Source organism: Pseudomonas sp. BS-2016, from assembly GCF_001806145.1.
GTDB lineage: Bacteria > Pseudomonadota > Gammaproteobacteria > Pseudomonadales > Pseudomonadaceae > Aquipseudomonas > Aquipseudomonas lundensis.
The window spans coordinates 1-112,455 of sequence record NZ_MLCT01000036.1 but is presented as its reverse complement, the minus strand read 5'-3'; the positions used below and the strand labels follow the sequence as shown (position 1 = coordinate 112,455).

The 112,455-nt window shown below is 57.5% G+C and carries 115 protein-coding genes and 1 pseudogene (1 of these 116 only partly in view); 57 read left to right on the top strand and 59 right to left on the bottom strand.

The features are described from left to right. The 5 genes from araD1 to BKD70_RS19095 all read left to right on the top strand — a co-directional run. Positions 1–368, top strand: the final stretch of a protein-coding gene (araD1, locus tag BKD70_RS19115) for an AraD1 family protein (protein WP_047275501.1). 625 nt of this gene lie to the left of the window's left edge; only the last 368 of its 993 coding nucleotides appear in the window; its start codon lies beyond the left edge, outside the window; it ends in the stop codon at positions 366–368. A 13-nt stretch (positions 369–381) separates the two neighbouring features. Then, entirely contained in the window at positions 382–1,962 is a 1,581-nt protein-coding gene (locus tag BKD70_RS19110) for an aldehyde dehydrogenase (NADP(+)) (RefSeq protein WP_047275499.1), read from the top strand. A 124-nt stretch (positions 1,963–2,086) separates the two neighbouring features. Beyond that, positions 2,087–6,817 (top strand): dermonecrotic toxin domain-containing protein, encoded by a 4,731-nt coding sequence (locus BKD70_RS19105; protein WP_047275497.1) that lies wholly within the window; start codon positions 2,087–2,089, stop codon positions 6,815–6,817. A 70-nt stretch (positions 6,818–6,887) separates the two neighbouring features. Continuing rightward, entirely contained in the window at positions 6,888–7,184 is a 297-nt protein-coding gene (locus BKD70_RS19100) for a DUF5629 family protein (RefSeq protein ID WP_047275495.1), read from the top strand. Further along, positions 7,174–8,346, top strand: a complete 1,173-nt coding sequence (locus BKD70_RS19095; RefSeq protein WP_047275494.1) for a lactonase family protein — start codon at positions 7,174–7,176, stop codon at positions 8,344–8,346. The genes BKD70_RS19100 and BKD70_RS19095 overlap by 11 nt, the downstream gene beginning before the upstream one ends. Positions 8,347–8,426: 80 nt before the next feature. Here BKD70_RS19095 and BKD70_RS19090 read toward each other — a convergent pair whose 3' ends face one another. The 10 genes from BKD70_RS19090 to BKD70_RS19045 all read right to left on the bottom strand — a co-directional run bounded on the left by BKD70_RS19090 (position 8,427) and on the right by BKD70_RS19045 (position 21,854). Further along, positions 8,427–9,026 carry a glutathione S-transferase gene (locus tag BKD70_RS19090; RefSeq protein WP_047275491.1) on the bottom strand — a complete coding sequence of 200 codons (600 nt, stop codon included), beginning with the start codon at positions 9,024–9,026 and terminating at the stop codon, positions 8,427–8,429. Then, a complete protein-coding gene (locus tag BKD70_RS19085) occupies positions 9,023–12,664 on the bottom strand; it encodes an AAA family ATPase (RefSeq protein ID WP_047275489.1) in 3,642 nt (1,213 codons plus the stop codon). Before BKD70_RS19085 ends, BKD70_RS19090 begins: the two co-directional genes overlap by 4 nt. Then, the gene (locus tag BKD70_RS19080; protein ID WP_047275487.1) at positions 12,661–13,905 is read right to left on the bottom strand and encodes an exonuclease SbcCD subunit D C-terminal domain-containing protein; all 1,245 of its coding nucleotides are present in this window, start codon (positions 13,903–13,905) and stop codon (positions 12,661–12,663) included. Before BKD70_RS19080 ends, BKD70_RS19085 begins: the two co-directional genes overlap by 4 nt. Before the next feature lie 70 nt (positions 13,906–13,975). Beyond that, a complete protein-coding gene (locus tag BKD70_RS19075) occupies positions 13,976–15,610 on the bottom strand; it encodes a BatD family protein (protein WP_047275485.1) in 1,635 nt (544 codons plus the stop codon). Beyond that, positions 15,607–17,343: a tetratricopeptide repeat protein gene (locus BKD70_RS19070; protein WP_047275482.1), complete on the bottom strand. Its 1,737-nt coding sequence runs from the start codon at positions 17,341–17,343 to the stop codon at positions 15,607–15,609. Before BKD70_RS19070 ends, BKD70_RS19075 begins: the two co-directional genes overlap by 4 nt. After that, positions 17,340–18,416, bottom strand: a complete 1,077-nt coding sequence (locus tag BKD70_RS19065; RefSeq protein ID WP_047275480.1) for a VWA domain-containing protein — start codon at positions 18,414–18,416, stop codon at positions 17,340–17,342. The genes BKD70_RS19070 and BKD70_RS19065 overlap by 4 nt, the downstream gene beginning before the upstream one ends. Further along, positions 18,409–18,903 (bottom strand): DUF4381 domain-containing protein, encoded by a 495-nt coding sequence (locus BKD70_RS19060; protein ID WP_047275479.1) that lies wholly within the window; start codon positions 18,901–18,903, stop codon positions 18,409–18,411. Before BKD70_RS19060 ends, BKD70_RS19065 begins: the two co-directional genes overlap by 8 nt. Next, complete coding sequence (locus BKD70_RS19055; protein WP_047275477.1) at positions 18,900–19,844, bottom strand: DUF58 domain-containing protein; 945 nt, start codon at positions 19,842–19,844, stop codon at positions 18,900–18,902. The genes BKD70_RS19060 and BKD70_RS19055 overlap by 4 nt, the downstream gene beginning before the upstream one ends. A 3-nt stretch (positions 19,845–19,847) precedes the next feature. After that, positions 19,848–20,807 (bottom strand): MoxR family ATPase, encoded by a 960-nt coding sequence (locus tag BKD70_RS19050; protein WP_016780594.1) that lies wholly within the window; start codon positions 20,805–20,807, stop codon positions 19,848–19,850. Positions 20,808–20,957: 150 nt separating this feature from the next. Beyond that, positions 20,958–21,854, bottom strand: a complete 897-nt coding sequence (locus BKD70_RS19045; RefSeq protein ID WP_047275475.1) for a LysR family transcriptional regulator — start codon at positions 21,852–21,854, stop codon at positions 20,958–20,960. A gap of 147 nt (positions 21,855–22,001) precedes the next feature. Here BKD70_RS19045 and BKD70_RS19040 point away from each other — a divergent pair, with 147 nt between their 5' ends. Continuing rightward, positions 22,002–22,763 carry an iron-containing redox enzyme family protein gene (locus tag BKD70_RS19040; protein WP_047275473.1) on the top strand — a complete coding sequence of 254 codons (762 nt, stop codon included), beginning with the start codon at positions 22,002–22,004 and terminating at the stop codon, positions 22,761–22,763. 32 nt (positions 22,764–22,795) lie between these two features. Beyond that, positions 22,796–23,626, top strand: coding sequence for a DMT family transporter (locus BKD70_RS19035; protein ID WP_047275471.1), 831 nt, complete (start codon positions 22,796–22,798; stop codon positions 23,624–23,626). 18 nt (positions 23,627–23,644) lie between these two features. Here the strand turns inward: BKD70_RS19035 and BKD70_RS19030 are convergent, their stop codons facing one another. After that, on the bottom strand, positions 23,645–24,004 hold the full coding sequence (locus BKD70_RS19030; RefSeq protein ID WP_047275469.1) for a hypothetical protein: 360 nt from the start codon (positions 24,002–24,004) through the stop codon (positions 23,645–23,647). A gap of 511 nt (positions 24,005–24,515) precedes the next feature. On the opposite strand from BKD70_RS19030, the gene BKD70_RS19025 reads away from it, so the two are divergent. Next, the gene (locus BKD70_RS19025) at positions 24,516–29,372 is read left to right on the top strand and encodes an NAD-glutamate dehydrogenase (RefSeq protein ID WP_047275467.1); all 4,857 of its coding nucleotides are present in this window, start codon (positions 24,516–24,518) and stop codon (positions 29,370–29,372) included. Positions 29,373–29,444: 72 nt separating this feature from the next. Here the strand turns inward: BKD70_RS19025 and BKD70_RS19020 are convergent, their stop codons facing one another. After that, positions 29,445–29,708, bottom strand: a complete 264-nt coding sequence (locus BKD70_RS19020) for a DUF4404 family protein (protein ID WP_047275464.1) — start codon at positions 29,706–29,708, stop codon at positions 29,445–29,447. A 292-nt stretch (positions 29,709–30,000) separates the two neighbouring features. Here BKD70_RS19020 and BKD70_RS19015 point away from each other — a divergent pair, with 292 nt between their 5' ends. The 3 genes from BKD70_RS19015 to rssC all read left to right on the top strand — a co-directional run bounded on the left by BKD70_RS19015 (position 30,001) and on the right by rssC (position 32,691). Further along, complete coding sequence (locus BKD70_RS19015) at positions 30,001–30,690, top strand: VacJ family lipoprotein (protein WP_047275462.1); 690 nt, start codon at positions 30,001–30,003, stop codon at positions 30,688–30,690. Positions 30,691–31,027: 337 nt separating this feature from the next. After that, a complete protein-coding gene (rssB, locus tag BKD70_RS19010) occupies positions 31,028–32,212 on the top strand; it encodes a two-component system response regulator RssB (protein WP_047276147.1) in 1,185 nt (394 codons plus the stop codon). Then, positions 32,209–32,691 carry an anti-sigma factor antagonist RssC gene (rssC, locus tag BKD70_RS19005; protein ID WP_047275460.1) on the top strand — a complete coding sequence of 161 codons (483 nt, stop codon included), beginning with the start codon at positions 32,209–32,211 and terminating at the stop codon, positions 32,689–32,691. Before rssB ends, rssC begins: the two co-directional genes overlap by 4 nt. A 75-nt stretch (positions 32,692–32,766) precedes the next feature. Here the strand turns inward: rssC and dusA are convergent, their stop codons facing one another. Further along, positions 32,767–33,777, bottom strand: a complete 1,011-nt coding sequence (gene dusA, locus BKD70_RS19000) for a tRNA dihydrouridine(20/20a) synthase DusA (protein WP_047275457.1) — start codon at positions 33,775–33,777, stop codon at positions 32,767–32,769. 100 nt (positions 33,778–33,877) lie between these two features. Between dusA and BKD70_RS18995 the strand changes: the two genes are divergently transcribed. Next, positions 33,878–35,011, top strand: a complete 1,134-nt coding sequence (locus tag BKD70_RS18995; RefSeq protein ID WP_047275455.1) for a site-specific integrase — start codon at positions 33,878–33,880, stop codon at positions 35,009–35,011. Here BKD70_RS18995 and BKD70_RS18990 read toward each other — a convergent pair. The 8 genes from BKD70_RS18990 to BKD70_RS18955 all read right to left on the bottom strand — a co-directional run bounded on the left by BKD70_RS18990 (position 34,989) and on the right by BKD70_RS18955 (position 39,301). After that, positions 34,989–35,273 carry a pyocin activator PrtN family protein gene (locus tag BKD70_RS18990; protein WP_047275453.1) on the bottom strand — a complete coding sequence of 95 codons (285 nt, stop codon included), beginning with the start codon at positions 35,271–35,273 and terminating at the stop codon, positions 34,989–34,991. The genes BKD70_RS18995 and BKD70_RS18990 overlap by 23 nt on opposite strands. A 213-nt stretch (positions 35,274–35,486) precedes the next feature. Continuing rightward, a complete protein-coding gene (locus BKD70_RS18985; protein ID WP_047275451.1) occupies positions 35,487–36,308 on the bottom strand; it encodes a YfdQ family protein in 822 nt (273 codons plus the stop codon). Between the two features lie 48 nt (positions 36,309–36,356). After that, positions 36,357–36,698: a hypothetical protein gene (locus BKD70_RS18980; protein WP_047275449.1), complete on the bottom strand. Its 342-nt coding sequence runs from the start codon at positions 36,696–36,698 to the stop codon at positions 36,357–36,359. A 52-nt stretch (positions 36,699–36,750) separates the two neighbouring features. Further along, positions 36,751–36,993: a pyocin activator PrtN family protein gene (locus BKD70_RS18975; RefSeq protein WP_047275447.1), complete on the bottom strand. Its 243-nt coding sequence runs from the start codon at positions 36,991–36,993 to the stop codon at positions 36,751–36,753. After that, positions 36,990–37,364 (bottom strand): hypothetical protein, encoded by a 375-nt coding sequence (locus tag BKD70_RS18970; RefSeq protein WP_047275446.1) that lies wholly within the window; start codon positions 37,362–37,364, stop codon positions 36,990–36,992. Before BKD70_RS18970 ends, BKD70_RS18975 begins: the two co-directional genes overlap by 4 nt. Beyond that, positions 37,361–37,642 (bottom strand): phage antirepressor KilAC domain-containing protein, encoded by a 282-nt coding sequence (locus BKD70_RS18965; protein WP_047275444.1) that lies wholly within the window; start codon positions 37,640–37,642, stop codon positions 37,361–37,363. Before BKD70_RS18965 ends, BKD70_RS18970 begins: the two co-directional genes overlap by 4 nt. Before the next feature lie 11 nt (positions 37,643–37,653). Further along, positions 37,654–38,217 carry a deoxynucleotide monophosphate kinase gene (locus BKD70_RS18960; RefSeq protein ID WP_047275443.1) on the bottom strand — a complete coding sequence of 188 codons (564 nt, stop codon included), beginning with the start codon at positions 38,215–38,217 and terminating at the stop codon, positions 37,654–37,656. Between the two features lie 325 nt (positions 38,218–38,542). Further along, complete coding sequence (locus BKD70_RS18955; protein ID WP_047275440.1) at positions 38,543–39,301, bottom strand: S24 family peptidase; 759 nt, start codon at positions 39,299–39,301, stop codon at positions 38,543–38,545. 581 nt (positions 39,302–39,882) lie between these two features. Here BKD70_RS18955 and BKD70_RS18950 point away from each other — a divergent pair. The 4 genes from BKD70_RS18950 to BKD70_RS18935 all read left to right on the top strand — a co-directional run bounded on the left by BKD70_RS18950 (position 39,883) and on the right by BKD70_RS18935 (position 44,109). Continuing rightward, the gene (locus tag BKD70_RS18950) at positions 39,883–40,371 is read left to right on the top strand and encodes a phage regulatory CII family protein (RefSeq protein WP_047275438.1); all 489 of its coding nucleotides are present in this window, start codon (positions 39,883–39,885) and stop codon (positions 40,369–40,371) included. Then, complete coding sequence (locus BKD70_RS18945; protein WP_047275436.1) at positions 40,364–40,585, top strand: TraR/DksA C4-type zinc finger protein; 222 nt, start codon at positions 40,364–40,366, stop codon at positions 40,583–40,585. The genes BKD70_RS18950 and BKD70_RS18945 overlap by 8 nt, the downstream gene beginning before the upstream one ends. Next, entirely contained in the window at positions 40,582–43,299 is a 2,718-nt protein-coding gene (locus BKD70_RS18940) for a DUF5906 domain-containing protein (RefSeq protein ID WP_047275434.1), read from the top strand. Before BKD70_RS18945 ends, BKD70_RS18940 begins: the two co-directional genes overlap by 4 nt. Before the next feature lie 327 nt (positions 43,300–43,626). Further along, entirely contained in the window at positions 43,627–44,109 is a 483-nt protein-coding gene (locus BKD70_RS18935) for a hypothetical protein (RefSeq protein WP_047275433.1), read from the top strand. A 304-nt stretch (positions 44,110–44,413) separates the two neighbouring features. Here BKD70_RS18935 and BKD70_RS18930 read toward each other — a convergent pair whose 3' ends face one another. Next, the gene (locus BKD70_RS18930; protein WP_047275431.1) at positions 44,414–44,710 is read right to left on the bottom strand and encodes a hypothetical protein; all 297 of its coding nucleotides are present in this window, start codon (positions 44,708–44,710) and stop codon (positions 44,414–44,416) included. Between the two features lie 137 nt (positions 44,711–44,847). Here BKD70_RS18930 and BKD70_RS18925 point away from each other — a divergent pair, with 137 nt between their 5' ends. The 24 genes from BKD70_RS18925 (at position 44,848) to BKD70_RS18810 (ending at position 65,481) form a co-directional block, all read left to right on the top strand. Then, positions 44,848–45,186, top strand: coding sequence for a phage holin family protein (locus tag BKD70_RS18925; protein WP_047275429.1), 339 nt, complete (start codon positions 44,848–44,850; stop codon positions 45,184–45,186). 160 nt (positions 45,187–45,346) lie between these two features. Further along, positions 45,347–45,955, top strand: coding sequence for a hypothetical protein (locus tag BKD70_RS18920; protein ID WP_047275427.1), 609 nt, complete (start codon positions 45,347–45,349; stop codon positions 45,953–45,955). After that, positions 45,945–47,975, top strand: coding sequence for a phage terminase large subunit family protein (locus tag BKD70_RS18915; protein WP_047275425.1), 2,031 nt, complete (start codon positions 45,945–45,947; stop codon positions 47,973–47,975). The genes BKD70_RS18920 and BKD70_RS18915 overlap by 11 nt, the downstream gene beginning before the upstream one ends. Before the next feature lie 2 nt (positions 47,976–47,977). Continuing rightward, positions 47,978–48,184 carry a phage head-tail joining protein gene (locus tag BKD70_RS18910; RefSeq protein WP_047275423.1) on the top strand — a complete coding sequence of 69 codons (207 nt, stop codon included), beginning with the start codon at positions 47,978–47,980 and terminating at the stop codon, positions 48,182–48,184. Continuing rightward, entirely contained in the window at positions 48,185–49,669 is a 1,485-nt protein-coding gene (locus BKD70_RS18905; RefSeq protein ID WP_047275421.1) for a phage portal protein, read from the top strand. Further along, positions 49,666–50,799, top strand: a complete 1,134-nt coding sequence (locus BKD70_RS18900) for a head maturation protease, ClpP-related (protein WP_047275419.1) — start codon at positions 49,666–49,668, stop codon at positions 50,797–50,799. Before BKD70_RS18905 ends, BKD70_RS18900 begins: the two co-directional genes overlap by 4 nt. Next, positions 50,796–51,140: a head decoration protein gene (locus BKD70_RS18895; RefSeq protein WP_047275417.1), complete on the top strand. Its 345-nt coding sequence runs from the start codon at positions 50,796–50,798 to the stop codon at positions 51,138–51,140. Before BKD70_RS18900 ends, BKD70_RS18895 begins: the two co-directional genes overlap by 4 nt. Before the next feature lie 63 nt (positions 51,141–51,203). After that, positions 51,204–52,199, top strand: a complete 996-nt coding sequence (locus BKD70_RS18890; protein WP_047275415.1) for a major capsid protein — start codon at positions 51,204–51,206, stop codon at positions 52,197–52,199. 2 nt (positions 52,200–52,201) lie between these two features. After that, positions 52,202–52,522: a hypothetical protein gene (locus BKD70_RS18885; protein WP_047275413.1), complete on the top strand. Its 321-nt coding sequence runs from the start codon at positions 52,202–52,204 to the stop codon at positions 52,520–52,522. After that, on the top strand, positions 52,519–53,184 hold the full coding sequence (locus tag BKD70_RS18880; protein ID WP_047275411.1) for a hypothetical protein: 666 nt from the start codon (positions 52,519–52,521) through the stop codon (positions 53,182–53,184). The genes BKD70_RS18885 and BKD70_RS18880 overlap by 4 nt, the downstream gene beginning before the upstream one ends. Then, entirely contained in the window at positions 53,177–53,686 is a 510-nt protein-coding gene (locus BKD70_RS18875; protein WP_047275409.1) for a hypothetical protein, read from the top strand. The genes BKD70_RS18880 and BKD70_RS18875 overlap by 8 nt, the downstream gene beginning before the upstream one ends. Then, positions 53,683–54,276 carry a phage baseplate assembly protein V gene (locus tag BKD70_RS18870; RefSeq protein ID WP_047275407.1) on the top strand — a complete coding sequence of 198 codons (594 nt, stop codon included), beginning with the start codon at positions 53,683–53,685 and terminating at the stop codon, positions 54,274–54,276. Before BKD70_RS18875 ends, BKD70_RS18870 begins: the two co-directional genes overlap by 4 nt. 42 nt (positions 54,277–54,318) lie before the next feature. Continuing rightward, the gene (locus BKD70_RS18865; RefSeq protein ID WP_080960340.1) at positions 54,319–54,552 is read left to right on the top strand and encodes a hypothetical protein; all 234 of its coding nucleotides are present in this window, start codon (positions 54,319–54,321) and stop codon (positions 54,550–54,552) included. Between the two features lie 6 nt (positions 54,553–54,558). Next, entirely contained in the window at positions 54,559–54,885 is a 327-nt protein-coding gene (locus BKD70_RS18860) for a GPW/gp25 family protein (protein ID WP_047275405.1), read from the top strand. Next, positions 54,882–55,769, top strand: a complete 888-nt coding sequence (locus BKD70_RS18855) for a baseplate J/gp47 family protein (protein ID WP_047275404.1) — start codon at positions 54,882–54,884, stop codon at positions 55,767–55,769. The genes BKD70_RS18860 and BKD70_RS18855 overlap by 4 nt, the downstream gene beginning before the upstream one ends. Next, positions 55,766–56,368 carry a phage tail protein I gene (locus BKD70_RS18850; protein WP_047275402.1) on the top strand — a complete coding sequence of 201 codons (603 nt, stop codon included), beginning with the start codon at positions 55,766–55,768 and terminating at the stop codon, positions 56,366–56,368. Before BKD70_RS18855 ends, BKD70_RS18850 begins: the two co-directional genes overlap by 4 nt. After that, positions 56,365–58,548, top strand: a complete 2,184-nt coding sequence (locus BKD70_RS25455; protein ID WP_240478026.1) for a phage tail protein — start codon at positions 56,365–56,367, stop codon at positions 58,546–58,548. Before BKD70_RS18850 ends, BKD70_RS25455 begins: the two co-directional genes overlap by 4 nt. After that, complete coding sequence (locus BKD70_RS18840) at positions 58,545–59,159, top strand: phage tail assembly chaperone (RefSeq protein ID WP_052892175.1); 615 nt, start codon at positions 58,545–58,547, stop codon at positions 59,157–59,159. The genes BKD70_RS25455 and BKD70_RS18840 overlap by 4 nt, the downstream gene beginning before the upstream one ends. 90 nt (positions 59,160–59,249) lie before the next feature. Beyond that, entirely contained in the window at positions 59,250–60,422 is a 1,173-nt protein-coding gene (locus tag BKD70_RS18835) for a phage tail sheath family protein (RefSeq protein ID WP_047275400.1), read from the top strand. 12 nt (positions 60,423–60,434) lie between these two features. Next, positions 60,435–60,938, top strand: a complete 504-nt coding sequence (locus BKD70_RS18830) for a phage major tail tube protein (RefSeq protein WP_047275398.1) — start codon at positions 60,435–60,437, stop codon at positions 60,936–60,938. Between the two features lie 11 nt (positions 60,939–60,949). Beyond that, positions 60,950–61,258 carry a phage tail assembly protein gene (locus tag BKD70_RS18825; protein WP_047275396.1) on the top strand — a complete coding sequence of 103 codons (309 nt, stop codon included), beginning with the start codon at positions 60,950–60,952 and terminating at the stop codon, positions 61,256–61,258. A gap of 148 nt (positions 61,259–61,406) precedes the next feature. Then, positions 61,407–64,442, top strand: coding sequence for a phage tail tape measure protein (locus tag BKD70_RS18820; protein WP_070415390.1), 3,036 nt, complete (start codon positions 61,407–61,409; stop codon positions 64,440–64,442). Between the two features lie 12 nt (positions 64,443–64,454). Then, positions 64,455–65,300, top strand: a complete 846-nt coding sequence (locus BKD70_RS18815) for a phage tail protein (protein ID WP_047273842.1) — start codon at positions 64,455–64,457, stop codon at positions 65,298–65,300. Beyond that, positions 65,275–65,481: a tail protein X gene (locus tag BKD70_RS18810; protein WP_047273843.1), complete on the top strand. Its 207-nt coding sequence runs from the start codon at positions 65,275–65,277 to the stop codon at positions 65,479–65,481. The genes BKD70_RS18815 and BKD70_RS18810 overlap by 26 nt, the downstream gene beginning before the upstream one ends. Here BKD70_RS18810 and BKD70_RS18805 read toward each other — a convergent pair. After that, complete coding sequence (locus BKD70_RS18805; protein ID WP_047273846.1) at positions 65,478–65,879, bottom strand: type II toxin-antitoxin system MqsA family antitoxin; 402 nt, start codon at positions 65,877–65,879, stop codon at positions 65,478–65,480. The genes BKD70_RS18810 and BKD70_RS18805 overlap by 4 nt on opposite strands. A gap of 2 nt (positions 65,880–65,881) precedes the next feature. Then, complete coding sequence (locus BKD70_RS18800; RefSeq protein WP_047273847.1) at positions 65,882–66,178, bottom strand: type II toxin-antitoxin system MqsR family toxin; 297 nt, start codon at positions 66,176–66,178, stop codon at positions 65,882–65,884. A gap of 130 nt (positions 66,179–66,308) precedes the next feature. Here BKD70_RS18800 and BKD70_RS18795 point away from each other — a divergent pair, with 130 nt between their 5' ends. The 4 genes from BKD70_RS18795 to BKD70_RS18780 all read left to right on the top strand — a co-directional run bounded on the left by BKD70_RS18795 (position 66,309) and on the right by BKD70_RS18780 (position 69,489). Then, entirely contained in the window at positions 66,309–67,355 is a 1,047-nt protein-coding gene (locus BKD70_RS18795; protein WP_047273849.1) for a phage late control D family protein, read from the top strand. A gap of 47 nt (positions 67,356–67,402) precedes the next feature. Then, positions 67,403–67,948 carry a glycoside hydrolase family 19 protein gene (locus tag BKD70_RS18790; RefSeq protein WP_047273850.1) on the top strand — a complete coding sequence of 182 codons (546 nt, stop codon included), beginning with the start codon at positions 67,403–67,405 and terminating at the stop codon, positions 67,946–67,948. Beyond that, the gene (locus BKD70_RS18785; protein ID WP_083286049.1) at positions 67,945–68,472 is read left to right on the top strand and encodes a lysis system i-spanin subunit Rz; all 528 of its coding nucleotides are present in this window, start codon (positions 67,945–67,947) and stop codon (positions 68,470–68,472) included. The genes BKD70_RS18790 and BKD70_RS18785 overlap by 4 nt, the downstream gene beginning before the upstream one ends. A gap of 471 nt (positions 68,473–68,943) precedes the next feature. Then, positions 68,944–69,489, top strand: a complete 546-nt coding sequence (locus BKD70_RS18780; protein WP_047274464.1) for a dihydrofolate reductase family protein — start codon at positions 68,944–68,946, stop codon at positions 69,487–69,489. 293 nt (positions 69,490–69,782) lie between these two features. On the opposite strand, the gene BKD70_RS18775 is transcribed toward BKD70_RS18780, so the two are convergent. Beyond that, entirely contained in the window at positions 69,783–72,434 is a 2,652-nt protein-coding gene (locus tag BKD70_RS18775; protein ID WP_047274466.1) for an EAL domain-containing protein, read from the bottom strand. 519 nt (positions 72,435–72,953) lie between these two features. Here BKD70_RS18775 and BKD70_RS18770 point away from each other — a divergent pair. Next, positions 72,954–73,172, top strand: coding sequence for a hypothetical protein (locus BKD70_RS18770; protein ID WP_047274468.1), 219 nt, complete (start codon positions 72,954–72,956; stop codon positions 73,170–73,172). A 413-nt stretch (positions 73,173–73,585) separates the two neighbouring features. Here the strand turns inward: BKD70_RS18770 and BKD70_RS18760 are convergent, their stop codons facing one another. The 3 genes from BKD70_RS18760 to BKD70_RS18750 all read right to left on the bottom strand — a co-directional run bounded on the left by BKD70_RS18760 (position 73,586) and on the right by BKD70_RS18750 (position 76,691). Beyond that, positions 73,586–74,146, bottom strand: coding sequence for a hypothetical protein (locus tag BKD70_RS18760; protein ID WP_047274469.1), 561 nt, complete (start codon positions 74,144–74,146; stop codon positions 73,586–73,588). Positions 74,147–74,548: 402 nt separating this feature from the next. Then, positions 74,549–75,922 carry an IS1182 family transposase gene (locus BKD70_RS18755; RefSeq protein WP_047274471.1) on the bottom strand — a complete coding sequence of 458 codons (1,374 nt, stop codon included), beginning with the start codon at positions 75,920–75,922 and terminating at the stop codon, positions 74,549–74,551. A gap of 85 nt (positions 75,923–76,007) precedes the next feature. Further along, a complete protein-coding gene (locus tag BKD70_RS18750; protein ID WP_047274473.1) occupies positions 76,008–76,691 on the bottom strand; it encodes an SOS response-associated peptidase family protein in 684 nt (227 codons plus the stop codon). Between the two features lie 381 nt (positions 76,692–77,072). On the opposite strand from BKD70_RS18750, the gene BKD70_RS18745 reads away from it, so the two are divergent. Continuing rightward, positions 77,073–77,873, top strand: a complete 801-nt coding sequence (locus BKD70_RS18745) for an aminoglycoside phosphotransferase family protein (protein ID WP_047274475.1) — start codon at positions 77,073–77,075, stop codon at positions 77,871–77,873. Positions 77,874–77,932: 59 nt separating this feature from the next. Here BKD70_RS18745 and BKD70_RS18740 read toward each other — a convergent pair whose 3' ends face one another. The 3 genes from BKD70_RS18740 to BKD70_RS24430 form a co-directional block, all read right to left on the bottom strand. Beyond that, a complete protein-coding gene (locus BKD70_RS18740; RefSeq protein ID WP_047274561.1) occupies positions 77,933–79,480 on the bottom strand; it encodes an IS66 family transposase in 1,548 nt (515 codons plus the stop codon). 61 nt (positions 79,481–79,541) lie between these two features. Then, positions 79,542–79,877: an IS66 family insertion sequence element accessory protein TnpB gene (tnpB, locus tag BKD70_RS18735; protein ID WP_047274477.1), complete on the bottom strand. Its 336-nt coding sequence runs from the start codon at positions 79,875–79,877 to the stop codon at positions 79,542–79,544. Next, a complete protein-coding gene (locus BKD70_RS24430; protein ID WP_099421417.1) occupies positions 79,874–80,197 on the bottom strand; it encodes a transposase in 324 nt (107 codons plus the stop codon). The genes tnpB and BKD70_RS24430 overlap by 4 nt, the downstream gene beginning before the upstream one ends. Before the next feature lie 385 nt (positions 80,198–80,582). Between BKD70_RS24430 and BKD70_RS18730 the strand changes: the two genes are divergently transcribed. Together BKD70_RS18730 and umuC (BKD70_RS18725) are read left to right on the top strand one after the other, a co-directional pair. Beyond that, positions 80,583–81,011: a LexA family transcriptional regulator gene (locus tag BKD70_RS18730; RefSeq protein ID WP_047274479.1), complete on the top strand. Its 429-nt coding sequence runs from the start codon at positions 80,583–80,585 to the stop codon at positions 81,009–81,011. Beyond that, entirely contained in the window at positions 81,001–82,242 is a 1,242-nt protein-coding gene (gene umuC, locus BKD70_RS18725; protein WP_047274481.1) for a Y-family DNA polymerase, read from the top strand. The genes BKD70_RS18730 and umuC (BKD70_RS18725) overlap by 11 nt, the downstream gene beginning before the upstream one ends. Here umuC (BKD70_RS18725) and BKD70_RS18720 read toward each other — a convergent pair. The 8 genes and pseudogenes from BKD70_RS18720 to BKD70_RS18685 all read right to left on the bottom strand — a co-directional run bounded on the left by BKD70_RS18720 (position 82,239) and on the right by BKD70_RS18685 (position 88,694). After that, complete coding sequence (locus BKD70_RS18720) at positions 82,239–82,925, bottom strand: hypothetical protein (protein ID WP_047274483.1); 687 nt, start codon at positions 82,923–82,925, stop codon at positions 82,239–82,241. The two genes, umuC (BKD70_RS18725) and BKD70_RS18720, sit on opposite strands and share 4 nt — an antisense overlap. A gap of 77 nt (positions 82,926–83,002) precedes the next feature. Next, a complete protein-coding gene (locus BKD70_RS18715) occupies positions 83,003–83,353 on the bottom strand; it encodes a hypothetical protein (protein WP_047274484.1) in 351 nt (116 codons plus the stop codon). A 12-nt stretch (positions 83,354–83,365) separates the two neighbouring features. Continuing rightward, positions 83,366–84,064, bottom strand: a complete 699-nt coding sequence (locus BKD70_RS18710) for a hypothetical protein (protein ID WP_047274486.1) — start codon at positions 84,062–84,064, stop codon at positions 83,366–83,368. Between the two features lie 404 nt (positions 84,065–84,468). Beyond that, a complete protein-coding gene (locus tag BKD70_RS18705; RefSeq protein ID WP_047274491.1) occupies positions 84,469–84,846 on the bottom strand; it encodes a hypothetical protein in 378 nt (125 codons plus the stop codon). A gap of 26 nt (positions 84,847–84,872) precedes the next feature. Continuing rightward, the gene (locus tag BKD70_RS18700) at positions 84,873–85,235 is read right to left on the bottom strand and encodes a hypothetical protein (protein WP_169859796.1); all 363 of its coding nucleotides are present in this window, start codon (positions 85,233–85,235) and stop codon (positions 84,873–84,875) included. A 1,059-nt stretch (positions 85,236–86,294) separates the two neighbouring features. After that, positions 86,295–86,723, bottom strand: a pseudogene (locus BKD70_RS18695) (DNA cytosine methyltransferase); the annotation flags it as partial. A 144-nt stretch (positions 86,724–86,867) separates the two neighbouring features. Continuing rightward, positions 86,868–87,500 (bottom strand): hypothetical protein, encoded by a 633-nt coding sequence (locus BKD70_RS18690; protein WP_047274496.1) that lies wholly within the window; start codon positions 87,498–87,500, stop codon positions 86,868–86,870. 444 nt (positions 87,501–87,944) lie between these two features. Next, a complete protein-coding gene (locus BKD70_RS18685) occupies positions 87,945–88,694 on the bottom strand; it encodes a 3-oxoacyl-ACP reductase family protein (protein ID WP_047274498.1) in 750 nt (249 codons plus the stop codon). Positions 88,695–89,539: 845 nt separating this feature from the next. Between BKD70_RS18685 and BKD70_RS25105 the strand changes: the two genes are divergently transcribed. Then, the gene (locus BKD70_RS25105) at positions 89,540–89,779 is read left to right on the top strand and encodes a hypothetical protein (RefSeq protein WP_159434379.1); all 240 of its coding nucleotides are present in this window, start codon (positions 89,540–89,542) and stop codon (positions 89,777–89,779) included. 342 nt (positions 89,780–90,121) lie between these two features. On the opposite strand, the gene BKD70_RS18675 is transcribed toward BKD70_RS25105, so the two are convergent. Next, positions 90,122–90,283, bottom strand: coding sequence for a DUF2986 domain-containing protein (locus BKD70_RS18675; protein WP_070411743.1), 162 nt, complete (start codon positions 90,281–90,283; stop codon positions 90,122–90,124). 121 nt (positions 90,284–90,404) lie between these two features. After that, a complete protein-coding gene (locus BKD70_RS18670) occupies positions 90,405–90,791 on the bottom strand; it encodes a GFA family protein (protein ID WP_095010006.1) in 387 nt (128 codons plus the stop codon). Positions 90,792–90,907: 116 nt separating this feature from the next. Here BKD70_RS18670 and BKD70_RS25100 point away from each other — a divergent pair, with 116 nt between their 5' ends. Further along, positions 90,908–91,084 (top strand): hypothetical protein, encoded by a 177-nt coding sequence (locus BKD70_RS25100; protein WP_162841627.1) that lies wholly within the window; start codon positions 90,908–90,910, stop codon positions 91,082–91,084. A gap of 30 nt (positions 91,085–91,114) precedes the next feature. Here BKD70_RS25100 and BKD70_RS18665 read toward each other — a convergent pair whose 3' ends face one another. Further along, positions 91,115–91,969: an SDR family NAD(P)-dependent oxidoreductase gene (locus BKD70_RS18665; protein ID WP_047274502.1), complete on the bottom strand. Its 855-nt coding sequence runs from the start codon at positions 91,967–91,969 to the stop codon at positions 91,115–91,117. Positions 91,970–92,124: 155 nt separating this feature from the next. On the opposite strand from BKD70_RS18665, the gene BKD70_RS18660 reads away from it, so the two are divergent. After that, positions 92,125–92,838 (top strand): tRNA (adenine(22)-N(1))-methyltransferase TrmK, encoded by a 714-nt coding sequence (locus BKD70_RS18660; protein WP_047274504.1) that lies wholly within the window; start codon positions 92,125–92,127, stop codon positions 92,836–92,838. Between the two features lie 56 nt (positions 92,839–92,894). Here the strand turns inward: BKD70_RS18660 and proP are convergent, their stop codons facing one another. After that, complete coding sequence (gene proP / locus BKD70_RS18655) at positions 92,895–94,400, bottom strand: glycine betaine/L-proline transporter ProP (RefSeq protein ID WP_047274506.1); 1,506 nt, start codon at positions 94,398–94,400, stop codon at positions 92,895–92,897. A 283-nt stretch (positions 94,401–94,683) separates the two neighbouring features. Next, positions 94,684–95,064 carry a RidA family protein gene (locus BKD70_RS18650; RefSeq protein ID WP_047274509.1) on the bottom strand — a complete coding sequence of 127 codons (381 nt, stop codon included), beginning with the start codon at positions 95,062–95,064 and terminating at the stop codon, positions 94,684–94,686. Between the two features lie 177 nt (positions 95,065–95,241). Here BKD70_RS18650 and BKD70_RS18645 point away from each other — a divergent pair, with 177 nt between their 5' ends. Both BKD70_RS18645 and BKD70_RS18640 read left to right on the top strand, forming a co-directional pair. Then, positions 95,242–95,916: an MgtC/SapB family protein gene (locus BKD70_RS18645; RefSeq protein ID WP_047274511.1), complete on the top strand. Its 675-nt coding sequence runs from the start codon at positions 95,242–95,244 to the stop codon at positions 95,914–95,916. Positions 95,917–96,035: 119 nt separating this feature from the next. Beyond that, positions 96,036–96,497, top strand: a complete 462-nt coding sequence (locus BKD70_RS18640) for an Lrp/AsnC family transcriptional regulator (RefSeq protein ID WP_047274512.1) — start codon at positions 96,036–96,038, stop codon at positions 96,495–96,497. Between the two features lie 29 nt (positions 96,498–96,526). Here the strand turns inward: BKD70_RS18640 and metC are convergent, their stop codons facing one another. The 3 genes from metC to BKD70_RS18625 form a co-directional block, all read right to left on the bottom strand. After that, on the bottom strand, positions 96,527–97,702 hold the full coding sequence (metC, locus tag BKD70_RS18635; RefSeq protein ID WP_047274515.1) for a cystathionine beta-lyase: 1,176 nt from the start codon (positions 97,700–97,702) through the stop codon (positions 96,527–96,529). A gap of 224 nt (positions 97,703–97,926) precedes the next feature. Next, positions 97,927–98,142, bottom strand: coding sequence for a helix-turn-helix transcriptional regulator (locus tag BKD70_RS18630; RefSeq protein WP_047274517.1), 216 nt, complete (start codon positions 98,140–98,142; stop codon positions 97,927–97,929). Positions 98,143–98,151: 9 nt separating this feature from the next. Continuing rightward, complete coding sequence (locus BKD70_RS18625; RefSeq protein WP_047274519.1) at positions 98,152–98,703, bottom strand: DUF2975 domain-containing protein; 552 nt, start codon at positions 98,701–98,703, stop codon at positions 98,152–98,154. Positions 98,704–98,986: 283 nt separating this feature from the next. Between BKD70_RS18625 and BKD70_RS18620 the strand changes: the two genes are divergently transcribed. Both BKD70_RS18620 and umuC (BKD70_RS18615) read left to right on the top strand, forming a co-directional pair. Continuing rightward, on the top strand, positions 98,987–99,415 hold the full coding sequence (locus BKD70_RS18620; RefSeq protein ID WP_047274521.1) for a LexA family transcriptional regulator: 429 nt from the start codon (positions 98,987–98,989) through the stop codon (positions 99,413–99,415). Next, entirely contained in the window at positions 99,405–100,685 is a 1,281-nt protein-coding gene (umuC, locus tag BKD70_RS18615; RefSeq protein ID WP_047274523.1) for a translesion error-prone DNA polymerase V subunit UmuC, read from the top strand. The genes BKD70_RS18620 and umuC (BKD70_RS18615) overlap by 11 nt, the downstream gene beginning before the upstream one ends. Here umuC (BKD70_RS18615) and BKD70_RS18610 read toward each other — a convergent pair. Next, positions 100,679–101,167 (bottom strand): DUF2938 domain-containing protein, encoded by a 489-nt coding sequence (locus tag BKD70_RS18610; protein ID WP_047274525.1) that lies wholly within the window; start codon positions 101,165–101,167, stop codon positions 100,679–100,681. The two genes, umuC (BKD70_RS18615) and BKD70_RS18610, sit on opposite strands and share 7 nt — an antisense overlap. Before the next feature lie 78 nt (positions 101,168–101,245). On the opposite strand from BKD70_RS18610, the gene BKD70_RS18605 reads away from it, so the two are divergent. Both BKD70_RS18605 and BKD70_RS18600 read left to right on the top strand, forming a co-directional pair. Next, a complete protein-coding gene (locus BKD70_RS18605; protein ID WP_047274527.1) occupies positions 101,246–101,665 on the top strand; it encodes a helix-turn-helix domain-containing protein in 420 nt (139 codons plus the stop codon). A 35-nt stretch (positions 101,666–101,700) separates the two neighbouring features. Beyond that, positions 101,701–102,222 carry a DUF2867 domain-containing protein gene (locus tag BKD70_RS18600; protein ID WP_047274529.1) on the top strand — a complete coding sequence of 174 codons (522 nt, stop codon included), beginning with the start codon at positions 101,701–101,703 and terminating at the stop codon, positions 102,220–102,222. Positions 102,223–102,239: 17 nt separating this feature from the next. Here the strand turns inward: BKD70_RS18600 and BKD70_RS18595 are convergent, their stop codons facing one another. The 11 genes from BKD70_RS18595 to BKD70_RS24415 form a co-directional block, all read right to left on the bottom strand. Next, positions 102,240–102,896: a DUF1266 domain-containing protein gene (locus tag BKD70_RS18595; RefSeq protein ID WP_047274532.1), complete on the bottom strand. Its 657-nt coding sequence runs from the start codon at positions 102,894–102,896 to the stop codon at positions 102,240–102,242. A 10-nt stretch (positions 102,897–102,906) separates the two neighbouring features. Then, on the bottom strand, positions 102,907–103,914 hold the full coding sequence (locus BKD70_RS18590) for a PcfJ domain-containing protein (protein WP_230683785.1): 1,008 nt from the start codon (positions 103,912–103,914) through the stop codon (positions 102,907–102,909). A gap of 194 nt (positions 103,915–104,108) precedes the next feature. Beyond that, positions 104,109–106,433 (bottom strand): hypothetical protein, encoded by a 2,325-nt coding sequence (locus BKD70_RS18585; RefSeq protein ID WP_238591577.1) that lies wholly within the window; start codon positions 106,431–106,433, stop codon positions 104,109–104,111. 76 nt (positions 106,434–106,509) lie between these two features. Next, a complete protein-coding gene (locus BKD70_RS18580; RefSeq protein ID WP_047274537.1) occupies positions 106,510–108,162 on the bottom strand; it encodes a WG repeat-containing protein in 1,653 nt (550 codons plus the stop codon). A 175-nt stretch (positions 108,163–108,337) separates the two neighbouring features. Then, positions 108,338–108,739, bottom strand: a complete 402-nt coding sequence (locus tag BKD70_RS18575; protein ID WP_047274539.1) for a hypothetical protein — start codon at positions 108,737–108,739, stop codon at positions 108,338–108,340. Positions 108,740–108,887: 148 nt separating this feature from the next. Beyond that, on the bottom strand, positions 108,888–109,151 hold the full coding sequence (locus BKD70_RS18570) for a PAAR domain-containing protein (protein ID WP_047274541.1): 264 nt from the start codon (positions 109,149–109,151) through the stop codon (positions 108,888–108,890). Positions 109,152–109,197: 46 nt separating this feature from the next. After that, on the bottom strand, positions 109,198–109,458 hold the full coding sequence (locus BKD70_RS24835; protein WP_139047500.1) for a hypothetical protein: 261 nt from the start codon (positions 109,456–109,458) through the stop codon (positions 109,198–109,200). Between the two features lie 195 nt (positions 109,459–109,653). Beyond that, positions 109,654–109,812, bottom strand: coding sequence for a hypothetical protein (locus BKD70_RS25755; protein WP_139047504.1), 159 nt, complete (start codon positions 109,810–109,812; stop codon positions 109,654–109,656). Positions 109,813–109,896: 84 nt separating this feature from the next. Next, the gene (locus tag BKD70_RS25095) at positions 109,897–110,043 is read right to left on the bottom strand and encodes a hypothetical protein (protein WP_169835992.1); all 147 of its coding nucleotides are present in this window, start codon (positions 110,041–110,043) and stop codon (positions 109,897–109,899) included. Between the two features lie 1,167 nt (positions 110,044–111,210). Continuing rightward, the gene (locus BKD70_RS18565; protein ID WP_047274542.1) at positions 111,211–111,825 is read right to left on the bottom strand and encodes a hypothetical protein; all 615 of its coding nucleotides are present in this window, start codon (positions 111,823–111,825) and stop codon (positions 111,211–111,213) included. A gap of 10 nt (positions 111,826–111,835) precedes the next feature. After that, positions 111,836–112,455, bottom strand: a 620-nt coding sequence (locus BKD70_RS24415) for an RHS repeat-associated core domain-containing protein (protein ID WP_256542993.1), incomplete at its 5' end; no start/stop codon positions are given.

Here is a 112,455-nt window from a genome sequence, read left to right as displayed (position 1 = left end):
AACTGCGCAGTTGCTCGTTTGGCCCGGAGCTGCGGGTCGGCGACTTGCCCCGGCATTTGTCCGGCAGCAGCCGCATCCTGCGTGATGGTCAAGTGCTCTGGGAGAACGAGTTCCTGAGCGGCGAAGCCAACATGTGCCACAGCCTGGAAAACCTCGAATACCACCACTTCAAATACAGCCAGTTTTTAAGGCCGGGCGATGTGCACGTGCACTTTTTCGGCACGGCGACGCTGTCTTTCGCTGATGGCGTACGCACCCGTGCGGGCGACCGTTTTGAAATCACCCAGTCGGCCTTCGGCGCACCGCTGATCAACGGCATTGCGCCGGTTGACGCGGTGTTCGAGCCCGGCGCTGTCGGCACACTTTAAAAGGAGAGCAGGTATGACTCAGATTCTCGGCCACAACTACATCGGCGGCCAACGCAGCGCCCAAGGCAGCGTCATCGTTAACAGTGTGGACGCCACCACGGGCCAGGCACTGCCCTACGACTTTTACCAGGCCACCGCGCAAGAGGTGGACCGTGCCGCCTGCGCTGCGGCCGCCGCTTACCCGGCCTACAAAGCATTGAGCGCTGAACGCCGGGCAGCGTTTCTGGACGCCATTGCCGATGAGCTGGATGCCCTGGACGATGAGTTTGTGGCGCTGGTATGCCGTGAAACCGCGCTCCCGGCCGCCAGAATCGCAGGCGAACGGGGCCGCACCAGCGGGCAGATGCGTTTGTTCGCCACGGTATTGCGTCGGGGTGATTTTTACGCGGCCCGCATCGATCAGGCGCAGCCTGAGCGCACCCCGCTGCCACGTCCGGATGTGCGCCAGTACCGCATCGGGCTCGGCCCGGTCGCCGTGTTTGGCGCCAGCAACTTTCCGCTGGCCTTTTCCACGGCAGGGGGGGATACCGCTTCAGCGCTGGCGGCTGGCTGCCCCGTGGTGTTCAAGGCGCACAGTGGGCACATGGCTACTGCCGAACAGGTGGCCGATGCCATCTTGCGTGCCGCCGAGCGCACCGGCATGCCCCAGGGCGTGTTCAACATGATTTATGGCGCAGGCGTCGGGGAGGCGTTGGTCAAGCACCCGTCGATTCAGGCCGTGGGCTTCACCGGATCGCTCAAGGGCGGGCGCGCGTTGTGTGACATGGCCGCGGCGCGGCCGCAGCCTATTCCGGTGTTCGCTGAAATGTCGAGCATCAACCCGGTCATCATCCTGCCGCAGGCCTTGCAGGTGCGTAGCGCCACGGTGGCCCGCGAGTTGGCCGCCTCGGTGGTGCAAGGCTGCGGCCAGTTCTGTACCAACCCCGGGCTGGTGATCGGTCTGCGCTCGCCCGCATTCACCGCCTTCATCGAGCAACTGGTCGGGCAAATCAATGAACAACCCGCGCAGACCATGCTCAATGCGGGCACCTTGCGCAGCTACGCCAAGGGGGTCAGTCAACTGGCCGAACATGCCCTTGTCGAACACCTTGCAGGCCTTGCCCAGCAAGGTGCGCAAGCACAGCCGCAGGTGTTCAGGGCGGATGTGCGGCTGTTGCTGGAAGGTGATCCGGTGTTGCAGGAAGAAGTGTTCGGGCCAACCACGGTGGTGATCGAAGTGCAAGACGCGGCCCAACTGGACGCCGCGATCCAGAGCCTGCATGGCCAACTGACTGCCACCCTGATTGGCGAGCCCGAGGACCTGCAACAGTTCGGCGGGCTGACGCCTTTGCTGGAACAAAAAGTCGGGCGCATCTTGATCAATGGCTACCCGACCGGTGTCGAGGTGTGCGATGCCATGGTGCATGGCGGGCCTTCCCCGGCGACCTCGGATGCCCGGGGCACGTCAGTCGGTACGCTGGCCATTGACCGTTTTCTGCGCCCGGTGTGCTTCCAGAACTACCCGGACAGCCTGCTGCCCGAGCCGTTGAAAAATGCCAATCCGCTGGGCATTCAGCGCCTGGTGGATGGCCAGACCACGCGCAACCCCCTGTAATCCCGTCGGGGGTTGGTCAACGATCAACCCCCGCCATAGCCGGCTACCACTCACGGCGTGGCAAATCCTTTAACTCTTCCTGTCAGGCAGGGGCTTATCCCTGCGCCTTGATAAGGAAGTACCCATGTCCGATTCCGCCCCTTCACCCTTACCGGTCTACGCCTCCCACGTGGTTCAGCGTGCGGTGGCTGCACAATTTGCCGCCCGTCCCACCGTGCGTGCGGTGGTCACACAGTGGCTGACCCAGCAACTGGCTCACTCCATCACCCTCAAGCAGCACGCCTTCGATCTGAGCAACACCTATCTGGTGCTGACCGTCGACGCCCAGGGTCAACCCCTTGCCACCCCGCGCTACCGTTTATTGATTGATGAGCTGCTGGATCATGTCGCCAGCCGAGAACCGCTCACCTACCGGTATTACGATGACCCGACGTGCTTCGTAGCGATGAGCCCGGTGGCGCCTCCGGTCGGTGGCTTTGTGCCGATCGAACCCATGAGCGTGATCGAGCCCTTGCTGTTGGAGGTGCTGAGTATTTGGCCGATTGCCTTTCAAGACGCGCTCATCGCGTATTGGAATCAACCCGTTGATGCCGGTAATACCCGGCTGCACTGGGTGGGCCAGATGATTCGGGACCAGATGCTGACCGGCATCGCGCGGGCGCCTGAGCTCACGGACAACCAGCGCAAGGCGCTGCGTCAGGTTGTGCGCTATCCCCACCGCAATGAGCGCCTGCGCGAGCGCCCGCTCAAGGCAAGGCTGTTTGACGCGCAGACATCGGTCACGGTACACAGCGTGGCAGGCCGGTTGTGGGCGGCCGGGCGCAGGTTTGATGTGGTCACCCCGGATACCGTGATCGAGGTGCTCGAGAACGGTGTAAGCACCTGGTTCTATTGCACGCCGGGCGGGACCCTTCAACGTTTTGCGTCCTTGGGGACATTGACCCGCTTCTGGAGCCTGCGGTTTGCCTCGCGTTATCGATTGCAGCGTGCGCAATGTGTGCTTTACGAGCCCGCCGGCAACCTTCTCGACACCCAGTCGATGTGTGTGCTGGAGCGTCAGCTGGACGCCATCGGGGCATTGGATCAACCCATGACGCTCGCGGCTCTGGAGCAACGCATCCAGGCAGTGACGGACACCGCGGCCGTGTTCAAGGTGAGTGAAGCCCCGGAGCCGCTTGATCTGGCGCCTGTCTATGCGGCGCTGCCACCGTGGTTGCGCAACGCCTGCGCCGCCGACCGCTTTGAATACCGCTCACAACTGGTGGCGTTGGCCAGCGTTTACACACTGGCGCAGGGCAAGCGCTTCAACGATGACATCCCGGACCTCTACACCTATACCGCCCAGGCGCTGCGCCAACAGATGCTGCTCGATCAGCCCCAGGCGCCGGGTTACAACCCGGATGACATCCAACTGACGTTTGTCGACCCGGTGGGCCCGGGCGGCGAGGGCACTGTCGGCACGCTCAACCGGTTCACCCTGACCCTCACCGAATTGGCCGTGGAGAACCTGACCGCCATTCGGGGCAGCCGCATGACCATTACTCACGCCAAAGGCCAGCTGATTCAGGACTGGTGGATGACGCCTGACTACATCAAGCGTCTGGTGCGCCGTGTCAATATTGGCCTGCGTTATCCGCAGTGGATCCGCCAGTGCCTGCTCAACGACCCAGACGACGCCCTGCGACGTGAACGACTTTTCACCGATGAGCTGCGCGTGCAGTTGGTGCTGCAAGCGCTGGAAATCACACTCCGCAAAACGGCCCCGCTCACTCAACGCGGGTTTCAGATGATCAAAGCCCTCATGCACCCGGACCCGCAAATGCGGGCAGTGGGCGGACAACCCGTGTGCATCCGGCCGCTCACGCTGTTATCGGTGCCCACCTTGCCTGCCCACGAGGTGCGCAGCATGTTTGTCATCGGCCCTACCGAGGTCAGGGCAGGGTGCCATGTGCTGTATCGCCCGTTGCATAAGCAGCCGTTGGTTGAATACCCCTCGTGGGACGCGTTGTTTGCGGCCATTGCAGCGCCGGGCGAGTTGCAGCGCAGTGTGCTGGCCTGGCTGCCCGCCAGTGCCCGCCCCCTGTATGAGGCAGGCGGTTTCTACCGCTTGAACCTGCCTTCGCGCAACGTGCATGCCGACAGTTCATTTCCCCTGATCGCGGGTGCAGCGACGTTGGGCACCTTCACCTTGAGCCAGGACTTCATGCATGACCTGTACCTTGACATGGCGCGAACACTCAGTGAGCTGGCCGACCGGCAGACCGTGTCCAACGCAGAACAACGTTGGCAGTCGCTGATCACGGGGGGCTGGTTGTTGTTCAGTGCAGTGGTGCCTAACCTGCCATTGGCCTGGCCACTGCGGGTCATCGCGGGTATCAGCATGACGTGGCTGGCGGTGCAGAACGATATAGAACAGCTGCGCGCAACTGACGAACAGCAGAAAGCCTCGGCCCTGATCGACCTGATCTTCAATTGTGCGTTGGTGCTGTTGCACGCCCGGACGGTGGTGCCGCGCCCGTTGTTGCAGCAGGAGCCGGACGCCGTGTTGATCCCGGCCAGTGTCAGAGCGCGCGAGGCGCTGCAGCCGCTCCCGGCACCGCCGATCATCGAAGCGGGGGTGACCCATGGTGTGGACGTCGAGGTCGGCCATCAGCTCACCGCGCTGGATTTTTCCTGGTTTACCAACCCGCAAGTCAAGTACACCCGATGGCAACTGAGCTGGCTGGACCGTCATCATGTCTCAGGCTTCAAGAGTGACAGCCCTGCGATAGACCGAGGGCCTTATCAGGGCTTGTTGGTGTTCAAACACCAGTTGTATGCCGAGGTGGATAACTGGGTGTATCGCGTCCAGCTCGATGATGACGATGTCTACCTGGTCAACCCGCACGATCCGCAAGACCGCGGTCCTCGCATCCTGCGCAATGAACAGGGGAGTTGGACGTACGACCTGCGGTTGCGGTTGCGCGGCGGCACCCCCCAGTCCCGGCTGAGGGCGAAGAAGGAGCAGCGCATCAAACGCCTGACGGAGTTGCGTGAGCAACTCACGCTCTACAATGCCCGGGCCAAGGTGCTGGAAACCGAAATGACGGCGGCGCAAACCCTCAGCGACAAGGTCAATGCCGATGACACTGAAACCGGCGACCTGACCCGACGTCGCGCGGCACTGGAAAACTACATCGCGGTCATGGAGCGTCAGAAGCCTGAATACGAAGCCGCCTTGAAGCTGTTTCTGGAGAAGCAGGACGTCTTGGCTGAAGAGAAAGACCCTGCCAATTTGGTCGGCTTTTATAAATTCCTGATTCGCCTGACCAGCACGTTGTTCGATAGCCATCTGATGCTGACGGGGGTTTTCAAAGCGCAGCACCCCGACGTTTTCAGCAACGAGGGTCAGTTTGTCAATGTGCAGACCCTGCGCTCAGCGGCCTACCGGGCCGATTGCCAGGCCATCATCGACGCCTTTGACAAGGCGGCAGGGTATTTTCGCGAGTTGGAGACGTACGTCCGCGCACTGCGCGCCGTTCCGAAACTGGGGCATGCCACCGCGCTTGAAGCGCAGAAAAAATACGTGCTGTTTGAACAGGCGGACATGACTCACTATCGCTCCAGCGTTGTGTGCCGGGGCTATCAATTGTTGGTATTGCCTGAGCTGATCGTCTCCTCGCCGGGCAGCGCAGACTGGGTGACGGTGAGAAAAATACTGACCGACCTTTTTTATACCTCGCAAAGTCAATACGCACTGGAAGATCAATCGCTGTTCAGCCTTGAGGAGCGTGCCGAAATTCTCACTGACGTCCGCGAGCGGTATGCCCGCGCTGATGACGCGCTGGGGATTTTTCAGGAAGAGGCAGGCGCGCGGTTGAACAGACCGGCCTTTAACAACGTGCTTTCGATACTGGTTGAACTGGATCAACGGGCCGAGGCCATGCTGGACGAGCAGGCCAAGGAGCAATCGCAGTGGTTACCGGCGCAGCCCCGCCCCCTGCGCACGCCCACCTATACGCGCAAAATTGTCCGTACCCGTAAAAAAGGGATTCTGGTCGGCATCCCCCGTAAAAACACCCGCGAGGGCGACGCCGAGGTTGTGGACGTGGGCGATCTGTCGGGCGCCAGTGCCCGAAGCACCAGCCCTTCGCCCCACCTGACCGTCACCTTCAAACAAACCGCCCCGGATCAGTGGGTTGAAGTGCAAGCGCCGGTCGTGGTGCCCGAACGGCCACTGTCGGAACTCAAAACCGAAGCCAATACGTTGGTGCAGGGGCTGAATGCGCAGATCCGCAGGGTCAAGGGCTACGCCAAGCGGTCCAGGTTCCCGTTGGAGCTGGAAGAGATTCTCGACCGTTATGCGCAAAAACTGGATCGGCTGGTGCTGGAGATCAAACAGGCTGCCCCCGATGAGCCTGCCGTCGAGCACCCCAAGCCGGGCACCGTGCCGATGTACATCAAACGCCTGGAAAACGGCGCGGCGCTGCTGCGTTCCCAAGGTGTTGAGCTGCTGATGTCGTTACCACCCACCACCGCCACGGTTAACTTCCTGCTGGAGAAGCAACACGTCAGCGTGAACAAACTCGAGCCGCGTGTGGCCTTGCGTGGGGAACGTCAGGACTTCGTGCAGGAGTACGAAATCAAAAACACCGCCGGCAACGTGCTCTGGTATGCGCATTTGCATTACAAAGCGGCCGACAGCCCGGCGCAGAACGTGGAAGCGGCCCATTTCAAGCTGGCGGCTCAACGGTATGCCAGCCAGCCGGCTGAAGATGCCAAAGCCAAACACGGGCGTGCGCCGACCCAGGTGTATTACGCGCCCATCAGTCAAAAGCTGCTGACGGAACGATTTCTGACGCGGGACGTCCAGTGAAAGACAGACAGGCATGGGTAAAGGGGCTGGTTTGACCTATCATTGCGCCTTTCCAACAGGTGAATGATTAATGAGCGATTCAAACCAGACCATGCGTGCGGCCCTTGAAAGCAGCGACATGCTGATTATTGACGGGCTGCACGCCTGGGATTTTTCTCTGGATGATGTGCAATTGCTCATCAAGTGCATGGATGGCCGCGCCGAAAAACGCTGGAGTTTTACACCCCCACAGCTTGAGGCGGCGGTTTTTGACGACAGCCTGCAAAGCTGGACCCTCGTGGGCAACTCGGGCGAGCACCGCCTGGTCTGCCTCAGCGCATTGAGCGCAAGCAATGATGACGACTGTGAGGTGGTTGATGAAGCTTAAATGGTTGCCGCTGTTGATGGCCTCAAGCGTGGGCGCGATGTCGGCGCAAGCGGCCTCCGAGCGTGAAGTGGAGTTGCTCGTCGGTTCGTATACCCAAGGCAAAAGCCAGGGCATCTACCGCTTGCAGTTCGACAGCGAAAAAGGGCGCATCACCCCTGAACCGCTGCAAGTGTTTAAGTCGGCCAACCCCTCCTGGTTGACGCTGTCCGCCGACCAGCAGCGGCTGTTCGTGGTCAACGAAAACGGTAAAGGCCAGGCGGATGTGGTGGGGCGCGTGAGCAGTGTCGCGATCAACCCCCAGACCCATGAGCTGACGCTGGTCAATCAGGTCAAAACCCTGGGCGAAGAGCCCACCCACTCCAGCCTGAGCCATGATGAGCGCTATCTGTTCGTGGCCAACTATGGCGTGCATGCCGACCCCGGCGGCAGCCTGGCGGTGTTGCCGATCAATGCGCAAGGCCAGTTGCAGCCCGTGACCCAAATGAGCAGCCACCCGGCCAGCCGGGTTAACCCTGAACGCCAGTTGTCCGCGCACGTGCATTCGGTGGTGTCATCCCCGGACGGCCACTTCGTCTATGCCAACGATCTGGGCGCCGACAAGATTTTTGTCTACCGCTACGACCCCGCAGCCAACCCCGAGCATCCTCTGATCCCCGCCGAACCGGCTGCCATTGAACTGCCTGCCGGCAGTGGTCCGCGCCACCTGTTGTTCTCGCGCGATGGCAAACACGCTTACCTGACCACAGAAATGAGTGCTCAGGTGTTTGTGTTCGATTACGACAACGGTCAGCTCAAACAGCGTCAGGCGGTAGAACTGGCGCCGGGCCAACCGGCCGTGAACCGCGCCGCAGGCGGCCTGCACACCAGCGCCGACGGCAAGTTCCTGTACGTCAGTAATCGGGGCAAGGCCAACGAATTGCTGGTCTTTGCGATTAACCCCGCCAATGGCGAGTTGACGCACCTGCAGCGCCGCTCCGTTGAAGGCGATCACCCCCGTGAATTCGCCCTCAGCCCCAACGGCAAGTTTGTGCTGATCGCCAACCAGATGAGCAACAACATCGTGGTCATGGAACGCGATCCGCAGACCGGCAAACTGGGCGACACCGTGCAAAACCTGTCGATGGACGCACCGTCCGACCTCAAGTTCATCAACCGGCCATAACCCTTGGCGGCTGGGTCCCTGCGCACGGGTCGACAAGCGCAGGGACGTGCCGGCCCTTTTACGTCCTCAACCCCTGTCGCTCAGGGCTGTTTGGCCATCACCGCCGTGAACAGCCCTGACGCGAGGAAGCGTTCAAGCCAGGCCTGCAATTTAGGGTAGGGCGCTTGCGCGAACCACGCGCGGTCCACGTGGGCGAACTGGCGTATGAACGGTGCCAGTGCCACGTCGGCCAAGGTCAACGTGGTGCCGGTCAGGTAGGGGGTGTGCTCAAGCAGGCACTCAAGCCGCTGCAACACAACCGCCCCTTGCGCCCGGTAATGCTCCATCGGGTACTCGGGATAGCGCACGGCGTACTTGTAGCGGTCCAGCAGCACCTTGAAGCGGGTGTCGTTTTCTTCAATCAACGTTTCGATCAAAGGCCGGTCCGCTGGCAGCCAAACGTCGGGGTCGTTCTGACTCAGGGCCCAGTGCATGATCTCCAGACTTTGCTCGATGACCCGGCCGTCGGCGCACACCAGCACCGGCACCGTGCCTTTGGGCGAAGCGGCCAGCATGTCGGCGGGCTTGGCTTTGAGGCTGACTTCAATGATCGACACCGGGACACCGCTGTAGCGCAGGGCCATGCGGGCGCGCATGGCGTAGGGGCAGCGGCGGAACGAGTAGAGGGTGTGCAGGCTCATTTGACCTGCACCGTGCTCAGCCCGTTGCCTTGGCGCTGAACCTGTATCTGCACCGGAATCCGTTCGTGCATTTCCTGCACGTGGGAAATCACCCCGACCTTGCGTCCCTGTGCCTGCAATCCGTCCAGCGCGTCCATCGCCAATTGCAAGGATTCGGGGTCGAGGCTGCCGAAGCCTTCGTCAATAAACAGCGATTCGATTTTCAGCGTGCTGGACGCCATGGATGCCAGCCCGAGGGCCAGCGCCAGCGATACCAAAAAGGTCTCGCCGCCCGACAACGAATGCACCGAGCGCAGTTCGTCGCCCATTTCCGTGTCCATCACCAGCAATCCAAGCATGCTGCCGCCGCGCTTGAGGCGGTAGCGGCGCACCAGTTGGCGCAGTTGGGCATTAGCGTGGTGGACCAGCAGGTCGAGGTTATAAGCCTGGGCAATCTTGCGAAATTTGTCCCCGGTGCCCGAACCGATCAAATCACTGAGCCGCGCCCAGCGCTGCCACTCGTTATAGGCTTGCGCGGTGCGCTGCGCCAGTGCTTGATTGGCCTCGGTGCGCCGATTGTCTTCAGCTTGTTGCGCGCGCAGTCCGGCGCTCAATTGTTCGCTCACCTCCAGTTGAGCGTTCAGCGCGTCAAGGGCCTGGGTCAGGGCCTCGGCGTCCAGATTGCCGTTGGCCTGTGCCTGATGCCGGGCGAGTTGCTGTTCGCGTTCCTGAAGCAGAACCCGGGTGTGTTCCAGGTTTTTTTCACTGCCCAGCAGACGCTCGCGCAGTGACCGCACCTGTGGCTCGTCATGGGCCAACAATTGATACAGGCGCGCGTCATCCACGCCAGTGTGCAAGGCACGCCATTGGGCGACCTGCGCCGTTAACGTGGCGTGCTCCTGCTCAAGTGCCTGCAAACGTTCGCGGTGCGCCTTGAGTTCCGCCGTCAGCTGGATCTGCTGGCGGGTGGTGGCCTGCACGGTGTCGCTGGCATGGGCTTGCGCGGTGCGGGCCTGTTCCAGGGCCCGTTCAAGGTGTTGCTGCCAGGCTTCGGCGCTGCTGTGTGGGCCCAACAGGGCGTGCAGGGCCTGCTTGCTGGCATGTTGCTGCGCGAGCCATTCGTCCAGGGCTTGTTGCAGCGCGTCCTGCTGGGAGCGCTGATGGCTGTGCTGCACCTGCTCGCGCTCGAGGGTCTGGCTGCGCGCCGCATGCTCAGCGAGTTCGTCGCGTTGTTGCTCCAGGTGCGCAAGCCGCTCGCCCACCTGTTGATCCAACGCCATGAAACAGGCCGACGTGTGCGCACGCAGTTCGGCCAGGCGCTCGGCAGGCAACAGGCTGGAGAACGCCGCCAGTTCCTCTTCGAGGCGCTGGGCGTCGGCGTTGAGCTGCACCTGCTGGTCGGCCAGTTGCCGGGCGGCCAACTGGCTGGCGTCGCTGCTGCGCTGGATGTCGCCTTGCAGTTGTGCGGCGTCCCTTTGCAGGGCGAGCAGGGCGTTCTGACGTTCTTCGTCACGGCTGATGCTGTAGTGCAATTGTTCAAGCCGATGGGCCAGCCACGGCGCCCGCTTGGCCGCGGGTTGGTCCTGCCACTGCGCATGGTGCGGGTGCGCCTCCAGGCTGGGGGCGAGTGCCTGTTGGTCGTCCAGCAATTGCTGATGTTGCAGGCGCAGTTCGCGCAGTTGCGCATTCAGGCCGCTGACCTGTTCACGCAGTTGATCGAGGGTGGCCTTGAGTGTGTCCACGGCCTTGCGGGCCGCCGCCTCTTCGTTTTCGTCATGGCGCGAAAGGCTTTGCAACAAGGCTTCGGGCTGGTGGTACGGGTGTTCGTGGCTGCCGCAGACCGGGCACGGCTGGTTGTCCTGCAAGTGCTCGCGCAGTTCTTCAACACTGGCGCTGCGGGCCAGTCGCTGGCGCTCCAGCAGTTGGCGGGTGACGTTCAGTGCCTGCTCGGCCGCCTCGTATTGTTTTTTGGTCTGGGTGCCGAGTTCGATCCGCTGTTCGCGTTCTGTGTGCAGCGATTGCAATTTGCTTTGCAGGGCCTGCAACCGGTCGTCCAGCGCCTGTTGAGTGCTGCTCAGCCGCTGCAAGTCTTCGTAGTCGCGCTGCTGCTGGCGATTGTCCTTGAGCAAGCTGCCCAACGCCTGGATTTGCTCGTTGACGGCGTGGGGTTCGGCCGCCGCTTCCTGAAACAGGATTTCCAGGCTGTTGCGCTGTTCAGTCAGTTGCTGCGCGGCGTGCAGGGCACGTTGCTCCAGGGCCGGCAGCTCGTGTTGACCGGTGCTTAAAGTGGTGCTCAAGCGCACCAGTTGCTGCAAGCGCGGGCGCCAGGCGTCCCAGGCATTGGCCAGCGGCGCCAGTTCAGCGCTGTGCTCAAGCTGTTGGGCAATCAGTGACAGCTGTTCGGTGCTGCGTTGTTGGCGCTCGATCAGGGTGTCGAGCCGTTGTTGGCCCGCCGCACTGGCGGTGTCGGCTTGCTGTTTGAGGGCGCGTTGCTTGTCGAGCATGTCAGTGAGCCGTTGCAGGTTGGCCTGTTCTGCATAGGCCTGCTGCAGTGGCGTGGCGCACTGCTGGTGCATGGCCTGGGCCTGCTCTGTCGCCAGCCGCGCGGCTTCCAGCGTGTGCACCCGTTGCGCGTGTTGTGCCTCTAACTGCGCGTGTTGCTGTTGATGGTCGGTCATCTGCGCCGTGAGTGGACGCACCTGCGCGTCCAACTCGGCCAGCCGTGCAAACTGATGGCGCTGGGGGGCCAGTTGTTCGAGCCAGTGCAGGGTGTCGCGTTCACCAGCCTGGCTGTCCCACAGCCCTTGCGCCTGCTGCAACTGCTCGGCGGCGCTTTGGTGTTGTTCTTGCAGTTCGCGCAAGGTCTTGAGCCAGACGTGTTGCTGCTCCAGCTGTTTGAGCTGGCCTTGCCGGGCCTTGAGCTGTTGTTGGGCCAGGGTGAATTGTTGATCCAGTTCGAGGCGCGCCTCAGGCGACAGGGGCGTAATCCCCACCGCTTGATCCTGTAGCTGCTTGTGCAGGTCGCGGGTTTCCTTGGCCTTGTCGAAAGCGCGTTTGCCCAGACAGGTGTACAGCGCAGTGTCGGTGAGTTTTTCCAGCAGTTCGCTGCGTTCGTTGTCGTCGGCCTTGAGGAAGGCGCTGAACTCGCTTTGGGCCAGCATCACGGCGCGGGTGAACTGTTCGAAGTTCAACCCCAGCCGCGCTTCGAGCTGGACCTTGTAATCACCTTTCTGGCTGGCCAGCAATTGATCGCTGTCCAGATCGCGCAGGCTCTGGCGGCTGGCCTGGAGCTTGCCGGTGGCCTTTTCCCGCGCGCGGTTGGCTTCCCAGCGCGCCCGGTAGCGGCGTCCGTCGATGCCGAGAAAATCCACTTCGGCATAACCTTCGCCCGTGCCGCGCCGCAGCAGGGTGCGCGGGTCGCCAGTGGCGATCTCGCCGTCAACATCGGGCACTTTGGCGTCACGACCGGTGTTGTTCAGGCGCGGCACGGCGCCAAACAACGCCAGGCACAAGGCGTCGAGCAGGGTGCTTTTACCGGCGCCGGTGGGGCCGGTAATGGCGAATAGACCGGCGCTGGCCAGGGGCTCGGCCGTGAAATCCAGTTCAAACGGGCCCGCCAGCGAAGCGAGGTTTTTCAGGCGGATGGCGAGGATTTTCATGGCTGTTCGCCCTCCAGCTGTACGTCTTGCAACAACACGGCAAAGTCCTTGAGGGTCTGTTCATCGGCCTCGCGGCCATAGCTGTCTAGCCAGGCCCGGCTGAACAGCTCTTGCGGGGTCAATTGGTCGAGTTCAATCAGCCGCGCGTTGTCGTCTTCGTCCCCGCGTGTGCCCGTGCCCGCATACTCGGCGCTGATGCGCACCAGGCGCACGGACTTGCCTTGCAACGCGGTTTCAATCTGCTGGCGCAGGTCTGGCTGGGGTTCGTCGAGAATCACCCGCACTTCGAGCCACGGCTGGCGCTGGGTGTCGGCCAGCAGATCAACGTCCGGCACACCGCTCAATTGCGAGAGAATTTCGCTCAGTGGCGCCGGGCCGATGCGTTGCAGATTGACCGCGCGGGGGATCAGCAAGGGCTCAACGCTGACCAGGGTTTCGCCGTCCAGTTGCACCTCCAGCACCTGATGCGGGTAGCTGATCTCCGAAAAGGACAGGGGAATGGGCGAGCCGCAGTAGCGAATCCGCTCTTCACCATTGACCTTTTGCGGCTTGTGCAAATGCCCGAGGGCCACGTAGCTGATGCTTGGGCCGAACAGGCTGGCGGGGAGGGCTTCAGCGTTGCCGATAATCAGGCTGCGCTCCGAGTCTTCGGAGACCGAACCGCCCGCCATGTGCGCATGGCTGATGGCTACCAGCGCCTGACCGGGCTGGCGTTTGGCATTGGCGGCCTCGATCAGCCACTCATGCACCTGACCGATGCCGCGCAGGTAATCATCGCCCAAATGTGCGCCCGTGACCTCGGCGGGGCGCAGGAACGGCAACGCCAGGCACCAGGCCGCGATCTGTCCGGTTGCGTCCGGCAGCGGGATCATCAGGCGCTCGGCATCGAGCTGGCCATCGTCAAGCCACAGCACACGACCCAGCGCGTGGGTGCGCAGGCGCCGCATCAACGGGGCAGGCAGTTCAATGCGCGAACCGGAGTCATGGTTGCCGGCAATCATCACGATGGTCAGCGCGGGGTGCTGGTCATGGGCGCTGACGATGAAGTCGTAAAGGCGTTCCTGGGCTTTGACCGGCGGGTTGACCGTGTCGAAGATGTCCCCGGCAATCAGCAGCACGTCGGGTTGCCGGGTGGCCAATTGGGCCAGCAGCCAGTTAAGAAAACAGGCGTGTTCGAAGTCACGTTCCTGGCCATGGAGGTTTTGCCCCAAATGCCAGTCGGAAGTGTGAAACAGGCGCATAACAGAATCCGTTTTAAAAGGTCATCAGCGGTCGCGTCAGGCATGGAGCATGCCCGTAGCCACCTCGACATTATTTGGGGTAGAGCGGCGGCAGGCTGCTCGGCTCGCTGCCGGGGTCTTGCTCGCGCTCGTGCGCCGGAATGCTGCGAATGGCCTTCCATAACTCTTCGCCTTGCCAGTGCTGGCCAGACTCGCTGTAGAGCGCGCCATTGAGGCCGTCCAGCGCATCGGACAACAACACAAAGCGCGCGGCCATGTCCGCCAGGGTTTCGGGTTGCTGGCGGGCCCAGGCATCGAGTGCCTGGCGGGTCGCTTGCGGGTCGTTGGCCAGGCAGGCGCGTTTGAGATCATCGAGCAGTGTGCGCGGGCTGGGGCCAGTCTGCGCAGCCCGCAAAATGGCTGGCTGCCAGCGGGCGCGCCACCACAGGCCAAAGCCGATCAGCGTCGAGCAACCCAATACAAAGGTGCTGAGTTGCCACAGCCAGAGCGACGATTCATCGCTCAGGGGCCGCGTCGTATCGCTGGCGGCAGGGTCCAGCGCCAGGTCAGGGTTGGCGGCGACTTGCAGCGTGCGCGCCGGTAAGTAGCTGCGCTCAAGGCGATCTTCGTGGGTGTTCCACCACACCACTTCCACCGCAGGCAATTCGACTTGGCCTATGCGGGTGGGCACCAGCGCCTCGCGCTCTTCGCGACTGCCGATCAGGCCGTTTTCGGTGATTTGATTGCTCAGTTGCGGCAGGTCGGGATAACGCCGCAAGCCGTTGACGTCGGTGGCGGTGAGTGCGGGCAATTGCGCGCTGGACAGCCCTTGGGCCTTGAGCGTCAGGGTCCGGGTGAGCGAGTCGCCCACCCTGCAGTGATCGGGCTCGGGGTTCCAGGTTTCACTCATGCTCAGGCTGCGTGCGGGCAACCAGGGCGCGGTGCTCGGGTAGTCTTGCGGCTTGGGCTTGACCTTGAGCGGGATGTCCGGCGACGTCACGTGTACCAGTTTTCCCGGTACCGGGCCCAAGGGCGCCGGGGCGTTGGACTGTTGGCTGTCGACCTGGGTGGCGCTGAAAGTTTGCGCAGGCACCAACAGCTCGCCACTGTGTTGCGGGTAGATCCCGTAGCGCATTTCGATGACGCCGTGGCGCACCCCGTTGATCAGTTTTTCGTAAGTCCGCGACTCGCCGAGCTGTTCGACAATGGCATCGCTCAGGTGCAACGGGGTCAGGCTGCTGTCGTCGTACAGGGCCACCGAGTGGTAAATGCGCAGGGTCAGGATGGCCTGGGCCTGCACGTAGACGCTGGACTGGTCGAGGCTGGACTCAATAAAGACCGGAGCCAGTTCGTTGACCGTGGCTTCACTCTGGCTGACGGTCAGGCTGATCGGCTGGCTGTGATAATCGCCCACCTGCAGCGGCGGGATCACCACTGTACCGGTGCGCCTGGGTTGCAGGGTGATGATCCAGCGGGTGTTGGCTTTGTTGCTGTCGCTCAGGTTGGTCAGTTGATTGACCTGCCGCGTGCCGCGCACCTCAAACAGGTCGTCGAGGGGGCTGAGGTCGGGCTTGCCAAATTGCGTGGCGTCATTGGATTCCAGCGTCAGCTCAACGGTTTCGCCCGAGTTGAGGTGATCGCGATCGACACTGGCGACCAGCCCCAGTGCCTGGGCGGGCAGTGTCCAGCACCACAGCAAAAGTAACAAAGCACAAAGGCGGTTCATTGAGGCGTGTCCTGATGTTGCTGCTGTTCGTACCAAAATTTTCGTCGCAACAGTTCGCTGGGGTTGTCGGGAATCTGTTTCAGCCATTGCTCCAGTGCCTGCCGGTGTTCTTCTTCAATGGGCCGAATGCCTGACGGGGCAGGGTTGGTCGCGGGCGCTGCCTCCGGTTCGCCGGCGGCGGTCGGCGGCGCGTCCGGCTGTTGCGCAGGCTGAGGACTGACCTCGCCAGCAGGCGTCGAAGCCCCGCTCGGGTCTTGCGCAGGACGGGTAGCACCGGGCGCGCCCTGGGGTGGCGTGCTGCCCGGTGATTGGGCGTCAGGGGCCGGGTTTTCGGCCTCGGGGGGGCGTTCGGGCGTGGCGTGGCTTTGCTCATGCTGCTCTTCAAGCAGTTGCTCGATCAAGGCCTTGTTCTGGGCCGCGGCCTGCAACTCGGGCTGACGCTCAAGCGCTTGCTCGTAGGCGTCAATGGCCGCCTCCAGCTCGCCTGCCATGGCCAGTGCATTGCCGCGATTGTAGTGGGCGCTGGCGCTGTTGACCTCGGCGAAACGCTCAGCTGCAGCGGCGTAGTCCCCCGCTTGATACAGCGCCATGCCTTGCCACATCGGGTCTTCAAAGTGCTGCACCGCTTGCAGCGGTTTTTTCTGTTCCAGCAGGCGTTGGCCCTGTTGGTCGGGGCGTAGCCACAGGTCGGTGAAACTGAAGGCATAGCTGGGCTGTGGCAGCAAGAACAGCAGCGGCAGGCAGAACAGCCAGCCGCGCCGCCCGGCACAAGCCGCGAGCAGCAACAGGGGCAGCAATAGCCAATAACCCTGGTCAGCCCAGGTGTCCAGGCGTTGGGTCTGGCCGTCGGCCCGCAGGTGGTGTGCGCCGTCCAGCAGGCCGAGCCCGCGCAAGTCGTTGTCATCCAGACGCGCCTGCCGGTAGCGGCCGCCGATGTCCAGCATGAAACTGCGCAAATCGGGGCTGTCCAGGCGAGGCAACAGAATGGCGCCCTGGTCGTCTTTAAGCAGTAGACCGTTTTCATCGACCACCGGTGCCCCGTCGCGCGTACCGATGCCGAGCATCAGCAACGGCGGCGCATCGCTGCCCAGCCGGTTGCGAATGCCTTCCCGTTCCTGCGCGCTCAGGGAGGAGCCGATCAGCAGCAGTCGCCCTTGGCCCAGTGCGCCCTGATCCAGCAACTGCAAGGCTTTACCGACCGCCAGGTCGGCTCGATGGCCGGGTTGGGGCATGATCGAGGGCTTGAGCGCCTCCAACAGGTTGCGGCTGGTGGCCAGGTCGTCAGACAGCGGCACCAGCGTGTGGGCGCTGCCGGCGTACACGATGACCGCCGTTTGCGCGTCACTGCGGTTTTGCAGCAGGTCGTACACCTTGCGCCGCGCTTGTTCCAGGCGTGTGGGCGAGCTGTCCGTGGCCAGCATCTCGGGGGTCAGTTCCAGCATCACCACCAGCGGATCGGCGGGTTTTTGCGTGGCTTGCTCCACCCGCTGCCAGCTCGGGCCCATCAGCGCCAGCGCCGCCAGCAGCCAGCCCAGCCCGAGGACAATCCAGGGCAGTTTGCTGTCGCGGCCATTGCCGCCGCTCAGCAGCACCCGCTGAAACGCCACGGGCAAGATCATTTGCCAGCGCCCGGCGCGTTTTTGGCGGTGCCAGAGTTTCCACAGCAGCCAGCCGAGCAGGGGCAATACCGCCAGCCATTCGGGGCGAAACCAGTGCGGCCAGAGCGTGTTCATCGGCGTCTCCGCAGGCGCAGCCGCTTAAGGCGCTGGCGCCATTGAGGCAGAGGGTGCAGGCGGTGCTCCTGGGTCAGCCAGCGGTGCAGCAGCGCATTGGGCCACAGTTCGCGAATCACCATTAGCACACTCAGCAGCAATGCACCTGCCAGTGGCCAGCTATACAGGGCGTTGGCCGGGCGCGCCTGGGTGGGTTGCTGGGCCACCGGTTCGAGTTGGTCGAGGGTGTCCTTGATCGCGGCAAGCTCTTTGCCGTCATGGGCGCGGAAATACTGGCCGCCGGTCAACCGGGCGATTTCCTGAAGCGCGGGCTCGTCCAGATCCACCCCGGGGTTAATCCCGAACAGGCCCTTGGTGCTGCTGTCTTCGGGGTCTGCTCCGATGCCGATCGGGTAGATTTTGACGCCTTCTTCAGCGGCCAGGCGCGCGGCGGTCAGCGGGTCGATCTGCCCGCCGTTGTTGGCACCATCGGTGACCAGGATCAGTACGCGGCTCTGGGCCGGACGTTGGCGCAGGCGTTTGAGGGCCAGGCCAATGGCATCGCCAATGGCGGTATTTTTGCCCGCAATGCCAATGCGTGCCTCGTCCAGCCAGGTGCGCACGGTATGCCGATCAAAGGTCAGCGGCGCTTGCAGGTACGCCTGACTGCCGAACAGGATCAGGCCGACACGGTCGCCTTCGCGGTTTTCCAGAAAGTCGCCCAGCAGGCTTTTGACCAGATCGAGGCGACTGACGTCTTCGTCCCGCCATTGCATGTCCGGAAAATCCATCGACCCCGAGACGTCAACCGCCACCAGTAAATCGCGGCCACTGGCGGCAATGGGCAGCGGCTCACCGACCCATTGCGGGCGTGCAGCCGCCGTCAGCAGCAACAGCCAGAGCAGCAGGTAGGGCGCCTGTTGGCGCCACGAAGGCAGGGTCGAACGGGCTTTGCGTCGCGCCAGTTCTTCGAGGTCGCCCAGAAAGCTGATTTTGAGCGCCGCTTCACCACTGTCCGCCACCGGCAACACAGCACGCATCAGCCACGGCAGCGGCAACAGGGCGAACAGCCAGGGCCAGGCGAACTCAAACATGTTTGCGGATCCAGGTTTCTACGGCTTGATTGAGCCCGGCAATGGCTTTGTCATCAAGCTTGCATTCGGGTTTGTAGGCGCCTTCTACCAGCACCATCCAGCGCGTCAGCCCGGCGGCGGGGCAGCGGTTGTCAAGGAACGCCAGCCATTTGCGGCCATTAAGGGTGTGGCTCTGGCTGTAGGGGTAATGGTTGCGGCACAGACGTTTGAGCAGGCCATTGAGCTGTTGCAGCCAGGCACCGGCGGGTGCGCCGTCGTAAGGTTTGGGAAAGCGCGCAAGTTCTTCAAGCGCCGCCAGGCGTACCGGGTCCAGCGGTTGCTCGGTGCGCTTTGGCAGGCGTTTGGCCGGCAGATAGCGGCGTAACCACCACAGGCCCCAGCCCAGCGCAGGGAGGATTACCAGCAGCAGCCACCAACCCGGCGCAGGCGGCCACAGGCCAATGGCCTGAGGCGCAATCAACGGTTGCAGTTGCTCAAGGGTGGTCATAGGGTTTTGCCGGGGCGCTTGGCATTCAGGTAGTCGCGCAATTGTTCGATCATTTCGCTCTGGGTGCTCAAGGGCATCAGCAGCACCCGCAGTTTTTGCGCGAGCAAGGCCCAGCGCGCGATGCGAGCTTCGGCTTGCGCGCGGTAAGCCTGACGCAAATCATAGTTGAGGGTGTCGAGTTCGAGCTGGGCCCCGCGTTCGGCAAAGCGCAGCAAGCCCGCTGCAGGCAGTGCATGGTCCAGCGGGTCCGAGAGCGGTAACAGCATCAGGTCGCAATGGCGGGCCAGCAGGCTCAATTGTTGTTCGGCTGCGTCGGTGAGGGCGCGCTCGTCGCAAATCACGATCACCAGGCTGCCGGGCCGCAGCACTTCTCGGGCACGGATCAGTGCCATGCCCAAGGCATCGCGGTCCGATTGCACCTCGGTGTGCAAGGACTGATTGACCCGCACCAGACGGTTGAGCAGTTGCAGCAGGCTCTGTTTACTGCGTCGCGGCTTGATTTCGTAATGTTCGTGGTCGCCGAACACCAGTCCGCCCACGCGGTCGTTGTGGCCCAGCGCTGCCCAACCGATCAGGCTGGCGGCCTGGGCGGCCAGTACGGACTTGAACATCAGCCCTGAGCCGAAAAACAGGCGGCGGCTTTGTTCGGCGAGGATGAAAATCGGCCGTTCGCGTTCCTCATGGAACATCTTGGTGTGGGGCTCAAGAGTGCGGGCCGTGACGCGCCAGTCAATGGTGCGCACATCGTCTCCGGCCTGATACACCCGCACCTGATCGAAATCGACCCCGCGCCCGCGCAGTTTTGAGTGGTGCAGGCCCACCAGCGGGCTGCGCTGGCTGGGCGAGGAAAACAGCTGCACTTCGCGCACCCGATGGCGCATTTCGATCAGCTCGGCCAGGGTCACGCGAATGCCGGGTTCGGCGGGCAGGGGGTTGTTCATCGGTCAGGCAACGGCGACGACGTCAAGAATGCGCTGCACCACACGGTCTTGGTCGATGCCAGCGGCTTCGGCCTCAAACGACAGAATGATGCGATGACGTAGCACGTCGAACAATACGGCCTGTATGTCTTCGGGGCTGACAAAGTCGCGCCCGGCGAGCCATGCGTGGGCCCTGGCGCAGCGGTCCAGCGCAATCGAGCCGCGGGGGCTGGCACCATAGGCGATCCACTCGGCCATCTCCGGGTCGAATTTGCCGGGGGTGCGGGTGGCCATGACCAGTTGCACCAGGTATTCCTCCACGGCGTCGGCCATGTACAAGCCGAGGATTTCCTTGCGCGCTGCGAAAATGGCTTGCTGGCTGACCCGGCGCTCGGGCTTGGTTTCGCCGTTCAGGGCTTCGCCACGGGCCTGTTGCAGGATACGGCGCTCGACCGCCGCATCCGGGAAGCCGATTTTGACGTGCATCAGAAAACGATCGAGCTGGGCTTCAGGCAGCGGGTAGGTGCCTTCTTGCTCGATGGGGTTCTGCGTGGCCATCACCAAAAACAGTGGCGACAGCTCGTACGTGCTGCGCCCGACGCTGACCTGGCGTTCGGCCATGGCCTCCAGCAAGGCGGACTGCACCTTGGCCGGGGCGCGGTTGATTTCATCGGCCAGCACCAGGTTGTGGAAGATCGGGCCTTGCTGAAACACGAAACTGCCGGTTTCGGGGCGATAGATCTCGGTGCCGGTGATGTCGGCGGGCAACAGGTCGGGGGTGAATTGAATACGATGGAACTGCGCTTCAATGCCTTCAGCGAGTTCTTTGATGGCCTTGGTCTTGGCCAGGCCGGGGGCGCCTTCGACCAGCATGTGGCCGTCAGCCAGCAGCGCGATCAGCAGCCGGTCGATCAGCTTTTCCTGACCGAGAATCTGCGTTGAAAGAAAGGTTCGCAGCGCAAGCAGCGCTTCACGATGTTCCATCGATGACTGTTCCTGAAAAGGACACCGGCGGCGCATGAATTGCGCCGGGGCTGGGGGCGTTACTTTAATCCATTGCAGGGGGTTGGGACTAATGCCAGTCGGGGTTTTTGTGGAAAAAGCACAAAACAACCCGGTTGTTGAGAATGTTGCTTATTTGCACGCCGTGGCCGGCCCCGGATTCTGCGGTGAAAAGTGCTCTGCCAGCAGGCTGGCGAAGGCATCGCGCGCCGTGTGGCACCCCGTTTCACGGTGCCACACCAGCCGGTTTTGCACCGCTGGCAGGTCGTTGAAACGATAGCGCGTCAAGGTGGCGCCGGTGCCAAAACGCTCCAGCATGCCCTCGGGGACGATGGCCAGCCCGGCGCCGGCGCCGACGCAGCCGATGATGCTGCCCCAGTTGGCGTAGGCCACGCTGTTGATGGGCACGTTGTGTACGGCAAGCCACTGTTCCAGTGTGTCGCGGTACGGACAGCCCGCTGGCCACATGAATACGGTTTGCCGGGAGATGGCGCTCAAGTCCGTGAGCGGCGGATGGGCAGCCCCGGCAATCAAAATCAACGGCTCGTGATAGAGCGCGGTGCTGAGCAATTTGGGGTGCTGAACATCGATGGCGACAATCGCGGCATCCAGCCGATGGTGCTGGACGTCATCAAGCAGTTGCGGCCATTGGCCGGTCACCAACTCCAGCGTGACCTCCGGGTAGCGCTGGTGGTATTCGGCCAGCAGCGGCGGCAGGCGCCCGGTGGCGCACGAGTCGATGGCGCCGATGCGCAGTGTGCCGTGGGGCTTGGCGTGGGGCGTGACGGCGCGCCGGGCTTCATCGACCAGTGCAAGGATGCGTTCGCAATACCCCAGAAACAATTGACCGGCGGCGCTGATTTGCAGCCCTCGGCCCGCACGGGTGAACAGCACGGTGCCCAGTTCGTTTTCCAATTGTTTGATGCGCGTGGTGATATTGGACGGCACGCAGTGCAGGTGTTGAGCCGCCAGCGCAATACTGCCGCACTCGGCCACCGACTTGATCATCCTGAGTTGGCTCAATTCCACGGTTCACTCCCCCTGAGTTCAGAACTCTTAATTAATCACTTGTTCGCTGCGCCAGGGCTGACTGACATTGACTTCTGCAAACACTGCGGCTGACGTCAGTGTGCGCTGGATGAAAGGAAGGGTAACCCCTCTGTTAGCGAGGTCAATATGAACATTACAAAAACAAAAGTTGAGTCATTGGCGCAGACCGTGTTTTCACATGGCGCACTCAATAATAGGTTTTATCAACGCTGGCTTAACGAAACCCTGACGTTTGCCGAAGTGGAAGTGTTTGCCCGTAACTATTGGGCGCGTACCCGGCGCACCGCGACGATGGTCGCGCTGTCGTTGCTGCGCGCCAAAACCCTGCAGGCGCGGGTGGAAATCGTCAAGAACCTGTATTCGGAGCTGGGTGGCGGGGATGTGCATAAAGCGCACAGCGCGCTCTTGCAACGCTATTTGCTTGATCTGTTGAGCCGTTTGGCCAAGCGGCCTTATTCGCTGCAAGAACTGGAAGCCGGGCCCTTGTTGGCGTCCACCCAATTATTTATTGATGAACAAGATGCGTTATATGCACCGCACGGATTGGGCCGTTCTGAAAGTCATGTATTAGGGGCGTTGTTGGCGCAAGAGTGGTTGGCGTATTCCATGTTGACGCGTTTATACGAAGGCGCGAGGAATTATCAGTATGCGTATAAACACAATGATGAGTTTCATGAGCACTGTGAGTATTTTCATATTCATATCGGTGAAGCCGAGAAAGAGCACAAAGTTCAGGCAGTCGAAGCCGCGGCCGTTGAATGTTGTACCCAAGAAGACTTCGCTGGACTGTGCGTCGGGTTCAATCGTTTTCTGGCCATTACTGAGCATTATTGGCAAGGCATCGCGGTTGCGATGGCTGAAACCCCGGCGCTGGCGGTGCGCGCTTGAGGCGTGCAACGGCCCCGGCGTTGTTCGGGGCAATGCTGGCAGTGGTGCTGTGCTGGGCGTATTCGCCGATCGGGATTCATATCGGCTTGCAAAGCTACTCCCCCGGCCACTTGGCCTTGCTGCGTTTTTTGGTGGCGTCGCTGTTCATGGGCGTGGTGGCGCTGGTGCGCGGCATTGGCTTGCCTCGCCTGCGTGACGCGCCGTGGTTGATGGTGTTGGGGCTGTTCGCCATTGTGATTCACCATGTGGCGTTGAACACCGGCCAGCGCTGGGTCAGCCCCGGCGCGTCCAGTGTGCTGGCGCAGTCAACACCGATATTCAGCACGTTTATTGCGGCAATCTGGCTTAAAGAGTCCGTCAGCGCCTGGCGCTGGTGTTGGGTGGGCACGGGGCTGGTGGGGGCGCTGGTGGTCATTTGGGGGGACAAGGGCTTGGGCACCTTCCGCCCCCAAGGGTTGTTGATACTGCTGGCGGCGTTGTCCTGGAGCGTCTATTTCGCGCTGCAAAAGCACTATTCCAGCCGTTACAGCCCCTTGACCATCGTCTGTTACACCATTTGGGCCGGAACCCTGTTGTTAGGTGTCTATGCACCGGGCCTGGCGACACAGGTGAGCGCTGCGCCGGTCAGGGTCAACCTCGCCGTACTGGTGCTGGGGGTGTTTCCCAGTGCATTGGCCTACCTGTTGTGGGCCTATGTGCTGGCGCACACCGAAGTGAGCCGTTCGGTGTGCGTGATGTATCTGGTGCCTCCCGTCGCCATGTTGATGGCCGCAGTGTTGCTGGGCAGCCATGTATCAGGTGGGGTGCTGTTCGGGATGGCGATTGTGTTGGGCAGCGTGTTTGCGATGCGGCGGGCGGCTTGATGAGAGGTGGGGGCTGTGTCAGCTCAGCTCGCTGGCATAGGTGCCGACGCCATCCAGAATGAGGGTCAGGGTTTGCTCAAGCTCTTGCATGTCCGTGGCCTCGGCGTCGAACTGGATCTCAAGGTGATCATCGCCATTGAGTACGTCAACGTCACCGGCGGCCACTTCAAGCAATAGGCGGGTCGGGCTCAGGGTGACTTTGACCCCTTCCAGTGACGAGGGATCGTTGTCCCCCAGGGAAATCTCCAGCTCATCTTCGTCCGGATAGCGGCTCATCAGAAACATGTCGCCCTGCGTGCTGAAGCAGCAGACCGTGGCGAGGTTCTCTTCTTCCTCGTCGCACGGGTTGGCGAGCAGTAGAGGGGCTGTGATTTTCATGGGCTAATTCCTGGCGCTTGGGCGCCTGCAGAGCGTTCAAAAGCGGCAAGTTTGCCAGCCTGCGCGCGTTTGTGCAGGTCTGAATGCTGAAACGGCGCAACTGAAGTGTTTTCGACTGTCAGTCATTTCAGATTCCAACGTCAGTAAAGCGGTATTTTCCGTGAAGTTTTTTCGTTATCGAGTGCTAGGGTTGAACATGAGCAGCACCCGCGGTTACGTCCCGATGACTGAATATGTCGCCGCATCGCAAGTATCGCGGGCATCTCTCTCGTTAAGCTGCATCCGGGATAGTTATCTCTAAAGACACAGCCCGCTGAGCGGTCAGTCGTTTTTGTAGATACCCCTCCTGGAACGTGAATGTGACCCCTGGGTCGCGGCCAGCTTCACCTCCCTGTCATGCTGTGCATTGAGGGTGGTTGCCACATCCAGCCTCACGCAGCATGGGCAGCTCCCCATGCGGGAATAGCACGCGACGCTTCTCTCAATAACAAGCCCAAGCGGAGTACCACAGATGGCGTTCTTCACCGCAGCCAGCAAGGCCGACTTCCAGCATCAACTGCAAGCGGCACTGGCGCAGCACATCAGTGAACAGGCACTGCCACAAGTGGCGCTGTTCGCCGAGCAATTCTTCGGCATCATTTCTCTGGATGAACTCACTCAACGTCGCATGTCCGACCTTGCCGGCTGCACGCTGTCGGCCTGGCGCCTGCTTGAACGTTTTGACCCGGCCCAGCCTCAAGTGCGGGTCTACAACCCGGATTACGAACGTCACGGCTGGCAATCGACGCACACCGCCGTCGAAGTGCTGCACCACGATTTGCCGTTTTTGGTGGATTCGGTACGTACCGAACTCAACCGTCGCGGTTACAGCATCCATACGCTGCAAACCACGGTCCTGAGCGTACGCCGTGGCAGCAAGGGCGAGTTGCTGGAAATCCTGGCGAAGGGTACGCAGGGCGAGGGTGTTTCCCAAGAGTCGCTGATGTATCTGGAGATCGACCGCTGCTCCAATACCGCTGAATTGAATGTGCTGAGCAAAGAGCTGGAGCAGGTTCTGGGTGAAGTGCGCATTGCTGTGGCTGACTTTGAGCCAATGAAGGCCAAGGTTCAGGAGTTGCTGGCGAGCATCGACAGTTGCCAGTACGCCGTGGCGGCTGATGAGAAAGCCGAGATCAAGAGTTTTCTGGAATGGCTGGTGGGCAACCACTTCACGTTCCTGGGCTATGAAGAGTTCGTGGTGCGCGATGAAGCGGACGGTGGCCATATTGAATATGACCCGGCTTCCTTCCTCGGTCTGACCAAGCTGCTGCGCGCCGGGCTGACCCCCGAAGACCTGCGCATCGAAGACTACGCCGTCAGCTACCTGCGCGAACCGACCCTGTTGTCGTTTGCCAAGGCGGCTCACCCAAGCCGTGTGCATCGTCCTGCTTACCCCGATTATGTGTCGATCCGCCAGATCGATGCTGACGGCAAGGTGCTGAAGGAATGCCGCTTCATGGGCCTTTACACGTCGTCGGTGTATGGCGAGAGCGTGCGTGAAATCCCGTATATCCGCCGCAAAGTGGCTGAAATCGAACGCCGCTCCGGTTTCCAGCCCAAAGCGCACCTTGGCAAGGAACTGGCGCAGGTGGTCGAAGTGCTGCCTCGCGACGACCTGTTCCAGACACCGGTCGACGAGCTGTTCAGTACGGTGATGTCGATTGTGCAAATCCAGGAGCGCAACAAGATTCGCGTCTTCCTGCGCAAAGACCCGTACGGGCGTTTCTGCTATTGCCTGGCGTATGTGCCGCGTGACGTGTACTCCACCGAAGTGCGGCAGAAAATCCAGCAAGTGCTGATGGACCGTCTGCAAGCCTCGGACTGCGAGTTCTGGACGTTCTTCTCTGAGTCGGTGCTGGCACGCGTGCAGCTGATTCTGCGGGTAGACCCGAAAAACCGCATCGATATCGACCCGCTGCTGCTGGAAAAAGAAGTCATCCAGGCGTGCCGCAGCTGGCAGGACGACTACGCCAGCCTGGTGGTCGAGAGCTTCGGCGAGGCCAATGGCACCAAAGTACTGAGCGACTTCCCGAAAGGCTTCCCGGCCGGCTACCGCGAACGTTTCGCGGCGCACTCGGCCGTGGTCGACATGCAGCATCTGATGAGCCTGAACGAGCAAAACCCGCTGGTGATGAGCTTCTACCAGCCGCTGGGGCAGAGCGCCGGTCAGGAGTTGCATTGCAAGCTGTACCACGCCGACACACCGCTGGCGCTGTCAGATGTGTTGCCGATTCTGGAAAACCTCGGTCTGCGGGTGTTGGGCGAGTTTCCGTATCGCTTGCGCCACGCCAATGGCCGTGAGTTCTGGATCCATGATTTCGCCTTTACCGCGGGCGAAGGCTTGAACCTGGACATCCAGCAACTCAACGACACCCTGCAAGATGCGTTCGTGCACATCGTCAGTGGCGATGCGGAAAACGATGCGTTTAACCGCCTGGTGCTGACCGCCGGTTTGCCATGGCGTGATGTGGCGCTGCTGCGTGCCTACGCCCGTTACCTGAAGCAAATCCGTCTGGGCTTCGATCTGGGCTACATCGCCAGCACGTTGAACAACCACACCGATATCGCCCGCGAACTGACCCGGTTGTTCAAAACGCGTTTCTACCTGGCGCGCAAGCTCACCGCTGAAGACCTGGAAGACAAGCAGCAGCGTCTGGAACAAGCGATTCTCAGCGCGCTGGACGATGTTCAGGTGCTCAATGAAGACCGCATCCTGCGTCGCTATCTGGACCTGATCAAGGCTACGTTGCGGACTAACTTCTACCAGCCGGATGCCAACGGCCAGAACCGTTCGTATTTCAGCTTCAAGTTCAATCCGCACTTGATTCCCGAACTGCCCAAGCCGGTGCCCAAGTTTGAAATCTTCGTGTATTCGCCCCGCGTGGAAGGCGTGCATTTGCGCTTCGGCAACGTGGCGCGCGGCGGCCTGCGCTGGTCGGACCGTGAAGAAGACTTCCGCACTGAAGTGCTGGGGCTGGTGAAGGCCCAGCAAGTGAAGAACTCGGTCATCGTGCCGGTGGGTGCCAAGGGCGGTTTCGTCCCGCGTCGTTTGCCACTGGGCGGTGGCCGCGACGAGATTCAGGCAGAAGCGATTGCCTGCTACCGGATCTTTATTTCCGGCTTGCTGGACATCACCGACAACCTCAAGGACGGTGCGCTGGTGCCGCCATTGAACGTCGTGCGTCACGACGAGGACGATCCGTATCTGGTGGTGGCTGCGGACAAAGGCACTGCGACCTTCTCCGACATCGCCAACGGTATCGCCATCGACTACGGGTTCTGGCTGGGTGACGCGTTCGCGTCGGGTGGTTCGGCCGGTTATGACCACAAGAAGATGGGCATCACCGCCAAAGGCGCCTGGGTCGGTGTGCAGCGCCACTTTAAAGAGCGCGGGATCAACGTTCAGGAAGACAGCATCAGCGTGGTCGGTATCGGCGACATGGCCGGTGACGTGTTCGGCAATGGTTTGTTGATGTCGGACACACTGCAACTGGTGGCTGCGTTTAACCACCTGCATATTTTCATCGATCCCAACCCGGAGCCTGCCAACAGCTTTGCAGAGCGCAAGCGCCTGTTCGACTTGCCGCGTTCGGCCTGGTCGGACTACGACACCAGCATCATGTCGGCGGGCGGCGGTATTTTCTCGCGCAGCGCAAAAAGCATCGCCATTTCTCCGGAAATGAAAGCGCGTTTTGCAATCACCGCTGACAAATTGACCCCGACCGAGTTACTGAACGCCTTGCTCAAGGCGCCGGTTGACCTGCTGTGGAACGGCGGCATCGGGACTTACGTCAAGGCCAGCAGCGAAAGCCATGCGGATGTGGGCGACAAGGCCAACGATGCACTGCGCGTCAACGGTAACGAGTTGCGCTGCAAAGTGGTGGGTGAGGGTGGCAACCTCGGCATGACGCAATTGGGTCGTGTGGAGTTTGGTCTCAATGGCGGTGCCACCAACACAGACTTCATTGACAACGCCGGTGGTGTTGACTGCTCTGACCATGAAGTGAATATCAAGATCCTGCTCAACGAAGTGGTGCAGGCCGGCGATATGACCGAGAAGCAGCGCAATCAGTTGCTGGGCAGCATGACCGACGAAGTGGGTGCGTTGGTGCTGGGCAACAACTACAAGCAGACGCAGGCCATTTCGTTGGCGGCGCGCCGTGCTTATGAGCGGATTGCCGAGTACAAGCGCCTGATGAACGATCTGGAAGCGCGTGGCAAGTTGGACCGTGCCATTGAGTTCCTGCCCTCTGAAGAGCAGCTCAACGAGCGCGTGGCGGCCGGTCATGGCCTGACCCGTGCCGAGCTGTCGGTGTTGATTTCCTATAGCAAGATCGACCTTAAAGAAGCGTTGCTCAACTCCCAGGTGCCGGATGACGCCTACCTGACCCGCGACATGGAAACAGCGTTCCCGCCGATGCTGGTCAGCAAGTTCGCCGAAGCGATGCGTCGTCATCGCCTGAAGCGTGAAATCGTCAGCACCCAGATCGCCAACGATCTGGTCAACCACATGGGCATTACGTTTGTTGAGCGGCTCAAAGAGTCGACGGGCATGAGCGCTGCCAATGTGGCCGGCGCTTACGTGATCGTGCGTGACATTTTCCACCTGCCGCACTGGTTCCGTCAGATCGAGGCGCTGGATTATCAAGTGCCGGCCGAGATTCAACTGGCTTTGATGGATGAGCTGATGCGCCTGGGGCGTCGCGCCACGCGCTGGTTCCTGCGCAGCCGTCGCAATGAGCTGGACGCCGCGCGGGATGTGGCGCACTTCGGACCGCATCTGGCAGCGCTGGGCCTCAAACTTGACGAACTGCTGGAAGGGCCGACCCGTGAAGGCTGGCAGACGCGCTACCAGGCGTATGTCGAGGCGGGCGTTCCGGAGTTGTTGGCACGCATGGTGGCGGGCACCACGCACCTGTACACCTTGCTGCCGATCATTGAAGCCTCGGATGTGACCGGGCAGAACGCGGTGGACGTGGCCAAGGCGTATTTCGCTGTTGGCAGTGCGCTGGACCTGACATGGTACTTGCAGCAAATCAGCAACCTGCCGGTGGAAAACAACTGGCAAGCGCTGGCCCGTGAAGCCTTCCGCGACGATATCGACTGGCAGCAGCGGGCGATCACGGTCTCGGTCCTGCAAATGACCGATGCCGGTGAGAGCATCGAGGCGCGTCTGGCGCTCTGGCTGGAGCAGAACCAGACCATGGTTGAGCGCTGGCGCGCCATGCTGGTGGACTTGCGTGCAGCGACGGGGAATGACTATGCGATGTATGCCGTCGCTAACCGTGAGCTGCTGGACTTGGCCATGAGCGGTCAAACCGCGATCTGAGGGAAAAAGCAGTAAAAAAAAGCCCCGGCTCGGTTGAGTCGGGGCTTTTTTGCTTTTAATGACCGCTGTGGTTTAGATGCCAATGTTGCCCAGTGTCTGGACAATATTGCGCAGTGTGCCGGCCAGGGTGGGGTGTTCCACTTCAAAGCGTTCTACAGCCAGATTAAGGTTGTCGGCGAGGCTGTTGTCTTGCGTGGCGTTCTCAAGTTTGATTTCAGCATCGATTCGCGCCGCCAGTTGATTCAGATCTTCACGCTCTTTTTCACTCAGCGGCGGATTTTTTTCCAGTTGCTCGCGCAGAGTGTCGAGTTGTTCTTGCAGTTCGCGGGCAGGCATAACGTTCATCCTTTATTGAGAGGCTGTGCGATAGACCATCGTAATGAACAAAAGGTCGATCAAGCGGGCCTTTAGAGTAATCCACTCATGTCCACTTGGCATGATCCTTATCACGGACGCCTGAAAAATGCGCTGTCTTCTGGTCTTCAGAAGGCGCCTGAAGGTCGTCGGGCGCGAGCAGATTGCAAGTTGTGTCGTTAAGGGGGCTGCCTGTTCGACATTTCTCGTTATACTAACGCCCAAAACCAGGGCATAGCGCCCGAGTGTAAGTGTTGCCTAGGAGTTATTTGCTATGCGCTGGAATGATCGTCTAGCCCAATTGTGTCTGGTTGCCGGTGTGGCCATGCTGCCTTTTACCGCTCAGGCCGCGACCGAAGATGACCCGTGGGAAGGTGTCAACCGTGTCATTTTCAAGTTTAACGACACCCTTGATACCTATGCCTTGAAGCCAATCGCTCAGGGCTACCAATACATCACGCCTCAGTTCCTCGAGGACGGTATCCATAACATGTACCGCAACATCGGTGACGTGCGTAACCTGGCCAACGATGTGTTGCAGGCCAAGCCGCACGCAGCGGGCGTGGATACTGCGCGGGTGCTGATGAACACCATCATCGGTGTGGGTGGTTTCTTCGATGTGGGCACCAAAATGGGCCTGCAACGCAATGAAGAAGACTTCGGTCAGACGTTGGGCCGCTGGGGTGTTCCGAGTGGTCCATACGTAGTGTTGCCGCTGCTGGGCCCAAGCACGGTGCGTGACGCGGTAGCCATCTACCCGGACACTTACGCCGAACCCTACCGTTACATGAACGACATCCCGGCGCGCAACATGGCGATCGGCATGGACGTGATCGATACCCGCGCCAGCTTGCTGTCGGCTGAAAAACTGATCACGGGCGACAAATACGTATTTATCCGCAATGCCTACCTGCAAAACCGCGAATTCAAGGTGAAGGATGGTCAGGTAGAAGACGATTTTTAAACCGTTTTTTACCGCTTGCGCAAAAGAGCCCCTCGGGGCTCTTTTTTGTTTTCAGGGCGTTTAAGCGGGCAAATCAAACGTAACTGACCAAGCTTTTAGTCAGCTCTGCGATGGTTCTTATAACTGTGGGGAATTTCTCTTGTGGAACTCCGTCTGCCAGCATCGGGCTGAGCTTGAAACCCCCCGCGGATGGGAGTACCGTCTGCGCCTTACGCGAGCACCTTTGTAGAACTGAGCAATACTCAATACCGGTTCAAGGTGTTTCACAGTACATTCAGTCGTTGAGCCCGCTCAGTGCGTGTTTAATGCCAACCTTATTCTGGCGCCATTTGCCCACATGCAAAAAACCAGTGCCACGCTGCTGATCATTGATGACGACGACGTCGTACGCGCCAGTCTGGCGGCTTATCTGGAAGACAGCGGTTTCAGCGTCCTCCAGGCCAGTAATGGCTTGCAGGGACTCCAGGTCTTCGAGCGCGAACAGCCAGATTTGGTCATCTGTGACTTGCGGATGCCGCAAATGGGTGGCCTTGAGCTGATTCGCCAAGTGACGCTTCAGTCCCCCGTGACCCCGGTGATCGTTATTTCAGGCGCGGGCGTCATGAGCGACGTGGTCGAGGCGTTGCGCCTCGGGGCAGCTGACTATCTGATCAAGCCCCTTGAAGACCTGGCAGTGCTTGAGCATTCCGTCCATCGTGCCCTTGATCGCGCCCGTTTGTTAGTGGAAAACCAGCGTTACCGTGAGAAGCTCGAATCCGCCAATCGCGAGCTGGAAGCCAGTCTGCACTTGCTGCAGGAGGATCAGAACGCAGGCCGACAGGTGCAGATGAACATGCTGCCCGTCAGTCCCTGGTCCATCGATGAGTTTGATTTTGCGCACCAGATCATTCCGTCGCTGTATTTGTCGGGCGACTTTGTTGATTACTTCAGGGTGGACGAGCGCCGCGTGGCGTTTTATCTGGCTGATGTTTCAGGTCACGGGGCGTCTTCGGCTTTCGTGACGGTGTTGCTCAAATTCATGACCACGCGCTTGCTGTTTGAATCCAAGCGCAACGGTACACTGCCTGAGTTCAAGCCTTCCGAGGTGTTGGGGCACATCAACCGTGGCCTGATCAACTGCAAGCTGGGCAAGCATGTGACCATGGTTGGCGGGGTCATCGATGAAGAGAGCGGCCTGTTGACCTACAGCATCGGTGGGCATCTGCCCTTGCCGGTGCTGTACACGCCTGACAGCGTCAGTTATCTGGAAGGTCGAGGTCTGCCGGTCGGCTTGTTTAAAGAAGCCACCTATGAAGATCACACGTTTAAACTGCCTGACATTTTCAGCCTGACGCTGATGTCCGACGGAATTTTGGATCTTTTGACTGAGCAGACGCTCAAAGAGAAAGAAGCTGCCTTGCCTCAATTGGTGAAAGCAGCGGGCGGCAGCCTGGAAGGTCTGCGCCAAGTGTTTGGTTTAGCTACGCTCGGGGAGATGCCGGATGATATCGCCTTGTTGGTGTTAAGCAGGAATCTGAAATGAGTACCGGTAGAATTCAGTTCGCCGAACAGGATGGCACTTTCGTCCTGAAGTTTGTAGGTGAAGTGCGCCTGACCTTGTGTTCGGCACTGGATGCGACGATTGAGAAAATCTTCACGGCGTTGAATTTTTCCGCCATCGTGATCGATCTGACCGATACGCGCAGCATTGACAGCACGACGCTGGGGCTGCTTGCGAAATTGTCGATCCTGTCCCGGCAGAAAGTCGGCCTATTGCCCACTGTCGTGACCACCCATGAAGACATTACCCGTCTCCTGCAATCCATGGGTTTTGATCAGGTTTTCAATATCGTGGGTACGCCCTTGCCTTGCCCTGAGTGCCTGACCGATCTGCCTTCACAGGATCAGTCGGAGGAGGTCGTACGGGTCAAGGTGCTGGAAGCCCATAAAATCCTCATGAGCTTGAATGATTCCAACCACGAGGCTTTTCATGATCTGGTCAATGCGCTCGAGCGTCATTGAATCCAGGCCATGCATAACAGCCATACATAAAAAGGAGCCGATCCTGCGCAGGATCGGCTCCTTTTTGTTGCGGTGTCAGCGACCTTCCAGCAGCTCTCCGGCTTGATCCAGCAGCGCCAGAGGATCTTTAGCCTTATGAATATCCACTGAAAGCAACTGGCGAAAGCGTCGAGCGCCCGGAAAACCTTGGCCCAGCCCCAAAATATGACGAGTTACGTGATGCATCGCACCGCCAGTTGCCAGATGTTGAGCAATGTAAGGGCGTAACAACGCCAACGCCTGGGCGCGGGTGACGACCGGCGCTTCACTGCCAAATAACTGCTGATCGACCTCGGCCAGAATGTACGGGTTGTGATAAGCCTCGCGGCCCAGCATCACACCATCAAACGTTTGCAGATGCGTTTTGCATTGATCGAGGGTTTTGATCCCGCCATTGAGAATGATCTCAAGCGCTGGAAAATCGGCTTTGAGCTGTGCGGCCACGTCGTAGCGCAAGGGCGGAATATCCCGGTTTTCTTTGGGGGAGAGCCCTTCAAGAATCGCGATTCGCGCGTGTACCGTAAAACTTTCGCACCCTGCATCCCTCACCGTCCCGACAAAGTCACACAGTTGTGCGTAACTGTCGCGACCATTAATACCGATGCGATGCTTGACTGTAACCGGTATCGACACAGCATCGCGCATGGCTTTAACACAATCGGCCACCAACGCGGGATGAGCCATCAGGCATGCGCCAATCATATTATTTTGCACCCGATCGCTCGGGCAGCCGACATTCAAGTTCACTTCGTCATACCCGGCATCTTGCGCCAAGCGTGCACATGCCGCCAAATCTGCAGCCGTGCTTCCCCCCAGCTGCAATGCCAGCGGATGCTCGGCCACGTCATGCCGCAGAAAACGCTCTGCATCACCATGTAAAAGCGCGCCAGTGGTCACCATCTCGGTGTAAAGGAGCGCGCGCTTGGACAGCAGGCGTAAGAAAAAACGACAATGACGATCGGTCCAATCCATCATAGGTGCAACAGAAAACCTCCTAGATACCGAATCTAGGGGGCGGGCTAGGTTTTCTGCGGGTTTGGTGTGCATTCGGGTAACTCTCGTTCACTACTGTTTACCGCTGTTTTTGCTTGTTTTTGAATGCTCGTTGCTACAATGTAGCAAATCCGAATATTCGTGTAGCAAAATCATGGGCACTATCACCGTTCGCAAGCGCAGAGATGGATCGACGGGTTACACCGCGCAGATCCGCATCATGCAAAAGGGTGTGACAGTTTATCAGGAAAGCCAGACGTTCGACCGCAAGGCGACCGCGCAGGCCTGGATCAAACGTGTCGAAACTGAGATGTCAGTTCCTGGAGCAATCGAGAAGGCCAATCGATCAGGTGTGACGGTCAAGGAGATGATCGACCGCTACCTTTTGGAGTACGAAAAGCTGAGGCCGCTAGGGAAGACCAAGCGCGCCACACTCAAGGCTATCGGTGAAACCTGGTTAGGCAAGCTTGAGGATAGAGAGATCACCAGCCAGAAGCTGGTGGAGTACGCTGATAGACGAATGACGGACGATGGCATACAGGCGCAGACCGTGGGCAATGACTTGGCTCACTTGGGGGCCGTGCTTTCTGTAGCGCGGCCAGCGTGGGGCTATGACATCGATCCAATGGCCATGCCCGATGCGCGCAAGGTATTGCGCAAGATGGGCGCGGTGACACGCAGCAAGGAAAGGAACCGTCGCCCAACACTTGAAGAACTGGAAAAGCTGTTTCAATACTTCGGTGAGATGCGAGACCGGCGCAAGCAGGAAATAGACATGGTACGGGTGACGGCCTTTGCGCTGTTCTCTACGCGTCGACAGGAAGAAATCACGCGCATCAAATGGAATGCCTTAGATGAACAGCGCCAGATGGTTCTGATCACTGATATGAAGAATCCGGGTCAGAAGTACGGCAATGACGTTTGGTGCCATGTCCCTGATGAAGCGTGGCGGATCATGATGTCTATGCCAAAGGTTGCAGAGGATGTTTTCCCGTACAACTCTCGCTCTATCTCGGCATCCTTTACCCGTGCCTGCCACTTTCTTGAGATCGATGACCTGCACTTTCATGACCTTCGCCACGATGGTGTCAGCCGCCTATTTGAAATGGGCTGGGATATCCCGAAAGTTGCCTCTGTATCCGGCCATCGGGATTGGAATTCAATGCGCAGATATACGCACTTGAAAGGGAATGGCGATCCTTACGAAAACTGGCCTTGGCTGGAGACGATAGTAACGGGCCCCATCATTGAGGCCCGGAAGCGAATCAAGAAGCGCGGCGTAGACTAGAGTTGCGCATCAGCTTGTCATGCTCCGTACGAGCACGTGCATGCTGGGTATCCAGATAGGCAGCCAGGTCGGCAAGGTGAACCCCGCGTGCTGACTTTTGGCTGCGTTCGATGGCTACAAGTGGCAGGTCAATCTGGCCTGCTGCGACTTTCATCTTCATCTTTTCGGGTGTCAGATGGCTAAAGTAGTCAGCGCACACTCGCTCAAGAGGAATGATTGCCTGGCCGCCATACTGCGCAAGTAGCAGAAATTGAGTATTCATATTCTATCTCTGTTGCGCCGCTCGGGGTGGCGAAAGGATTATTTGGTTGCTTTGGCGATGGCGGGGCATGCGTCGAGCATTGCCTCATACATGGGATGAAAGATCGCGCAGTTTGGATCTTCGTTTCGTACTTGCATGTGATGTGTACCTCATTAAAACCCGCCGCCAGGATCATTGGTGAGATGACGGAGGCGGGCTGACGCGGATGATTAATTACAAAGTGGCTTCATACAGCGGCACTTCATTGATGGCGGCTTGGATTTTGTCGCGCACCGCGTTGTAGGCTTCTTCAAGTACCTTGTCCGGGCGTACCAGTTCGAACCACATCATCAAGCGGCCGTCCTGGATGCGATAACGGAACCGCGCAGGCACGCAGAACGCATCACCGCCAAGGAAGGGTTTCACTGCAATGAAGAACTGCTCAGGAATACGCAACTGACCAGCTTCGCCAGCACGGCCGTCGATTTCTTCGTTGTACGTGAGTTGTACTTGGCCATTGTCGAGGCGTGTGCCTTGGCGGAAGGTGATGTTTTTCTTGGCCTCAAGGGTGCGGCTGATTTCCAGCATATCCGCTGCACCTGGTGCATTTTGTTCGTTGGCAGGCTGGGTAATGTCCCACACGTTTTCTTCGATGAATTCAGCGAAGGTCGCTTGGTCCATGCGTTTGCGGTCGTATTCTTTCCAGCGGCCCCATTCAACAGTGGTGGGGCAGCGATAGGTGGCTACATGCTCTAGCCACGCCGGGCAGTCTGGCTGGTGGTAGTCGATCACTGCCGAGAAGGTGCGCCCTTCCGGGCCGTTGCAGAATACGGCTGTTGCTGAAGTGGCGAAGCGATTCACGTAGTCGATGAACGACTCAGCATCCAGCACGGTGAGCTTTTGTTTGGCGCGGGTCGGTACAGGCAGCAGGTGCTCAAGGCTTTTTAGCGAGACATCTTGCGGGAGTAGGGCGATTGGCGCGGCCAACCCAGGGTGATCGACGGGCTTGCCGAGGGATTGAGCGTAGCTGAACAGCTGTTGCAGGGCTTGTTGCATTGGATGTGCTCCAGTGGGTAGTGCAAATGGTGAGAGGCGAGAGTTTTTTTATTGACTGACTTGTCGCAGAACTTCGGGTTTTTCTTCACCCACAGTTCTAAGTGCCAGGTCTTGTTGGCGAGGGTCGCGGCGAGTGAGGTTGCCCTCAGGCGTCAGGAAGAACAGAGATGTGCCGCGTGACAAGGCCGGCTCTTTGGCTTTGACGTCTGCCTTGATGGTCATCTGGCCGTTGCCATCGGGTTTGTAGGCGAGCTTGATAGTCAGCTCGCCACCTTTGCCGGTCAGGCGGATGGCGTCGATCAGACTGTGCTGCGTTTCGCTGAGTTCATCCAATAGCCCGCCCGCTTCGATATCGCGCAGGGTGTCGATGAATGGACGTGATTTGCTCATGTGCTGTGCCTTTTTACGTTGGTTGCAGTGGCCCTGAATTTCAGGGAAATACTCAAGCGGCTTGGTTGGGCGCTTGCGCGTCGAGGTAAGCCGCCAACATGTGCAGGTACACCACCGGCTTGGCTCGACTTGAGCGGTGTAGGCGGGTGACCTTGAGTGCAATGCGCCCGGCTTTTATTTCGCTGAGCAGGTAACGATCAGTTCTGATGTGCGTGAAGTAACGTTCGCGGACTGCTGTGAGGCTTGGGCAGGGTGTGGCGAACTCCCTTCGTAACTGGTCGAGGGTGTCGCTCACGCCGCATCCTCCCCGCACCCCTTCTGTTGGGGCACCAGCTTGAGGCGGATCAACTCGGCCAGGCCTTCTTTGGTTTTACCCATTGCCGCCGCGCAAATCTGGCCCTTGCTGTCTGCGATCACTGCGCCATAGGGGTATTCAGGGCAGCGGGTCGGTGTGACGTAGGCGACTTGTCCATCACTAATGACGGCGTCTACGCAACGGAATACCTCAGCCAACTCCGCCGTAACTGCGGGAAGCGCTTCAAGCAACGTTACGGCTTCAGCAGACGCGCCAATAAGCGTGGCGCGGCTGATAATCGCGGGGTTATTGACAAAGATCGGGACCAGCTTCAGGGCGCCGATCGCTTGGGTGATTGCGTTCTGTTTCATGCGGCGGCGTCCTTATAGGTAGGGGATGGGGTGATGCCCAGTTTCTTGCTCAGCCACGCCACACCGGGTTCTTTCACCATCACAACCGCGTAATGGCTGAAGGTGTTGATGTTCGTGTTCCAGCGACTACGGGTGTCTACGTACAGGTAACCCTGGTCGCGGTGCTTGCTGGCCAGCTCACCGTTCTGGGTCAAAATGCCGAGCTCACGCAATCGTGTGCGAAAGGCGCGTGGTTTCAAGCCGAGCAGGGCGGCCGTGGCGTCCAGGGTTCGGTTCATGTGGGCGCTCCTTAAGCCGCTGCGCGAGCGCACAGGGCTGTGAAGATTTCGTCCAGTTGACCGGTCATGTCCTCAATCGACGCGTCGTTATGCAGAACGAGGTCGTTGTCATGGATGGAGATGCCGGACTCGCTGATATGCGGGTTCACATGGGGTGCGTCTGCACGCAGCAGGTGAATGACTAGGCCGCCTTTTTCCCGAACGAAAGCGGCCTCATTTTCGAAGCGCAGATCGCTGATCACAAAGCCGCTGGTGGTGTCGTTGATCTGGCCGAGAAGCTCAAGGTTTTGCTCAGCCAGCCACACCCACACATCAGGGTGGATCTGATTGCGGCCCCATTCAGTGCCCAGCGATTGCATCAACTCGCGCGCCGAGTGGCCTACCCAGTCGACAGGCTGCTCTTTGTGTTCGTCGTCAAAATCACGCGCGGTCAGATTGAAGAGGGTCATCAGGCCTTCACGCAGTGGGTCTGCAAAGGCGTAGGTTTGAAAGTTATGGGTGCTGGCCAAGTGCATCGCTGCGGTCGTTTTGCCCGAGCGGGCAAGGCCTGCCAGTCCAATCAGTACCTGTTTCATGCTGCGTCACCTCCGAGTGGAGCGAGGGTTTCAGCATGTTTAGTGGTTAAAGCGATTCGTTGCGGATTATTGATGATGACCAGTAGGCCTGTGCTGCGCTGGATGTCTTCAACTGAAGTGCGACTGGTGCAGGCTGCCGGATGGACATAGATCCGGCAGCGGGTGCTGCTGTGCTGTGTAGTCTGCATGGCTCGTACTCTTGGTGAGAGGTTTCGAGACAAAGACTACAATCCAATTTGTAATTTGGTCAACACGTTAATTTGTATTATTTTTTATTTACAATAAAAAACCCGAATAAACGGGCTTTTTTTGATTGTCTGATTTGTTACCTCAGGACCGAATACCAGAATACTCGTCCTAGAACGCATATGTCTTCGTTGCGGATTTTTTCTGGGGAGTACTCTTCGTCGGGGTATTCATCGCGATTAAAGCTTCGCATCCTGATGCCACCTGTTGGCAGGCGATAAAGAATTTTTACACGCAGATGATCGTTATGCCTCAAGGCATAGATATCGCCATCTTTGATGTCTTGCTTCCCTTGATCCACCCCTACTGTACTGCCGCTGGGTAGGACCGGCTCCATGCTGTGTCCTGATACAGTCACGCAAATGGCATTTGCGGGATCTATGCCTTGTCGTCTTAGGGTCATCTTTCCAAAGCGCAGCTTTGACTTTGAATAGTGCTCAACTGCAGAGCAGCCCGAGCCCGCAGACAGTTCTATTTCCTTTAACAAAGGAATCTCTACCTCATCGTCGTCTAGCGGGGTTTCGTCATCCCACACTTCGATAGGTCCAAGCATTACCGCATCGGCAGTGACAGATTTGGGCGCTGTCTTTGCAGTAGGACTGATGCCAGATACTTCATCCATGGATAGCCCAAGCACCTGAGCTATCTGTAATGCAAATCGGGTGTTCTGGGTGTTGCCTGCTTCAAAAGCAGCATAAGTCTGCTGGCTGAATGTTTCATCAGGGCCTAGTAGTTCGCGGACTCGATCAGCGAGGGCTACCTGGCTTAGTTTCAGGGCCTTCCTGCGGGTCTTGAACAGTGCTGCTACAGGTGAGGGTGAGCGCGTTGTTTTGGTCATGCGGGAAGGATACAAACCCTTTTGTATTGGTTCCAACACGCTAATTTGTTGCCTGAATACAAATTAGCGTGTATTTTCCGGTTGTACTTTTCGCTTTGAGGTCTTCATGAGCCCAAAAACAGAGATGCGCGAGGCACTAGTGGCCGCCGTGGATTCCGCTAAAGGCCAGGTCGCATTCGCATCAGCCATGTCGACTTCTGGGCGGCCTGTATCTCAGCAAATTGTTTCGTATTGGTTGAAGCGAGGCTTTTTGCCTGCAGAGCTGGTTGTGCGGGCCGAGTTTATTACAGGAGTTTCGCGGTTTCGCCTTCGACCTGACGTGTTCTGTATCCCTAAGGATCTTGAGCCAGACCAAGCAGCATAAGAAAGCATCGACCCAAAGCCTCTCACCAAAGAAACACCGGGTCGACAGAGCGATGCAGCAGTAAAACAACATCGCTAAAAGGGTGCTGAACCGGAGCCTCTCACCAAAGATCCTCCGGTCCAGCGACGACGATACACAGCACATGCACATCGGTCGTGGTCGTAGGATAGGGCGTGCCCTGCTTTATGGCTACACCGTAAAAGGGGTTTTTACGGTTATGAGTCGCATCGATCTATTACCGGACGCTGGTCCGGTGCTTTCATTGCGTCACGCGCTGTATCGCGCAGGGCGTTCCTATAAGGGTGGTGTCACCGCTTTAGCGTTTGCGATGGTGATCGACAATGACGCGCTGCAAAAGAAACTCAAACTTGATGAAGAGCGCCGCTGGCTGACGCCGGATGAGCTGGAGGAGGTGATTCGCCTCACGGCTGATCCGCGTTTGCTTGATGCCTTAGTGCGTCCAGCCGGGGCCGTTTGGTACAAGCCAACGCCAGTGCCTGCTACAAAAGAAGCGTTGAAAGCGGTAGGCAAATTGCTTCATGAATCTGGCGAGTTTGTATCTTGCATGCACGACGGTGTGGCCGATGCCGTTTGGGAAGCTCACGAAGTCGCCCTGCTCGAAAAACGCGGCATGGACGTTATCCGTGAGGTGCTGGGCATCATGACGGGCGCACGTCAGGCAATGGAGGATCGCGACAATGGCTGATGACGTCGATCTGGCTAACGACTATGCGGATGAGTTTTTGCAGCGTGCTCTAGCGCGACGCGCGCTTGAGAAACGTCTACGCGAAGCCAATGCCACGGCCAGCGCCGAATTTTGCGTGGATTGCGATGACGCCATTCCGCTGCTTAGGCAGCAGGCAGTCCAAGGATGTGAAACCTGCATCTCCTGCGAAGAGTTGCGGGAGCGCCGCAGATGACTGACCGCTCTCAAGCTGTGCCGATGGCGACATGGGCACAACGCTACATTGATATTTTCAACTTGGCACTGGTGGCCATCGAACCCGGTGAAAAAGCTCCAAAGGGGTTGGGCTGGAATAAACCCGGCGGCTACATCACTGATGCGAGCGCGGCTGAGGCGTTTTGGGCAGCAAACCCAACGCACAACCTTGGCGTGGTGCTTGGCCCTAGCCGCGTGTGCTCATTGGATGTGGACGATGTGCAGTGGACACGTCACGTCTTGTACGAGCTTCTCGGCCTGGACCTGGACGCAATGGCATTGGTTTACCCGACCGTAGTGGGTAATCCGGCGCGCTTTCGTATCCTGTTTCAGGTGCCGGATGGAATAGACCTCACCCGTCACTCGCTGGCATGGCCCAATGAAAACGACCCTGATGGGTCGATTTTTAAAGGACTGATCGCAAAAGCCAAAGCAGCAAAAGACGCGGGCGATCTGGTGGGCGAAGCCGCCGCGCGCGACGAAGCTGAGCCCTACAAACGCTTTACCGTTTTCGAGTTGCGTGCGGGTTTGGTGCAAGACGTGTTGCCGCCCTCTATTCATCCCGGTACCGGCAAACCATATACCTGGCGCACGCCTCCTTCCGCCGAGGGGTTGCCAGTACTGACCAGTGACCTGCTGAACATTTGGCAGAACTGGGACATTTTCAAACGTGACGCCGAGTCAGCTTGCCCTTGGGCACCAAAGACTGAAAAGCCCAAAGCCAAGCCGACCAAGGCACCTGTGCAGGCGCCCGGCAACCGACCCTCGGTGATTGATGAATTCAACCGCTGTCATGATGTTGAAGAACTGTTGCGCACGCACGGCTACATCAAGCGCGGCAGCAAATGGCTCTACCCGCAGAGCAGCACCGGCTTGCCGGGCATCACCATTACCGATGACAAGCTGTACTCGCACCACGGCGCTGATCCGCTGGCCAATGGTCATCAGAACGATGCATTTGAGGTGTTTTGCCTGCTGGAGCACGGCGGAGACCAATCCAAGGCGGTCAAAGATGCTGCGCGGATGTTGGGCATGCAGCAATCTTCTCGACCATCGCCTGCGGATCTTCCCCCGACCCCTTCTGAGGATGCCAGCGGGCCGTGCGATTCTATGCCTGCAATCGCAGCGGCTCCTGCACCTGAGGGGGGCGGGGGGATTGAGTGGACGGCAGACCGTATCTTCCAGCGCTTCGCCCTGATCGAAGGTAAGACCGCCGTTTTCGACATGTTCAAGCGCGTGATTATCAAAAAGCCCGCGTTTGAGTTGCTGGTCACGAAAGCGCTGGCCAAGGACTGGTTTGAGTCCGCTCAAAAAAAAGTTATTGCTGACGATATGGCGGAGCGCCAAGCCAGCAAAGCCAAGGCTGAGGCCAAGTTTAAGCAGGTGTCGGGGGAGGGCATGAGCCCCACCGAACGTTACGTCTATATAGATGGCACCAAAGACTCATGGGACATCAAGTGTCGCCGTCGAGTCCCCGAGGGCGCCATGCGCATGGCCTTGGGTGATGCGTACGCCATGTGGCTGAACAGCCCGGATCGTCGCACCGTGGACATGGAACACATCGTGTTTGACCCCCGCATGACGAAAGACCCCGAGGTGTACATCAATACCTTTGAAGGGCTGCCATTGGTTCCGATCAATGAGCCGAACAAATGCCGCACCCTGCGCTCGCTGTTCAGCTTCTTGTGCAACCACGACGAAGCTGCCACGGACTGGCTGATCAAGTGGTTGGCTTACCCGTTGCAAAACATCGGCGCCAAGATGGACACCGCTGTGTTGCTGCACTCTACGATGGAAGGCAGCGGTAAAAGCTTGTTGCTCAGCGACATCATGGGCGCAGTTTATGGTGAATACGCAGCCACGGTCGGGCAGTCGCAGTTGGAGTCGAGCTGGACGGTGTGGCAGTCCAACAAGCTATACGGCGTGTTTGAGGAAGTGGTCAGCCGCGATCAGCGATACAACCAGGTGGGCAAGATCAAACACATGGTCACCGGCAAAACGGTGCGCATGGAGTCCAAGTTTGTGAACGGTTGGGAAGAAGCCAACCACATGAATGCGGTGTTCCTTTCCAACGAGATTATGCCGTGGCCGATTGGTGAGAATGACCGACGCATGTTGGTGGTCTGGCCCAAAGAAACGCTAGGGCCGGATGAGCAGGAGCGGGTGAAGTATGAGTTAGCCAACGAGGGCATCCCGGCGCTTTATGACTACCTGCTCAGCTATGACCTGGGCGACTTCGATCAACGCACCCGGCCACCCAACACGGAAGCCCGTCAGCGTTTGGTGGATTTGAGCATGGCGAGTTGGCAAACCTTTCTGCGTGAGTGGCGCAACGGCCTGCTGGGTGCACCGTTCAGCGTGTGCGTCAGCAGTGATCTGTACGCGTTGTTTTTGGAATGGTGCCACCGCAACAAGGAACACACCTTAAGTCATACCAAGTTCAGCGGGTTCATCTCCACAGAAGTTGACAAGATTCAGGGCAAGCCCTGGATGGATGGTTCACGGCGCTCCTTCGGCACGTTTTTCTTTCCTTGGTCGGGTATCGACGCTGCACCTTCCCCGCCCCCATCCCTGACAGCAGCCGGGCTGGGCGCTGCGGTGGTGACGTGGCGCGAAGCAGCCAAGGCAGGCGGCTGGAGTGTGGGCAGTTGGGAACACGTGAAGTTTGGTCAACGACAGGACAGCGCAGCATGACGGCCCATTGTGTGTGGGGTGTGTTGACGGTGTGGCGGGTTAGAACCACCAACCTGACACAGCTACAGGCCACGTCTTTAAAGTCTTTCGGGATCAGTGTGTCAGGTGTGGCGGGTTTCTCGCACATGCGGGCGTGTGTGCATGTGCAATCAGTCAAAGGTTGATGTTCGTTAATTATTTCTTGTACGTGAGAAGAACCCCAACACACCTGACACACCCAACACATAGAGCATTAACGCTATGTTTTTAAAGGGTTTTTAGTGTGTTAGGTGTGTGTCGGGTTGGTTCTTTTCTGTGTCAGGTTGGTTTTTCAGGGGGGAGATGGGGATGATTCAGCAAATCGAAGAACTGATGCAGCATTGGGGTGAACAGCACTGCCACGTTGGCGAGGCCGGTGGTTTGGGCAGCCCGATGGCTACGATCATGCAATACGGCGGCTGCGCCCCTCGGGGCACGGCAGGTTCACGGGATCTGTTGGTAGGAGCGGGCGCGGGTATGGATCACATTGCATGCGAAGTGGCAGCAGCCGTTGCCGAGCTGGACCGTCAGTCAACCAAAGGCAAGCAATTGGCCAAGCTGGCCAGACTGCGTTATTTGCATCAACCCGCCATGCCGCGACGTGAGCAAATGCGACTGCTCGACATTACCGAGGGGGCAGACCAAACGTATCGCAACTGGGTGAAGCGGTTGCATCAACAAGTGATGTTGATCCTCACCGTTCGAAGTGGCACCACACGGGGCTACACCCGGCGCAGCGGCAGCCAAGCAACCAACCTGACCCGCGCAACGGTGCTGGGCCCAGCCGGTTAAGCGTTGACCGCTCGTCGGGGTGACTTGCCTCAAACCTGCGTCAAAGCGGCGTCAAAGTGAGTAGAGCAAAATGACCGAAAAACACCTCTTTTCGGTTTTACCGAACAGGGGTAAAACGTCCCCACGATATGAATTCTGCGCCTGAGCGCTACTCGAGCACGTGCTGTGCACCTCGCCCTGGCACCCACCAGCGCACTGAAAACCCTGCCCACCCCGGCGGGGTTTTCTTTTTCCTCGTGCCACATGAGTGTGATCTGGCAGTTACGAATTTAACGCCGCATACGGCCAGATCCGGTCCCTATCTTTAAAGTGCATCAACCTCTTTGCTCAACTGCTTGACCACGACACCAAGCAGTTCAGGAAAGGTCTCATCGTAGAACCTTGCCTCTGTTTTGAACGGATGCATCGCGGGCTTGTTGATTCCAAACTTCTCACCAGCACTGGTGAGCTTCTTGAATGACTTCATAGCGCCACTGCCCGTGGTACTGGCGTATTCGAAGTTTTCCGCATGTCCTGCTTTAAGCAGCGCACTCATGATGGTGCTTGCGTCAAATGAAACGCCGCGCTCGGCGATTAGTGCTTTCAGAGATTTTGCTTGCATAGCGTATTCCTTACGTAGTGATAAATTTTTGCCCGGCACCCTAGCCGTCTTCTTGGCTGCCCGCGCCTCAGAGACTGAGATACGGTTTCGAATCCCTTCGAATTTTCAAGATTAACCCTTTTCCTCCGGACAACTAAATGACGAATGAACAACAAGCGTTAGCTGAGATGCCGCTGTGGTTACTGATTGTGCTGTCCATGATCGGTGGCGTGTCCGGCGAGATGTGGCGGGCGGACAAGGACGGGGCGCGGGGCTGGTCACTGGTGCGGCGCTTGGTGTTGCGCTCCGGTGCCTGCGTGGTGTGCGGCTTGTCCACCATGATGCTGCTTCACGTCAACGGCGTTTCGCTCTGGGCGTCTTCGGCACTGGGCTGCCTCACGGCCATGGCCGGGGCGGATGTGGCCATCGGGCTTTATGAGCGTTGGGTTGCCAAGCGGCTGGGTGTTTGTGACGTGCCGCCATCGGATCGCTCGTAATAATCCCCGGATATTCAAAACCTGCCGGGGACCCTGGGGAATTTCCACGGGTACGGGGCAGGAAACCCGCGGGAAAGGGTAACTGGCTGGCCTTCAAACTTAGTTAACTGCGGTTAACAGTTAACTGCCTGTATTCATTGGGTTAACTGGTAGTTCAATCATGGAATTTCTAACCAAGTCGGCCTATGCCGCGAGTCGTAATTGGTCCAAGGCATGGGTGTCCAAGCTCGCCAAACAAGGGCGTTTGGTGTTGTCCCCTGAAGGGCTTGTGGATGTGGCAGCAACAAATGCCTTGATCGATAAAACGAGTGATCCCAGCAAAGTCAACGTTTCTGTCCGGCATGAGCAAGAGCGAGCCAGCAAAGGTCACCCCTCGGCTGATCCAGTAGGCCCGGCGGCGTTTTTACAGGCTGCGCCGGGTGACTTATCTGAAACGGGTGGTCTGCGCCCTGACTTCCACAAGGCTCGCGCTCGTCGCGAGCACTTCAACGCCATGACCGTCGAGGCGGACTTCTACAAAAATCAGGGCACGTTGGTGGAGATGGCTGCCGTCGATGAGGCGGCTTACACCACGGGACGGCTTCTGCGGGACTTGTTGTTGGCTGTACCCACGCAGATCGCGCCTGAGCTGGCGGCAATGACCGATGCCTGGGGTATTGAAAAACACCTTATGGCCTCGATCCGTCGAGCACTTGAGGACGCCGAGCGCATGTCAACGGCCGACCTTCGGCACTCACTGTCAATCAAGAAGGACAACCATGCTCAGTAATCAACGGGGAGGCGAAGAGGTCTACCGCGCGGGCTACTTTCGTGGCCTGCGCCCAGAGCCAGAGCTGTGGGTCGATGAGTGGGCTGATCGCTATATGCGAATCCCTCAAAGCTCTGGCGCTGCTGAGCCTGGCCCATATCGTACTGAACGCACCCCTTATGCGCGTGAGCCGATGCGTTGCCTTTCGCCGGCACACCCTTGCAAGCGAGTCGTCACAATGGTGGCCTCGCAGTTGATGAAAACTCAGATCGCGCTGAACTGGATCGGCGGCTGTATCCACATGGCACCGGCCAATATCCTGCTATTGGAGCCCACGCAGAAGCTGGCCCAAAGCGTTGCAGGCCGCGTTGACCAAGCCGTCGAAGCCGTTCCTGAATTGCGTGAGCGAGTTGTCGTACCGCGTTCGCGCAAAGGCACCAACACGTGGGAGAACAAACAGTTTGAAGGTGGCCGCCTGTTCATTGCGACGGCGGGTTCATCCTCCAACCTTGCGGAAAAATCCGTGCGCTATGTGTATGGCGATGAGGTGGATCGCTGGGAGATGGACATTGATAACGAGGGCGATCCGGTAAAGCTGGCCGAGGCGCGAGCGTCCACGTTTGGCCGCAATGCCAAGTTTTACTTCTCCAGTTCCCCCACGATCAAGGGGGCGTCGCGCATTGCCGATCTGTTCAAGATGAGCGACCAGCGTCACTACTACGTGCCATGCCCGCATTGCGGCCACATGCAAGTGCTGGAGTGGACCAACCTCAAGTGGGATGAAAATTACCGCCTAGTGCAATACCTGTGCAGTGGCCCTGAATGCGGCGCAATGATTGATGAACACGCTAAGGCCACGATGCTATCCAAAGGTGAGTGGCGTGCTCACGCGCAGGGTGATGGGGAAACTATCGGTTTTCATCTCAACGCCTTGTACGCGCCACTGGGCTGGACGAGTTGGGCGTCTCTGGCCAAGGACTTTGATGATGCCTTGGTCATGCAAAAGCAGGGTGACCAAGCAACGATGCAGGTGTTCTACAACACAAAACTTGCACTGCCTTGGGACAACGCAATGGAGCAAACCAAAGCGGATGTCCTGCAGGCAAGGGCGCGTGCCGAAAACTATGTGTTGGGCACAGTCCCTATAGGCGCGCTGATGCTCACCGCAGCAGTGGACGTTCAAGGCAACCGCCTTGAGTTCATCGTCATTGGCTGGGGGATGGGCATGGAGCGTTGGGTGATCGATCACCAGGTGATCATGGGCGACCCGTGCGATTCCCGAACCTGGGAAGTGCTCGATGACAAACTCAAAGTGCGCTACCGGCATGCAAGTGGTGTGGGTTTAGGCATTCTGGCAACAGCCGTTGACTCAGGCGGGCACCACACCCACGAGGTGTATCAGTTCTGCCGGATTCGCCGTTGGCGCAACGTATTTGCAGTGAAGGGCGACAGCCACTCAAGCAAAAACATCATCGCCCAGCGACCTTCGCGGGTGGATGTGAACTGGCGCGGCAACATCGAGAAGAACGGTGCAGAGCTGTGGATGATCGGAACCGACACCGCCAAGGACTGGATTTACAACCGATACCCGTTGGAGTCCGGCCCCGGTGCGTTGCACTTCGCAAAAGACCTGCCGGACGACTTCTTTGCTCAATGCGTCGCCGAGCGCAAAGTCGCCCGGTACGTCAAAGGCAAGCGTCGGGTCGAGTGGACCAAGAGCAAGGCCGAGCGCAACGAAGCGCTCGACTTGATGGTGTATGCACTGGCGATGGCCGAATACCTCGGTCTGCATCGTTATCACGAAAATGACTGGGAGAAGGTGCGGCAATCGTTGATGCAGCACCATTTGTTTGAAGACAAAACGCTGCCTGTTGACGACAGCGAACCTGAAACATCAGTCCAGCCCGTGGCCCGCCCAGTTGAAACGCTTCAAACAGCACCCCCACAAGTTGTCGTCACTCACTCCGTAAACACACCAAAATCGGTTGCTGCTGCACCGCCTCGCCGTGTCAGTCGAAGCGGCTACCTCAAGAGACGCTGATTATGTCCTTTACCCAAAAGCACCTCGACGCCGTTGAGTCGGCCATCGCGCGTGGCGAGAAAACCGTGCGCTACGCCGACCGCACCGTGGAATACCGCACGGTCGATGAGCTGCTCAAGGCGCGCGATCAAATCCGCAGTTCGCTGGTCGCCGCCACGGGGCCGCGTTCGCGGGTGATCCGGCTGTATCACGCAGGCAAGGGGCTTTAAATGGCGCGCCAGTATCCAACCCTGACCCGCAACGGCTTTCTGTTGCCCGAGCGGATCAAAGCCAGTTACGAAGGGGCCGGTGAGGGCAGGCGCTCGGCCAGTTGGGAGGCGCCGGACATCGGCATCAACAGCCTCAACACCCCGGCCTTGCGCAACCTGCGCGCCCGTTCGCGCTCAGCGGTGCGCAATGATCCCTACGCCTTCAACGTCATCGACAAACGCGTCAGCAACCTGATCGGCACCGGCATCACCCCGCGCCCCAAAACCGAAGACGATGCCCTGCGCAAGTTGCAGCAAGACCTGTGGGATGACTGGGTCGACGAGTCAGACGCCGATGGCCTGACCGACTTCTACGGCCAGCAGGCGTTGATTGCCCGCACAGTGGAAACGGCCGGTGAATGCTTTGTACGCCTGCGGCCTCGCGGTCTGGACGAGGATCTGGCCGTGCCATTGCAGCTCCAGGTGCTGGCCCCGGAGTTTGTGCCGCACGACAAATTCGAACCATGCAAAAACGGCAACAGCATCCGCGCCGGGATCGAGTTCAACCCGGCGCACAAGCGCGTGGCCTATCACATGTACCGCGTCCACCCGCGTGACGCTTCGTCGCTGAACGCCGGTTACAACCAACTGGTGCGTGTGCCAGCGGAACAAGTGCTGCACATCTTCGAATCGGTCGAGCCGGGCCAGTTGCGCGGTGTGCCGCGTTTGGCCCCAGTGCTTAAGCGCCTGCGCAGCCTCGACAACTACGACGACGCGGTTTTGTTCCGTCAGGAAGTGGCCAACCTGTTTGCCGGTTTTATCTCGCGGCCACCGCCCGAAGCCACGCAACAACCGCGCGACCCGGTCACCGGCTTGCCGCTGACCGAAGACCGCGACGGCTTCACCCCGATGGTCGCGCTGGAACCGGGCACCATGCAGGAACTGGGGCCGGGCGAAGAGGTGGAGTTCTCCAAACCGCCGGATGCGGGCAACAACTACCCGGACTTTATGCGCCAACAACTGATGGCCGCTGCGGCCGGGACCGGCACGCCGTACGAAATTCTTACCGGCGACATGCGCGAGGTTAATGACCGGGCGTTACGGGTGGTGCTCAACGAGTTCCGGCGCCGTCTGGAGCAACTGCAATTTGGCGTGTACGTGCACCAACTGTGCCGCCCGGTGCGCGCGGCGTGGCTGGACATGGCCGTGCTCGCCGGTCGTCTGACACTGGTCGACTACGCGCAACGGCGCCGTGAATACCTGCGCACCCGTTGGGTGCCGCAAGGCTGGGCCTACATCCAGCCGGTGCAAGACATTCAGGCACGCATGATGGAAGTCAACGCGGGCTTCAACTCCCGCAGCGAAATGGTCCTGCGTCAGGGCTACGACGCCGAAACCGTCGACGAAGAAAACGCAGCTGACCAAAAACGTGCCCGCGAGCTGGGCCTCAATTACAAAACGCTCGTCGAGCTGCCCACCGAACCGGCCGACAAGGAGACGCCATGAACAGGCTACGCATTTTCAATAAGGCGGCAGACCCCGCGCCGCCGCAAAACAAACACTGGTACAGCCTCAAGGCCAGCGGCGAGGCCGAAGCCCGCAGCATTGAGGTCTACGTCTATGGCGAGATCGGCACCTGGGGCATCACCGCCAACCAGTTTGTGCGCGATCTGGCAGCGATGGACGACGGCGTGTCGCCGATTGTGGTGGCATTCAACAGCATCGGCGGCGACCTGTTCGACGGGCTGGCCATTCACAACGCCCTGTCGCGGTTAGGCGAGCGCTGCACCGGGCGGGTTGATGCGCTGGCAGCCAGCGCGGCCAGTGTCGCGGTGTGCGGGGCGCACAAGGTGGTGATCGCAAGCAACGCCATGCTGATGATCCACAACCCGTGGACCTACGCGGCTGGCGATGCCGAGGATCTGCGCAAGGTCGCCACCGCACTGGATCAGGCGCTGGAAGTCATCATCGCCGCCTACAAGGCCAAGTCGCCCAACATCGACGAAGTGGAGCTGCGGCGTTTGGTCAATGCCGAAACCTGGCTCACCGCAAGTGAAGCGGTGGCCTTGGGGCTGGCCGATGAAGTGGGCGAGGGGGTCACCGTCAAAGCTTGTCTGGGGCAGGGCGGCGCATTGCAGCGTTATCAGCATGCGCCGCAAGCCTTGCTGGCTCAGTTGGAGGAACCGCCAGAACAGCCGCCAGAACCGGAGCCTGACCTTAAACCAGAACCGGAACCGGAAAAACCGCCCATTGTTGACTCGGCCGCATTGGCCTTGTTGATCACCCAGAGCTGCAACGCCGCGGGGATCAGCAACCTGATCGAATCCATCATCAACACCACCAAGCTGGCCGACGAAGCCTCGGTTAACGCCGCCATCACCAACGCCAAGGCCGTGCGCGACCTGTGCGTGGCGGCGCGGCTGCCGGAGTTCACCCAGCAGTTCGTGGCGTCCGGGCTGACCGCCGAAGCAGTGCGCGGTCGCCTGTTCGACAAATTGGTGAGTGGCGGCGGGTTTGAGATCGACAACAGCCTGCCGATCAACGATGACCCGGCACCCAAAACCCAGGCCAAACAACCTGACACCAACGCGATCTACGCGGCCCGTCGCGCCGCCCAGACAGGGGTAAAAGCATGACCATCAAACACGAGCCAATGCACGCGGGCGAGTTTCTGCTCTCCGAAGGCGCGGGCAACATCTCCCGCGAAGCCATCAACGTGGCCGCTGGCCCGGCCCTGAACCCCGGCCAGGTACTGGGGCTGGTGACCGCATCGGGTGAATTCGCGCCGTACGTGCCGACTGCCGAAGACGGCAGCCAGACCGCTGTCGCCATTCTGTATGGCCCGCTGGGCGAGTCCGACATCGTGCGCCGTGGCCGTGCGGTGGTGCGTTTGGCCGAAGTCAGCGAAGCGCACCTGACCGGCCTCGACCCCGAGGGCGAAAAGTCGCTGGCTGAACACTTTGTGATCGTGCGCTAAGCCGCCCATCTCTTTACTGCACCCCGCCATCGAGCGGGGTTTTTACTTTCTGGAGAGTCCCCCATGGCCGACATCGCCATCTTTGAAGACGATGCGTTTTCTGTTTCGTCGCTGACCGCAGCCATCAACGAACAACCGTACCAGCCCGGCCGCCTGAGCAGCCTTGGCCTGTTTCAGGAAGAGGGCATCACCACCCTGACCGTACAGATCGAAAAAGACGGCGACACCCTAGCACTGGTGCCGGCCGGTGAGCGCGGCACCTCGGGCCTGATCGTCGGTGCCAGCAAACGTACGTTGATCCCGTTCAACACCGTGCACCTGCCGGAACGCTTCACCATCAAGGCCGATGAGATTCAGGGCATCCGCGCCTTCGGTACCCGCAGCGAATTGCAGGCCGTGCAGGACGTGGTCAATGCGCGACTGTTGAAAGCGCGTCGTCAGTTGGACGTCACACACGAGTTCCAGCGCGCCGGTGCCTTGAATGGCCAGATCCTCGATGCGGACGGCAAAACCGTGCTGATTGATCTGTACAAAAGATTTGGTGTTGACCGACAACGTATGTCGATGGGCATGACCAAGGCTGGCACCGACTTTCGCGTCAACTGCGGTATAGCTTTGGATCTGCAAGAAGATGCGCTTGGCAGTGTCACCAGCACCGGGGCCCGGGCGTTCTGCGGCAAGAACTTCTGGAACACGTTGATGGGTCTTCAGGAAATTAAGGATACCTATCTTGGTTCTGCACAAGCCGCTGCGTTGCGCGGCGATGCCCGTGAGAGTTTCGAGTATGGCGGCATTGTCTGGGAACGCTATCGCGGCAAGATCGGAAGCGTTGCATTCGTCCACGACGACAAAGCCCTGCTCGTGCCCGAAGGCGTCCCCGACCTGTACATCTCCGCTTTCGCCCCGGCCGACTACATGGAAACGGTCAACACCCAAGGCATCCCGTACTACAGCAAGATCGAGCCGATGCCGTTCAACAAAGGCATGGCCGGTGAGGCGCAGTCCAACCCGCTGCACATCTGCACCCGGCCGCGCGCGCAGATCCTGCTGGAGCTGTAAGCGTGGGCATCCGCGATCTTGTGGCCGAGATCGACAGCGTGATCTTCGACGTGCTGGCCGACACCGGCCACATCGAAGGCCGCGCCGAACCGGTGATGGGCATGTTCTCGGCACCGTGGAAACAGCCGCAGATCGGTCGCCTAAACACGGCCATTCGTGAGCCGCACTTTGTGGTGCGGGTGGCGGACTCCGACGGGCTGAGCAAAGGGTTGAAAGTCACCATCGACCTGCCTGCGCTGGACGGTGGCGGCGATTACGACCTGCTGCAACTGGAACCCAGCGGCGACGGACTGGTGTCGCTGATCTTGAGAAAACGCCCATGAGCATCGGCAGTTTCAGCGAAGTCAAAAAGAACAGCGGCATGCTCCACATCCAGGCCTCGGCTGAGGATCTGAAAGCGTTTGCAGACTTGGCCATCCTGGTGCCCAAGGCTGCCGCCAAAGCACAGCGCCGAGCCATCAACAAAACCCTAGGTTGGTTGCGCACCCATATCGCGCGGGCCGTGGGTAAGCAGGAACGCATCGCGGTCAAGGCGGTGCGGCAGCGGCTGCGCAGTTACCCGGTCGCGGGTGGCGCGATGCGCGGCAAATTGTGGTTCGGCATTAACCCGCTGGAAGCCAGCCGGGCAGGGCGCGCCCGTCAGACCAAGGCGGGCGTGTCGGTGGCTGGGCGGCGTTATCAGGGCGCCTTCTATAAGAAGGTGTACGGCAATCAGGCTGATGTGTGGATTCGTACCGCGAGCAAGCACTTCAACCCGGCTGATTATCCTGATAGCGAGGTCTCATCCCGTACCGGGGGCAGTTCAGGTTTTGTCGGTGAAAACAGTGCCCGCTTCCCGCTGGCCAAAGCCAAAATCTCACTGGACGCCGTGCGCCCCCACTTCGATGCCTGGAGCCGCAAGGCCGACGAACGCTTGATGCACGTTCTCAAACAAGAGATGAACTTTGAACTGCAAAAATACTTGAAGGGGACACGCCGTGCCTGAGCCGCCGTTTAACCTCGACCTGCTGTATCAGGCCATCGAGCAGCACCTCCAGCAGCACTTGCCGGGCGTGCAACTGGTCAGCTTCTGGCCGGACATCCAGCAGCACATCCCGCTCCCGGCGGTGTTTCTCGACATTGCCGAGATCGAGCCGGGCACCGATATCGGCACCGGTGAAACCACCCTGACCATCACTTTTGAAGCACGGGTGATTGTCGACGTAATCCGCGCCGATCACTACCCGCAAGCCGTGCACCTGGCCACCCAACTGGCGGTGCTGTTACGCGCCCAGTCGTGGGGTTTGCCGGTTGAACCGGCCGAGTTTCAGCGGTCGGGCCAGGATTGGACGCGCCCGGAACTGGACGGCTACACCGTATGGCTGGTGGAGTGGACGCAGACCGTTTACCTCGGTGAACAAGAATGGCCATGGCCCGATGAGCTGCCGGGCACCTTGCTGATCAGCGTCAACGACGAAGACTACGTCGCCCCCGAGGATCTGCCATGAGCTACGCCAGTGCTGAACACGACCGCATGATCGCGGCCCTGTTGATCCCCTGCTACGTGGTCGCGGTGGACTTGGCAGCGTCGCCACCCGCCTGCCGCGTATCCACCGGCGACTGGACCAGCGCCTGGGTGCGCTGGCACAGCGTGGCCGCGGGCAAGGCCCGGCACTGGCGCGCGCCGAGTTTAGGTGAGCAGGGCGTGCTGTTTAATCCCAGCGGACAGGCAGGCATGGGGACCTTTGTACCGGGCTTGTACGGCGATGCAGGCGCACCCCCGGACAACCGCGACCACGTCGAGGTGTGGCGGTTTGATGATGGCGGCTCGTTGGTTTACGACTGGCAGGCCAAAAGCTACACCATCACCTTGCCCAGCGGCACCGTGGCCATTGCCGTGGGTGGCAGCTCGGCGGTGGTCACGGACAGCGCCATTACTGGCAAGGCCGAAGCGATCAACCTGACCGGGAAAATCACCTTGAACGGCGACGTGGTGATCAGCGGATCGATCTTGACCCACAACGGGCTGAATGTCGGATCGACGCACACCCATAAAGGCGTAACACCCGGTGCGGGAATAACGGGCACACCGTCTTAACCAACCTCGCTACGGCGAGGTTTTTATTACCTGGAGAACACCATGAGCAAAACACCTGACGACAAAGTCACCGAACCGGCTGCCTTGGTCCTGCAAAAAACCACCCCTGTCACGGAACCGGTTCGTGCGTTCCGCGACAAGGTCTACACCTCCCGCACCCTGATCCTGCCAGGCGGCGCCACGCTCCCGGTCGCCAAAGGCCGTGCCATGGCGGTCGATGACCACCAGTTTCAGTACCTCAACAGCCACCCGGATTTTGAACGCCTGACGGAGTAACCCGCGATGATCGGAATGGATCGCCACACCGGCGCGGCCCTTTCCGGCGTCGAGCATTTGCGCCAATCCATTGCCGACATCCTCACCACCCCGGTAGGCAGTCGGCGCATGCGCCCGGCGTATGGCTGCCAGTTGCGCCGGTTCGTCGACATGCCGATCAATGCGGGCTGGAAAAGCGCGGTACAGGCCGAGGTCGCCCACGCGCTGAACCTGTGGGAGCCGCGTTTCAAGTTGCAGTCGGTGCGGGTGTCGGCGGTGCTCGATGGCGTGATCACTTTTGAACTCAAGGGCCTGTACCGGGGCGAGGGCGTAGCAATGGAGGTGAGCGCATGAGTACCGTGGACCTGTCGGCATTGCCGACCCCGGAGGTGCTGGAGTCGCTGGACTTTGAAGACGCCTATCAGGAAGAACTGGCGGTGTTTCGCAGCTATATGGGCGACAACTGGAACGCGGCGTTGGAGAGCGATCCGGTGGTCAAGCTGCTGGAACTGGGCGCGTATCGGCGGCTTCAGATCCGGGCGCGGATCAACGATGCGTCCAAGTCGCTGCTGTTGGCCTACGCCCAGCGCACCGACCTCGATCACCTCGCCGCCAACGTGCGGCTTAAACGGTTGGTGATTCAGGAAGCCGATCTGCAAAGCGTGCCGCCGGTGCCGCAGGTGATGGAACTGGACGACGCATTACGCGAGCGTATCCAGCTGGTGTACGAGGGCCTGACCACGGCCGGGCCGCGCAACAGCTACATCCTGCACGCGCGCAACGCCTCGGCGCTGGTGGCTGACGCGCAGGCCGAAAGCCCGAGCCCGGCCCACGTGGTGGTCACCGTGTTGCATCTGGAGGGCAACGGCGTGGCCGACCAGCCGTTGCTGGACAAGGTGCTGGCTCACCTCAGTGATGAAGACATACGCCCGGTCGGGGATCGGGTCACGGTGCAAAGCGCCGAGGTGCAGGAATACCGTATTGACGCGGTGCTGCACATGGCCGGGACCGGCTCGGAAAACGAAGCGATTCTGGCCGAAGCCACCCGGCGCCTCACGGCCTGGATCAACCCGCGTCGGCGCCTTGGCGTGGAAATCGCCCGCTCGGCCATTGATGCGCAACTGCACATCACCGGCGTCAGCCGCGTGGACTTACCCGGCTGGGTTGACATCCCCCGGGCCAAGCATCAAGCCGCGTACTGCATCGGCTACAGCGTGACCCAAGGCGGTGCCGGGTGAGCCTGCTGCCGCTCAACAGCACACAGTTAGAGCGGGGCATCGAAGCGGCGATTGATCACAACCCGGCGATTCCGATTCGCACCCTGTACAACGCGAAAACCTGCCCGGCGCACTTGCTGCACCAGTTGGCGTGGGCATGGTCGGTGGACCGCTGGGACAACCGCTGGAGCGAGCAGGTCAAGCGCGCCGCCATTGAATCGGCATTCTTCATCCATGCCCACAAGGGCACCATCGGTGCGCTGCGCCGGGTGGTGGAGCCGCTGGGCTATCTGCTGGAAGTGATCGAGTGGTGGCAGACCGTACCGCTGGGCGTGCCGGGCACGTTCGGGCTCAAGGTCGGGGTGCTGGACACCGGTATCACCGAGGAAATGTACCGCGAGCTGACAGCCCTGATCGATGACGCCAAACCGCTCAGTCGCACGCTGACCGAACTGGTGATCAGCCTTGAAAGCACCGGCCAGCTCAACGTCTTTTCCTGCCTGTACGAGGGCGAGGTGATCGACGTGTACCCACCGGCGCCGCACGACATCGAGGTCACGGGGCATTACGGCCCGGCTGGCCGGGAACATCAAACCGAATACCTGGACGTGTACTCATGATTGATCAAAGCAGCCAGTTTATGGCGATCCTCACGGCCGTGGGCGAGGCCAAGCAGGCCAACGCCGACGCAATGAACATCCCGTGGGCGTTCTCTCAGATGGGCGTGGGCGATGCCAACGGTGCCGATCCGCAGCCCAACCGGGCGCAAACCAAGCTGATCAACGAGCGCCGCCGCGCGCCGCTGAATCAGGTCAAGATCGACCCGAAAAACACCAACGTGATCATTGCCGAGCAGGTGATCCCGGAAAACGTCGGCGGCTGGTGGATTCGTGAAATCGGCCTGTACGACGCGGACGGCGATCTGGTGGCGGTGGCCAACTGTGCGCCCAGCTTTAAACCGGAGCTGGCACAGGGCTCCGGCAAGACCCAAGTGGTGCGCATTAACTTCATCGTCAGCAGCGCCGCCAACGTCACGCTCAAAATCGACCCGAGCGTGGTACTGGCGACCCGGCAGTACGTGGACGACCGCATCATTGAAGTGTTGCCGCCGACGCGCAAGCCCGGCAGTTACACCAAGGTGCTGATCGACAAACGCGGCGTGGTGATCGAGGGCAGCAACCCCGAGACACTGGCCGATAACGGGATCAAGGACGCTTACACCAAAACGCAAGTCAATGACTTGCTGCAGGGGAAAGCGGCGCTCGACAGCCCGGTGCTGACCGGCACCCCGAAAGCACCTACGGCGCCGCTGAACAGCAACAGTCAGCAGTTGGCCAACACGGCTTTCGTTCAGGCGCTGGTTGCCTCGCTGATCAGCGGCGCGCCGGGTGCGCTGGACACCTTGAAAGAACTGGCCGACGCCTTGGGCGGTGATCCAAACTTTGCCAACACCATCATCAATGCCTTGTCGCGCAAAGTGTCCCGCGAAGGCGATGAGATGTCCGGGGGCCTGACCCTGGGCAATGGCACCGATGTATCGCCCTCGCTCAGCTTTCGCGATGCCTCCGGTATTGGCGGGTTCAGCCTGAACAAAGGCGTGTTGCGCTACATCGGCTATTACGGGTCGCAATCCAAACAACTGTTCTCGCTGGACTTCAACAGCGGGAACGTGGCCAACGCTCGCGGCGCCTTGTGGGACGTGGTCACCTATCCGCCGTCGACGTTCTGGAACACCGGCAATTTCAACCCGGCGTCCAAAGCGGACGCGGCAGCGGTCACGGCCGCACTGGCGACCAAGGCCGACAACGCGACCACGCTGGCGGGCTACCGCATCGGGGACGCCTACACCAAAACCCAGACGGCCCAGCTGGTCGAGAACGCGATTACCGCGCTGGTGGGTTCCTCCCCGGAAGCGCTGAACACGCTCAACGAACTGGCGGCCGCGCTGGGCAATAACCCGAACTTCGCCACGGCCATCAACGAAGAACTGGCCAAGCGCGTGCGCCACACCGGCGACACCATGACCGGCCCGCTGACCCTTGCGGGCCTGACCACCAGCAGCCCTTCGATGAGCTTCAAGTCTGAAGAGGGCGTCGGCTCGCTGAACGTCTACCGACAGCGTCTGCGCTACATCGGCTATTACGGCAGTGAGTCGAAAGAGATCTTTTCGGCCGACTTTGCCACCGGCGACGTGTTCAACGGGCGCGGCGCGTTGTGGGACGTGTCCAAGTACCCGCCTGCGCAGTACCTCAAGGTCAACCAGTCGTTGGCCAGCGGATCGAACCTGCATTGCGGTTCTGGGAATTCGCCGTATATCGCGTCCATGACCAGCGAAACCGGCTCGCTGGAAGTGCATAACGAGGCCAACAGCGCGGCCTCGGCGGTGATGCTGTTTCACCGTAAAGGGATTTTCGGGGCCTACTTTGGCCTGGACACGGACAACCAGTTCAAGGTCGGCGGGCTCTCGATGGGCGCCAATGCCTACACCGTGTGGCACTCGGGCAACGCCCCGAAAAACACGGGCAGTGCAGCGGTGACCGGTTGGTGGCGATGCGCTGACACCGGACTGATGCGTATGTGGGGGGTGACCAACAGTGTCGGGCAGGATTCGGCCGTGGCGGTGCCGCTGCCGATGACCTTCCCGAACGCGGTGTTCGGCGTCCACTTTATGCAACAGGCCGAGATGAAGCCCAGCGCGGTGGGTAACTACGGCGTCAAAGACGTGACCCGCCAAGGGTTCACACTGGTTAACGGCAACGACGGCGTAGGGCCGTGTTATTGGGAGGCGTGGGGAAATTGAAGACTGACACCTACTACCTGCACCGCACGCAGTTGAATTTCTACTGTGATTCGGTGTTTGGTCCACGTCGCATCGACGTGGTTGATCCCGAGTGGACGCCGCCTGTGGTGTATGTGCCGGACCCGGACTGGTCGCCGGATGCCGACAACCTCAGTGCGTCGGCGCCGAACATTGAAATGCCCGATCCGGACGCCATACCGCCCTTGATCAGCGTGCCCAACCCGGCCTGCAAACTGCCGCCTGAGCACGAGCTGCTGGAACTGAGCGAGGCGTTGTACCTGGAACTGTCCCACGCGTCGGCGGCAGGCAAGGTCGTGGCCCTGGACGAGGACGGCGTGCCGTGTCTGGTTGACCGGCCGCCACCCAGCCTTGCCCAGCAAGCCGCCGGACAGCGCCAATGGCGTGACCGGCTGCTGCTGAGCACCGACACGCTGATCGTTCGCCATCGGGATGAAACCGAAGCCGGTCGGCCGACCACGCTTGGTGCTGATCAATACCGGGCGTTGCAAGGCTTTCGCATGGACCTGCGCGACTGGCCCGAATCCGAGGCGTTTCCGGACGCCACCCGGCGCCCGGTCGAGCCGGACTGGTTGGCTGACTACCTTGCCTGACGCCCCGCACCCCGGGGCGTTTTTGTATCCACTGTTTGACCCACACAAGCCCCGCCCTGCGGGGCTTTGTTGTTTCTGGAGAGTACCTGTATGAGCACAGCCAGCCGTTTTCACGGCGTTACCGTAACGCTGGTCGACACCGGCGCGCGCACCATTGCGCTGCCGTCGACCTCGATCATCGGCCTTTGCGACACCTACACCGTCAGCCCGGCCGCATCGGCCAAACCCAATGACCTGGTACTGCTGACCAGCGAGCGCGAAGCCATCGCCGCATTCGGTGAAGACTCGGCCATCACCCGTGCGGCCAAGGCGGTGTTCTTGAAAGCCAAGGCCGTGATCGTCGCGTGCGGCGTGGCCGAACTGGAAGATGAAGCGCTGCAAACCTCGGCCATCATCGGCGGCGTGTTGGCCTCGGGTCAGCGTACCGGCCTGCAAGCCTTGCTTGACGGCAAAAGCCGCTTCAACGCCCAGCCGCGGCTGTTGATCGCGCCCAAGCATTCCGCCACGCAAGCGGTGGCCACGGCCATGGATGCACTGGCGGGCAAGTTGCGCGCCATCGCCATCGTCGACGGCCCCAACACCACCGACGAGGCGGTGCTGGCTTACGCGCAGGAGTTCGGCAGCAAGCGCATCTACATGGTTGATCCGGGCGTGCAGCAGTGGGACACGGTCACCAGCAAAACCATCGACGCCCCGGCCTCGGCGTTCACCGCTGGCCTGTTCGCCTGGACTGACACCGAGTACGGCTTCTGGGCCTCGCCGTCGAACAAGGAATTTGTCGGCATCACCGGCACCACGCGCCCGATTGAGTTTCTGGACGGCGACGAAACCTGCCGCGCCAACCTGCTCAACAACGCCAACATCACCACCATCATCCGCGACGGCGGCTATCGCCTGTGGGGCAACCGCACGCTGTCGGCCGATTCGAAATGGTCCTTTGTCACCCGCGTGCGCACCCTCGACATCGTGATGGACGCGATTCTGGCCGGGCACAAATGGGCGGTGGACCGCTCGATCACCAAGACCTACGTCAAGGACGTCACGGACGGCCTCGAAGCCTTTATGCGCGACCTGAAAAATCAGGGTGCAGTGATCAACTTTGAAGTGTTTGCAGACACCGAACTGAACACGGCCAGCCAGCTGGAGGAGGGCAAGGTGTACTGGAACATCCGTTTCACCGACGTGCCGCCTGCCGAGAACCCTATTTTCCGCGTGGAGGTCACCAACCAGTGGTTGACCGAAGTGCTGGAAACCGCCGCCTAAGGAGGCCGCTCAATGATTCCGCAAATGCTCAGCAACACCAACCTGTTCGTGGACGGGGTCAGCTTCGCCGGTGACGTGCCGTCGCTGACACTGCCCAAGCTCACGGTTAAAACCGAAGCGCATCGCGGCGGCGGGATGGCCGGTGAGATCGAGATGGACATGGGGCTGGAAAAGCTGGAAGCCAGCTGGACCAGCACCGGGGTACGCCGCGAGATGATGAAGTACTTCGGACTGTCGGACCAGACCGGCTGCAACGCGGTGTTTCGCGGGGCCTTCAAGGGGCTCAAGGGCCAGATCACCCCGGTGATTGCCACCCTGCGCGGCATGCTCAAGGAAGTCGACCCGGGCGACTGGAAGGCGGGCGACAAAGCTGAAATGAAATACGCCATGGCGGTCACCTACTACAAGTTGGAGATCGACGGTCGCGTGATGTACGAAATCGACATGGTCAACGCGGTGCGCGTGATTGACGGCGTCGATCAACTGGCTGCCGAACGCAGCGCCCTGGGCCTTTAAGGAATTCCCGCATGACTATCAATACTGAAAAGAAACTCCCGTCCTGGCTCATCCTGACCGACGAAGGCGTCACCATCACCCTGCGTTACCCCACTGAACTTAACCATGTCAAAACCGACAAGGTGGTCATGCGCGCGCCGACCGTTCGCGATGTACGGGCAGCAGGCGCGGTCTCCGGCGGCGATGCTGAAAAGCGCGAATTGCAGCTGTTCTCCAGCCTGACCGAAATCCCGCCCGGCGATCTGGAGGGGCTTAAGGTGGTGGACTACAGCCGCGTGCAGGAAGGCTATTTTCGTCTGGTCGACGAAGGCGAACTGTAACCCCGCAACCCTGAAACAACTGGCCAAGCGCTTGGCGGCAGAAACGAGTTTTTCTGCCGCCGAGATCATGGCCATGCCGTTTTCGGAAATGGTCTGGTGGCTCACGGATTGAGCCGCCTGACGCGCAACCACAGGGCAGGGCGAACAGATGGCAAACAAACTCGCGCTCGGGCTGGTGATCGGCGGGGCGGTCAGCTCCTCCGTGGGCTCAGCGTTCAAGGACGTTGAGGGCCGGATCAAGAAGCTGGAAGCGACCGGGGCCAAGGCCCGGGTCATGCAACGCCAGATCGGTGACACCATCCGCCTGCGCAACGAATGGAAAAAGGCCCACGACAGCGGTGCGGCGGGTGCGTCCACGCTGCTGACCAAACTCAACTCCAACCTAGACAGCCTGCGCAAGCAGGGGATCGAGGTCGGGCGACTCGACCGGGCCTATCAAATGCTCGGCCGTACGGCTCGGCAGGCGGATCTGAAAGCCCAGGGCCATGCACAAATCAACGAAGGCCGGGCCAGTGTCAAAAGCACGGTTGGCCGGGCAGCGGTGGGGGCGGCAGCACTGGCGGTGCCGACCAAAGTCAGCGCCGATTACAACGCCATCATCCGCGACATCGCGATCAAGGCAGGCATCGCCAATGCCCCCGAAGAAAAGCAGATGTCGCGCACTATCATCGATACCTCACGTGACACCGGCATGGCCCGTAACGAGGTGGCCACCGTGGTCAACGAGCTGGTGGGTGCCGGTATGGACCTGGCCAAGGCCATGGAGTACGCGCCGGTGGCGGCCAAGTTCGTGATCGGGCAGGGCTCGGACGGCGGCGAAACCGCCAAGATGATCAACGCCCTCGGCCAGAACGCCCAGATCACCAGCGCCAAGGAAATGCAGCAGGCGCTGGAAGCCATTGCGTTTCAAGGGCAGGCGGGCAGCTTTGAGGCCAGTGACATGGCCAAGTGGTTTCCCGAACTGCTGGCCAACATGGGCAAGCTGGGCATCACCGGCATGGACGCCGTGACCCAGCTGGGGGCCATGCTGCAAGTACAGATGAAAACGGCGGGCAGCTCCGACGAGGCGGCCAACAACCTCAAAAACTGGATGGACAAGATCAGTTCATCGCAGACCGTGGATGCCTACGGCAAGGCCGGGATCGATTACGAAGCCTCCATGCAAACCGGCATTCAACAGGGCATGTCGACGCTTGAGTCGAGCATGGCACTGGCCAAGAAATACATCGAGCAAACCGACCCCAAACGCGCCGCCAAGATGGCCGAAGCCACGGCGCAGATCAGCAAGGAATCGAATCCGGAAAAAGCCAAGGCCATGCTCGCGTCACTGGAGCAGGCCCTGCGCACTGGCGACATCTTTTCCGACATGCAGGTCAAGGCCGCGCTCACGGCCTACATGCAAAACAAGGAACTGTACGGCCAACTGAAACGTGAATCGCGGGACGCCACCGGCATCCTCGACAAAAACCTCAGCGAGCGCCGCGAGTCTTCCTCGCAAAAATGGAAGGAAATGGCGCAGTCGATGGACGACGCCATGCGCTCGGTGGGCGATGCGATCCGGCCGATCACCGACGGCGTGGCCGAAGGGCTGACCTCGGTGGCCAAGGGCATTACCTCGCTCAGCGACCGCACGCCCGGGTTGGCCATGGGCCTTACGGTGTTGGCCGGTGGAGCGCTGACCCTGCAAGGGCTGCTGGGCTCGTTCAAGATCGGCAAGGGCCTGTTCAACCTCGCACGCGGCGCCATGGGCGGACGCGATGCCAAGGGCGTGCAAAAGGTCTTTGTCACCAACGCCGGTGATGACGACAAGGAAGACGGCAAGGGCTCCAAGGTGTTGGCCCTCGCGGAAATCGGCCTGAAAGCCTTCGGTGGCAAAAAGGACGATGACGGCGACAGCGAGGAAGGCGGTGAGAGTAAAGGCTTTGACCCGATTGATACCGGACTCAAGCTGCTGGACGTGTTCCGAGAAGCGAAAAACGACGAAGACGGCGGCGAAGACTCGGGGCCGCAAAAGGTGTTTGTGGTCAACGCCGCCGCCATGGGTGGCGGTGGAGGCGGTGGAGGCGGCGCCGGTGGTCGTGGCGGGCGACGTCGCGCGGGCAATCGCAACGGCCGCCGCCGTGCGGGTGGTGGTGGTGGTGGTGGTGGTGGTGGTGGTGGTGGTGGGCCTCGGCCGCCGCGTCCGCCAGTGCCGCCCGTTCCACCTGTACCGCCGGGGCGGGCGGCGCGCGCCATGGGGTTGATTGGCAAAGCAGGTAAAGCGGTTCCTGGTGCTGCGCTGTTTGAAGGCGTCCTGCGCGCGGCCGACACCTACCAGAACGCCGAAACCAAGGACGAAAAGGCCGAAGGCTACGGCGCCGCTGCGGGCAACATGGCCGGTGCGCTGGCAGGGGCAGCGGCCGGTGCGGCCATCGGTTCTGTGGTGCCGATTTTGGGCACGGCGGTCGGTGGCTTGATCGGCGGCATCCTCGGCAGCATGGGCGGCGAATCCATCGGGGGCAGCCTCGGTAAATCGTGGTTCGGGTCGGACGATGAAAAGCCCGCTGAACCGCCGAAGCCCGAAGCCAAAGCAGCAGGCGAGCCACTGGCTCCAGTGGTCAAACCGGTGTCATATGACCCGACTGATCCGGACTCGAAAGACCCGTTCCTGTTGCCGCACTTTGCCAACAAACCGCGCTTTCCCGGTGCGGACCTGGTGCGCCCGGATTCGTTGCCGCCGCCGACAGCATCACCGGCGCCGGTGGTCAAACCGGTGTCGTATGACCCGGCTGATCCGGACTCGAAAAACCCGTTCCTGTTACCGCACTTTGCTAACAAACCGCGCTTCCCGGGCGCGGACCTGGTACGGCCCAAGTCGCTGCCGCCTGAGGGCTCACTCGGTGCCAGCGCATCACGCGAGCTGCCCGGGGCGGTGAACATGGGTGACGTAGTGCGCTCGTTTGCCAGCACCGCGCCTGCGGGAACGCTGGCCATGCCGCCGAAGGTGGAGCCGGTGCTCAAGGTCGAGCCGCCGAAGATCGATCAGAAGATCGACGTCAATGCGGCGCTGTCCATCACCGTGCAAGGCGACGTGAAAGACCCGGCCGCACTGGCCCGGGAGCTACAGCCGCACCTGCAACGGCAGATCGAGCAAATCAACCAGCAGATGTCGAGCCGGAATCTGTACGACCAACCGCATCTTTAACAGGGGGCACGCATGGCCTACATGGAACAACTGCAGTCGGGGTTGAAGTACCTGACTGCGGCCGGGGAAACCGGGCGCCGCAGCTTGGACGGCATGCTCGGGCCAGTGAACGGCGCCATTGGTGAAATCAGTGGCGCCGCCTCCGAACTGAGCGACTTGCCGTTCATTGGCCCTGCCGTCGGGGCCAAGGTGCAACGGCTGATGCGTGGGGTCAACGCAGCGCAGGCCAAGGTCGGCGCGGTGGTGGCCACCTACAACAAAGCCACCCGGGCAGCTTCGCAAATTGAGGAACGCCTCGGCGTGCTGAAAGAGCAGGCGGGTAAGGCGGCGACCGCGATCAACAAAATCGCAGGCAAAGTCAGCCCGTCACTGGCCAACATCGTGCCCACCGGCGCGCTGGGCGCAGACGCGACCCCGGCCGCCGAGGCGGTGAAGCCATTCCCGCACCTGCTGATCATGCAACCGCTCAAGCCCGGATCGACACCGTTCTACTTCAACCTGGACACCGCCGCCTTCGACGAACTCAAGCGCTCCAGCGAATACCGCTGGGCTTCACAAGAGCGCCTGAACCGTCGCCCGGCACAGCAAGCCGTGGGCATGGGCGAAGAACGCATCACCCTGACGGGCGCGATTTTTGGCGGGTTCAAAGGCGGCATCAAACAACTCGACACCCTGCGCAGCATTGCCGCCCAGCTTCAACCACTGGGCCTGACCACAGGCTATGGCGACGTGCTGGGCAACTGGTGTTTGAAAAACATCGAAGAAGAACAAAGCGCCCTGCTGCAAGGCGGCATACCGCGTAAACAGGGCTTTACCTTGGAGTTTGTGCGCTATGGCGACGACCTGCAGAACAGCTAGCGGCGACGTGCTCGACACCATCTGCCAGAACTACTACGGCCACCTCAATGGCTCGGTCGAGGCCGTGCTCGATGCCAATCAGGGGCTGGCCGAAGAGGTGCAGCCATTCAAGGCCGGGCTAGTGATTCACCTGCCGGATTTGCCCGCGCCGAGTGATGAAGTGGTGATGTTGTGGGGTTAGCCTAAACGCACTTCATTCAGCAGCTCGGGATGGTGATCGAGCAGTTTCAGTAATTTCACCAGTGCCAGTGGTGGTTTGGTTTTGCCGTTCTCATAACGGGAAAACGCATTCACGCCACCGCCGAAAATCTCGGCCGCTTCACGCTGGTCCAGGTCTAGTTTTTTACGCACAGTAGTGATGAAGCCTGGGTCAACAATCGAAGCATTCACTTGTTTGTTGAAGGCCAGCATTGCAGCACTGACGCGGGTGGATTCGCTGGCATCCAGCACGGTTTCACCACAGGCCGGGCAGAATTCGCCGGTGACCGAAGGGATCACAGTGGACTCGTTCTTGTAGGTGTAAGACACGTCGCGGGTATCATGCACCAGCTCTGCCGAGACGCAAGATGGACATTTCATGTTCATAGCTCCTTGAAGGACACGATGAGCACATCATCAATGACCGTGAGTTTCAGGTAGACCTCGCCAGCGTGGGTTTTACGCCGGTACACGTCCTGCCAGACCTTATGGTCTGCATGCGTGGTCATGCTCTTGTAAAAGTCAGCGGGCGCCAGTGCCATTACCACGCTGACGATGCCGTCAAAGTCGAAGCCTAAAGCCGCGCCACCGGTCAGTGCTGACAGGGTAGAGTGCACCTTGCCCGCTTCAATCAGGGCTTTAACGGTGTGTAGTTTGCAGTGCGGGGTCTTTTTCTCCATGCGGCGAAAATTAACCTACTTGGTTTAATTTGGCAAGTAGGTTAATGCGCTGAGCATAGTCCGTTTTATAACCGAGTGATGTTTCTTTACAGCCCCGTCCAGAGCGGGGCTTTTGCCGTTTGGAGAATGTATGACACCCACCTTCCGCATCGTCGCAGACGGTGCCGACATCACCGCGCTGATCAACGACCGCCTGCTGTTGCTGCGCACCACTGATAAACCCGGGATGGAGTCAGACGACTTTGAGCTGCGCATCGACGACCGTGATAGCGCAGTGTCTTTACCCAGCCGAGGAGCCAGCATCGAAGTGTTCCTCGGCTACAGCGGCACGGCTCTAACCCGTCTCGGGCGTTACACCGTGGACGAGGTCGAGTTGTCCGGCCCGCCCGATACGCTGGTGATCCGGGGCAAAGCCAGCGACATGCGTGGCAGCGGCAAGACCACGCGCAGCGGCAGTTGGGAAGGGGTGAGCCTGGCCAGCATCGTCAAGGACGTGGCGGCACGCAACGGCTGGTCGCCGGTGTGCCCGGTCGACACGGTAGTGCCGCGTGCTGACCAGCTCAGCGAATCCGACTTCAACTTCATCACCCGACTTTCCAAGCAGTTCGACTGCACCGCTAAAGTGGCGGACGGCAAGCTGCTGGTGATGCAGCGCCAAGGTGGACAAAGCGCGAGTGGTACAGCGCTGGGCACCATCACCCTGACACGTAGCGACGTCAGCCGGTGGCAGTTCCGGCTGGGTGATCGCAGTGCCCACAAGGCGGTCAGCACCAAGCATCAGGACAAGAAAACCGGCAAGTTGGCCATCGTCACCTTGGACAACGACGAAGCCCCGGACGGTCTACCGCCCGTTCACACAGACCGCCACATTTACCCCAACAAATCCGCCGCCGAGCAGGCCGCCAAAGCGCGGCTGGCCGCGTTCAACCGCTCGACCGCCGCAGTGCGTCTAGAAATGCCCGGGCGAACTGATTTGTTTGCTGAGCGGACCATCAATGCCCAAGGCTTCAAGGTCGGGCTCGATGGTGAGTACTTGGTGGACTCGGTGGAGCAGGTTTTCACCCAAAGCGGCTGGAGCACCACCGTCGAATGCAATGGCGGCAAGAAAGGCAAAGCCAAGGCCAAAGGCAAGAAGCCCAAAGCCCCGCTAAAAGTCGTGCAGCTACAAGCAAATTAATCCCAAACCTAACCCGCCTTGTGCGGGTTTTTCATAAGGGCAAACCTATGTCGATTACCCAGCAACAACTCCAGCAGATCCTCCCCAACGCCGGCCAATCAGCCGGCGTTTTTGTTCCTGTCCTGAACACCGCGATGGTTCGCTTCCAGATCATCGGGACGAAGCGCGTCGCCGCCTTCATCGCCCAGATCGGCCATGAGTCCGGCCAGTTTCGCTACGTGCGCGAGCTGGGCAGCGACCAGTACCTGAGCAAATACGACACCGGCTCACTCGCCAAGCGCTTGGGCAACACACCTGAGGCGGACGGCGACGGCCAGAAGTATCGCGGCCGTGGCCTGATCCAAATCACCGGCCGCGCCAACTACATCGCATGTGGCGAAGCGTTGGCCCTTGATCTGATCAACCAGCCAGAGCTGCTGGAAAAGCCGCAGCACGCGTGCATGTCAGCAGCGTGGTTTTGGGCGAGCAGAGGGCTCAACACCTTGGCCGACTTGGGTCAGTTCGACACCATCACCCGGCGCATCAACGGCGGCCAGAACGGCGCAGCAGACCGTCAGGCGCTGTACGCCCGGGCGTTGAAGGTGTTGGCGTGAAGCTCGATGCGCTGAAGTGGAGCGGGGCATTGGTGTTGATGCTCTGCCTCATGGCGGGCAGCGCGTGGGCCGCATGGGAGTGGCAGGCAAACGCCTACGGCCAGCAGATTGCCGAGCAAAAAGCCGCCCACCAAACCGCGCTGACCGACGTGGCCAACGCCAACTCCGTGCTGATCCTTGCCGAACAGAACAAACGCTTCGCCCTGGAGCAATGGCTGGCAGCGAGTGACCAATCCCATTACCGAGCCCTGACCGATGCAAAAACCAATCAAGACCGCTTGCGTGATCGCATTGCTACTGCTGACCTGCGGCTGTCAGTCCTACTCGACGCCACCGCCGCAACTGATAGTGACGGAATGCAAGCCTCCACCGTCCCCGGCGGCGTGGTTCATGGAACCGCGAGAGCCCAACTTGACCGAGCGCATGCTCAACGAATTATCGGAATCACCGGCGACGGCGATCAAGGACTGATCGCGCTAAAGGCCTGTCAGGCTTACGCCAAAGAAATCTCAAGCTCACAGTAAAAAAGACCGGCCGAAACAGGATGCGTCAACATTCTATCCGGCCACTAAACCCGCAGATCACGCCTGCAAGCCCAGCCTAGGCTCCCGCTTCGTGCACAAAGCCGAGCGAGCCTAACGTCTGTTTATTCATACAGTAAAGGTCTTGCAAACTATGTCTTCACCCATTATCCCGTGGATGGGCGGCAAACGCAGTCTGGCCGATCGCCTCATTCCTCTGTTCCCGCCCCACGCGCTCGAATATTGATGGGTGAAAATACCTTTTCTGCGCGCAGCGGAACCCTCTGCTTAAAGTAAAGATTTCAATCTCAAGCACGTACTTTTCTGCCGTGGAAACCACTGCCGACTGTTTTCAACAGAATCGGCCAATAGCAGTCAATGGGTATCTATATATGTTCAATCATGACGCGCCATGCGATCAATCGGGATTGAGGACATGCTATAAAGACCGCCAAAAAAGGAGTCCCTCTGATCATGGATACAAAATGCTTGGTCTTTATCGCAGCAAGTGTTGACGGCTTCATTGCTAGGATGGATGGAGATATTGAGTGGCTCCATCGGCCTGAGTACGAGTGCCCTGTACTAAGGGGGCTCACTTATGATGAGTTCATGACAACGGTCGATGCACTGGTTATGGGGCGCAAGACGCTGGATAAGGTGTTGTCTTTCCCTGAGTGGCCCTATGAAAACACGCGAGTCGTGGTGCTCTCACATGGGGAGGTAACGCTGCCACCAAAACTGCGAGGCAATGTCGATGTGTTAGCGGGCGATCCGGTACTTATCGTGGCGCAGCTTGCGGCTCAGGGTCTGAAGCATCTCTATATAGACGGAGGTCAGACCATACAGTCTTTTCTCGCTGCGGGATTGATCAACGAGATCACTATCACACGTATTCCAGTGTTGTTGGGCAAAGGAGTTCCACTGTTCAGCCAGTTGGGTGAGGAGCGTAATTTATGTCTGATTGACTCATCAGCGTCTGATAACGGATTTGTACAAAGTCGTTATCAAGTGCTCACATAGGCTTGCTGATTGCGGTCTTTTGTTTGGATCCACGTTAAAGGGCTGATGTGTTGAATACGACTTAAGGGCTGCCTCTGTCCGTTTTCAGCCTGTGGTAATCGGCTGAAAACTGTCCAAAAGCGCCGGTCGTACCAGGCTGCTTATGGCTTGCTGCCCTCATTCATGACAGGCCAATTGGCAAAAGCCAGATAATTTGGCGCGGCTATGAAGTTTGGGGCGAATCATCTTCCAAAAGAGAGTGCTATATATCGAATCGCAACCTGAATTAACATGGGTGGCTAGTGCTGGGTTCTTTATTTTTTTTGAACAATTAGCCCTGGGGTAGAATCTAATATTAATTTCTCAAAGCACTCTGCGATAACGGGTTTACCAAATAGGTAGCCTTGAAAGTGTTTGCAGCCACAACCTATGAGGGAGTCGTGCTGTGCGAGGTTTTCAACTCCTTCGGCAATCACTTCAAGTCCTAGGCTTTGCGCCATGGCAAGGATGGCACGCACTATAGCTAAGCTGCTAGTACTTTCTGGTAAGTCGCGCACGAACGAGTGATCAATTTTAAGTTGGTCTAGCGGCAATTGTTGTAGGTATGACATTGACGAGTATCCTATGCCGAAGTCGTCAATTGAAAAGCTGAAACCCAATTCTCGTAGCGTCTGCATGCGTATCGCTGCCTTGTTCTTATCTTGTAGTAATAAAGACTCAGTTATTTCGAACTTCAGGAATAATGGGTTGGCTTTTGTTTCGTTAATTAATTGTTTAATTAACTGGGTAAAATCATTCTTGTAAAGCGTTCTGGTGCTGATATTTACAGAAATACTCAGGTTGGCCGTGCGCGGATTTTCAGCCCATTGCGAAAGTATTAAGCAGCTGTTACGCAAACCTTCCAAATCGATCAATTCGATCAGATCGCTTCGTTCTGCAATTTCGATAAAAATATCGGGCCCAAGTGTGCCTAGCTGGGGGTGCTGCCAGCGTGTCAGAGCCTCAACTCCCTCCAGTTCCCCATGACTGTTGACTTGGGGTTGAAGATATAATTTAAATTCACTTTCCATCAGGCCGCGGCGAATGTCCTGCTCCAGTTTCACGCTCATGCTTACTGCTGCCTGCATCTGAGGGTCATAGAAGCACATTGAATTCTTACCTGAAGCCTTGGCGCTGTACATTGATAGATCTGCATGCTGCATTAGCTCATCCGGTGTGTGCTGATCATCATTAAACAATGCAACGCCCATGCTTGCGCTCGTTGTGAGACGATGATTATTGAATATATAAGGGTCGTGTAGCGCGTTTAGTAGCTTGCTAACGATATGTTCAATCTGAATTGCAGCCTCTTCCTTGCATGTCTTAAGCTCTTCCAGCAGAATCACAAACTCATCTCCGCCCAAGCGTGCAACTGTGTCGAGCTCACGAACGTTATTTTTGAGACGGGATGTTACATGACAGAGCAGTTCATCACCAACTTTATGGCCGTGTAGGTCATTAATGTTTTTAAAGTCGTCAAGATCTAGAAAAATCAGAGCAGCATAAGTGTTCTTTCTGCAGCACGCGATTATCGCCTGCTGCAGTCGTTCATATAGCAGGCGCCGATTGGGTAGTCCGGTTAATGGGTCAAAAAAAGCTAGGTTCTGTATTTTTTGTTCATTGTTTTTTCGCTCGCTTATGTCGATAAATGAAGCTACATAATTATTTACGTGTCCGTATTCGTCATGCACAGCACTTATAGTCAGCCACTCTGGAGATATTTTACCATCTTTGTGTCTATTCCAGATCTCTCCCGCCCAGCCACCAGTTTCTGTGAGGTCTTTCCACATATCCTTATAGAATTCCGGCCCTTGCTTACCCGAGGAGAGTATTCGAGTTGGCAGTCCCATCACTTCATCTTTGCTATAGCCAGATAACTTGGAAAATGCTTCGTTAATTTTGATTATTCGTGTTTGCGCATCGGTAATAAGCATGCCTTGCTGACATTCGAAAGCTATAGCAGCGATCCGGATTTCCTGCTCTAGAACCAACCGCTCGGTAATGTCTCTTGCCATAAATATTACTGCGGGCAGGTCTCCATTAAGCATATCCAAGCGACGAGCCCGCCCCTCAAATGTACGCTTGCCCATCTGAGTTTGCATGCTGTACTCAATTGTCTGTGGCTCCTTGCTGGCTAAGGTCATTTGTATAAATTGCATAAATAATTCTACTTGTCCCTGTGGGAATCTATTCTGCAGACGCTTGCTTGTAGGTCTAGTAGAGCTGGTAGGGAGTATATATTTTTCTGAGGATTTTATGACTGTGTAGTTACCTTCCTCGTCTATCACTAGTGCTATATCGGGTATGGCTTCGGTAATGGCTCGTAAATAGGCTTCGCTTTCATATAGGGCATCACGGTCATTCTTTTGCTGATGAATATTGCGGAGAATTAGACCTAGAAGTAAGGTTGAGGACAGTTGTACGATTACCAGCGGCCATAAAGTGTATTCTACAAATGTGGCAAAAATTTTTTCAGGCAATAGCCTTATGTTCAAGATTTGCAAGACTTGAACAATACCGCCAAATATTAGTAATGATCCGGTGTTTAAAGGAATACGCCGCTTCTGATGCAAATAGTGAAAGGCCATCCCCATCAGCACCGACATCAGAATATTGAGCAGCCCAGGTATGGCACCTATACCTCCAACCCAGAGGCGATAAAGCCCCGCAATGCACCCAGCGATAAAACCCACCAAGGGGCCCCCAAATAGAGCGGACAAGCTGAGAATTACAGTGCGGCCATCGATGATGATTCCTTGTGCTAATACTAAAGGGATCATCATGCCGACAATACACACTAGGCCAAATAATGCCCCGGCACATATTTTGCTTAGCAAAATATGCCCCTTGAGATTTTGTAAGATCGTCTCGTGTAGCCAACAAAGGGTCATCAGCAGGGCTAGGTTTTCTATAAGGTCGAGGAGCATTCAGTTCACCCAGACTCGGATTAATGTACTTAGTTACAATGTAGTAGCAAATGGTTTTCCTGGGGTTGCTCGAAGCGATCAATGGTTCTTGGGGCGAGGATTTCACCCTCACACTGTCTGGGGGGCGGGCGACGCCTAGGTGCTTGCTTGCGCCAATAGCAGGCAATTTTAGTACACCAGGTTTGAGGTCTGTCTCGCAGGTGTGCATCGCTATTTTGTGGGGTCTAAGCCGGAGCTGTTTGCTGCGATATGGTTCGTTCGGCAGGAGGCAGGATCAATAGACAGCGTGACTTTTGCGTGACTCTCTTAAGTATCTATTGCTCTTCGGTTGCAGCGAGCGCCAGAGAAAGCAGCTACGTTTGAAGGATTTGCCATGCTCCAACGGGCATGGAGTGCTAGGCGGATAGAGGCATGGCGTTACATTTCAGATTGTTCATCTGGGCTCAAAACATCCCTAGCAGACCAATAAAGTTGAGGATGAACTAGTCTTCTAAAAATCCAACTCTCAGGACGATTGTCATGTCATCTCACTCCGAGTCCAATATTGCCATAGCAGATGCTCTGACATTGTTACTGCACAACCAGCATGCGCTAGCGGCGGCGGTCGAGGAGGTCACCAAATGGCTTTCTGACAATGGCATACAGCGTGTTGCAGATAACGCACTCGTTGCCATGGATACGCTGGACGCAAATGCACAAGCGATTACAGATGCTATTACGCGCGTCCGAAAATTTTAGGGGGAATTACCCTGGAGCTTATTTAACCAGCAGAGGGCTGTTAAATTGATGGTTTTTTGGGTCCATAACCTAAGGCCGAGCCTAGGCGGAATGAGGCTTACAAGGCGTAAGAAATTTCCGAGTAATGGGACACCAAATACCCTGCAGGCCGCGGTTGTAAAGGAGTCAAGACACGGCTTGCAAATCCGCCCACGCCGGTTCGATTCCGGCCTCGGCCTCCATCCTGAAAGCCCCGCAGATCACGGTCTGCGGGGTTTTTTATTGGCTGCGATTTGACGATCACTTCCGCAATTTTTGGGATCGCTTCCGCAAGCAGCCTCTTTATTCCGTAAGCTGGGGCCTTGTGACGGAGGGCTGGGGTGTGCCTTTTGCCCTATAGCCTGGGTAGCCTGCTTTCGGCCAAAAGCAGCCTCTTAACGCGTCGCACATTGACCTCTGCGAAGAAAATCTTTAAGCGCCGCCTGATAGAGCGTCAATGGCTGATTGCCCGTATTGAAGAGTGCAAACGGAATCATCGTGAGATGTGAAAACGACGTGGAGTTTATCGAGTAGGTTTTCTGCCTGCAAAAGCGCTGGTCCTTATTCAATATAAAATCAAACTTGAAAAGGTTTGTCCGCGTACACCAACTGGGGATCAAACCCAGACTCAGACCCGTCAAGTAATCTTGTCCGCAAGCGCCGCCAGATGAGAACTCCGAGATCTTTATTTCTAATGCCGGCAGGCTCGGGGCGGCAAGGCTGGAGTTCTTATCCTGTGCATCGGGAATAACGTTGAGTGTCGCTGCGTATGCGTCCTTGCCGAAGCGACTGTCTTTCCATGGGGTGTTTATTGCGTAACTGAAGCTGGAGATGATTTCTTGTGTTTCGGGTTCAACGGGTTCGTTGATTGTCGGCTGGGACGAATAAGATGTGCAGCCGCAACAGAGTATCGCAATGCTGACAAACACAAACCCGTTGGCTTTTAAGCGACGCATACTCAGTTTTCCCTAACTATCAATTAGCCAACATACCTGTCACTTAACGCCGTATAGCATCTTATCTACACGCCGGACGGCTGAATCAGCATAACAGGGCAGACTGTACGCGCGACACTTCGGGAGAGAGAAAAGGCCGCCGCCATGCTCTCTTTGCCCCCAACCCAGTGCGAACCCGCGAACGTTGAAGGCAAACGCTGAACGACAACACCTGCCCAAGCTGTCCAGCGGCTCCTATTGGCCGATTTTGTTGAAAAAGTCTGATTTGCAGATCGGCTGAACTCACGCACGATCACCACCGGAGAACCTAATCACCACATTGAGTGGTTTTTTGGCCCTTCGTTGAGCTTTGCAGCTCGGTTATTGGGTTGGTTTGAGGGTTTTTGCTTTGTGCAGACGCACCTATCCCGTAACCGGTGGCCCTTGAGAGGTAAATTTGGCCAACCGACGCAGGTTCTGCACCGCAGCGGCCAGCGTGAATTCATCGGTCGCGCCACTCATGCCACGTAGTCGCAAGCGATCCATTTTCAGGATGCGCTTGAGGTGGGCAAACAACATTTCGACCTTCTTACGTTCGTGGCGAGAGCGCACGTACTCCGGTGTCGCTGCGATGCGTCGAGCCACATCACGAGCGGCTTCATGGACGCTGCGGACGATCTTACGAATCGAAGTATTCGGGCAGCACTTGGCTTTCATCGGACATGTCGCGCAGTCGGTCTGCCGGGATCGGAAGATGATAGTGTTGGCTTTGGTGACGTGCGAACGCTCGTTTTTGAAGGCTCGCCATTCGCTGCGTAATACGTTGCCGGCTGGGCAGCGGTATTCCTCGGCCTCTTCATTCCAGTGGAAATCGTTACTCGAAAAGCTGTCGTTCTTGCGCTCGGTTTTGTCCCACACCGGCACATGCGGCTCGATGTCTTTTTCCTCCACCATCCAGGCCAACATCGGCGCTGTACCGTAAGCGGTGTCGCCAATGAGGCGTTCCGGCTTGATGTCGAACTGCGCTTCGACCCGGTCGATCATCGTCTTGGTGCTCTCGACTTCTGCGGTTCGATGAGCCGGTGTGGGTTCCACATCCATGATCACGCCGTGCTCGGTATCGATCAGATAATTCGTGGAGTACGCGTAGAACGCTGGGCCGCCTGGAGCTGCGGTCCAGCGGGCCTGAGGATCCGTCAGCGACAGGCGCTTCGGTAGCGTTTCGGCCAAAGCCTCTTCATCGAGGGCTTCAAGGTACTCTCGCACGGCGCGGGTGCTCAGGGCCGGATCGCTCCAGTTGACCTGTTCATCACCCGGTATGCCGCGCTGCCGACTCGCATCCGCTTTGATGATGCTGGCGTCCACGGCAAAGCCTTCGCCTTTAACCAAACCGGCGTCCATGCAGCGACGCAGCACTTCATTGAACAACCAGCGAAACAGATCGCTGTCCCGAAAACGGCCGTGTCTATTTTTGGAAAAGGTCGAGTGATTGGGGACTTCATCTTCAAGGCTTAACCGGCAGAACCAGCGATACGCCAGGTTCAAATGGGCCTCTTCGCACAGCCGACGCTCTGAGCGAATGCCGTAGCAATAGCCCACGATCAGCATGCGGATCATCAACTCTGGGTCAATCGAAGGACGCCCAATTGGGCTGTAAAAATCGGCGAGGTAATGGCGTAAAACGCTCAGATCGAGACACCGATCAATGCTACGCAGAAGGTGATTGGCGGGGATGTGGTCTTCAAGGTTGAACGAGTAAAACAGCCGTTCCTGCCCACTCGATAACTGTCCCATCATGCTGCGTGCTTCCCTGCTGGCCGATGCGCGGATTTTGCCGCAGGCCAGACAGGGGAGCTACTTTTTCAACAGAATCGGCCGAAAGCTACCGTTCAATCAACCCCGGACCTTGGTTTTTGACATTCCCCACAGCCACATTCACGGGGTACCACTCAAATTCATCAGTAGGTTGGCTGCATCCCTCAGCAAGCTTACCCGCCTGTTCCTCACTCACTTCTGATTCCAGCCAGGCCCGAGCGTTCTCCGGCGTAAACACCACCGGCCGCCGATCATGAATGTCGACCATTCCCTGATCACTCGCGGCAGTAATGATCACAAAGCCGTCGCCTTCATGCGGCTCAAGCCCGGCATGAACTTGTGCTAGAGCCGCAAAAAACATCGATGCCTGGCTTTTCAGCCTGATGAAGTAAGGCTGTTTCTTTTTGGGGTTGGCCGGGTCTTTAACCCATTCATACCAGCCGTCAGCCATGACCAGAGCGCGTCCGTTTGGCCACAACTGCTTGAAAAATTTGCCAGTGGTCACTGTTTCGACTCGGGCATTGATCGGGTCAGGGCGTTTGCCTTTGGCCCAGAACGGCGCCCAACCCCAGCGCACGGGGGCTATTCGTAAACCCTGTTCATCCCCGAGGAGGATGTTTACGCGGGTCCCGGGCGCGACGTTGTACCGCGCAATAGGCTGGTTGTCGTAACCGCTCAGGATTGGCCTGTCAGAAGCCAGCATCTCAAGATAATCGGCGATGCCCTGGTATTGAACGAATCGTCCGCACATGGTGTTGACTCCCAGCCAAAGGAACGCTTGCTCAGAGCTTGGCCTCTAAACAGCACTGTTTATTCTGAGGTGGCCGGGTCATGGGAAGTTCAAAGCAGGATCATTTTGCAGTCGTTTCCCGACAGGTTGAGGAGTTACGTACGAGTATTCGTAACAGTACGGTAAACACACCTTGGATCTTGAGCCAAAGGCATATAGCCAAGCAGCTTGAATGGACGAATGTAGTAGTCTAATGGTCTGGTCTCTCCAGCAAGGACGCTCGCCAATGGCGATTTCCTCGCGATTCGAGAACCCTGGAAGGATGTCTTCTTCGACTTCCTCGCACTTGTTGACGGCGGATGAGCACCAGTTTCGTTTGAAAACTCTGGATTTAGTGAAAGTATGTTTGATCAATATCTGAAACGATGGGATCTGACCATCGACGGGGATGCTTTCGTCTCGCTGAACGGCAATCTGCTGCCCGTTCGCCAGCGCGGCATACCAGCCATCCTCAAAATCTCACACGTAGCCGAGGAACAAGCAGGTAGCTTGCTCATGGCTTGGTGGGACGGCGAAGGTGCGGCACCCGTGTTAGCCCATGATGGCGAGGCCTTACTTATGGAACGCGCACTGGGCTCGGCCTCGCTCATGCAGATGGTCAGTTGCGGCAGGGACGACGAGGCCACTCGTATCCTCTGTGGGGTAGCGGCCCACCTTCATACACCACGTGCCAAGCCGATCCCCGCCTTAGTTCCTCTGGCGCAATGGTTCGAGGCGTTATGGAGTGGAGCGGCGAGGCACGGCGGCATTCTTGAACACTGCGCAAAAACCGCACGCGAACTCCTGGCTGCTCCGCGCGATGTCACGGTACTGCATGGCGACATCCACCATGGCAATGTGCTTGATTTCGGCCCGTCCGGCTGGCTCGCTATCGACCCCAAGGGACTGTACGGTGAGCGTGGCTTTGATTATGCGAACATCTTCTGCAATCCCGACGGTGAAAGCGCTCTAGCACCGGGGTGCTTCGCACGTCGAATCGAAGTCGTCGCAAATGCCTCCGGCATTGATCGCCGGAGACTACTGCAATGGGTACTCGCGTGGACAGGATTGTCGGTAACCTGGATGCTCGAAGACGATGATGAACCCGGTAGTACCCTTGGGGTGGCGAAACTTGCGGCATCGGCTCTCGGCATCGGTAACTAGGCCTTTGTGCGGTATAGGTGATTAATAGTTGTAAGCGCCACCCCATCAATTCCGCATAACTATGCGGGTGTCCATTTATGCGGCAGTAGCTGATCAATCTCACTCGCTCGCTGCGTCGGCAGGCGCGTGAGGACGTCCTTCAAGTAAGCATACGGCTCATGACCATTCAGACGCGCAGCCTGGATCAGGCTCATGATCGCGGCCGCCCGTTTGCCACTGCGTAGCGAACCTGCGAAGAGCCAGTTCTTACGCCCCAGTGCCCACGGACGGATTTGGTTCTCGCACCAATTATTATCAATGGGAACAGCCCCGTCATCGAGGTAGCGCGACAGCGCTGCCCAGCGTTTCAGGCTGTAATCCAGGGCTCTGCTGATTGCCGAACCTTCGGGCACGAGATCGCGCTGCGCGTTCATCCAGGTATGCAGCGCATCCATCACCGGTACGGCTTTTTCTTGCCGTATTCGGCGCCGTAAATCCGGCTCCAGGTCGCGGACTTCATTTTCGATCTCGTACAGCAACTGGATGTAACGCAGGGCCTGCTCGGCGAGCTGGCTCTTGTTAGTCGCGTGCAATTCGAAGAACTTGCGCCGGGCATGGGCCATGCAGCCGATCTCGGTCACGCCGAGTTCGAAGCTGGCCTTGTAACCGCCAAAATCGTCACAGACGAGCTTACCTTTCCAGTCTTGCAGGAAATTGCGAGCATGCTCACCGGCGCGGCTGGGGCTGAAGTCGTAAACCACCGCTGCCAAGTCCGAGAACTGGCTAGTGGCATAGGCCCAAACATAGGAACGGTGAGTTTTCTTTGTTCCCGGCATGAGCATCTGCACCGGTGTTTCATCGGCGTAGAGGACTTGTTGCCCAAGCACTACGTCCCGCAGGGCATCGACCAGGGGCTGCGACTGCACACCAGTCACGCCGACCCATTGCGCCAAGGTGGAGCGAGGAATCGCCAAGCCGACACGACCAAAAATCGATTCCTGACGGTATAGCGGCAGGTGGTCAGAAAACTTTGCGATCATGACGTGGGCCAGCAACCCGGCAGTCGGGATGCCTTTGTCGATGACCTGCGCAGGTAGCGGTGCCTGGATCAGCGTTTCGCAGTTATCGCAAACCCACTTGCCACGCACGTGGCGCTCAACGGTAAATACGCCCGGCGTGTAGTCCAGCTTTTCGCTGACATCTTCACCGATGCGCTTGAGAGCGCAGCCGCATGGGCATTGGATGTTGTCCGGTTCGTGATGAATCAACGTGCGTGGGAATTCTGCCGGCAATGCAGTGCGCTTGGGCTTTTGCTTTTTCTCGGTCGCCGCTGGCGCTATTTGCAGGCTTTGAAGCTCGGCCTCAATCGCCGCGATATCGGTATCGATCAGGTCATCAAGCAGGCTGGCCTGCTCAGGATTCATCTGCTCGCTGCGCTTGGCAAACTTCAAACGCTTGAGTTGTGTGATCTCAAGGGTCAGTTTCTCGATCACCGTTTGATCGCGGTTGATCTTCCTGCCCATTGTTTCGACCGTCTTGCCCATGGTCTCGACCTGCGACAGCAATTGCGCAGCGAATGCCCGCAGTTGGTCGGGAGTCATTCGATCGAGATTGGGCGAGGAAGTCATGCCGTGGATTTTACCAACGCAGGCCACTTGCAACAGCCAGCCAAGACACTAATTACAGTTTTTAAAGCAGCGTGATTGCACCGCCAGCTCCAACACGTTGCCAAGGTAGGCCGAGCACTAAGGCCTGAAGTTGTTCGGTATTCAACTGCACGTCGCTGCCTTGTCGAATGTCTAGCCAATGAAATTTACCTTGGTTCAAGCGGCGCGCCGACAGCCAAACGCCAATCCCATCGTGTACCAGCACTTTCATCCGAGTCGCGCGGCGATTAGCAAACAGATATGCGCAGTGCGGCTGCGCCGCACCGAACACGGCGACCACACGCGCCAGCGCGGTTTCAGTTCCGGCGCGCATATCCATGGGCTCGGTGGCGAGCCAGATGGCTTCGATGCGGATCATCGCAAAACGTCTCGAAGGAAAACGGCGCAGGCAGCAGAACTATCGATTGGCCAGTTCACTTTGACGGTGCCGCGTGGGTGCAGAATCTCAACGCTGATATTCGATGAAGATACATGCGCTGTTGTTTGCATAGGCAATGTGATGAATGCAGGTTGAAGCGCCGTGCTTTTCTGCGCTTGCACCCGAATCCATCTGTGGACGAGGTTTGCGTTGAGGCTATGGCTGAGGGCGATGCTGGCAATCGAAGCGCCGGGCTGGGCACACTCTTGAATGACCTGGGCCTTGAAGCATTTGGAATAAGAACGACGTTTTGGCTGCATGACATACCCGCTTAAAAGGCTAGAACTGGTGCCCACTTAAATTTAAGTGCACACCATGTCTTGGCGTTGCGGGGTTGGGTAGATGACTTGGCCGGACGCATACGAGTATTCAGGCGCTGGAGCAGGACGAAAGGGTAGGGCTTCATACTCTACGGGGAGGGCAGACCGTCGATGAGCATCAAGCGATTCATCAGGCCTTCGATAAGCTGGAGGAGGCTGTGAGCCACGTTTCAGACGTGTTGCTGGCTTTAGCTGAGGCCGTGAACAATGCGCCCAAGCAATAGCCTACTCATTCCACTTGTCGAAATATCCTACAGATAAATTGACCGGGAACGTCCTACACAGTTAACTGTATGTACGTACAGTTAACTAAAAGGCGCGCGTCATGAGCTTTACATCCCTGGGTCCCATCTCTGAAGGCGGCATTCCTCTGCCGCTTTGCACGTTCAAGGTTCCGGCTGGCTTTCCTTCTCCGGCTGCAGACCATATCGAGAAAGAGATATCCATGGATCAGTTGCTGAACATTCGCGCGCCGCATGTTTACCTGGTCACTATCGATGGTGACAGCATGCAAGGTGCAGGCATTTTCCCCGGCGATTTGGCAGTGGTTGACCGTGGCGTGGAGCCTGTCCACGGTCACGTGGTAGTGGCATTGCTCAACAACGAGCCTATCTGCAAGCGTCTGTGCCTGCGGGGCAAGAGCGTGATTCTTCAATCTGAGAATCCCCGTTACCCTGACCTTCATGTCATGGAAGGCGATGACCTGTCGATTTGGGGCGTTATCACTTATACCGTGCGCAGCCATGTTCACTAAGGTCAATCCGGTTTTCGCGCTGATCGACTGCAACAGCTTTTACGCCAGTTGCGAGCGCGTATTTCGTCCTGATCTGGCCAAAGTCCCCATTGTGGTATTGAGCAATAACGACGGATGTGTGATCGCCCGCAGTTACGACGCCAAGCCCTACGTAAAGATGGGTGAGCCGTATTTTCAAATCAAGGATCGCTTGGCAAAGCTCGGCATCGTGGCGTTTTCGTCAAACTACGCCTTGTATGGCGACATGAGCGAACGGGTGATGACCCTCATCGAGTCCATGGTTCCGGGTGTGGAGGTGTACAGCATTGACGAATCGTTTGCTGACTTGACCGGGATCGCTGACGCCACGGCAATGGGGCGTCAGTTGCGCAGCCGGATCTTGCAATGCACCGGCATTCCGGTCGGCGTGGGCATCGCGCACACCAAAACCTTGGCCAAGCTGGCCAACCATACTGCCAAACGGCTCCAGGCCCACACCGGCGGCGTGGTCAACTTGTGCGGTGATTTCGAAAGGGACTGGGTGCTGCGCAACACGGCTGTGTCTGAAGTGTGGGGTGTCGGTAGGCGCATGACCGCACACCTTGAAGGCATGGGCATCACCACCGCGATGCACTTGGCCAAGGCTGACCCATGGACCCTGCGCAAAAAATTCAGCGTGGTGATTGAGAAAACCGCGCGAGAGCTTTCAGGAACGCCGTGCCTGGAGCTGGATGAACCGGATCCGCCGAAACAGGAAATCTGCTGCAGCCGAATGTTTGGCAAGCGACTGACTGAACTGGCACCGATCAAGGAAGCTGTGGCCACCTACATGATGCGCGCCTCCGAAAAGCTCAGGGCGCAGAAGTCCTATTGCAAAAAAGTCCGTGTCAGCATCCGCACGGGCATGTTCAATCCTGATGAGGCCAAATACGCAAAAGGTGTTGTGGTGACTTTGCCATATCCGACTGGCGATGTGCAGTTGCTGACCAAGGCAGCAGTAGAGGCTCTGGACCATGTTTTTCGGGAGGGATTCAAATACAGCAAGGCAGAAGTTTTGCTGCTGGACCTGCGACAGCCCGGAGAGTTTTCAGATGATTTGTTTGCCGTAAATCAACCTGCAGAAGCCACACGGGTCATGGCCGTGCTGGATGAAATCAACGGACGCTGGGGGAGGGGGACGTTGAGGGCGGCGAGTGTTCCGAGCAATCCGGATTGGGGACCTGGGCGATTTCCTAGAAGTCATCGCACCTAATTAAGCGTAGGTGCCAGCACTCGCGCTACGAGTGTTCCTTGAGCATCTTCCCCCAGAATTTCGACATAAGAGGGACGTACTAAGTCACCAGCTACCAAAGGCACAGGGCGTATGAAAGAAACTGTGATCCTTTCAGAATTTTTCCCTATACCCGTTTCAGCAACTGCATAGCACGCATTGTCGTTACAGCGACGTACGCGAAATGCTAGGTCGAGGTTGAATATCCCGTCGAGCAGGCCTGATTGCAGAATTGGTGCTTTCATAGATCGCCCAGCAAATTGATTAGCGGCGTACAGCCGGTAATAGGCTTCTCCAAAAGATCCCATGGGCCGCTTATGTACCTTGCTTGCAACCCGTTGTTCGTATTGCGCGACTCTCTTCCGCTCAACATTTTGGTCTGCCGTTCGCTCCTGCTGATCGACATACTCCTGCTTGGTGTATTCGTCGTCACGCTGCTTGAGATATCCCGGCCCCATGTGTTCCAAGTATTCAATCTTCGTGACTGCATCTCCCATGTCACCTGACACTTCTTCAGCGCTCCAGGGGTGACGATCGGTAAACGCGTTGATACGAGCGCTGTCTATCAAAAACTGCCGTTCACTGTCCAGCACTTTAGTTGGTGGACTTGCTTGGCAAGCACCCAAAGCCACCAGTACCAGACCTATCAGAATTATCTTACTCATCGTTTCACTCGGCTTTCCATGTCTCGCGTTCTTTTCCTTGAGCTTAAGCTGCGTTGGTGCAGGTTGCTATTTAGCGGCTAAAAATCAGCCACCTGCCCGAATGTCACTTGGCCATTGCACTTTGTCGCGATCAGCTCGACTACGAATTCATTTTGCTTAGAAACGAGCGATGAACGCACAGCATTGATCATTTTCGGAAAATGCGGGGGTTCGCCAGACGTCCTGAAATGGTCCGAAGCTGCATCCATCCCGTGAGCGAAATGTTTTTTTGCATCGTCATACAGGGCAAAGCGTTCTGACGCCGCAACGCACATTGCCTCCCTCATCATGCGCTCCTGCGGGCTCGTGTCATGAACCTCGTCCCCGCCACAGGCCGATAGCAAAATAGTCGTAATAATAGGGACTGACAGCCGTCCATAGATCGTCATAGTTTTCCTAGATCAATTCATCATTAGCCGAGGGGGAAGCACTACCAGTGCGTCCATCGCATGGATGAGACATGCTCCGTGGATAAAATGGATAAGCCCAGCGTCTTGTCCAGCTCTGATGACTACACCTGCAAACAAGTGAGGGTCGCCTGATATGAAAACGGGAGATCCACTCAAACCATCAATATCATCCACATGACCAAAATCAGTACGCATCGTAATTACCGCGTCAGTAAGCCCCCCTACCAGCGGTCCACTGAACGCTGCCAAGTCAGCCATAAATCGTTTTTTATCGTAGTGAAATTCTCTTCGACATTGCGGGTATCCCACAGCCAGAAACACTGAACCCTCTTTGAAATCTTCGGCCGGAACCACGAAGGAATTCAAATCAAACGCTCTCATCAGGGCTGTTGGGTAGCTGCCCATTATCTGGCTATCGACCCGCAGAACCTTCAGATCACTGCGCTCTTCGGGACCAACAACGGCTTCATAATCGAACGATAGCGCCCAATCATACCCAGGGATAAATATGCGAAAATTCTCAATCGTAATCCCCATATTTTCCCAAGTGTGACGGGCACAAATTACGAAAACCTGCCCTCTATACTGGCAGATGAAGGCTGTGCCACTGCCGATGAACTGGTAATAGTCGTCGTCGCAAGCAATTGTTATCGGCCTTATGATAGCCTTCATCGCTGAATCAAAGGTCATCGAACTTTTTCCCTAGTAAAAAGCCCAAATGGCTATGCACGCGACAAAACCGATCAAGAAAACCGAAATCCCCCAGACATGAATGTTTGCTGCTAGACGCTCATCGTGTGCTTTTTGCTTGTTCACGTTCTATTCCTAAACTTCAGCAATCAAGTGCAAATCCCGAGCAAATGCCTCATGTCACGCTCGAATTTGGTGTAATCGTAAGTCCACTCCAGAGTGTCTAGAACATCCTTAGCAAGCGATCGGTAAGGAGGCGACATTTCAAAACTACCGGGTCTCTGATCGTTCAGTTTTTGAAATATTTCAACCCAGGAGCTGCAACCAGTAATTACCTTGCCCTTCTCGTTCCGCAATGGCATTAAGCGTGTTTCTTCATAATGCATCGACTGATTGCGCCCATGTCAAATCAAATCCCTAACGCACGTGGACGAAACGCTCGCTCCTGTGGGAGCATTTTCTCTTTTACCGTATGCGATAGAGAGGGCTTGTTTTGAAATTTGGAGTAACGCGCCTGCTGCAATGTTGACCAAAATCCCATAGGTTTCAATCGCACGGATATTGCCGTTGAGCTTAAGCTTGACCCTGTCCAAACCTACGCTGCATATATCTCTAAGCACATCACGTTGTACAACACCATCGAATAGATCAACCGTGTCTTGATTATCTTGCCGTGCTTCTTCCATGGATTGCGTAGCCATCAGATGACGGAGTATCGAGCTGTGCAGATCCAGCAGCATCATTTGGGCTTGGTTGAAGTACTTGTTGGCTTGATCGTTCATATGTTTTTCTTAACTAATTGCATGTTTCAACCCTTGATAATTTCAGTTAGCCGATCCTTCGCCGCCTTTGCGATACGGTCCCGGAACAGGAACAGCAAAACTGACAGGCCTACGCTTACACCGAGCGCCTCAGCACCCAAGCGGGTGAACACAACGATGTTGATCAAAAGCAACACAATAATCCCGAAAAATTCAGCATTCGCCTTTGTGCCAATGAGAACTTGTTTCTCAGTTAGCATCCACTTGGGCGACAAGCAAAACGGACAAACCGAATACTCTGGGTCACGTCCACCAACAGGGACGCCCCAGAAGTAAAAAGGGGGGCTAGTGATAACTTTAGGGATCATCATCTTTTTGCAGCACTGGCACTCAACTTTGTCGTTTTGCATCTCGTTCACCCTTTTATTCATCTCATCCACATAATCTCACTACCACGCAGAATCCCAAACGAAAAGCTCCAGCCAGGGGGACACAGGGCCTTCGAATCGCTTCACGTGGATGGGATTCAGTGGTTGCACCAGATGCATCGGCCGGGCTTGAGTGCGTAACGAGCGTTTTTTTCCTACTTGACTACGCGGGCTGCGATTTCGAATTGGCATCATTGGTGACGGTTCCCTTAACTTGCGGCCTGAGCCACGACGGTCAATTTTTTGCAGTCTTGGCCAGCTCTCCAGCAAGCGTAGGCAGGCGAACTGCGCTCGGCCCTGGTACTATCGAAACGCCGTCAAAGCCGTTCCAGAAAGCCAATGCAAGACCGCTTGCGCGGTGAGGCTGGCCAGCGTCGGTGAACAGACCTTGATGGCCGCTGCGGTAGGCATCGACCATTGCTGCGTACTGATCGCGTAGCGGCTTACTGCGGAATCTGTTCACCGTATTTTCCTAACTATCCGCGCTCGTTGCGCATGTCTTCCTCCATCGCCTGAATTTCCCGATCCAGCGCGGCGGCTTAAGCTTTCAACTCTGCTACAACGCCACAGCAGCACACGCGAAATCTCTGCATATGGAGTGGAAGAGTTTCTCGTGCCTGGATAAACCTCCCCAGTAATCTTTAATCGATTCAGCATCCGACTCGCCGCTATCCCAATACACCATGCGCTGTTCGGTGTAATCCATGTCCAGCCCGCACACGATTCTGCGCGCCTCGACAATAAAGATAGCGTCAGCTGTGCAATGATCGTGGACACGCTCACCCTTGCAGTCGTAGCGCAGGCGCTGCACGAAATCGGACCAAGTAGCGGCAGTGAGGGCATGCCCGGGCGGTAGTGAAATCGTGGAAAAAACCCCAGAGGAAGTAGTGCAGGGCCGGTGGCTCAATGTCTCAAACCAACTGAGGCATTACCAAATGAAGCGATTTTTTGCAGGCCTGATGTACCACGTCCTGATCGAGCTATTGAGTCAATTGCTGATTCGTATTACCGAGTGGGCGGAGGCGGTACCTTAAGCTTGATTTATGCTGCTTCCGCCTGACGCTCGATTGCTCGCCATGGATCATTCGCCCGGGACTGTGCAGCCATCGGCGGCGGGCTGACGCTGTTTCCGCACATATGCACCTGTTGGGTTTTGGTGAATGGCTTGCCGTCGGCGCCGTGGCTGATGATGTAGTCGGCCGGGAAACCTTGGGCCTTGTACAGCTCGGCCGGTTGCAGCATCCGCAGGCAGATATCGACGATCACATACGGCGTGCCTTTAATGGTCACGGTGACCGGTGCCAAGCGGTCACGGGTGGTAATAGTTGGTGCGGGCGCTGCAATATCGCTTGCATCACTGGTGCCGTAATAGCTGAACAGGAATGCCACTACACGCAGTGCACCGGCTTCAACTTCCGGGGACAGTTGAAGGTCAATCAAAGAGCTTTTGCCGCTACCGCCCTTCGTGACAGAGAGCACTTGCTCTTTCCCGGCCCGAAGCGGGTCACGTAGCTGAGCCAATTGCTCAAGCCCATTATTCAGTTCACCGCCTCAAGGTTGATCCAGCTCATGCCGCAACAATGGATGCTGCAGCATGAGAGCGAAGAGTTATTGTTACTCGACCTTATTATCTGGCAGTGAGGTAGCGTGAATTTCGTCAAACATAGCGGTTGCCACTGAAGCAGCATAAACAATGTATTTCACATTACTCTCTTTGCTATTGACTTCGTAAATATCACAAAGAAGACTTCTATTGTTCTTGGGTAACGCTACAGGTGACCAGGATGAAGGGCTCTTGAAGTTATACTCGGGGCCTTTGTACGTTAAAGACCTTATGCCGACTACTATGCGCTTATATTGTTGTCTATCCGGTCTTTTGGAGTTTTTATAGTCACCTATAAATGATCCTAAAGAACCAGAGACAACATCTATGCACGCCTTGTCTAGCTCAGTTTCATAATCAGCAGCCGCATATTTTCCAACGCTGCCATGATTGGAGTAGAATTTTTGGCGCGGCGACAATTTCTCTTCGGGATACTCTGGAGTATATTTATCACCCTCGAAATAATATTTGATGTACCCTCGCGAAATATCGACTCTGTTATATTTGTTTCTCTTTTCTATCACGTCTTCGAACGTATACCAGCGCTGCTCAATTAGTCTGTGCTCGACTTCTAATCCGCCCGCCAACACCTTTAAAGGAAGCGCGGAGCCGAACAAGAGAGATGCAATAATAATATTTTTCATGAGCTTCCCTGATACATGGATTTTAAATTTTTAATTTATTTTTATGGTGACTCGATAGGATTGTAAATTTATCTAATGGGAAAATAAACGTCATCAATTGAATTGCCTAGCTTTTTATAAGCATCCTATGACCACTTTTGGCCGCATGGCGAGGGTCGGAGTCAGGCCGTTGCTAACCGGCCAGAATGCAGTCAGTAGGATATGCCCACGACATCAAGGGCGATCCAGTGCCTTAAATAGCAGTTGGAAGGGGAGCGAAGTAAAGATGTGTTCGCCATCCGCTTACGGAAGGCTGAGGAGTTGATCGCATTAAATTGGGAGCTGGAGCCGTTGGGGGTGGAATTTTGGAGCAAATGGGTAACTGCCTGTGATAAATGGCTGAAATTGAGAAGGGCAACCCTTTGGCAATAAGTGGGTCGCCCGTCTAGTATCAGTGGCAAGCTTTTAGGCGGAGAAGCCACCATCAATGGTCAAGCTGGCGCCAGTAATGAAGCCTGCTTCGGTACCAGCCAGATAGGCAACAAAGCTGGAAACTTCCTCTGCTCGCCCGTAGCGCCCCAGAGCCATAAGACCTTTCAGGTACTCGGCGCCCTCACCATCCGCAGGGTTCATCTCGGTATCCACCGGCCCCGGTTGTACGTTGTTGACAGTAATGCCGCGCGGCCCTAAATCGCGGGCCATACCTTTGGCTAATCCGACCAGTGCCGATTTACTCATGGCGTACACTGCGCCGCCAGCAACCGGAATGCGCTGCGCGTTCGTGCTGCCTATATTGATGATTCGCCCACCGTCGGTCATATGCCTGCTAGCTTCCTGGCTGGCCACGAACACACTGCGCACATTGATCGCCAAGGTGTGATCAAGCTGCTCCAGGGTGAGTTCTTCGGTGCTTCCCCAAGCCAGCACGCCCGCATTGTTTACCAAAATATCCAGACCGCCAAAGTGTGCGACAGCAGTGCGTATCGCCTGCTGTACGGCTGCGGCATCCGCACTGTCAGCCATAATGGCAAAGGCCTCACCGCTGTCGGCAATCACTTCATTGACCAGAGCGTCGGCCCGTTTGGCAGACGATACGTAAGTGAAAGCCACTTTCGCGCCTTCACGGGCCAGGCGTTTGACAATGGACGCCCCTATACCGCGAGAGCCACCTTGTACGAAAGCCACTTTGCCTTGCAGAGTTTTGGTAGAAGTCATGGTGGATCTCCATTACACGAAATTTAGTCAGACTGAGAACGGCGTTAGCAACCTGTTAGAACGGAGCCTTGCTCACAGAGAGGGTATATCCGGGCGAGTGCGCCTGCCGTCTGATTGCAGGGGAAGTGGAAGTGAAGAAATAACAGCGGGTGGTTAAGTCTGAATTACGCCTAATTGCTTTGAATCGTCTAAGCATAAGCTGGAGATTCTACGGTGTCAGGGTCCTTCCACAGCGTGACAATGCACGTGTTGCCATGACGGGTGCCGCTTTATTTCAAGCTCAAGGAGCGAAAGTCCGCGCACTGGATCTACTGCCTGTCTGGGCTGGCGGACGGATCGACGCAGACGAACAGGAAGTAGGCGAGGTTTCACTGAAGAACCATCTGACAGAACCGGCTGGCATACAGCAAAAAAGGTAGGTGCTAAGTTCAGCGCTTTCCTTTGAGAGCATGAACGTGCGGCCTATCTATATAAAAACGTTGAGTGCATGTGTCGTCGTAGCGGGCTTTGGCCTGTTGGTTGCATTGTTTAGCTATTACCGTTTTGGCAGCAACCCCCGGTTGGCTTTCGGGGTTCTGGAGAATTGCGAAGCAGCGGTCCTGAGTCTGGTGCGCGCACCTTTAGACATGAGGTTGCTCAGCGCGAGGATCTTCCCGGAGGGCTTCGATACGTTGCCCAAGACGGACACGGATGCATTTGAGGTCAAGTCTCGCTACAAAACCTTGGTTCAGCGGGGCATGGCGACCTTTGTTTACCCTGCAGTCAAGCTTGCGTTCAGGGCGGGTAATCACGTGGGGGCTCCACCGATCGAAGACGTGACTTGCCAATACGCAGGTGTCAGGTATATGGATGGAACGCCCCTGAACATGCGTCTGATGTACGTTGATCTGGGCCCCATTTCCATCAAAAACCCGTTTGTGTACGCAGACGGTTTTGACGGATGGCTCAGACAAGGCCTGGAGGAGTGGGTTGAGTTGGACGACATGACCCCGACCGCCCATTGGAAGCACTTTCTGGATCAACGTATCAAAGTGCTGGAATGGGACGATAGCGCTGGCAAAGAGGTCGCAGCCTTGCGGCCTTAAACCTCGTTAAGGCGGCCAAGATGGCTGGGTGGGTTACCACGTTCTGAATGCAACCTCTGCATGAGCCTGATGAAGTGCTCTTACCGGGCGCGCCGCAATTATCCAGACCTGGTTTATAGATCATTCAGATCAACGCGCATGGCGTGCAGGTTGTAAGGATCATCGCGACTGGCAGTGCCCGAAGCCTGAATTGGCTGGCTTTAGAGCCCACTTGTCATCAAGACGCTGCCAGCCATGCTGTGTTTCACTGCCCACAACCTTGTACCTAAAACCCCGACTTGCAGCGGCAAAGAGCGGAAGTCGTTTGGCGAGCTTTGTTTTTTTCTCTTGAGTGGACCTTGTTCACTCTGGAGCAGCGGCGGTCAAGTCACTGCTGGATTCAGCGGCCATTTTCAAGCGATCCGCTTTGCAGATGTATTTAGGCTTATTTTTGGGAGCCAGTTTGGCGCTGGCTTTTTTGGCGTTAGCTTTCAAGATTTGGTTGATTTTTTTACGACGATTCATAGGTTTTGCTCAGTGTGTCAGTGTTGAATAAGTCAGTCTTGAAGGCTCAGGTACTTCCCTCTACAGGATGGATGTACCCACTGCCCAAGCAGAGGTGAGCCTTGCTGCCCTGGTTTGGCCGTTACGCGTGAGGGATCTCGAACCAGGTTGCTGTGTCGCTGGTGTAAATATGCTTTTGTTTGCTGGGCTTGAAAGGTGTGTCCAGCGTCCCTAATGCCACGCTAATCCACCCGGCGCGATCCCCTTGGGAGCACGACCAGAACAACGTCGATCCGCACTGCATGCAAAACTCCCGGCTTACCGATTCTGATGACCGGTAGGCCTTGAGGTCTTCGGCGCCGCTGAGCAAGGTGAAGGCGCTGCGCGGCACGCTGCCATAGGACGCAAACGCTGCGCCATGGCCCTTGCGGCATTGGCTGCAATAGCAGTGACTGACTGCTTTAGGTTCGCTCAGCAGCTCGTAGCGGACGCCGCCGCACAGGCAGCTACCCAGATAGACCTTGTTCACGTGCATAGGGCCTCAAAAAACGCCAGCTTAACGACCTGCGTCGCGAGAGTCGACTGGCCCTTACGGCTGCGCAGGTTTTATCATGTGCCGCCATTTTCATCACAGGACCTGAACCCATGGATAAAGCTTTTCGCAACCCGCTCTTTCTGGTGGGGTTCGCCTTGGTCATCTGCGGCGGCACCTTTGCCCTTAACGGCCTACTGACCGAGCGTACATTTCTCTACATGGCACCCGGCCTGTTGATCCCGGGTGTCACGTTCATGCTGACGGGCTGGAAGCGGCGTAATCAGTGAGTGTGCTTGATTGTGGAGTGTCAGACGTCTTTATGATGCGCCCGCTTCTTTGATCTGCCCCCACAGCGCTGCCACCTGTTCTGCATTGGCGGCTTTGACCCGCGCCAAATCCACAGGGTAATCAACGCCAGGGTTCTCAGCGAATCGGGTGGCGGTGAACTGGCCATTACTGGCCCGCAGGATGTAACCCGTGTCCTGACACGCTGGCGACGCGAGGTAAACCACGCCGGGCGCCACCCACTCGGGTTTCAGGTTTTCCGGTGTTTGGGTCACACCCCACATTCTGGTTTTGGCCACGGGCGATACCGCGTTGACCAAAATGCCGTCCGGTGCGCCTTCCATGCTCAGGGCATTCATGATGCCCAATTGCGCCATTTTGCCTGCGGCGTACGCCACCAGACCGGTCTGCGCATAGCGCTGATACATGGCCCGGTCCGAAGTTGTCAGCACTATCCGTGCAGCCGATGAGTGTTTGAGGTGTGGCCAGGCGTATTTACAGAGCCAGACCGGCGTATAGAGGTTGATGTCCAGTGCGCGGGCAATGAATGCCGCATCGGCCTGTTCAATGGGTTGGTAACCCACCCAACCGGCGTTGTGAATCACGATATCCAGTTGCCCAAACGCGTCGACAGCGGCGTCAATCAAGCCTCGGCAACCTTGCTCGCTGGAGAGGTCACTGGAATCACCGATCACGTGATATGCCTCGGCTTGAAGGGCTTGAGCTGCCTCTCGTGCGATGCTGGCGTCAGCTCCGTCACCCACATTGTCGGCGCCGATATCACTGATCACGACATTTGCGCCCAATTTCGCCAGTTCCCGGGCATAGACCCAGCCCAAGCCACGGCCGGCGCCTGTGACAATTGCGGTTTTCCCTGTGAAGTCCATAAACACATCCTCTTGATGACGCCTGCACCTTAACAATGCGGATGGGGCGGATCCACCCCGGCCCCGATGCTTTACCCGGCGCGACGGTGTATGCATGATGGCGCCCTTTGATAAATGCCGCGCAGGTCTGGCACTGGTTTTGGAAGGAACAACTGTTGAACCCCCACACATTGTCCATGCGCCTGGAGCGCGTCGCCGCACATGTTCCGGTAAACGCCCGGTTGGCTGATATCGGGTCGGACCATGCCTATTTGCCGGTGGCGCTGATGCGTCGGGGCGTAATCACAGGCGCAGTAGCCGGTGAGGTGGCGCTGACGCCTTTCACTGCGGCCCGGCGTACGGTTCAAGCAAATGATCTGGCCGACGCCATTACGGTGCGCAGGGCTGATGGCCTGATGGCGATTGAACCCGAAGACGCGATCACTGCCATTACCCTGTGCGGGATGGGAGGGGAGACTACCCGGGACATCCTTGAGCAGGGTAAGTCGCGCTTGAGCGGTGAGGAGCGCCTGATCCTGCAACCCAATGGCGGTGAACACCCCCTGCGCCAATGGTTGATGGAAAATGGCTACCGCATCCTCTGTGAAGAAGTGCTACGGGAAAACCGTTTTGATTACGAAATTATCGTCGCTGCCCGTTCCGGCACGGTGAAGTACAGCGCGCAGGAGCTGTACTTTGGTCCGCTGCACATGCAAGCACGCAGCCCGGCTTTTCTTGCAAAATGGCAGCGTCAGCTGTCTCAAAAGCACAAGACTCTGCTCAGCTTGAGCCGGGCCCGTTTGACTGTCCCGGAAGAAAAAGTACAGGACACCGCACGCCAGGTGCGCTGGATCACTGACCTGCTGGCACAGGCGCAGAGCGCAGGCTAAAAAAAAACCGCCGGTTGATCACTACACCCGGCGGGATTTTTACGTCAGTGCCCGTTTCAGTCGTTGATACGGGGATGTTGCTGCACCAGGTTTTTGCGTTTGGCTTCCAGCTCGGCAATTTCGGCGTCGATGTCTTCGATTTTATGTTCGATGTTGTCGTGGTGCTCCTGAAGCAGCTCCTTGGCTTCTTCAATATCCGAAGCCGCCGGTGCGGCCCCGCGCAACGGCTTGTTGGCGGTTTCTTTCATGGTGACCCCGGTAACCAGTCCCACGATCGCGATCACCATCAGGTAGTAGGCAGGCATGTACAAGTTATTGGTGCTTTCCACCAGCCAGGCCACCGCCGTCGGCGTCAGGCCCGCGATCAGTACCGAGACGTTGAACGCACTGGCCAGCGCGCTGTAGCGGATGTGCGTGGGGAACATCGCTGGCAGGGTCGAGGCCATGACACCGATAAAGAAGTTCAACAGCACGGCCAGCATCAATAACCCGGCGAAGATCAGCCCCAGCTTGCCGCTGTTGATCAGGTAAAACGCCGGGACGGCGAGGAAAAACAGACCGACACTGCCGCAGATGATGAAAGGACGGCGGCCGATCTTGTCACTGACAAAACCGATCAGGGGCTGAACGAACAGCATCCCGACCATGATTGCAATGATGATCAGCACCCCATGGTTTTCACTGTAATGCAGGTTGTGCGACAGGTAACTGGGCATGTACGTGAGCAGCATGTAGTAGGTCACGTTGGTGACTGCTACCACGCCGATGCAGGTCATCAGACTGCGCCAGTGCTTGGTGGCCACTTCCTTGAAAGAAACCCGGGGGCCCCGTGCGAGACCTTCGCGATCCCCTTGTTCAAGTTTTTCCACGTGCTGCTGGAAGGCGGGTGTCTCTTCCAGAGCGTGCCGCAGATACAGCCCGATCATCCCCAGCGGCAAGGCCAGGAAAAACGGCACGCGCCATCCCCATTCCAGAAACTGCTCTTCGCCCAGAAGTGTGGAGATCAGCACCACCACACCGGCCCCCAGCACGAAACCGGCTATGGAGCCGAAGTCCAGCCAACTGCCGAGAAACCCGCGCTTGCGGTCAGGCGCATACTCGGCCACGAAAATCGACGCGCCGGTGTACTCACCACCCACCGAAAAGCCTTGGGCCATCTTGGCCAGCAACAGCAGGATCGGCGCCCAGATACCAATCGTGGCATACGAGGGGATCAAGCCAATGGCGAACGTGCTGAGTGACATGATGACGATGGTCGCGGCCAGGACTTTCTGTCGTCCGTATTTGTCACCTAGCGCACCGAAGAACAGCCCGCCCAGGGGGCGGATCAGGAAGGGAACCGAGAACGTGGCCAGCGCTGCGATCATTTGCACGCTGGGCGAGACATCGGGAAAGAACACCTTCCCGAGCACATAGGCAACAAAGCCGTACACGCCGAAGTCAAACCACTCCATCGCGTTGCCCAGTGCCGCAGCGGTAATCGCTTTACGCATCTTGGCGTCATCGACAATGGTGATGTCCTGCAATCCGATTGGATTGACCTTTTTCTTACGAGATCTCATGCAAGCCCCTTTATTAGCTGATCTATCCTTTTAAAACCGCTAAACCCCAGTCGTATGAAGGGTAGACGCGTTTTGCCAGCGCCGAATGCTATCGTTCTGATGGCACGCGCTCTTGGGGATGAGATACATGCAGATACGAAAAAATTCACCGAGTGGCGGATTTTCTTTTGCAATCAGCGTTATGCGCAGGGGGCTGCTAAAGGAAATGAAGGTGAATGGTCTTTCAGGCGTACAGAAGCGGCCTGCATCAGCGGCCGCTTCCATCGCCGACATGGACTCAGTATTAGCCTTTGGCTGCCATGGCGGTGACTTCAACACGCATGCCTTCGACGGCCAACGACGCGACCCCTACAGCAGCACGCACCGGCCATGGCTGGCTGAAGAAACGTTTGTACACCTCATTGAATGCCGCACGTTCTGCCATATCGGTCAGGTAGATGGTCAAGTGCATGACACGGTCCATAGAGCTGCCCGCACGTTCCAGGGCCACTTTCAGCGCTTGCAATGTGCATTCGCTTTGCTCAGTGATGCCGCCCAGTTCGAGGCTGCCATCGGCACGTGTAGGGATTTGCGTCGAAACCATTACGCCACCAAAGCTGGCGACGTCAGACGAAATGGATTCAGGATCAGGATCAGGGGTAAAAGTCAGTTCGTTATGGGCCATGAACACCTCTGCTTGAACGGGTAAGGGTGGCGGCATTGATCGCAGCCACGGCGAAGGCGTGCAGTGTACAGACCTGCGCGTTCCCTAAAAACCTGATCGGGCACACCTGTTAATCCTTAACTATGCTCGCCAGAGCTTGTTTAAACACACCACAGGTTATTTGCGGGAAGGGACTGAATGATTTCTGATTGGGAAATGTGCATGCGGCTGCTGTTGGCGGCTTTTCTCGGCAGTTTGATTGGCGTTCAGCGCGAACACCTGTTTTGGACGGCAGGCCTGCGTACGCACATGTTGGTGTGTGCGGGGGCGTGTTTGGTGATGATTGTGTCGGCGTTTGGATTTCAACAGGCGCTGACCATGCCAGGCACGCAGCTGGACCCTTCGCGAATTGCCGCACAGGTGGTCTCGGGGATCGGCTTTCTGGGGGCCGGTTCGATTCTGATGCGCGGTGAGGTCATCAAGGGCCTGACCACGGCCGCCAGTTTGTGGGCGGTTGCAGCTATCGGCCTGGCCGTGGGCGGCGGACTGTATGTGTTGGGCACTGCGGCAACCTTTTTGATTCTGATCATCCTGATCGCCATTCGGCCCATGGAACGCGTGCTCAGGGATATCGTGCAGATCCAGGTGGTCAAGCTGGTGGCGCCGTCCAATACGCTGTCGTTAAGTCAGCTGGAGCAACTGCTGGGTGAGCGGTCCAAAAAAATCAGACAATTCATCGTTGAGCAAGGCCCGGTCAAGGACACCGAAACAGTGACCATCGAGTTCCGGGGCGTCACCCGTGTGGCGGCGGACCAAATGATCAAAGAGATCCTTGGCGTTGCAGGTGTGCGCGAAGTTCTGGCGCCGCATTGAGGGTTTTCAGGCGACAGACAGGGAAGGACGGGGTAGCGCGGGCAGGGTGAGCTGCTGGAGAATGCCGGGCTTTCGCGCACCGTTGTTTTCTTTTGATCCGTACAAGGCCTCGACTTCTCATGGACAAGCTTGACAGGGCAATTCTGCACATCCTGCAGACCGATTGCACACGTGCGGTAGGGGATATCGCCGAGCAGATCGGTCTTGGCACGACGGCCTGCTGGCGGCGCATTCAAAAGCTTGAAGAGGCCGGAATCATTCGCGGTCGGGTCGCGTTGCTGGATGGCAAAAAGCTGAACGTGGGGGTGATTGTTTTCGTGTCGATCAAAACCACTCAGCACAATGCCCAATGGCTCGACAGCTTTCGCGCTGCCGTGGCTTCGATCGAAGAAGTGGTCGAGGTTTACCGTATGGCCGGGGACACGGACTATTTGTTGCGCGTTGCAGTGCCTGATGTGGCCGCCTATGACGCCGTCTACAAACAGCTTATTAAGGTCCCCGGACTGTCGGATATCAGTTCCAGTTTCTCCATGGAGCAAATCAAGTATTCAACCAGCCTGCCTCTGCGCTACGCGCCTTGAGCGCCTAAAACCCATAGCTCAGTCCCGGTTTACGCCACAGCGACACACGGTTTTTGCACGGCAATGTCCAGCGCTCGCTGGAAGTCCAGCACCAGGTCGTCGACATGCTCAAGCCCGGCATGCACACGGATCAGATACCCCAGCGGTGCGGGGGTGTGCTGACGGACCGGGTGCCCGACGGGCACAACAAGACTTTCGAAACCGCCCCACGACAGGCCAATCCCGAACAGCTTGAGGTTATCGAACAGGCGCGCCAAAACCGTCGGGTCTTGCGTGTTGACCTCTATCCCGAACAAGCCGCTGGCCCCCAGAAAATCGCGCTTCCACAGATCATGGCCGGGATCGTTGGGCAGTGCGGGGTGCATGACGCGGGTGATGAGTGGGTGCTGTTCAAGGCTGCGTGCCAGCGTGACCCCATTGCTCCAGTGGCGTTGCAGGCGCACGGGCAATGTGCGCAGCCCGCGCAACGCGAGGAACAGATCATCAGGACTGGCGGTTTGGCCAAAATCATGCGCCCCGGCTTTCAAGAGTGGCCAGGCCCGTTCATTGGCGGTGGCAACGCCGAGCAAGGCGTCCGAATGCCCCACGATGTATTTGGTCGCCGCCTGTATGGACACATCCACGCCATGCTCAAAGGGCTTGAAGTACAGCGGCGAGGCCCACGTGTTATCCAGCAGTACGAAGGCACCCACGCTATGGGCCGCCTGGCAAATGGCCGGCAAGTCGCAGACTTCAAACGTCAGTGACCCCGGCGACTCTGTAAACACGACGCGAGTAGTGGGGCGCAGTTGGCGGGCAATACCCGCTCCGGCAGCGGGGGCGAAGAACTCCACCTCTACGCCAAGACGGGTCAGTACCGTGCTGACAAACGTGCGCGTCGGGCCGTAAATGTTGTCGGTGATCAGCACATGGTCACCGGCGCTGACAAACGCCAACAGGGCATGAACGCAGGCTGCCAGGCCTGAAGGGAATACCAGGCTGGCATGACCACCTTCCAGCCCGGCCATTGCATCTTCAAAGGCGCGGGTGGTCGGCGTGCCAAAGCGGCCATAGTTGGCGTACGGATTACCGTCCTTCTTGCTCGCCTCCCAACTGTTGAAGTCTTTGGCCAGAACGGTAGAACCCCGAAACACCGGTGTATTGATGAGTCCGCCGTACGCTTCGGAATCTCGACCGCAATGCAGGTAGTGGGTGGCGTCATGCATGGGCGTCTCTCCTCAATGAACGTAGGGGAATGATACGGACGCTCAGCGTGTTTAATTTTGCTTTTATTTCTGTTTTTTGGGCGGTTATTAGATTTTATTTCTATTAGTTGGTGGAATAATGGATTTTATTTTGATGGATTATTTTCCAGGCGAAATATTGCCCGCTTACGCTCGCAGGAGCAGTAAACGGGCGATTCCTTACGGGGTGTGAGCGAGCGCTTGTCTTAATCGGTTGGCTCTGCCTGGTAATGCAGCAAGTCCCCCGGCTGGCAATTCAACGCGCAGCAAATGGCTTCCAGCGTCCCGAGCCGAATACCTTTGACCTTGCCTTGCTTGAGCAGCGAGAGGTTCTGTTCGGTGATGCCGATGATCTGCGCCAAATCCTTGGACTTGACCTTGCGCGTTGCCAGCATCACATCGAGTTTGATTTCTATGGGCATTTTGACCTCTTAAACAAACTGCTGATTTTCACGTGCCAACATGCACGCACGATGCAGGCTACGGGCCACAATCATGACACTTGCCGCGAGAAACAGCGCCACCACATCCGAAGGGCCAAAGCTGATGGTAAACAAACGCTCACCCGCCGGGCGCATCATCGTGATCCATACGCTCAACACAGGGCCCAGCAAGAAGCTGATCAATACCCACAGACCGACACTTTTTCCGACCTTGCCCAACAGGTCTGCTGATTCGGGTTCGAAGTATTCCCCGTTGGCGTAAAACTTGAACAATGCACTCAACGCCACCAACCCCTTGGCCAGAATCAAAAGCGGAATACTGGACAGGACAATGCCGCCTGTAATCTGCCACCAGGGCATCTGATGGATATTGGCGTCCAGCGTTTCGGTCAGGGCCGTGAGATTGAAACCAGGTCCATACAGATTCATCACGTCCGGAAACAGCCAGTAGGCAATATTGGAAAGCAGCATGAGGGCAACCAGGCCCAGCGTCGCGGTTGCAAGGACTTTGCTGTACTTCGCCAAACGATCTGTGTTCATTCAACAATCCTTCTTGTGTGGGAAATCTTGTAGTGGGGAGTAGAGGTGAATCGGGTCGCGGCAAGTGGGCGACGGCGGAATCATAAGCGCAGAAAAAATGATTGTAAAACGATAATTAAATATTGTTTTGCAGTGATAATTGCAGGGTTCACCCAGAGAAAAGACTCGTTGTTTCAGGGCTGATTTACGTAGCCTCTCGTCGTAATTTCCTACAGATAAATTGACCTTCGGCCCGCAGCGCAGTTAACTGTATGAACATACAGTTAACAGAAAGGCGAGCGTCATGGGTTTCACTGTTTTGGGTCCTCTGGCTGAAGGTGGTGTTCGCCGTCCGTGGTGTTCGTTCAAAGTGCCGGCCGGTTTTCCCTCGCCTGCGGCTGACCATGTCGAGAAACATATCTCGCTCGATCAGGCACTTAATATTCGAGCGGCACACGTGTACCTGGTCACCATTGACGGCGACAGCATGCAGGACGCGGGGATTTTTTCCGGGGATCTGGCCGTGGTGGATCGTGCCATTGAAGCGGCCCACGGCCATGTGGTGGTGGCGCTGCTAAATAATGATCCGATTTGTAAACGCCTGTGGTTGAAAGGCAGCACGGTCATGCTGGTCTCTGACAACCCCAAATACCCCAATCGCTACATCATGGAAGGTGATGAGCTGTCGATTTGGGGCGTGATCACCCACACGGTGCGCAACCATGGCCACTGAACCCCGGCCGGTCTTTGCCCTGATTGACTGCAACAGCTTTTATGCAAGCTGTGAGCGCGTGTTTCGGCCGGACCTGGCAAAGGTGCCGATCGTGGTGCTGAGCAACAATGACGGTTGCGTCATTGCCCGCAGTTATGACGCCAAACCGTATATCAAAATGGGCGCGCCTTATTTCCAGATCAAACAGCAACTGGAGCAGCAGGGGATCATGGCGTTCTCTTCGAACTACGCGTTGTACGGCGACATGAGTGAGCGGGTGATGAGCCTGATCGAAGCTCAAGTCCCTGCCGTCGAGGTGTACAGCATTGATGAAGCCTTTGCTGACATGACCGGCATTGCGGATGTCACGCAGGTCAGTCGCCAGTTGCGAAAGCGCATCCTGCAATGCACCGGTATCCCGGTGGGGGTCGGTATTGGTCCTACCAAGACCTTGGCCAAACTGGCCAACCACACGGCCAAGCGCTTGCAGGCGCACACCGGAGGCGTGGTCAATCTGTGCCCGGATCACGAACGGGCCTGGACGCTGCGCAATACCTCAGTGTCGGATGTCTGGGGGATCGGACGGCGCATGACGGCGCATCTGGAAGGCATGGGCATTGTGTCGGCGATGGATCTGGCGCGGGCCGACCCGTGGACGTTGCGTAAAAAATTTAGCGTGGTCATCGAAAAAACGGCCCGCGAGCTGGCGGGCACCCCGTGCCTGGAGCTGGACGAACCCGATCCGCCGAAGCAGGAAATCTGCTGCAGCCGAATGTTCGGCCGGCGTCTGACAGCCATCGAGCCGATCAAAGAAGCAGTCGCGACATACATGATGCGTGCCTCGGAAAAACTGCGGGCGCAACAGTCTTACTGCCACAAGGTGCGGGTCAGTATCCGTACCGGCATGTTCAACCCGCACGAAGTCAAATACGCCAAAGGCATCGTCGTGACGTTGCCCTATCCCACCGATGACGTGCGTCTGCTGACAAAAACCGCCGTCGACGCCGTGGAGCATGTCTTTCAACCCGGATTCAACTACAGCAAGGCTGAAGTCATGCTGTTGGACTTGCGTCAGCCCGGCGAGTTTTCCGATGACCTGTTTGCCCTCAATCAGCCCGCCGAAGCCTCACGGGTGATGGCCGTGCTGGACCAGATCAACAACCGCTGGGGCCGGGGAACACTGCGTGCGGCAAGCGTACCGGCCCATCCGGACTGGGGCATGCGCCGGGATTTGATGAGTCAGAGTTACACCACGCGGCTGGATCAGCTGTGGAGAATCTCCTGTCACTGAGCCCATAGCCAGCCCGTTACATACAATCCAATGCCGAACGAGAGGTGCGTTGCCAGACTCCTGAGTCGCGCCAGTCGTGGGTGCGGCGTGTTTGAGGCGGCAACCCCCATCCCCAGCGCCGGCTGCATGATCAGCCACGGTGCTGCAACACTGAGTACGCCCACCAGCAGTGCCGGCACCAGCGTTGGCTGATAAAGCCAGCGCTCGCCTGCGCCCGCCAGCAGCACCGCCGCGAAGGCGACGCCCGTCAGGTAATGAAACAGCCAGCCGGTCAGTCGCTCATGCCGTACCGCTTGAGCGCGGCTTATTGAGTCATGGCGAAATCGGCCCGAAGGCATATGCCCCAGCCAGCGGCCAACGAACCGATAGTCAAGCGATGGCACGTTGAATAAGCGCCGGCGAAGCAGAGCGACGAGATCCATGAAAAACGTGGCCCCCAAGCCAAGCCCCGTGGCGCTTGCAATCCACTGCGTAGTGTCCATGTCACGTTCCCCTTGTCGGCCAGGTAGCGAGTTGTTTGAATGGCCAGTGTGCAAGTTCAAGTCGACTTGAGGTCAAGCATGAAAGAGTTCGGCATCAGGGAAGTCGCGAGGCGTTCGGGGGTTCCGGCTTCGACGTTGCGCTACTACGAAGAAAAAGGGCTGATCCGTTCCGCGGGACGACGGGGGTTGAGCCGGGTATTCAAGGCAGATGTACTGGATCAGCTCGCGTTAATCACCTTCGCGCAGTCGCTGACGTTTTCATTGGAAGAAATTGCCCCCATGCTGACAGCCAATGGCCATGTCACCCTTGACCGGCAGTTACTCACCCGCAAAGCCGATGAGCTGGACCGTCTAATGGCCAAGCTCGCCGCAGTACGCGATGAGCTGCGCAGTGCAGCGGCCTGCCCAGCGCGCAGTCACGGGCAATGCCCCAGCTTTCAGCAGCGGTTAAAAGACGTTTCCCGTGAAGATGTATGGCAGGCCCCGTTTGGCTTTTGAAGGCAATGAAGCTATCTGGCAAGGAGCGCAACCTTATGAACCCACGCGTCACCCCCTGTGCAGTGCCGCCGGGTACGCTGATCAGCGCCTACGTTGAAGGCGCGCAATTCGTTGACAGTCAGCGCACGTTCACCCGGGAGGCAGAACGCACAGCGTTAAGCCACTTGTTGCATCTCATGGCGGCCACGCCGGGCTGGATCGACGCACTGATGACGACGCGCAATCGTGTGGTCAAGCTGTTGGGGCTCAAAGACCTCGGCCGATTGGGGCATATCGATTTGAACCGGGAAGAAAGCACCTATCAGGTGCATGACCGGCTTGGCATCTTCACCTTGCTGGCCAACACCCCCAATGAGGTGTTGGTCGCAGACAAAGACAAGCATCTTGATGTGTACGTGTCATTGAGCCGCTCTGACGTTCAAGCCGACGGCACGCGAGAAATCGTAGTGGCCACCGTGGTGCATACCCATAACCGTCTTGGCCGCCTGTACATGCTGCCGGTCGCTCCGGTTCACCGGTATATCGCACCTTTGATGCTGGCGCGTATACCGGGTTGATCCGCGGGTGGGGCTGTTCAGGCGGGTGTCGGGTTGAAGGCAGGCAATTCGCGCCACGGCAGAGCGGCCCATGCGCCAGTACGGGGCGCGAGCAGTTGATTTAATAAGGTTTCATTGAAGCGCTGACCCAGCGGATCGGCCCGGAAAGCGGCTATCCATTGCTGACGACCGTCAATGAAGGCCTTGCCCAAGTCTTCCCAGCCCGAAAAACACTCCTGGGCGCGTTGCGCATTGAGCAACAACACACGCCAGGCCGTGTCCTGCGGTACCCAGTTCAACAGCATGATGCAACGCATCAAAAACGCCGTGCGGATACAGGCAAATGCCATGGCCGCGCGAGGATCGTCAGTGGGTGATAAGTGCTCAAGATCCAGCCCAAACCAATGGCGCTCCAAGGTTGCATCCAAATGGGCACGCACTTCGTCATCCGTTGCGTGGCTGCGAAAACCCAGTTGATGCAAAAGTGGCGCTCTGAGCGCAGCCTGAATCTGTTCGACAAAGCCGGTAGTGCCAGCGTCATAAAACCTTGTCAAGCCCACCGCATCCACCATGGGCTGTGACAGCATCAGCGCCCAGTGTTTGCGTTGAGTGAAAGCCTTTTCAGGCAAGGCTGGCGGGCGTCTTATACGCCACACGATCAGGCACACGCACGCAATAATCAAAAGAGTAGTCATGTGAAATTTCTCACCTTATGGATGCCTGCCAGTCAATGATGGCCGCTGCGTGCCCGGAGGACAGGCCGACCCAAGGTACTCCTTCGGTGGTGAAGTGCCGGTTATCCGACAGGTCGGGTGGGCTGAGGGGATCGAGTACGTGGCGTGCGGCGTACCTGACCGACGGAGCAGCGGGCGCGGTTCGCTGCAACATCTCGACCTGTCGGGCAGCGACCAGCCATTGCGTCATGGCCGATGGCGATTCGAGCCGAGAGAACAACTGCGGGTAGCGCGCCACCAGTTGCGTTTGGGCGGTCGGGTCGTTTACCTGTTCGAGGCGTAACCAGCCCGCCTGGGTGCGTACCACACCGATGGCAATACAGTCTGGTGGTGACTGTTGATCAGTGCCCAGCGCGTTCAGACACATTAACAAGGGTTGCAGGTAGCGCTCCACGGGCGGGCGATTCTGTTTCCCCTTGACTTGATCAACCGTCAAATCGCCATTGGCCTGTACCGTCAAACTGACGGTGATGTGCGGCTGGCCTTGAGCATCGCGCAAGCTGAACAGGCGCATATGACCTTGTTCGACAGCATCGGCGTAGTGCCCGCCATAGCCGCCAGTCAGCGCTTTACGATCGGCGAACTGCCCGAGGCAATGGCGCATGACATAGCTTTCAAACGCCATTTCGGCGCGAAGTGCATGGCTGTCGGGCAGCAGCTCAACCCAGGCATGGTCTGTACACGTCACGATACGACCCAGCGCATCGGGCTGACTGGTGCGCCAACCTTGTGCCGTACGGGTTGTCATTTGCGCGTGCTCTTTTTCCCATAGCATCAGCGCTTGAGGGCAGTTGATACGCTCCAGTTTTCCTTCAAGGGGTGTACCTTTGCGTGCCGTCAGAAACTCGACCAGCAGGGCTTCCTGTTGCAACAGTAACGGATCTTCAGGGGCAACCCAGACCAGTGGAACGTTATTGCCGGACGCATTGAAAAACCGGCTCAGCCAGGGCGGAGCAGGGGTTGAGCCCAGTACTGCCATGCTCTCTTCCAAAGAGTGGAGGCGACGCGCCGGCTCAAAATTACTCACTAAATGGCGATAAAAGTGGTTCTGCAGCCAGGCGCGAATCGAAGCGGTGTCCCCCCGTTCGCCACTTCGTTGAGTAATACCCTGTTTGAGTTGATCTGCATTAAGGGCGTTACGTGCAGCGTACGGCCCGCGAGAGCCAGGTGGCACTATTTCCATACTTGCCACCACCGTTTGTGTGAGGCTTTTTCTGCGCGTTGCAAGCTGGCGAGGGTGTTTTCAATCGCTGGCCAGTCCGGATCTACCCAGTCTGCCTCGGTGGGTGGCGTGACTTGAATGCGCAAGTAATACTCAATGGCCTCGGCATTGCGACCCAAGTATTCAAACATTTTGGCCACTTCGAGCATCAGCGTGATCATGTTCGCGGCCTCGACGCAGCGCGCATAACGCAACCACAAGCCATAGGCGTTGTCGGGGTAGGTCTGGGCCAGGAAACGAGCCAATGCGACGCGGGTATGCAATTGGGACACAGACAGTTGTTGATCACTAATGCCCTGTTCTTGCTGGCATTTAAGCAGGCGTTCTACCCAGATCAGAATTTCGCCACTGCGATTCAACATAAGCAGGGCGTAGGCTACGTCACAAATATAATCGTTGAGGTCGTGGCGGCTGTAGCCGTAGTCCTGGGCGTAATGCCAAAGCTGTTCGGCAGCGTCTATGAGGGCCAGATAGTCATCCTGTGCGCGGTAAACATTCAGAACTCCCTGGTAGTGCTCCGCGAACGGGCTGGCCTGAATACCGCGCCGGTGCAGGTCGAGGCACAGGTCATGCGTGGCTGGGTTGCGCGTGCATCTGTATAGAATCGCCAGGTTGTTGCAGAGCATGGAGTACAGATGCGCGCAAGCATCGTATGGGTGCCCGGTGCCGCAGGCGAAGTACTGCTCCATGCGCGTACGCCCTTGTTCATAAGCGTTGATCTGAGCGCTGGCCAACAGATCTGACGCTTCTTGACGCTCTGTTGAAGTCAACGTTTCAGCCTTTTCTTCGACCAGGCGATCGATGGTCAAGGCGTAGTTATAGGCATGCCAACCACTGGCCAGAACAGGCGTCGGCTGACGCAGTGCTGCAATGACGCCTTCAACCTGCACGTGGGCGCTAAAAAGGCTGAAGGCGGTGCGGTTGTCTTGCAACGAGCCATCGCGTACAGCCTCCTGCAACAGCCTGACTTGTGTGGATGCTTCAATAACCCCCGCGGCGTAATCATGCACAGAGGCCAGCCGCTTGATCCAGTGATGATCGGGTGCGCGACGCTGTGCCTCAGCCCGGGCATGCGCAAACACTTCGCTCAGCAAGTCTGGCTCGCGAGCGGCCCGGTACAACAGGGCGAGGAGGGTAGAGGGCTCGACGGTGCAGTGTTCAACAGAGGGCAACGCGGCCGAAAAAGCCTGCAATGTTTCGGGGCTATCACAAGCCCGCATCACACACAAAGGCCACCACACGCGTTGGTCGTCCGGGTCTTGAAGGCGATCGTGAACCAAGCGCACCGTTCCGGGCCATACCTCGGTGCGCTGGTCATACACATCGATAAATGCGCGATACCCTGCGGCATCGATTTGCCCGCTCTCCACCAACCAAGGCAAGTGACACTCGATAAAATTATTGCTGGCGTCAGAGTCCAGGCTTAATGACGCAGTGGCGCAAAGGCGCAGGGCTTGATCCAGCTCGCCCTGGGCGTATTTCGAACGCGCGGCCAGGCGCGCCATGCGTACTTCCCATTCGCGTTGTTGAGGCGCAGGCAAATGTGCAATCAAGCGGCTGATGGGCTGTTCGAACATGGCCAGTCGTAAAGGGATGATGGTAATCAGCGCATTGCCCAGCCACAGCCAGTCAGTGGCATCCACGCTCTGTTCGGGGCCGGCCGTGCGCAGCGCAGCAACCGCTTCCAGTGCGGCCTCACGGGCTGGCTCATCGTCATTAAAGGAAGCCAGCACCCGCGCTCGGCGTTGCAGACGATCCGCCATATCCCAGGCCTGTACGGTAGCGCGATCGGGATTGGACGTGGCCAGGCTGTAACGCACCTCGATAGCTTTGAGCGCCACTTCAAGGCTGCCGCATTCAAGTGCTTCAAACATGTGATGGTGACGATAGTGTTCCACATCGAAATTCAGAGAGCGTTCAGCCATTGCCGCCAGAGTTTCAAGCTGCTCAAGAAGAGCGCTGTCGTCATTCAGATAATTGGCCAGCCGCAAGCGCAGCATGATCAGGTTCATCGCCAACTCAGGCTGTTGTAAATCCGGCACGCTGCTCAATAGCGCGGCAGCGTCATGTTCCAACACGGCTTTAGCGGCATTCGAGTCCCCGGCGTTAACCCAAAGCACATGCAGACGCTCTATCGCGTCCAGTGAGTCTGCTTTTAGCGGCTGAGCCCGCAATGAGGTCAAAAGGGAACTGCTATCGCAATCTTGATATTGCGTGTCCAGCCGGTCCATGAATTGATCCAGCTCGATACCGCTCAGTGCATTTAAATTGGTCACACTCAACTCCATTTGAAAGTTACGGGTGCACTTGGCGCCCCTTGGCGCACTCCAAGGGGCGCAGGGGGCAATAGTTTCAGCCCTGCTGTTGGGTCTCGGCTGCGTCGTCTGACTCGCCGCACAGGTGTTCTGGATCGGTAGGCCATAACACCTTGCCGCTGCCATCGATCACTTGTTGCACGTCGCATCCTACCGTTCGGGTTTCAAAACCGGGGGTCCCGTCCAGGCTGTACAGGGCGCGTAAGCTGCGGGTCTCATCAGATGGCGTACCCTCCAGCTCATAGGCGAAGAGGGCGCCACGCTGTTCATCGATAACCACTTCTTGCCAGTGGGCGGGTACCAACAATTTGCCATTGAGGTCATACAACGCGGTTGTTGCCAGGCGGGATGTATCAGTCCATGCACGGATGAAACGGCCACTTTTATCCAGCGTAAGCGCGACGTATTGCCCGGGTTCAATCAGCACTTTGCCTTTGGCGTCCATGAGTCCCAGCGTTGTCAATTGATTGGCCGAACCCAGGAAAGTAATGGTCTTTTTCGGCGAATCAGGTTTTGCGAAAACAAACCGATCAGGGGTCAAAACACCGATCTGTGCATATTCAGGCTTGAACAGCTCAACCCCTTTATCGGTGTCGAACAGGCCGAAGTAGACGGTGAACATGTTCTGTAAGTTACCGGTCTGGGTAAAGCCCGGAACAGACGTGAGCATCCCCAACGGTGAGTGCACTGCCGGTTCTGCCGAATCGAAGCTTGGCTGAATCAGCCACTCTCCTGAACGTGCGAGAAAGCCATATTTGCCCTTGTTTCCATCGTCGCCCACGGTCTTGACCAGTGCGCCTTTGTGACCAAACACCTCGCAAGCGTCGTAGCTCGGCGCGATGGCAACCTGACCTTTGAAGTCCAGATAGCCGCAGAGGCTGTCGAAGTTTTCCTTGAAGGCCACCAAACCGTCGCCAGGTACGCCCATCCAGTCATACTTGAGCTCGGTCAGTAGCGTATTCGACGCGTCTGCCAAGCCTTTTTTTCTGCCCTGTGAAACGACGAAATGCTCATTGGCGTATTCAACGAACTTGTCGAAGCCGACAGACTTGAGCTCGCGTGTTTGCAGGTTGATTGCCCAGTTCTGGCCGTCACGTTCAGCACTCACCCAACCGCCCGCCAGGGCACTGTCTTTATGGGTCAAGAGCGAGTCGAAGAGCGGGGCTGTGATCACATGCCCCTCAGCGCTGAGCAGACCGTATTTATCGTCCAGCCCGTAGACGATGTACTGGCCTTGCGCAGTCCCGCCGCCGGGATAGATATCATCATAAGCTGGCGGTTGCACTTCATTGCCTTGCTGGTCCATGACACCCCACTTGCCGTCACGCTCAAATCCGAAAAAACCGGGTGTCAGCAAGCGCAGCCCCTCGGTGAACGCGGGTTTTATAACCTGTGTACCGTCGGCATTGGCCACGTTCCATTGACCGTCTTCGGCATAAATGAACGTGCTGTTCAACGGCACTGAGAGGGCGACGGCGTAGGTGTTATCGCCGTTGACTAACACGGAGCCCTTTTGGTCCAGCACCAGACACTCACCGTTCACACACACGGGGATCACCATGGCAGCCAAAGGGACAGCTGAGGGCGGGGCAGTGGAGTGGGTCGCAGCGTCTTCATGACAACCCGCCAGAAATAACGCCGATAACGAAAGCGCCACAGGCATAAGGCGAGCAATGAATGTTTTTTCCATGACAACACAAGTCCTTGTGAGGGTAAACCAGATACCTACTGACTGATAAATAAGAAAGTGCGCATCTATTCGCATTAAATCCAACTGACGTTCATCGCGTCGACAGCCCAACAATCAATAGGCTGTCGAAACGATTAACCACTTTTAAACAGCGTGGTTAAAGGATCAGGTTCATTTATTGCTGAATGGATTTCAGACCTAGACGCAGGCCTTCATCCGCACTTTTGCACCACGCCTCGAGACCTTGAGGGGCATCGCTGATATTCACCAGTTGGCCATCACTGCCCGGAATCTTGCCTTGGCGCCCGGCTTTCTCTATCGCGTCACCTGAGCTTTTATCGAAAGTAGCAGGCATGTTGCTGACGTAATCCACCATCTTCTCGGCTTGCACAAGACTGTCTTTCTTCAAGTGGCTCTGATCGACACAGTAGGCGATTAATCCCGACATGGAACGACTGGAGTCATAAATTTGTTTGAGGGTTGCGGCATCAGGCATAGCCGGGGCAGGGGCCGCTTGAATCACAGAGCAGAACGAAGCGGAGGCAGCTAATAACACGGTCGAAATTTTGATGTGCATGTTTAGTCCATTAATGTTGATGCAAGTTTAAACTTGCAGGGGTTAAGTCTGCCCAGTTCCAGAAAAGCCCGGGCAGATAAAAAGCACCACAGCGTCAAACAGGTTCAATGCTGAAGTTCCGTGTCCTATCGTGAGATGAACAGGCTGTTCAACGGCTTACAGCACCTTTCGGGCCGCTGGCAATGAGCGCGGCCCCACAGGCCGTCTTCATCCCGTCGAGCGCAACTGCGATGCCGTCTACGGAGTGAGTTGCGCTGCCTTCGACAATCGGAAAAATCCCTTTGCATAAAGGGCAACTAACGTTATGCCCGACCCCCGCAATCGGCTTGCCGTTGAGATCAGTCCGGGAAAAAGCTTCAAGAACGACGCCCCCATGGGTGGTGGTATCGCCTAGGCGAATGATGTCTTTCATTACACTCAATTCCTTCTGGTTTTTACACATCGAAAATACAAAATACTCAATGCGTCCTCTGGATAGCGTTACGGTGCTCCCATTTTTCTGCACTGTCACGCCAGGTATTTACGCCAATCATTTTAGGCGTGCCGTTTTCCAGAATTAACACGTATTGGTAACGCTGTTTAATACCATGAAATTTAATTGTTTCAACCGTCCCCTCCATGCCGGCGCGAGTCTCGGTAACAACTAAAACAGCCTGATCATACTCAGGATGCCGCCCAATGCCTAAGGTTTTGAGTCGATCAGCGCCAGGAATATTCAAGCTTTCTGCACTAATTTATTCAGAAAAATATTAATCAACTGCGCCTTCGTACTAGCGTTAGCATGATGGCTGTATTTAGTATTATGTGTGTAATGTAGGATTTTTCTTTCGCCATGAAAGGCTGCTTCCCGCACGATTATCTGATTTTTAAATGTTTTAACCCTCTCTGCAGGTGACATTGTTGTCATCTCCGTTTCAGCGGTTACTAGAGCGTGGGTTGAGACACATTAGAGACGCCAATCTGGCTTGATACAGAGCCGAGTGGGGAGGGGTAGAGTTCTCATCATTGATCGGGGCCTTACTGACAAACCGTCCGGCCCGTGGATGATAGTACCTATACCGGTTGTAGTGCAGTCGTGTTTCGTGCCTCTAGTACTCTCCTATTCACAATAGTCGAGCGAACAAATCTGTGGGATTAGTATATGTCAGCAAGAAAGGCTAACGCATAAATTCAGATATTGCTTTATCAATATCTGATAATAAGCTTTCTTTTTGAATTAGCTCTCCCAGTTTTTCTGTTTTTTTTATCATCAACTCAAAGCATTGTAACGTCCCTTGTGCGATCATTTCACTTAATTCATTCAAGTCAGCATTCAACCATTGAGACTGACTGAATTCTAGATCAACTGTGAGTGTCTTGGTTTTTTTAAATACCTCAGGCTTTCCACACCTTGGGATTTAAAGTCCCATATCTTGCCGGATATTCGAAACACTATTGCGATTTTTTGTAATGCGTTTAAAATATCCGCCTATGATATATTTCTTAAAGTAATCATTTAATTTTTTTGCATAGGCCAGAATATATCGTCCGCCTGTGGGTCTCCGTATTGTCCGCTTATTTGGATTTCCATTAATACCTCCTATTTTGTGGTTCTCGAACCGGCCCATGGTTCATTATTGTCTGGTCCTGGAAAACGCTCTACGAGTCTGCGCTCTCTATTTAAAATTTCAGAGCGGCTCCCTGCTCGATATGGTCTCAAACGGCCTCCATTCAAATCTGAAGCTATGTATCTGGTATTCGTATCTTGATTAATACCCAAGTGTGGGTATTTTTATTTGTACTGAGCTTTTTAATTCGTCATTTTGAATCGACAAATAATAAAATAAAATAAAATCTTCAGGCAAATTCGATATTTTTCGCCAGTGATCATCTTTCCACCAAGTTACAGACAGTATCTCTCGATTTTTTCTAAAGCCGAAGCAGTATTGACTATCATCTCCAAACTACTTCTCTAAAGCCGAAAATATCTTCGATTGAGTTAGGCTCGCAGTCTTTGTTGTCAGGTTTGCCGTAAAAGCCGTCTGCAATAAAATAGTTACTCAATAATTTTGTTTGTCTCAAAAGTTTCTTTTCGTCCGGGTAGGCTTGAGCGAGTTCGCACTCCAGGTGCTGCCGAAGCTGTCAGTTTATCTTTTAACCTAACGTTGCAGACTCCTTCAGCTTCTTTGTACTTCAATGCAAATTCGCAGTAGCTTGCTGGAAGATATAAGTCACTGATTACTATGTCGTTTCTCATTTATTATACTCCTGTCTTGCTTTTGCATATGCAATCGCTTTCAAGGCGGCGCTTTTACATTTAGTGCCGTGGGGCATCTGCAATCCCTTCCTTGGAGCAGTCGCGCTACCTTCCATAAACCCCTCCCGCACCAAGTACAGCTGACTTAATGACCAACACCGGCAATCGGTTAATCGTCGTGTCTGCGGAGTCGTCTCAGTGAACGCTATCTCACTGTATCGCCGTAGGTTGAGCTTTATCTGAGGGGCTCTGGCAGCCTGCGGGTTAAAGGGCGAAGTTTCTCGCGATCTACCCAAAGCCCCGGAAATACCTCAAATTTAAGATCATCTCTGTTAATTCCGGTATTAAAATACCTGACTAATCTATCATTCAAATCATGACTCCCCCACATATTCGTTAGCTCGTAGGCTTCTATATATTCTCTGTCTTTGGATACAGATAAATCATGTTTTAATACTGGGGCTGTTGTAGTTTCTCGATCATTACCTATGCCTAGATCTATAAGCTTTCCACCAAGGAATGGAAAGCTATCAGAGGCGGATTTGTAATGCAGAATATCCATCGAGGTGTAGGGTTTTATCCAGTAAGGCTTAATATGATCATGGAGGGCTGCTATAGACTCAATAGCGATTTTCCTGACTCCTAAATCTTTCTGAACTACAGTCCCAACGAATACTTGGAAGAGTGGTTTTACTTCAGGCCAATTTACACTTTCCCAATCGTCTTCGTTTGATTTTATGTCATAAAAACGCATGATCGCACTTGCAATCATTTGAGCTACTGTAAACAAGCCATTCTCAAGCTCGATCACAATAAATGCGCCATTTTTCCATGTTATTCTTTTTTTCATAGTGTTAGTCTCACTTTGTTGGCTTGCAATTGCATAGTGGTCCCGACGTAGATTTACTTAAGCTCTGCTTCTCTAAATGACTATCTGCTGCTGCTATATACTCTTTGTTTCGTGCATTACCAACACCTACTGGATTTTGTTTGTTTGCAGTTCCTTCAAGTTTACCTAATTGCTCAAAGCGGAGTTGCTCTAATCCGCGGGCAGTATCTTTTCCGGCTTGGCCATGTCCCGTATATAGCACTTCTGGTGCACCACCAGCGAAACGTGAATAATCGCCGCCATAACGATATTTTAAAACTTCAGCGCCTGTCTTGTTTCCTTGCATACTTGCATAGCCTATATAAGGCTTACCTGTCTTTGAGTCGATACCTTGGTAGGTGATATGAGTTGCATTTGCGGCGCTTGATGCCAACCCCAGCGGATCAACCCACCCCGTTGGATTCGGCGCATACGCATAAAGATTCAACCCACCCGCATAGCTGATCGGGTCTTTGCTGATAAAGCGTCCGACCCGTGGATCATAGTACCTATACCGATTGTAGTGCAGCCCTGTTTCGTGATCGTGGTATTGCCCCTGAAACCTGATCGGGTTGGTCAGGCCTTGGCGTTGTGCCCAGTCCGAGCGTTGTT

What these genes read in the sequence shown, in the direction of transcription:
- BKD70_RS18775 (WP_047274466.1), bottom strand. Translation starts at nt 72,434, where the DNA reads ATGCTCCTCGACCTTATAGAAAACCTAGCCCTGCTGATGACCCTTTGT.
- BKD70_RS18690 (WP_047274496.1), bottom strand. Translation starts at nt 87,500, where the DNA reads ATGAAAAATATTATTATTGCATCTCTCTTGTTCGGCTCCGCGCTTCCT.
- BKD70_RS18640 (WP_047274512.1), top strand. Translation starts at nt 96,036, where the DNA reads ATGGACAAGCTTGACAGGGCAATTCTGCACATCCTGCAGACCGATTGC.
- BKD70_RS18960 (WP_047275443.1), bottom strand. Translation starts at nt 38,217, where the DNA reads ATGAAACAGGTACTGATTGGACTGGCAGGCCTTGCCCGCTCGGGCAAA.
- BKD70_RS18705 (WP_047274491.1), bottom strand. Translation starts at nt 84,846, where the DNA reads ATGAACGATCAAGCCAACAAGTACTTCAACCAAGCCCAAATGATGCTG.
- umuC (WP_047274523.1), top strand. Translation starts at nt 99,405, where the DNA reads ATGGCCACTGAACCCCGGCCGGTCTTTGCCCTGATTGACTGCAACAGC.
- BKD70_RS19100 (WP_047275495.1), top strand. Translation starts at nt 6,888, where the DNA reads ATGAGCGATTCAAACCAGACCATGCGTGCGGCCCTTGAAAGCAGCGAC.
- BKD70_RS19025 (WP_047275467.1), top strand. Translation starts at nt 24,516, where the DNA reads ATGGCGTTCTTCACCGCAGCCAGCAAGGCCGACTTCCAGCATCAACTG.
- BKD70_RS19095 (WP_047275494.1), top strand. Translation starts at nt 7,174, where the DNA reads ATGAAGCTTAAATGGTTGCCGCTGTTGATGGCCTCAAGCGTGGGCGCG.
- BKD70_RS18830 (WP_047275398.1), top strand. Translation starts at nt 60,435, where the DNA reads ATGATTCCGCAAATGCTCAGCAACACCAACCTGTTCGTGGACGGGGTC.
- BKD70_RS18620 (WP_047274521.1), top strand. Translation starts at nt 98,987, where the DNA reads ATGGGTTTCACTGTTTTGGGTCCTCTGGCTGAAGGTGGTGTTCGCCGT.
- BKD70_RS25105 (WP_159434379.1), top strand. Translation starts at nt 89,540, where the DNA reads ATGGATGGAACGCCCCTGAACATGCGTCTGATGTACGTTGATCTGGGC.
- BKD70_RS18820 (WP_070415390.1), top strand. Translation starts at nt 61,407, where the DNA reads ATGGCAAACAAACTCGCGCTCGGGCTGGTGATCGGCGGGGCGGTCAGC.
- BKD70_RS18965 (WP_047275444.1), bottom strand. Translation starts at nt 37,642, where the DNA reads ATGAACCGAACCCTGGACGCCACGGCCGCCCTGCTCGGCTTGAAACCA.
- BKD70_RS18590 (WP_230683785.1), bottom strand. Translation starts at nt 103,914, where the DNA reads ATGGCAGTACTGGGCTCAACCCCTGCTCCGCCCTGGCTGAGCCGGTTT.
- BKD70_RS18950 (WP_047275438.1), top strand. Translation starts at nt 39,883, where the DNA reads ATGAGTCGCATCGATCTATTACCGGACGCTGGTCCGGTGCTTTCATTG.
- BKD70_RS18865 (WP_080960340.1), top strand. Translation starts at nt 54,319, where the DNA reads ATGAGCAAAACACCTGACGACAAAGTCACCGAACCGGCTGCCTTGGTC.
- BKD70_RS18565 (WP_047274542.1), bottom strand. Translation starts at nt 111,825, where the DNA reads ATGAAAAAAAGAATAACATGGAAAAATGGCGCATTTATTGTGATCGAG.
- BKD70_RS18895 (WP_047275417.1), top strand. Translation starts at nt 50,796, where the DNA reads ATGACCATCAAACACGAGCCAATGCACGCGGGCGAGTTTCTGCTCTCC.
- BKD70_RS18860 (WP_047275405.1), top strand. Translation starts at nt 54,559, where the DNA reads ATGATCGGAATGGATCGCCACACCGGCGCGGCCCTTTCCGGCGTCGAG.
- BKD70_RS18855 (WP_047275404.1), top strand. Translation starts at nt 54,882, where the DNA reads ATGAGTACCGTGGACCTGTCGGCATTGCCGACCCCGGAGGTGCTGGAG.
- BKD70_RS18920 (WP_047275427.1), top strand. Translation starts at nt 45,347, where the DNA reads ATGGAATTTCTAACCAAGTCGGCCTATGCCGCGAGTCGTAATTGGTCC.
- BKD70_RS18755 (WP_047274471.1), bottom strand. Translation starts at nt 75,922, where the DNA reads ATGATGGGACAGTTATCGAGTGGGCAGGAACGGCTGTTTTACTCGTTC.
- BKD70_RS18800 (WP_047273847.1), bottom strand. Translation starts at nt 66,178, where the DNA reads ATGGAGAAAAAGACCCCGCACTGCAAACTACACACCGTTAAAGCCCTG.
- BKD70_RS18915 (WP_047275425.1), top strand. Translation starts at nt 45,945, where the DNA reads ATGCTCAGTAATCAACGGGGAGGCGAAGAGGTCTACCGCGCGGGCTAC.
- BKD70_RS19105 (WP_047275497.1), top strand. Translation starts at nt 2,087, where the DNA reads ATGTCCGATTCCGCCCCTTCACCCTTACCGGTCTACGCCTCCCACGTG.
- BKD70_RS19015 (WP_047275462.1), top strand. Translation starts at nt 30,001, where the DNA reads ATGCGCTGGAATGATCGTCTAGCCCAATTGTGTCTGGTTGCCGGTGTG.
- BKD70_RS18575 (WP_047274539.1), bottom strand. Translation starts at nt 108,739, where the DNA reads ATGCACATCAAAATTTCGACCGTGTTATTAGCTGCCTCCGCTTCGTTC.
- BKD70_RS19055 (WP_047275477.1), bottom strand. Translation starts at nt 19,844, where the DNA reads ATGAACAACCCCCTGCCCGCCGAACCCGGCATTCGCGTGACCCTGGCC.
- BKD70_RS18890 (WP_047275415.1), top strand. Translation starts at nt 51,204, where the DNA reads ATGGCCGACATCGCCATCTTTGAAGACGATGCGTTTTCTGTTTCGTCG.
- BKD70_RS18795 (WP_047273849.1), top strand. Translation starts at nt 66,309, where the DNA reads ATGACACCCACCTTCCGCATCGTCGCAGACGGTGCCGACATCACCGCG.
- BKD70_RS24430 (WP_099421417.1), bottom strand. Translation starts at nt 80,197, where the DNA reads ATGCAGCCAAAACGTCGTTCTTATTCCAAATGCTTCAAGGCCCAGGTC.
- BKD70_RS18745 (WP_047274475.1), top strand. Translation starts at nt 77,073, where the DNA reads ATGTTTGATCAATATCTGAAACGATGGGATCTGACCATCGACGGGGAT.
- BKD70_RS18675 (WP_070411743.1), bottom strand. Translation starts at nt 90,283, where the DNA reads ATGAATCGTCGTAAAAAAATCAACCAAATCTTGAAAGCTAACGCCAAA.
- BKD70_RS25100 (WP_162841627.1), top strand. Translation starts at nt 90,908, where the DNA reads ATGGATAAAGCTTTTCGCAACCCGCTCTTTCTGGTGGGGTTCGCCTTG.
- BKD70_RS19020 (WP_047275464.1), bottom strand. Translation starts at nt 29,708, where the DNA reads ATGCCTGCCCGCGAACTGCAAGAACAACTCGACACTCTGCGCGAGCAA.
- BKD70_RS19090 (WP_047275491.1), bottom strand. Translation starts at nt 9,026, where the DNA reads ATGAGCCTGCACACCCTCTACTCGTTCCGCCGCTGCCCCTACGCCATG.
- BKD70_RS19035 (WP_047275471.1), top strand. Translation starts at nt 22,796, where the DNA reads ATGCTGGCAGTGGTGCTGTGCTGGGCGTATTCGCCGATCGGGATTCAT.
- BKD70_RS18925 (WP_047275429.1), top strand. Translation starts at nt 44,848, where the DNA reads ATGACGAATGAACAACAAGCGTTAGCTGAGATGCCGCTGTGGTTACTG.
- BKD70_RS18955 (WP_047275440.1), bottom strand. Translation starts at nt 39,301, where the DNA reads ATGACCAAAACAACGCGCTCACCCTCACCTGTAGCAGCACTGTTCAAG.
- BKD70_RS19110 (WP_047275499.1), top strand. Translation starts at nt 382, where the DNA reads ATGACTCAGATTCTCGGCCACAACTACATCGGCGGCCAACGCAGCGCC.
- BKD70_RS18930 (WP_047275431.1), bottom strand. Translation starts at nt 44,710, where the DNA reads ATGCAAGCAAAATCTCTGAAAGCACTAATCGCCGAGCGCGGCGTTTCA.
- BKD70_RS18970 (WP_047275446.1), bottom strand. Translation starts at nt 37,364, where the DNA reads ATGAAACAGAACGCAATCACCCAAGCGATCGGCGCCCTGAAGCTGGTC.
- BKD70_RS18770 (WP_047274468.1), top strand. Translation starts at nt 72,954, where the DNA reads ATGTCATCTCACTCCGAGTCCAATATTGCCATAGCAGATGCTCTGACA.
- BKD70_RS18870 (WP_047275407.1), top strand. Translation starts at nt 53,683, where the DNA reads ATGAGCTACGCCAGTGCTGAACACGACCGCATGATCGCGGCCCTGTTG.
- BKD70_RS18650 (WP_047274509.1), bottom strand. Translation starts at nt 95,064, where the DNA reads ATGGCCCATAACGAACTGACTTTTACCCCTGATCCTGATCCTGAATCC.
- BKD70_RS18740 (WP_047274561.1), bottom strand. Translation starts at nt 79,480, where the DNA reads ATGACTTCCTCGCCCAATCTCGATCGAATGACTCCCGACCAACTGCGG.
- BKD70_RS18880 (WP_047275411.1), top strand. Translation starts at nt 52,519, where the DNA reads ATGAGCATCGGCAGTTTCAGCGAAGTCAAAAAGAACAGCGGCATGCTC.
- BKD70_RS18710 (WP_047274486.1), bottom strand. Translation starts at nt 84,064, where the DNA reads ATGACCTTTGATTCAGCGATGAAGGCTATCATAAGGCCGATAACAATT.
- BKD70_RS18825 (WP_047275396.1), top strand. Translation starts at nt 60,950, where the DNA reads ATGACTATCAATACTGAAAAGAAACTCCCGTCCTGGCTCATCCTGACC.
- BKD70_RS18990 (WP_047275453.1), bottom strand. Translation starts at nt 35,273, where the DNA reads ATGAATACTCAATTTCTGCTACTTGCGCAGTATGGCGGCCAGGCAATC.
- BKD70_RS18980 (WP_047275449.1), bottom strand. Translation starts at nt 36,698, where the DNA reads ATGAGCAAATCACGTCCATTCATCGACACCCTGCGCGATATCGAAGCG.
- BKD70_RS18600 (WP_047274529.1), top strand. Translation starts at nt 101,701, where the DNA reads ATGAACCCACGCGTCACCCCCTGTGCAGTGCCGCCGGGTACGCTGATC.
- BKD70_RS18610 (WP_047274525.1), bottom strand. Translation starts at nt 101,167, where the DNA reads ATGGACACTACGCAGTGGATTGCAAGCGCCACGGGGCTTGGCTTGGGG.
- umuC (WP_047274481.1), top strand. Translation starts at nt 81,001, where the DNA reads ATGTTCACTAAGGTCAATCCGGTTTTCGCGCTGATCGACTGCAACAGC.
- BKD70_RS18595 (WP_047274532.1), bottom strand. Translation starts at nt 102,896, where the DNA reads ATGACTACTCTTTTGATTATTGCGTGCGTGTGCCTGATCGTGTGGCGT.
- BKD70_RS18940 (WP_047275434.1), top strand. Translation starts at nt 40,582, where the DNA reads ATGACTGACCGCTCTCAAGCTGTGCCGATGGCGACATGGGCACAACGC.
- BKD70_RS19060 (WP_047275479.1), bottom strand. Translation starts at nt 18,903, where the DNA reads ATGACCACCCTTGAGCAACTGCAACCGTTGATTGCGCCTCAGGCCATT.
- BKD70_RS18685 (WP_047274498.1), bottom strand. Translation starts at nt 88,694, where the DNA reads ATGACTTCTACCAAAACTCTGCAAGGCAAAGTGGCTTTCGTACAAGGT.
- BKD70_RS18720 (WP_047274483.1), bottom strand. Translation starts at nt 82,925, where the DNA reads ATGAGTAAGATAATTCTGATAGGTCTGGTACTGGTGGCTTTGGGTGCT.
- BKD70_RS18580 (WP_047274537.1), bottom strand. Translation starts at nt 108,162, where the DNA reads ATGGAAAAAACATTCATTGCTCGCCTTATGCCTGTGGCGCTTTCGTTA.
- BKD70_RS19075 (WP_047275485.1), bottom strand. Translation starts at nt 15,610, where the DNA reads ATGAACCGCCTTTGTGCTTTGTTACTTTTGCTGTGGTGCTGGACACTG.
- BKD70_RS18995 (WP_047275455.1), top strand. Translation starts at nt 33,878, where the DNA reads ATGGGCACTATCACCGTTCGCAAGCGCAGAGATGGATCGACGGGTTAC.
- BKD70_RS19070 (WP_047275482.1), bottom strand. Translation starts at nt 17,343, where the DNA reads ATGAACACGCTCTGGCCGCACTGGTTTCGCCCCGAATGGCTGGCGGTA.
- BKD70_RS19080 (WP_047275487.1), bottom strand. Translation starts at nt 13,905, where the DNA reads ATGCGCCTGTTTCACACTTCCGACTGGCATTTGGGGCAAAACCTCCAT.
- metC (WP_047274515.1), bottom strand. Translation starts at nt 97,702, where the DNA reads ATGCATGACGCCACCCACTACCTGCATTGCGGTCGAGATTCCGAAGCG.
- BKD70_RS19085 (WP_047275489.1), bottom strand. Translation starts at nt 12,664, where the DNA reads ATGAAAATCCTCGCCATCCGCCTGAAAAACCTCGCTTCGCTGGCGGGC.
- BKD70_RS18750 (WP_047274473.1), bottom strand. Translation starts at nt 76,691, where the DNA reads ATGTGCGGACGATTCGTTCAATACCAGGGCATCGCCGATTATCTTGAG.
- BKD70_RS19065 (WP_047275480.1), bottom strand. Translation starts at nt 18,416, where the DNA reads ATGTTTGAGTTCGCCTGGCCCTGGCTGTTCGCCCTGTTGCCGCTGCCG.
- proP (WP_047274506.1), bottom strand. Translation starts at nt 94,400, where the DNA reads ATGAGATCTCGTAAGAAAAAGGTCAATCCAATCGGATTGCAGGACATC.
- BKD70_RS18790 (WP_047273850.1), top strand. Translation starts at nt 67,403, where the DNA reads ATGTCGATTACCCAGCAACAACTCCAGCAGATCCTCCCCAACGCCGGC.
- BKD70_RS18835 (WP_047275400.1), top strand. Translation starts at nt 59,250, where the DNA reads ATGAGCACAGCCAGCCGTTTTCACGGCGTTACCGTAACGCTGGTCGAC.
- dusA (WP_047275457.1), bottom strand. Translation starts at nt 33,777, where the DNA reads ATGCACACCAAACCCGCAGAAAACCTAGCCCGCCCCCTAGATTCGGTA.
- rssC (WP_047275460.1), top strand. Translation starts at nt 32,209, where the DNA reads ATGAGTACCGGTAGAATTCAGTTCGCCGAACAGGATGGCACTTTCGTC.
- BKD70_RS18700 (WP_169859796.1), bottom strand. Translation starts at nt 85,235, where the DNA reads ATGCAAAACGACAAAGTTGAGTGCCAGTGCTGCAAAAAGATGATGATC.
- BKD70_RS18985 (WP_047275451.1), bottom strand. Translation starts at nt 36,308, where the DNA reads ATGCAACAAGCCCTGCAACAGCTGTTCAGCTACGCTCAATCCCTCGGC.
- BKD70_RS19030 (WP_047275469.1), bottom strand. Translation starts at nt 24,004, where the DNA reads ATGAAAATCACAGCCCCTCTACTGCTCGCCAACCCGTGCGACGAGGAA.
- tnpB (WP_047274477.1), bottom strand. Translation starts at nt 79,877, where the DNA reads ATGATCCGCATCGAAGCCATCTGGCTCGCCACCGAGCCCATGGATATG.
- BKD70_RS25455 (WP_240478026.1), top strand. Translation starts at nt 56,365, where the DNA reads ATGATTGATCAAAGCAGCCAGTTTATGGCGATCCTCACGGCCGTGGGC.
- BKD70_RS18665 (WP_047274502.1), bottom strand. Translation starts at nt 91,969, where the DNA reads ATGGACTTCACAGGGAAAACCGCAATTGTCACAGGCGCCGGCCGTGGC.
- BKD70_RS18570 (WP_047274541.1), bottom strand. Translation starts at nt 109,151, where the DNA reads ATGAAAGACATCATTCGCCTAGGCGATACCACCACCCATGGGGGCGTC.
- rssB (WP_047276147.1), top strand. Translation starts at nt 31,028, where the DNA reads ATGCAAAAAACCAGTGCCACGCTGCTGATCATTGATGACGACGACGTC.
- BKD70_RS18730 (WP_047274479.1), top strand. Translation starts at nt 80,583, where the DNA reads ATGAGCTTTACATCCCTGGGTCCCATCTCTGAAGGCGGCATTCCTCTG.
- BKD70_RS18805 (WP_047273846.1), bottom strand. Translation starts at nt 65,879, where the DNA reads ATGAAATGTCCATCTTGCGTCTCGGCAGAGCTGGTGCATGATACCCGC.
- BKD70_RS18645 (WP_047274511.1), top strand. Translation starts at nt 95,242, where the DNA reads ATGATTTCTGATTGGGAAATGTGCATGCGGCTGCTGTTGGCGGCTTTT.
- BKD70_RS18625 (WP_047274519.1), bottom strand. Translation starts at nt 98,703, where the DNA reads ATGAACACAGATCGTTTGGCGAAGTACAGCAAAGTCCTTGCAACCGCG.
- BKD70_RS19050 (WP_016780594.1), bottom strand. Translation starts at nt 20,807, where the DNA reads ATGGAACATCGTGAAGCGCTGCTTGCGCTGCGAACCTTTCTTTCAACG.
- BKD70_RS18905 (WP_047275421.1), top strand. Translation starts at nt 48,185, where the DNA reads ATGGCGCGCCAGTATCCAACCCTGACCCGCAACGGCTTTCTGTTGCCC.
- BKD70_RS19040 (WP_047275473.1), top strand. Translation starts at nt 22,002, where the DNA reads ATGAACATTACAAAAACAAAAGTTGAGTCATTGGCGCAGACCGTGTTT.
- BKD70_RS18815 (WP_047273842.1), top strand. Translation starts at nt 64,455, where the DNA reads ATGGCCTACATGGAACAACTGCAGTCGGGGTTGAAGTACCTGACTGCG.
- BKD70_RS18760 (WP_047274469.1), bottom strand. Translation starts at nt 74,146, where the DNA reads ATGCGTCGCTTAAAAGCCAACGGGTTTGTGTTTGTCAGCATTGCGATA.
- BKD70_RS18810 (WP_047273843.1), top strand. Translation starts at nt 65,275, where the DNA reads ATGGCGACGACCTGCAGAACAGCTAGCGGCGACGTGCTCGACACCATC.
- BKD70_RS18780 (WP_047274464.1), top strand. Translation starts at nt 68,944, where the DNA reads ATGGATACAAAATGCTTGGTCTTTATCGCAGCAAGTGTTGACGGCTTC.
- BKD70_RS18605 (WP_047274527.1), top strand. Translation starts at nt 101,246, where the DNA reads ATGAAAGAGTTCGGCATCAGGGAAGTCGCGAGGCGTTCGGGGGTTCCG.
- BKD70_RS18910 (WP_047275423.1), top strand. Translation starts at nt 47,978, where the DNA reads ATGTCCTTTACCCAAAAGCACCTCGACGCCGTTGAGTCGGCCATCGCG.
- BKD70_RS18900 (WP_047275419.1), top strand. Translation starts at nt 49,666, where the DNA reads ATGAACAGGCTACGCATTTTCAATAAGGCGGCAGACCCCGCGCCGCCG.
- BKD70_RS18715 (WP_047274484.1), bottom strand. Translation starts at nt 83,353, where the DNA reads ATGACGATCTATGGACGGCTGTCAGTCCCTATTATTACGACTATTTTG.
- BKD70_RS18945 (WP_047275436.1), top strand. Translation starts at nt 40,364, where the DNA reads ATGGCTGATGACGTCGATCTGGCTAACGACTATGCGGATGAGTTTTTG.
- BKD70_RS18935 (WP_047275433.1), top strand. Translation starts at nt 43,627, where the DNA reads ATGATTCAGCAAATCGAAGAACTGATGCAGCATTGGGGTGAACAGCAC.
- BKD70_RS18630 (WP_047274517.1), bottom strand. Translation starts at nt 98,142, where the DNA reads ATGCCCATAGAAATCAAACTCGATGTGATGCTGGCAACGCGCAAGGTC.